94 protein-coding genes, 1 tRNA gene and 5 pseudogenes are annotated in these 114280 nt (G+C 69.8%); 63 read left to right on the top strand and 37 right to left on the bottom strand.

Going from position 1 to position 114280, the window contains the following annotated elements; translation table 11 throughout:
- Positions 1 to 148: 148 nt before the first annotated feature.
- Positions 149 to 664, bottom strand: coding sequence for a MarR family winged helix-turn-helix transcriptional regulator (locus ACFV2X_RS32535; RefSeq protein ID WP_385623399.1), 516 nt, complete (start codon positions 662 to 664; stop codon positions 149 to 151).
- A gap of 130 nt (positions 665 to 794) precedes the next feature.
- Between ACFV2X_RS32535 and ACFV2X_RS32530 the strand changes: the two genes are divergently transcribed.
- Together ACFV2X_RS32530 and ACFV2X_RS32525 are read left to right on the top strand one after the other, a co-directional pair.
- A complete protein-coding gene (locus tag ACFV2X_RS32530; protein ID WP_358701159.1) occupies positions 795 to 1334 on the top strand; it encodes a YceI family protein in 540 nt (179 codons plus the stop codon).
- Positions 1335 to 1395: 61 nt separating this feature from the next.
- The gene (locus tag ACFV2X_RS32525) at positions 1396 to 2397 is read left to right on the top strand and encodes an ADP-ribosylglycohydrolase family protein (protein ID WP_385623397.1); all 1002 of its coding nucleotides are present in this window, start codon (positions 1396 to 1398) and stop codon (positions 2395 to 2397) included.
- A 61-nt stretch (positions 2398 to 2458) separates the two neighbouring features.
- On the opposite strand, the gene ACFV2X_RS32520 is transcribed toward ACFV2X_RS32525, so the two are convergent.
- A complete protein-coding gene (locus ACFV2X_RS32520) occupies positions 2459 to 3166 on the bottom strand; it encodes a hypothetical protein (protein WP_385623395.1) in 708 nt (235 codons plus the stop codon).
- A 433-nt stretch (positions 3167 to 3599) separates the two neighbouring features.
- Here ACFV2X_RS32520 and ACFV2X_RS32515 point away from each other — a divergent pair, with 433 nt between their 5' ends.
- The 6 genes from ACFV2X_RS32515 (at position 3600) to ACFV2X_RS32490 (ending at position 8075) form a co-directional block, all read left to right on the top strand.
- Positions 3600 to 4124 (top strand): RNA polymerase sigma factor, encoded by a 525-nt coding sequence (locus ACFV2X_RS32515; RefSeq protein ID WP_385623393.1) that lies wholly within the window; start codon positions 3600 to 3602, stop codon positions 4122 to 4124.
- The gene (locus ACFV2X_RS32510) at positions 4121 to 4738 is read left to right on the top strand and encodes a hypothetical protein (protein WP_385623391.1); all 618 of its coding nucleotides are present in this window, start codon (positions 4121 to 4123) and stop codon (positions 4736 to 4738) included. Before ACFV2X_RS32515 ends, ACFV2X_RS32510 begins: the two co-directional genes overlap by 4 nt.
- A gap of 53 nt (positions 4739 to 4791) precedes the next feature.
- Complete coding sequence (locus tag ACFV2X_RS32505; protein WP_385623388.1) at positions 4792 to 5616, top strand: MerR family transcriptional regulator; 825 nt, start codon at positions 4792 to 4794, stop codon at positions 5614 to 5616.
- Complete coding sequence (locus ACFV2X_RS32500; RefSeq protein ID WP_385623385.1) at positions 5613 to 6176, top strand: GyrI-like domain-containing protein; 564 nt, start codon at positions 5613 to 5615, stop codon at positions 6174 to 6176. The genes ACFV2X_RS32505 and ACFV2X_RS32500 overlap by 4 nt, the downstream gene beginning before the upstream one ends.
- Positions 6177 to 6213: 37 nt before the next feature.
- Positions 6214 to 6726 carry a GNAT family N-acetyltransferase gene (locus tag ACFV2X_RS32495; RefSeq protein ID WP_385623382.1) on the top strand — a complete coding sequence of 171 codons (513 nt, stop codon included), beginning with the start codon at positions 6214 to 6216 and terminating at the stop codon, positions 6724 to 6726.
- Between the two features lie 134 nt (positions 6727 to 6860).
- A complete protein-coding gene (locus ACFV2X_RS32490) occupies positions 6861 to 8075 on the top strand; it encodes an MFS transporter (RefSeq protein WP_385623379.1) in 1215 nt (404 codons plus the stop codon).
- A 49-nt stretch (positions 8076 to 8124) separates the two neighbouring features.
- Here ACFV2X_RS32490 and ACFV2X_RS32485 read toward each other — a convergent pair whose 3' ends face one another.
- On the bottom strand, positions 8125 to 8886 hold the full coding sequence (locus ACFV2X_RS32485) for a thioesterase II family protein (RefSeq protein WP_385623376.1): 762 nt from the start codon (positions 8884 to 8886) through the stop codon (positions 8125 to 8127).
- Positions 8887 to 9116: 230 nt separating this feature from the next.
- Between ACFV2X_RS32485 and ACFV2X_RS32480 the strand changes: the two genes are divergently transcribed.
- Positions 9117 to 9398: a hypothetical protein gene (locus tag ACFV2X_RS32480; RefSeq protein WP_385623373.1), complete on the top strand. Its 282-nt coding sequence runs from the start codon at positions 9117 to 9119 to the stop codon at positions 9396 to 9398.
- A 118-nt stretch (positions 9399 to 9516) separates the two neighbouring features.
- Here the strand turns inward: ACFV2X_RS32480 and ACFV2X_RS32475 are convergent, their stop codons facing one another.
- On the bottom strand, positions 9517 to 11841 hold the full coding sequence (locus ACFV2X_RS32475) for an MFS transporter (RefSeq protein ID WP_385623370.1): 2325 nt from the start codon (positions 11839 to 11841) through the stop codon (positions 9517 to 9519).
- 184 nt (positions 11842 to 12025) lie between these two features.
- Between ACFV2X_RS32475 and ACFV2X_RS32470 the strand changes: the two genes are divergently transcribed.
- The 5 genes from ACFV2X_RS32470 to ACFV2X_RS32450 all read left to right on the top strand — a co-directional run bounded on the left by ACFV2X_RS32470 (position 12026) and on the right by ACFV2X_RS32450 (position 15221).
- Positions 12026 to 12553: a MarR family winged helix-turn-helix transcriptional regulator gene (locus ACFV2X_RS32470; protein ID WP_385623369.1), complete on the top strand. Its 528-nt coding sequence runs from the start codon at positions 12026 to 12028 to the stop codon at positions 12551 to 12553.
- A gap of 319 nt (positions 12554 to 12872) precedes the next feature.
- Entirely contained in the window at positions 12873 to 13286 is a 414-nt protein-coding gene (locus tag ACFV2X_RS32465; RefSeq protein WP_385623368.1) for a helix-turn-helix domain-containing protein, read from the top strand.
- A 26-nt stretch (positions 13287 to 13312) separates the two neighbouring features.
- Positions 13313 to 14176 (top strand): RNA-guided endonuclease InsQ/TnpB family protein, encoded by an 864-nt coding sequence (locus tag ACFV2X_RS32460; RefSeq protein WP_385623365.1) that lies wholly within the window; start codon positions 13313 to 13315, stop codon positions 14174 to 14176.
- A gap of 147 nt (positions 14177 to 14323) precedes the next feature.
- Positions 14324 to 14713 (top strand): DUF427 domain-containing protein, encoded by a 390-nt coding sequence (locus ACFV2X_RS32455; protein WP_385623364.1) that lies wholly within the window; start codon positions 14324 to 14326, stop codon positions 14711 to 14713.
- Positions 14714 to 14759: 46 nt separating this feature from the next.
- Positions 14760 to 15221 carry a hypothetical protein gene (locus tag ACFV2X_RS32450; protein WP_385623361.1) on the top strand — a complete coding sequence of 154 codons (462 nt, stop codon included), beginning with the start codon at positions 14760 to 14762 and terminating at the stop codon, positions 15219 to 15221.
- Positions 15222 to 15266: 45 nt separating this feature from the next.
- Here ACFV2X_RS32450 and ACFV2X_RS32445 read toward each other — a convergent pair whose 3' ends face one another.
- From ACFV2X_RS32445 to ACFV2X_RS32415, 7 genes are all read right to left on the bottom strand, one after another.
- Positions 15267 to 15647 (bottom strand): peptidase inhibitor family I36 protein, encoded by a 381-nt coding sequence (locus ACFV2X_RS32445; RefSeq protein WP_385623415.1) that lies wholly within the window; start codon positions 15645 to 15647, stop codon positions 15267 to 15269.
- A 67-nt stretch (positions 15648 to 15714) separates the two neighbouring features.
- Positions 15715 to 15939: a hypothetical protein gene (locus ACFV2X_RS32440; RefSeq protein ID WP_385623360.1), complete on the bottom strand. Its 225-nt coding sequence runs from the start codon at positions 15937 to 15939 to the stop codon at positions 15715 to 15717.
- Positions 15940 to 16137: 198 nt separating this feature from the next.
- Complete coding sequence (locus ACFV2X_RS32435) at positions 16138 to 16776, bottom strand: hypothetical protein (RefSeq protein ID WP_385623358.1); 639 nt, start codon at positions 16774 to 16776, stop codon at positions 16138 to 16140.
- Position 16777: 1 nt separating this feature from the next.
- On the bottom strand, positions 16778 to 17317 hold the full coding sequence (locus ACFV2X_RS32430; protein WP_385623355.1) for an RNA polymerase sigma factor: 540 nt from the start codon (positions 17315 to 17317) through the stop codon (positions 16778 to 16780).
- A gap of 174 nt (positions 17318 to 17491) precedes the next feature.
- On the bottom strand, positions 17492 to 18163 hold the full coding sequence (locus tag ACFV2X_RS32425) for a lytic polysaccharide monooxygenase (protein ID WP_385623353.1): 672 nt from the start codon (positions 18161 to 18163) through the stop codon (positions 17492 to 17494).
- An 885-nt stretch (positions 18164 to 19048) separates the two neighbouring features.
- Positions 19049 to 19630, bottom strand: coding sequence for a hypothetical protein (locus ACFV2X_RS32420; RefSeq protein WP_385623351.1), 582 nt, complete (start codon positions 19628 to 19630; stop codon positions 19049 to 19051).
- A 33-nt stretch (positions 19631 to 19663) separates the two neighbouring features.
- The gene (locus tag ACFV2X_RS32415) at positions 19664 to 20953 is read right to left on the bottom strand and encodes a hypothetical protein (RefSeq protein ID WP_385623348.1); all 1290 of its coding nucleotides are present in this window, start codon (positions 20951 to 20953) and stop codon (positions 19664 to 19666) included.
- A 17-nt stretch (positions 20954 to 20970) separates the two neighbouring features.
- On the opposite strand from ACFV2X_RS32415, the pseudogene ACFV2X_RS32410 reads away from it, so the two are divergent.
- A pseudogene (locus ACFV2X_RS32410) lies at positions 20971 to 21282 on the top strand (SWIM zinc finger domain-containing protein); the annotation flags it as partial.
- Between the two features lie 25 nt (positions 21283 to 21307).
- Here the strand turns inward: ACFV2X_RS32410 and ACFV2X_RS32405 are convergent.
- The 3 genes from ACFV2X_RS32405 to crtI are packed head-to-tail and all read right to left on the bottom strand — an operon-like array spanning position 21308 to position 24953.
- Positions 21308 to 22336: a DUF5914 domain-containing protein gene (locus ACFV2X_RS32405; protein ID WP_385623345.1), complete on the bottom strand. Its 1029-nt coding sequence runs from the start codon at positions 22334 to 22336 to the stop codon at positions 21308 to 21310.
- Positions 22333 to 23379: a phytoene/squalene synthase family protein gene (locus tag ACFV2X_RS32400; protein WP_385623342.1), complete on the bottom strand. Its 1047-nt coding sequence runs from the start codon at positions 23377 to 23379 to the stop codon at positions 22333 to 22335. Before ACFV2X_RS32400 ends, ACFV2X_RS32405 begins: the two co-directional genes overlap by 4 nt.
- A complete protein-coding gene (gene crtI, locus ACFV2X_RS32395; RefSeq protein WP_385623339.1) occupies positions 23376 to 24953 on the bottom strand; it encodes a phytoene desaturase family protein in 1578 nt (525 codons plus the stop codon). Before crtI ends, ACFV2X_RS32400 begins: the two co-directional genes overlap by 4 nt.
- Before the next feature lie 323 nt (positions 24954 to 25276).
- Here crtI and ACFV2X_RS32390 point away from each other — a divergent pair, with 323 nt between their 5' ends.
- The 3 genes from ACFV2X_RS32390 (at position 25277) to ACFV2X_RS32380 (ending at position 29050) form a co-directional block, all read left to right on the top strand.
- The gene (locus ACFV2X_RS32390; protein ID WP_385623337.1) at positions 25277 to 26476 is read left to right on the top strand and encodes a lycopene cyclase family protein; all 1200 of its coding nucleotides are present in this window, start codon (positions 25277 to 25279) and stop codon (positions 26474 to 26476) included.
- 17 nt (positions 26477 to 26493) lie between these two features.
- Positions 26494 to 27273 carry a methyltransferase domain-containing protein gene (locus ACFV2X_RS32385; RefSeq protein ID WP_385623335.1) on the top strand — a complete coding sequence of 260 codons (780 nt, stop codon included), beginning with the start codon at positions 26494 to 26496 and terminating at the stop codon, positions 27271 to 27273.
- Positions 27274 to 27442: 169 nt separating this feature from the next.
- A complete protein-coding gene (locus ACFV2X_RS32380; RefSeq protein ID WP_385623332.1) occupies positions 27443 to 29050 on the top strand; it encodes an FAD-dependent oxidoreductase in 1608 nt (535 codons plus the stop codon).
- A gap of 146 nt (positions 29051 to 29196) precedes the next feature.
- Here the strand turns inward: ACFV2X_RS32380 and ACFV2X_RS32375 are convergent, their stop codons facing one another.
- A complete protein-coding gene (locus ACFV2X_RS32375; RefSeq protein ID WP_385623330.1) occupies positions 29197 to 30762 on the bottom strand; it encodes an SDR family oxidoreductase in 1566 nt (521 codons plus the stop codon).
- A gap of 511 nt (positions 30763 to 31273) precedes the next feature.
- On the opposite strand from ACFV2X_RS32375, the gene ACFV2X_RS32370 reads away from it, so the two are divergent.
- Together ACFV2X_RS32370 and ACFV2X_RS32365 are read left to right on the top strand one after the other, a co-directional pair.
- Positions 31274 to 32488, top strand: coding sequence for a lactonase family protein (locus tag ACFV2X_RS32370; RefSeq protein WP_385623328.1), 1215 nt, complete (start codon positions 31274 to 31276; stop codon positions 32486 to 32488).
- Positions 32489 to 32632: 144 nt separating this feature from the next.
- On the top strand, positions 32633 to 32782 hold the full coding sequence (locus ACFV2X_RS32365; protein WP_385623325.1) for a hypothetical protein: 150 nt from the start codon (positions 32633 to 32635) through the stop codon (positions 32780 to 32782).
- A 139-nt stretch (positions 32783 to 32921) separates the two neighbouring features.
- Here the strand turns inward: ACFV2X_RS32365 and ACFV2X_RS32360 are convergent, their stop codons facing one another.
- The 3 genes from ACFV2X_RS32360 to ACFV2X_RS32350 form a co-directional block, all read right to left on the bottom strand.
- Entirely contained in the window at positions 32922 to 33656 is a 735-nt protein-coding gene (locus ACFV2X_RS32360; protein WP_385623323.1) for a response regulator, read from the bottom strand.
- Entirely contained in the window at positions 33653 to 34876 is a 1224-nt protein-coding gene (locus ACFV2X_RS32355) for a sensor histidine kinase (RefSeq protein WP_385623320.1), read from the bottom strand. Before ACFV2X_RS32355 ends, ACFV2X_RS32360 begins: the two co-directional genes overlap by 4 nt.
- 138 nt (positions 34877 to 35014) lie before the next feature.
- The gene (locus ACFV2X_RS32350; RefSeq protein ID WP_385623318.1) at positions 35015 to 35551 is read right to left on the bottom strand and encodes a hypothetical protein; all 537 of its coding nucleotides are present in this window, start codon (positions 35549 to 35551) and stop codon (positions 35015 to 35017) included.
- 173 nt (positions 35552 to 35724) lie between these two features.
- Here ACFV2X_RS32350 and ACFV2X_RS32345 point away from each other — a divergent pair, with 173 nt between their 5' ends.
- The 3 genes from ACFV2X_RS32345 (at position 35725) to ACFV2X_RS32335 (ending at position 41112) form a co-directional block, all read left to right on the top strand.
- A complete protein-coding gene (locus ACFV2X_RS32345) occupies positions 35725 to 37401 on the top strand; it encodes an SWIM zinc finger domain-containing protein (RefSeq protein ID WP_385623315.1) in 1677 nt (558 codons plus the stop codon).
- 810 nt (positions 37402 to 38211) lie between these two features.
- Positions 38212 to 39150 carry a protein NO VEIN domain-containing protein gene (locus ACFV2X_RS32340; protein ID WP_385623313.1) on the top strand — a complete coding sequence of 313 codons (939 nt, stop codon included), beginning with the start codon at positions 38212 to 38214 and terminating at the stop codon, positions 39148 to 39150.
- Between the two features lie 102 nt (positions 39151 to 39252).
- On the top strand, positions 39253 to 41112 hold the full coding sequence (locus ACFV2X_RS32335) for a DNA/RNA helicase domain-containing protein (RefSeq protein ID WP_385623311.1): 1860 nt from the start codon (positions 39253 to 39255) through the stop codon (positions 41110 to 41112).
- A gap of 144 nt (positions 41113 to 41256) precedes the next feature.
- On the opposite strand, the pseudogene ACFV2X_RS32330 reads toward ACFV2X_RS32335, so the two are convergent.
- From ACFV2X_RS32330 to ACFV2X_RS32285, 10 genes and pseudogenes are all read right to left on the bottom strand, one after another.
- Positions 41257 to 41511, bottom strand: a pseudogene (locus ACFV2X_RS32330) (DNA-binding protein); the annotation flags it as partial.
- Positions 41512 to 41524: 13 nt separating this feature from the next.
- Entirely contained in the window at positions 41525 to 42850 is a 1326-nt protein-coding gene (locus ACFV2X_RS32325) for a 7-cyano-7-deazaguanine synthase (RefSeq protein ID WP_385623308.1), read from the bottom strand.
- Positions 42847 to 43530 (bottom strand): hypothetical protein, encoded by a 684-nt coding sequence (locus ACFV2X_RS32320; protein WP_385623305.1) that lies wholly within the window; start codon positions 43528 to 43530, stop codon positions 42847 to 42849. Before ACFV2X_RS32320 ends, ACFV2X_RS32325 begins: the two co-directional genes overlap by 4 nt.
- A gap of 415 nt (positions 43531 to 43945) precedes the next feature.
- Positions 43946 to 46126, bottom strand: coding sequence for a DEAD/DEAH box helicase (locus ACFV2X_RS32315; protein WP_385623302.1), 2181 nt, complete (start codon positions 46124 to 46126; stop codon positions 43946 to 43948).
- Complete coding sequence (gene brxD, locus ACFV2X_RS32310) at positions 46126 to 47427, bottom strand: BREX system ATP-binding protein BrxD (protein WP_385623300.1); 1302 nt, start codon at positions 47425 to 47427, stop codon at positions 46126 to 46128. Before brxD ends, ACFV2X_RS32315 begins: the two co-directional genes overlap by 1 nt.
- A 57-nt stretch (positions 47428 to 47484) precedes the next feature.
- Positions 47485 to 49236, bottom strand: a complete 1752-nt coding sequence (locus ACFV2X_RS32305) for an AIPR family protein (protein WP_385623297.1) — start codon at positions 49234 to 49236, stop codon at positions 47485 to 47487.
- Between the two features lie 35 nt (positions 49237 to 49271).
- Entirely contained in the window at positions 49272 to 52166 is a 2895-nt protein-coding gene (pglZ, locus tag ACFV2X_RS32300) for a BREX-2 system phosphatase PglZ (RefSeq protein WP_385623295.1), read from the bottom strand.
- Entirely contained in the window at positions 52163 to 56053 is a 3891-nt protein-coding gene (locus ACFV2X_RS32295; protein WP_385623293.1) for a phage resistance protein, read from the bottom strand. Before ACFV2X_RS32295 ends, pglZ begins: the two co-directional genes overlap by 4 nt.
- 267 nt (positions 56054 to 56320) lie before the next feature.
- Positions 56321 to 56551: a hypothetical protein gene (locus ACFV2X_RS32290; RefSeq protein ID WP_385623290.1), complete on the bottom strand. Its 231-nt coding sequence runs from the start codon at positions 56549 to 56551 to the stop codon at positions 56321 to 56323.
- On the bottom strand, positions 56548 to 56871 hold the full coding sequence (locus ACFV2X_RS32285) for a hypothetical protein (protein ID WP_385623288.1): 324 nt from the start codon (positions 56869 to 56871) through the stop codon (positions 56548 to 56550). Before ACFV2X_RS32285 ends, ACFV2X_RS32290 begins: the two co-directional genes overlap by 4 nt.
- A 204-nt stretch (positions 56872 to 57075) precedes the next feature.
- Here ACFV2X_RS32285 and ACFV2X_RS32280 point away from each other — a divergent pair, with 204 nt between their 5' ends.
- Together ACFV2X_RS32280 and ACFV2X_RS32275 are read left to right on the top strand one after the other, a co-directional pair.
- Positions 57076 to 57918 (top strand): helix-turn-helix domain-containing protein, encoded by an 843-nt coding sequence (locus tag ACFV2X_RS32280; RefSeq protein WP_385623286.1) that lies wholly within the window; start codon positions 57076 to 57078, stop codon positions 57916 to 57918.
- Complete coding sequence (locus ACFV2X_RS32275) at positions 57900 to 58109, top strand: DUF397 domain-containing protein (RefSeq protein ID WP_385623283.1); 210 nt, start codon at positions 57900 to 57902, stop codon at positions 58107 to 58109. The genes ACFV2X_RS32280 and ACFV2X_RS32275 overlap by 19 nt, the downstream gene beginning before the upstream one ends.
- 67 nt (positions 58110 to 58176) lie before the next feature.
- Here the strand turns inward: ACFV2X_RS32275 and pglX are convergent, their stop codons facing one another.
- Positions 58177 to 61833: a BREX-2 system adenine-specific DNA-methyltransferase PglX gene (gene pglX, locus ACFV2X_RS32270; protein ID WP_385623281.1), complete on the bottom strand. Its 3657-nt coding sequence runs from the start codon at positions 61831 to 61833 to the stop codon at positions 58177 to 58179.
- Entirely contained in the window at positions 61834 to 66480 is a 4647-nt protein-coding gene (gene pglW, locus ACFV2X_RS32265; protein WP_385623280.1) for a BREX system serine/threonine kinase PglW, read from the bottom strand.
- Positions 66481 to 66797: 317 nt separating this feature from the next.
- On the opposite strand from pglW, the gene ACFV2X_RS32260 reads away from it, so the two are divergent.
- The 4 genes and pseudogenes from ACFV2X_RS32260 to ACFV2X_RS32245 all read left to right on the top strand — a co-directional run.
- A complete protein-coding gene (locus tag ACFV2X_RS32260; RefSeq protein WP_385623278.1) occupies positions 66798 to 67067 on the top strand; it encodes a hypothetical protein in 270 nt (89 codons plus the stop codon).
- On the top strand, positions 67060 to 67695 hold the full coding sequence (locus ACFV2X_RS32255) for a DUF6879 family protein (RefSeq protein WP_385623276.1): 636 nt from the start codon (positions 67060 to 67062) through the stop codon (positions 67693 to 67695). Before ACFV2X_RS32260 ends, ACFV2X_RS32255 begins: the two co-directional genes overlap by 8 nt.
- Positions 67696 to 68197: 502 nt before the next feature.
- Positions 68198 to 70117: a tetratricopeptide repeat protein gene (locus tag ACFV2X_RS32250; protein WP_385623412.1), complete on the top strand. Its 1920-nt coding sequence runs from the start codon at positions 68198 to 68200 to the stop codon at positions 70115 to 70117.
- Positions 70118 to 70516: 399 nt separating this feature from the next.
- Positions 70517 to 71084, top strand: a pseudogene (locus ACFV2X_RS32245) (tyrosine-type recombinase/integrase); the annotation flags it as partial.
- A 71-nt stretch (positions 71085 to 71155) separates the two neighbouring features.
- Here the strand turns inward: ACFV2X_RS32245 and ACFV2X_RS32240 are convergent.
- Positions 71156 to 71836 carry a ubiquitin-like protein Pup gene (locus ACFV2X_RS32240; protein ID WP_385623274.1) on the bottom strand — a complete coding sequence of 227 codons (681 nt, stop codon included), beginning with the start codon at positions 71834 to 71836 and terminating at the stop codon, positions 71156 to 71158.
- A gap of 484 nt (positions 71837 to 72320) precedes the next feature.
- On the opposite strand from ACFV2X_RS32240, the pseudogene ACFV2X_RS32235 reads away from it, so the two are divergent.
- From ACFV2X_RS32235 to ACFV2X_RS32220, 4 genes and pseudogenes are all read left to right on the top strand, one after another.
- Positions 72321 to 73412 (top strand): annotated as a pseudogene (locus tag ACFV2X_RS32235) (carph-isopro domain-containing protein); the annotation flags it as partial.
- A 351-nt stretch (positions 73413 to 73763) separates the two neighbouring features.
- Positions 73764 to 74252 (top strand): ATP-binding protein, encoded by a 489-nt coding sequence (locus ACFV2X_RS32230; protein ID WP_385623271.1) that lies wholly within the window; start codon positions 73764 to 73766, stop codon positions 74250 to 74252.
- An 830-nt stretch (positions 74253 to 75082) separates the two neighbouring features.
- Positions 75083 to 75388 (top strand): hypothetical protein, encoded by a 306-nt coding sequence (locus ACFV2X_RS32225; RefSeq protein WP_385623269.1) that lies wholly within the window; start codon positions 75083 to 75085, stop codon positions 75386 to 75388.
- 37 nt (positions 75389 to 75425) lie between these two features.
- Positions 75426 to 76472, top strand: a pseudogene (locus ACFV2X_RS32220) (recombinase family protein); the annotation flags it as partial.
- Positions 76473 to 77347: 875 nt separating this feature from the next.
- On the opposite strand, the gene ACFV2X_RS32215 reads toward ACFV2X_RS32220, so the two are convergent.
- Positions 77348 to 77419, bottom strand: a tRNA-Arg gene (locus ACFV2X_RS32215).
- A gap of 259 nt (positions 77420 to 77678) precedes the next feature.
- Here ACFV2X_RS32215 and ACFV2X_RS32210 point away from each other — a divergent pair.
- From ACFV2X_RS32210 to ACFV2X_RS32090, 25 genes are all read left to right on the top strand, one after another.
- Entirely contained in the window at positions 77679 to 78107 is a 429-nt protein-coding gene (locus ACFV2X_RS32210) for a response regulator (protein WP_078610448.1), read from the top strand.
- A 256-nt stretch (positions 78108 to 78363) separates the two neighbouring features.
- A complete protein-coding gene (gene nrtL / locus ACFV2X_RS32205) occupies positions 78364 to 79389 on the top strand; it encodes an ArgS-related anticodon-binding protein NrtL (protein WP_385623266.1) in 1026 nt (341 codons plus the stop codon).
- A gap of 19 nt (positions 79390 to 79408) precedes the next feature.
- Entirely contained in the window at positions 79409 to 80800 is a 1392-nt protein-coding gene (gene lysA / locus ACFV2X_RS32200) for a diaminopimelate decarboxylase (protein ID WP_385623264.1), read from the top strand.
- Between the two features lie 123 nt (positions 80801 to 80923).
- Positions 80924 to 82216 (top strand): homoserine dehydrogenase, encoded by a 1293-nt coding sequence (locus tag ACFV2X_RS32195; protein ID WP_385623410.1) that lies wholly within the window; start codon positions 80924 to 80926, stop codon positions 82214 to 82216.
- A 46-nt stretch (positions 82217 to 82262) separates the two neighbouring features.
- Positions 82263 to 83378 (top strand): threonine synthase, encoded by a 1116-nt coding sequence (thrC, locus tag ACFV2X_RS32190; RefSeq protein ID WP_385623262.1) that lies wholly within the window; start codon positions 82263 to 82265, stop codon positions 83376 to 83378.
- 364 nt (positions 83379 to 83742) lie between these two features.
- Positions 83743 to 84657 carry a homoserine kinase gene (gene thrB / locus ACFV2X_RS32185; RefSeq protein ID WP_385623260.1) on the top strand — a complete coding sequence of 305 codons (915 nt, stop codon included), beginning with the start codon at positions 83743 to 83745 and terminating at the stop codon, positions 84655 to 84657.
- 435 nt (positions 84658 to 85092) lie between these two features.
- Entirely contained in the window at positions 85093 to 87252 is a 2160-nt protein-coding gene (rho, locus tag ACFV2X_RS32180; protein ID WP_385623258.1) for a transcription termination factor Rho, read from the top strand.
- A gap of 314 nt (positions 87253 to 87566) precedes the next feature.
- Positions 87567 to 88661 (top strand): LCP family protein, encoded by a 1095-nt coding sequence (locus tag ACFV2X_RS32175; RefSeq protein WP_385623255.1) that lies wholly within the window; start codon positions 87567 to 87569, stop codon positions 88659 to 88661.
- A 201-nt stretch (positions 88662 to 88862) separates the two neighbouring features.
- Positions 88863 to 89087 carry a 50S ribosomal protein L31 gene (rpmE, locus tag ACFV2X_RS32170; RefSeq protein WP_014176386.1) on the top strand — a complete coding sequence of 75 codons (225 nt, stop codon included), beginning with the start codon at positions 88863 to 88865 and terminating at the stop codon, positions 89085 to 89087.
- A 186-nt stretch (positions 89088 to 89273) separates the two neighbouring features.
- On the top strand, positions 89274 to 90344 hold the full coding sequence (gene prfA / locus ACFV2X_RS32165; RefSeq protein ID WP_385623254.1) for a peptide chain release factor 1: 1071 nt from the start codon (positions 89274 to 89276) through the stop codon (positions 90342 to 90344).
- 63 nt (positions 90345 to 90407) lie between these two features.
- Positions 90408 to 91253 (top strand): peptide chain release factor N(5)-glutamine methyltransferase, encoded by an 846-nt coding sequence (gene prmC, locus ACFV2X_RS32160; RefSeq protein ID WP_089514210.1) that lies wholly within the window; start codon positions 90408 to 90410, stop codon positions 91251 to 91253.
- A 117-nt stretch (positions 91254 to 91370) separates the two neighbouring features.
- A complete protein-coding gene (locus ACFV2X_RS32155) occupies positions 91371 to 92018 on the top strand; it encodes an L-threonylcarbamoyladenylate synthase (RefSeq protein WP_385623408.1) in 648 nt (215 codons plus the stop codon).
- Positions 92015 to 92674, top strand: coding sequence for a protein-tyrosine-phosphatase (locus ACFV2X_RS32150; RefSeq protein ID WP_385623251.1), 660 nt, complete (start codon positions 92015 to 92017; stop codon positions 92672 to 92674). Before ACFV2X_RS32155 ends, ACFV2X_RS32150 begins: the two co-directional genes overlap by 4 nt.
- Before the next feature lie 95 nt (positions 92675 to 92769).
- A complete protein-coding gene (gene glyA / locus ACFV2X_RS32145) occupies positions 92770 to 94122 on the top strand; it encodes a serine hydroxymethyltransferase (protein ID WP_385623248.1) in 1353 nt (450 codons plus the stop codon).
- A gap of 142 nt (positions 94123 to 94264) precedes the next feature.
- Entirely contained in the window at positions 94265 to 95635 is a 1371-nt protein-coding gene (locus ACFV2X_RS32140) for an MraY family glycosyltransferase (protein ID WP_385623245.1), read from the top strand.
- Between the two features lie 243 nt (positions 95636 to 95878).
- Positions 95879 to 96334, top strand: a complete 456-nt coding sequence (locus tag ACFV2X_RS32135) for a hypothetical protein (protein WP_385623405.1) — start codon at positions 95879 to 95881, stop codon at positions 96332 to 96334.
- A gap of 264 nt (positions 96335 to 96598) precedes the next feature.
- A complete protein-coding gene (gene atpB, locus ACFV2X_RS32130; protein ID WP_385623242.1) occupies positions 96599 to 97408 on the top strand; it encodes a F0F1 ATP synthase subunit A in 810 nt (269 codons plus the stop codon).
- A 77-nt stretch (positions 97409 to 97485) separates the two neighbouring features.
- On the top strand, positions 97486 to 97734 hold the full coding sequence (locus tag ACFV2X_RS32125) for an ATP synthase subunit C (protein ID WP_014176377.1): 249 nt from the start codon (positions 97486 to 97488) through the stop codon (positions 97732 to 97734).
- A 40-nt stretch (positions 97735 to 97774) separates the two neighbouring features.
- The gene (locus ACFV2X_RS32120; RefSeq protein WP_385623238.1) at positions 97775 to 98344 is read left to right on the top strand and encodes a F0F1 ATP synthase subunit B; all 570 of its coding nucleotides are present in this window, start codon (positions 97775 to 97777) and stop codon (positions 98342 to 98344) included.
- Positions 98341 to 99156 (top strand): F0F1 ATP synthase subunit delta, encoded by an 816-nt coding sequence (locus ACFV2X_RS32115; RefSeq protein WP_385623235.1) that lies wholly within the window; start codon positions 98341 to 98343, stop codon positions 99154 to 99156. The genes ACFV2X_RS32120 and ACFV2X_RS32115 overlap by 4 nt, the downstream gene beginning before the upstream one ends.
- A 104-nt stretch (positions 99157 to 99260) precedes the next feature.
- Entirely contained in the window at positions 99261 to 100832 is a 1572-nt protein-coding gene (atpA, locus tag ACFV2X_RS32110) for a F0F1 ATP synthase subunit alpha (protein ID WP_385623232.1), read from the top strand.
- Between the two features lie 2 nt (positions 100833 to 100834).
- Positions 100835 to 101749 carry a F0F1 ATP synthase subunit gamma gene (locus ACFV2X_RS32105; protein ID WP_089513069.1) on the top strand — a complete coding sequence of 305 codons (915 nt, stop codon included), beginning with the start codon at positions 100835 to 100837 and terminating at the stop codon, positions 101747 to 101749.
- Positions 101750 to 101754: 5 nt separating this feature from the next.
- Positions 101755 to 103209, top strand: coding sequence for a F0F1 ATP synthase subunit beta (atpD, locus tag ACFV2X_RS32100; RefSeq protein WP_385623229.1), 1455 nt, complete (start codon positions 101755 to 101757; stop codon positions 103207 to 103209).
- A 155-nt stretch (positions 103210 to 103364) separates the two neighbouring features.
- Positions 103365 to 103742 carry a F0F1 ATP synthase subunit epsilon gene (locus ACFV2X_RS32095; protein ID WP_086860034.1) on the top strand — a complete coding sequence of 126 codons (378 nt, stop codon included), beginning with the start codon at positions 103365 to 103367 and terminating at the stop codon, positions 103740 to 103742.
- 120 nt (positions 103743 to 103862) lie between these two features.
- Positions 103863 to 104318 carry a DUF2550 domain-containing protein gene (locus ACFV2X_RS32090; RefSeq protein WP_089513080.1) on the top strand — a complete coding sequence of 152 codons (456 nt, stop codon included), beginning with the start codon at positions 103863 to 103865 and terminating at the stop codon, positions 104316 to 104318.
- 62 nt (positions 104319 to 104380) lie between these two features.
- Here ACFV2X_RS32090 and ACFV2X_RS32085 read toward each other — a convergent pair whose 3' ends face one another.
- Positions 104381 to 105073: a response regulator gene (locus ACFV2X_RS32085; protein ID WP_385623225.1), complete on the bottom strand. Its 693-nt coding sequence runs from the start codon at positions 105071 to 105073 to the stop codon at positions 104381 to 104383.
- Positions 105070 to 106323: a sensor histidine kinase gene (locus tag ACFV2X_RS32080; RefSeq protein ID WP_385623222.1), complete on the bottom strand. Its 1254-nt coding sequence runs from the start codon at positions 106321 to 106323 to the stop codon at positions 105070 to 105072. The genes ACFV2X_RS32085 and ACFV2X_RS32080 overlap by 4 nt, the downstream gene beginning before the upstream one ends.
- Positions 106324 to 106401: 78 nt before the next feature.
- On the opposite strand from ACFV2X_RS32080, the gene ACFV2X_RS32075 reads away from it, so the two are divergent.
- A complete protein-coding gene (locus ACFV2X_RS32075; protein ID WP_385623219.1) occupies positions 106402 to 107082 on the top strand; it encodes a hypothetical protein in 681 nt (226 codons plus the stop codon).
- Here the strand turns inward: ACFV2X_RS32075 and ACFV2X_RS32070 are convergent, their stop codons facing one another.
- From ACFV2X_RS32070 to ACFV2X_RS32060, 3 genes are read right to left on the bottom strand one after another with little or no spacing between them, the layout of a single operon-like run.
- On the bottom strand, positions 107083 to 107655 hold the full coding sequence (locus ACFV2X_RS32070) for a cob(I)yrinic acid a,c-diamide adenosyltransferase (protein WP_385623217.1): 573 nt from the start codon (positions 107653 to 107655) through the stop codon (positions 107083 to 107085).
- A 38-nt stretch (positions 107656 to 107693) separates the two neighbouring features.
- On the bottom strand, positions 107694 to 108449 hold the full coding sequence (locus tag ACFV2X_RS32065; protein WP_385623214.1) for an ABC transporter permease: 756 nt from the start codon (positions 108447 to 108449) through the stop codon (positions 107694 to 107696).
- 21 nt (positions 108450 to 108470) lie between these two features.
- A complete protein-coding gene (locus tag ACFV2X_RS32060) occupies positions 108471 to 109259 on the bottom strand; it encodes an ABC transporter ATP-binding protein (RefSeq protein WP_385623211.1) in 789 nt (262 codons plus the stop codon).
- 80 nt (positions 109260 to 109339) lie between these two features.
- Between ACFV2X_RS32060 and ACFV2X_RS32055 the strand changes: the two genes are divergently transcribed.
- The 4 genes from ACFV2X_RS32055 (at position 109340) to ACFV2X_RS32040 (ending at position 114257) form a co-directional block, all read left to right on the top strand.
- Positions 109340 to 109981 carry a TetR/AcrR family transcriptional regulator gene (locus tag ACFV2X_RS32055; protein ID WP_385623208.1) on the top strand — a complete coding sequence of 214 codons (642 nt, stop codon included), beginning with the start codon at positions 109340 to 109342 and terminating at the stop codon, positions 109979 to 109981.
- Positions 109982 to 110071: 90 nt separating this feature from the next.
- Positions 110072 to 110920, top strand: a complete 849-nt coding sequence (locus tag ACFV2X_RS32050; protein ID WP_385623205.1) for a 3-hydroxyacyl-CoA dehydrogenase family protein — start codon at positions 110072 to 110074, stop codon at positions 110918 to 110920.
- Positions 110921 to 111165: 245 nt separating this feature from the next.
- Positions 111166 to 111489 (top strand): STAS domain-containing protein, encoded by a 324-nt coding sequence (locus ACFV2X_RS32045; protein ID WP_089513060.1) that lies wholly within the window; start codon positions 111166 to 111168, stop codon positions 111487 to 111489.
- A gap of 185 nt (positions 111490 to 111674) precedes the next feature.
- Complete coding sequence (locus ACFV2X_RS32040) at positions 111675 to 114257, top strand: ATP-binding protein (RefSeq protein ID WP_385623203.1); 2583 nt, start codon at positions 111675 to 111677, stop codon at positions 114255 to 114257.
- Positions 114258 to 114280 lie beyond the last annotated feature (23 nt).

The following is a 114280-nucleotide window of genomic DNA, read 5'->3' as shown; positions in this document are numbered from 1 at the left end:
TGGGGGGCTCTTGCTCCCCCCCCCCCCCCGGGTGGCGGGGGGGGGGCGCCCCCCCCAACCCCACCGCGAGGTCACTGGTTAAAGCGCAGAAGGCCGAGCGTCTGAGGGCGGCGGACTGAGGGTCGACGGCTTGGTGTGCTGGCCCCGTTCAGCCGCAGTCGCGCCGGGGCCCAGGGGCGGGGTCGACCGCGCCGACCCCGTCCACGAGCGAGCCGAAGCTCTGCGCGCCCAGCGGCCCGACGACGCGCTTGCGCAGGGCGTCGGCCAGGGTGAGGGCGGCGGTGACGGCGGTGGTCAGGCCCGGCTCGGTCAGCCGGGCGAGGATGACCCGGCGGTCGCACGGCGAGGGGTGGCGCTCGAGCAGCCCGGCCTCGGCCAGCCGGTCGGCGACCTTGGTGGTGCCGGCCGTGGTGAAGCCGAGGGTGGCGGCGAGCTGGTTCATCGGCGCGGCGTTCTCAGGGGCGGTGAGCAGGAACCACAGCACCTGGAACGACGACGGCGCCAGGCCGGTCTTCGTCTCGACGTCGTCCAGGAGCTGATCGGTGAGCCGGCGCATCCCCGACTGCAGGACGTCCCACTGCTGGAGCAGCGCGTGATCCTCCGAGGTGGGGCACCGGGAGCCGTCCCCTTCGCCCACGTGGGCCGTCTCCGGGCATTCCGCCACGTCTCGCACCCCTCTCGCGCTGTCGACCGGTCTTGTCCAGGGTATCAACGCCAGCTATTGTCTAACTGGCTATTTAATATCTGGCTACTTAAATATCCTGCCCTGACCTGCCCATACGAAAGGCCCTGTCATGCCCGAACCCGCTGCCACCACGCCCCTCCCCGCCGTCCAGCCAGGCGCCTGGGTCCTCGACCCGGCACGCACGCGGGTCCGCCTCCAGCACAAGACCATGTGGGGGATGGTCACGGTGAAGGGCGGCTTCACCAGCGTCGACGGCGAGGGCGAGGTCCTGCCCGACGGCTCCGCGAGCGGCACCCTGACCATCGACGCGGCCTCCGTGGACACGGGCCACGCCAAGCGCGACGCCCATCTGCGCAGCGCGGACTTCTTCGACACCGACCGCCACGCCACCCTCGTCTTCACCGCCCACCGCGCCACCCCCGACCCCCGGGGCGCGGTGGAGATCGCCGGCGAGCTGACGGTCCGCGGCACCACCCGCCCGCTGGCCTTCACCGCCACCGCACCGGGCGCCACCGCGGACGGGGTCACCCTGACCGCCGAACTGTCCGTCGACCCGGCCGACTTCGGGCTCACCTGGAACAAGCTCGGCATGATGAAGGGCCAGACCGCGATCACGGTCGAGGCCCACTTCATCCGCGGACGCGCGTAAGGGACGAACAGCGCGGCGTGCCGAAAAACCGCGGTGCGGCGAACATCCCCCCACTGGCACGATGCGCACCATGACCGCGACCCCAACTCCGAACCCGTCGGCCGCCCGCCGCAGCATCGAGGCCCTGGCCCTCGGCGACGCCTTCGGCGAACGCTGGTTCCCGCTCTTCCGCGACCGGCGGCGGGCGTACGAGGAGATCCGGGCGAGGGCGGTCCCGGAGGAGTCGCCGTGGCCGTGGACGGACGATACGGCGATGGCGCTCGGCGTACTGAGCGTGCTGCACGACCACGGGAAGATCGACCAACCGCGGCTGGCGCAAACCCTGGCCGACACCTTCCTGTCCGACCCCGGGCGCGGCTACGGCAGCGGCATGCATGAACTCCTGCCGTCACTCGCCGCCGCCCCCACCTCCTGGCCGTCCGCCACCCGCGCCCTGTTCGGCGGCGAGGGCAGCCTCGGCAACGGCGCGGCGATGCGGGTCGCGCCGCTGGGCGCGTGGTTCGGCGCGGACCCGGACCGCGCCGCCGAACAGGCCCGCCGCTCGGCCGAGGTCACCCACGCCCACCCGCAGGGCATCGCCGGCGCGGTCGCGGTCGCGGTAGCGGCGTCCCTCACCGCCGGCCAAGTCCAGACCCCTGAACGGGCTCCGGACCCGACTCCGGACGGCAGCGCCTCGACCCCGGAACCGGCCCTCGAACCGACTCCGGATCTCCTCGCCCGGGTCGCGGACCGCACCCCGCCGGGCCCGGTCCGCGACGGCCTGATCCACGCCATCGCCCTGCCGCCCACCACCACCCCGCGCCACGCCGCCGACCTCCTCGGCAGCGGCCGCCGCATCCGGGCCGACGACACGGTCCCCTTCGCCCTCTGGTGCGCCGCCCGCCACCAGGACGACCTGATCGCCGCCCTGTGGGCCACGGCGGAGGGCCTGGGCGACGTCGACACCACCTGCGCGATCGTGGGCGGCGTCGTAGGAGCGGGCACGGGCGTATCCGCCGCGGTCCCGGCCGCCTGGCTGGGACGGCGGGAGCCGCTGCCCGCGTGGGTGGCGGCGCTGTCCTGACACCCGGACCGGCGCCCGCGCGCACATCAGGGGTGGCCGATGACGGCTCCCGCCATGGGGCTTACGGGATGGACAGGGGCTTCCCGCCCAGGCCGCCCAAGCCGTCCAGCAGCCCGCCCCCACTGCCCAGCTTGCCCAGGCCGGGCAGCTTGTTCAGGGTGTCCAGCTTGTCCAGCTTCAGCGGGGCGAGCGGGGACTCCCCTTGGGGCTGCGCGAGCGGATCGTCGTCCTTGAGGTCGAACTGGGCCCAGGCCCTGTCGGTCATTCTCGCGTCGTTGGGGCTGGCGTCCGCCTGGTTGAGAAGCTCGACCGTCTGCTGCAGCGGGCGGCCGGGCGCGACGGAGAGGTCCCTGTCGACCTCGCCCTTCTTGCCCATCGTCTGCTCGGAGTCGCCCTGGTACAGAACACCGCGCACATGGATGTTGACCTGGTTTCCGCTGGGGGAGGCCAAGTTGGAATTCTGGGCCGGGCCCGTGTACCGGTAGGTGACGAACCACTCGATGCGCATCGTGTTGTTGCAGCGGTCGACGTACTGCCTCTCCAGGGGCGGAGTGTCCAGGACGAGCGTGATGTCGACGGGGTGGTCCATACGGGGACAGTCGACGTAACTGCCCGCGCCCTTGTAGTCGGCCGACCACAGGCTGACCGTCCCGGTCACCCGCTCGGGGCCGGCGGCCGGGGACGGTGCCGCTGAGGCAGAGCCGAGTGTCGTGGGGGAGAGGCCGATCAGGGCGGCGGCGCAGGCGGTAAGCAGACGCGGTCGACGCACGGTGAACTCCGATCACTCCGACGTCAGGAGAACCACTTTGAGCGATTCACGGTGGAGCGGATCGCTGTACGCGGCGGGAGTGCGCCGGATTCACCCGATTGCGGGGGCGGCCTCCGCGTCGCCCCCCCCAGCGCCCCCAGCGCCCGCAACTCCGTATCGCCGGTGGCGTCGGCTTGACGGGGCAGCCGTTCGAGGGTGTCACCGTTTTCGCGGACCAGGGGCCGGGCGAGGCCCTGGCCCGGATAGCGAGGGGACCTGTATGCGCAGTGGTTCGACGGCCTGCTGGGGCTGCCGGTGAGCTGGTCGGTCGCGTTCGGGATCGCCATGCTGGGCGGGGCCGCCGTGCTCGCGCTGATCGCCGGGTACGAGCGGATCCCCGCGAGGATGTCGGCGGCCCGGTAAGGATGCCGGGCGCGCGAGACATATAGGGGGCGTGAAGACGATTCAAACGGGGGACGGGCGTGGGCGCTCGGCGCGGTTCACCAAGGTGTACGCGCGCGAGCACCCGCGCATCGTCGCCTTTGTGCACCGGAGGGTGGGCGACCGCGGCGCGGCCGAGGAGCTTGCGGCGGAGGTGTTCCGTATCGCTTGGGAGCACACCCTCGAGGACAGGGGCGAGATCGCGGCCGGCTGGCTGTTCGTCACCGCCCGCAATCTCGTACGCAACCACTACCGCGCCGAGGCCCGCCTGAGCGAGCTGCACCGGCGCATCGCCGAGGAGCAGGGCCGTACGGCGGCCACCGGCCAGGACTCGGCGGTGCTCGACACGCTCGACCGACTGCCCGCCCACCACCGCGAGGTGCTGGTGCTGAGCTACTGGGACGGGCTGAGCGCGGCCGAGGCCGGGGCCGTTCTGGGGTGTGGCGCACCGGCCGTGTGGGTGCGGCTGCACCGTGCGCGCAAGGCGTTTCGCGACATTTACCGGGCCCCGGCCCCCTCGCCCTTGGAGTCGGCATGATCCGTGTGAAGTCCCTGATGCAGCAGGCGAATCCGGTCCCGGAGACGGCGCCTCAAGAGCCCGTGAGGCCGCCCGTAAGGCGTATTCGTCGGCGGGGGCTGGTCCTGAGCGGGGCCGTGGCCGCCCTCGCGGTCGCCGTCGCCGTCGTGGTCACCCTCGTCACCGTGTACGGCTCGCAGGGCGGTGGCTCCGGTGGCCGCCCGGTCGAACCCCCCGCCGCCGACGAGCCGTACTACATGACCACCGGGGACCTGGAGCGGCACGCCGATGTGATCGTCCGCGCGCGCGTCGCCGCCACCCGTGAGACCGACGAGGACGGGGTCCCGGAGACCACCGCCACGGTGAGCGTGGTGGCGACGGGGAAGGGCAAGGTGCCCGGCCGCACGATCCAGGTGTCGTACACCAGCCCCGCGGGCAACGTGCTGCCCTCCGGGCCCGAACTCACCGTCCGGCACGAGTACGTCCTGCTGCTGGACCACACGGACGGGAGGTACTTCCCGGTGAACACCACCCAGGGCTACTACGGAATCGAGGCCGGCCACGCCAAGGCCGGGCCGGACAACCACGTGGCCCTCAGCGACGGCGTGCTCAAGGCGCTGCGCCTGACCCGCTGACGGAGGGCGGGCGGCTGGACTCTCCCCCCGTGGGAGAGGCCATGCTGGGGCGCGTGAACGACGACGACCCCCTGTCCATCGGCCAGTTCGCCCGTGTCGTACGGCTCAGCGTCAAACAGCTGCGCCACTACGCCGAACTCGGCCTGCTGCCACCCGCCTGGGTGGATCCCGACACCGGATACCGCTACTACCGTGCGGATCAGGCGCGGGACGCCATGTCCATCGGCCTGTTGCGCTCGCTGGACGTGCCGCTGGCCGCCATCAAGGACGTGCTCTCCGGGCAGGACCCCGCCCGCGCCCTGGGCGACGTACGCGACCGGCTGGACGACGAGCTCGCCCGGCGCCGCCGGTCCCTCGCCGCCCTGGAGCGCATCCTGGCCAGCGGTCTGCCCACCGCCGAGGTGACCCTGCGGCGGGAGGAGCCGCAGCGGGTGGCCGTCGTCCGCGATGTGGCCGACTCGCCCGAGGACATCGGGCGGGTCACGGGGGCGTGTGTGGGCAGGCTGCTGGCGCTGCTGGCGGCTGGGGAGCACGGGAAACCAGAGGAGGGGGCAGACGGGCTTCGGCTGGTCGGGCTCTTCCCCGTCGACCTGGGCGAGTACATCCCCATCACCATCACGGCCGCGCTCCCGGAGGGCCGCCCGGCCCCGCCGGGCACCACGGCGGACCTGCTCCCCGGCGGCACGTTCGCCTGTGCGACCCACACGGGCCCGTACGACCAGATCTCTCTCACCGGCCACGCGCTGGTGGCCTGGTGCGTCGAACGCGGCCATACGCCCACCGGGCCCATCCGGGAGCTCTACCTCAACGACCCCGCCGTCACGGCCCCCGACCAGCTGGTCACCCAGCTGCTGATCCCCCTGGAGGAGACACCGTGAACGACCTGGACGCCTGGTACACCGCCGCCGACAAGCCCGAGCTCGTGACGTTCGGGCCGGTCCACGGCCTGGGGGTGACCGGGCAGGGCGAACCGGGCGGGGAGGAGTACGGCATCTGCGTCTCGGCCCTGTACGCCGTCGCCGGCGCGCTGCCCTCGCCCCACGCGGCGCCGTTGGAGGGCCGCTGGTGGGTGGAGGACCCGCGCCCGTATCTGGAGGTGCCGCGCGACCAGTGGCGCTGGCACCTGTTCCTGCGGCTGCCGGACGACCTGGACCCGGCCGCGGCCGACCGGGCGCGCGAGGACGCCCGGCCGTCGGGCCTCGCGGTGGACCGGGTGCAGTTGGCCACCTTCACCGAGGGGCGGTGCGTGCAGCTGACCCACCATGGCCACTACGCCGACGAGCCCGTCTCTTTGGCCCTGCTGGACGAGTACATGACCGAGCAGGGCCTGGAGCGGGCAGGGTTGCACCACGAGATCTACCTCTCCGACGTCCGCGAGAGCGATCCGGCGAAGATGCATACGATTCTGCGGCAGCCGGTGCGCCCGGTGCGTAGCTGATGGGCGCGTAGCTGATGGGCGCGTGGATGATGGGCGCGTGCGGATAAGACTGAGCACCATCGAAGAGCTTCCCGTCCTCCAGGACATCGAGCGGGCCGCGGGCCTGTGCTTCCGGGACATCGGCATGGACGAGATCGCCGACGACGAGCCGCTGAGCCTGGACGAGCTGGGGACGTACCAGCGCGCCGGGCGGGCCTGGGTCGCGGCTAACGGCGAGAACCGGGCCGTGGCGTATCTGATCACCGACCCGGTGGACGGGAACATGCATATTGAGCAGGTCTCCGTGCACCCCGACAGCGCGCGGCGCGGCGTGGGCCGGGCGCTGATCGAGCATGCGGCGGGGCGGGCGGCGGCCGAGGGGGCGTCGGCGCTGACGCTGACCACGTTCGTCGATGTGGCGTGGAACGCCCCGTACTACGCGGCGCGGTGCGGGTTCCGGACCCTGAGGGAGGACGAACTGACCCCCGGACTCCGGGAGATCCGGCAGAGCGAGGCGGCGCACGGTCTTGACCGGTGGCCGCGGGTCTGCATGCGGCGCGAGGTGGGCTGACGGTTCCCGGCTGAGGCTGAGGCTGAGGGCTGAGGCTGAGGGCTGAGTGGGGGGTTGAGAGGGCTGAGGGCTGCTCATCGAAGCCTGAGGGGAACGCCGTTGTTCCCGGCCGATCCGGGCTGTTCGCTTGAGACATGTCCAATACCACGGAACTCACCACCCCGGCAGGCAAATCCGGGTCCGGGGCCGGATCCGTGCGCTCGCCGCTCGGAAACTGGCTCGCCGTCGCCGCCGTGGCGGTCGGCACCTTCGCGGTCGTCACCACCGAGATGCTGCCGGTCGGCCTGCTCACCTCGGTCGGCTCCGCGCTCGGGGTCTCGGCCGGTACGGCCGGCCTGGCCATGACCGTGCCCGGCCTTGTCGCCGCCGTCGCGGCGCCCCTGCTGGCCGCCACCGCCGGCGGGCTCGACCGGCGGCTGCTGCTCATCGGCCTGATGGGGCTGCTGGCCGCCGCCAACCTGCTGTCGGCGCTCGCGCCCGGCTTCGCCGTTCTGCTGTTCGCCCGGATTCTGGTGGGGGTGAGCATCGGCGGCGTGTGGTCCATCGCGGCCGGGCTGGCGGCCAGACTGGTGCCGGAGAAGTCCGTCGGCCACGCCACGTCGGTCGTCTTCAGCGGCATCGCGGTGGCGTCGGTCGTGGGCGTGCCGGTCGGGACGCTCATCGGCGATGTGGTGCACTGGCGCGCCGCGTTCGCGGTGGTGGGGGCGCTCTCGCTGGCCGTAGCGGCCGCGCTGGCCGTTACGCTGCCGCCGCTGCCCGCCGACCGCGCGATCCGGCTGAGCGAGGTGCCCGGCCTGTTCCGCAACGCCCGGCTGCGCACCGGCCTGATCACGACCCTGCTGCTGGTGACCGGGCACTTCGGCGCGTACACCTACGTACGCCCGGTGCTGGAGGAGAGCTCGGCGGTCGGGGCGGGGCTGATCAGCACGCTGCTGCTCGCGTACGGCGTGGCGGGCATCGCCGGGAACTTCCTGGCCGGCGCCACCGCCCACCGCGATCCGCGCCGCACCCTCATGGTCATCTTCGCCCTGCTCGCGGCCGCGGTGCTGCTGATGCCGGTGGCCGGCGGGACGACGCCGGGGGCCACGGTGCTGCTGATGCTGTGGGGACTGGCGTACGGAGGGGTGTCGGTCACCTCGCAGACGTGGGTGCTCCAGGCGGTGCCGGAGCCGGAGGCGCGGGAGGCGGCCTCGGCCCTGTTCGTCGGGGTGTTCAACGTGGCGATATCCCTGGGCGCGCTGCTCGGCGGGCGGGCGGCGGACGGGATCGCGGTGTCGAGTGTGATGTGGTTCGGGGGCGCGCTCGCGGTACTGGCCCTGGTGAATGTCGCGGTCGCAAATCGGCGCTGAAAGGGAGGCCCGGGGCACGACGGTGCCCCGGGCCCGGGAATCGTCATGCTCAGGAGCGGGTGACCGGCAGCAGCCGCTCCGAGATGATTTTGAGGACCTGAGGCACATGGTCATTGAGGAAGAAGTGCCCGCCGCTGAGCACGGTGAGATCCATCTCCGCGGTGGTGTGCTTCTCCCAGTCGCGCACTTCGTCGACCGACGCCCTCGGGTCGGCATCCCCCGTCAGCGCGGTGATCGGGCAGCTGATCCGCCGCCCCGGCTCGCAGCGGTACGACTCGATGGCCCGGTAGTCGCCGCGGATCGCCGGGAGCGCCATCCGCAGCAACTCCTCGTTCTCCAGCACCTCGCCGTTCGTGCCGTTCAGCATGCGCAGCTCTTCCAGCACCCCCGCGTCGTCCCGCTGATGCACGGACTCCTCCCGGACCCGGGACGGCGCCCGCCGCCCGGAGACGAACAGCCGGACGGGCATCACCTTCCGCTTCTCCAGCCGCAGCGCCACCTCGTACGACAGCGTGGCGCCCATGCTGTGGCCGAACAGCGCGAGCGGCTTGTCGTCCAGCCCCTCCAGCGCCCCGACGACGGCGTCGGCGAGCTTGCCGATGTCGTCGATGCAGGGCTCACGGTGCCGGTCCTGGCGCCCGGGGTACTGGATGGCGAGCACCTCGATCGAGGGCGCCAGCGCCTTCGCCACCGGGAAGAAGTAGCTGGCCGACCCGCCGGCGTACGGCAGGCACACCAGCCGTAACGCGCTGTCCGGGGACTTCTCGTACCGCCTGATCCACGCCTCGGCATCCGCAGCGATGCTCGTCATCGTCGTGCTTCCTTCCTCTACCCCTGCCGGTTCCTGGGGAAGGTGCGGTCCCGGCCCGTCGTCAACATCCTTTCGTCAATACCCTTGCACAGACCCCTGTTTCCGAGCTTGCGTCGGCCAAGGGTCTAGGTGCTGCCCCAATGGTCCTGGTGGTGTGCCGGAAGATCGGTGAAGACCAGGTCGGCAGGTGAGACCCTGATACCAGGGGGCTCGTCCTTCCGGAGTGTCCGATGGCAGTGAGCATGCACGTGGTCTGGAGCACGGCCGAGCCGGGGCGCGTCATCTACGAGACGCACGCGATCGAAACGATCACCGACGGCGAAGGCGTCCACGCGACGGTCAACAGCCACACCTATGAGGTCCCCCTCCACAGCCGCGCCGAGGCGGAGACGATCGCGGAGGAGGACGGGTACGAGCTGTTCAGGAGGGGGGAGGCATGGGAGAGCCTCCCGGAGGAGGAGAGCCTTCCGGAGGAGGAGAGCCTTCCGGAGGAGGGCGCCATGGAGGAATAGGAGCATTCCAGGGGCGCGCGCTCGCCGCCGGCGCCCCCGCCCTGCTCCAGTACCGGGTTTGGTACCGGAGCAGGACCAGAGAGCAGGACTGGCTCTCTCAGCTGTGGCTCAGCAGGACTCAGCCGTGGCTCAGCAGGAAGTCGACGTTCCGCGCCTCGGAGCCCTCGGAGCCCTTGGCGCCGCCGAGCGTGACCGGCATGGTCGCCGGTGCGTAACCGCTGGCGACCACCGTGTAGTGCTCGTCGGTCAGCCCCTCGAAGTGGAACGCCCCGTCCGTGCCGGTTACACACTGCCCGACGACATCGCCCGCCGAGTCCAGCAGCGCCACCCGCGCGTCCTCCACCGGCCGCCCGCCCTGGGCGCGCACGGTGCCGCGGACCTTGGCGGCGGGGCGCAGCTCGGCGTCGATCCGCGGGGGCTGCCCGGTGCCGGTGATCTCCAACTGCGCGGCGTGCGGACGGTGGCCCTCGGCGCTGATGGTCAGCGTGTACGAGCCGGGGGTGAGCTCGGGCAGCGCGAAGTCGCCCTTCTCGTCGGCGGTGGCCGTGGCGGCGACCGCACCGTCGGGGCTGATCGCGATGGCCGTCGCCCCGGCCAGCGGCTCGCCGCCGAAGGTCCGTACGGTCCCGGTGGGCCCGCCGCCTCCGGCCAGCCGCACATCGCAGGTGACGGGGGCGTCGGAGAGCAGAAGCGTGGCCGCCTGCGGCTGGTGGCCAGGGGCCGAGCCGATCAGGACGAAGCTGCCGGCGTCGGGGGTGGCCAGGGAGTACCGGCCGTCGGGCCCGCTGACCGTACGGCCGAGCTGGCGGCCGGTGTTGTCGATGAGGGTGACGGCGGCACCCGCCAGCGGGACGTCGCCGGACCCGAGCACCCGGCCCTGGACACCGCCGCCGCCGGAAAGGGGCTCAGCGGCCGGGGCGGGCTCAGCGGCCTCGACCGTCGCCATGGGCTGGGCAGCTGCTGCGGGCTGGGCCGCCGGGGCCGCTTCCTGGTCGGCCGGTGCCTGGGCCGTCTGCGGCTGGCCCGTCACGGGCGTACGGCGCCGGTTGGGCAGGAACAGGGTGATCAGCAGACCCAGGGCGGCGGCCCCGCATGCGACGGCGAACGAGATCTTGAACCCGTCCGTGTTGGGCAGCGCGAGCCGCCCGAAGTTCGTGGTCTGGTGCGCGAGGATCACGCCGACCACCGCGCTGGAGGTGGACATGCCGATGGACCGCATGAGGGTGTTCAGCCCGTTCGCCGCGCCCGTCTCGGCGGCCGGTACGGCGCTGATGATCAGGGTCGGCATCGCCGAGTACGCGATCCCGACGCCGACGCCGAGCCCGGTCGAGAGCACGACGACCTGCCAGACGTGGTCCATCATCACGATGCCGCTGCCGTACGTGGCCCCGATCACGACCAGACCCAGGAGCAGCGAGACCTTCGGCCCGCTCGTGGCGTTGATCCGCGCGGACAGCGGCGAGACCAGCATCATCGCCACGCCCATCGGCGCGACGTACAGACCCGCCATGACCATGGACTGGCCGAGGCCGTAGCCGGTGGCCTTCGGCAGCTCCAGCAGCTGGGGGAGGATCAGCGACATCGCGTAGAAGGAGAACCCGACCATGATCGAGGCGAGGTTCGTCAGCAGCACCTGACGGCGCGCGGTGGTCCGCAGGTCCACCAGCGGCTCGGCGGTCCGCAGCTCCACGAACCCCCAGACCAGCAGGATCAGCGCGGACGCGCCGAACAGCCCGAGGGTGGTGCCGCTGGACCAGCCCCAGTCGCCGCCCTTGGTGATGGGCAGCAGCAGACAGACCAGACCGGCCGAGAGCCCGATCGCGCCGATGGCGTCGAAGCGGCTGGGGGTCCGTACGGTCGACTCGGGGACGACGATGAGCACGAGTGCGAGCGCGAGCACACCAAGCCCGGCGGCGCCGTAGAACAGCACATGCCAGTTGGTGTGCTGGGCGACGAACGCGGCGGCCGGGAGGCCGAAGGCGCCGCCGATGCCCAGCGACGAACTCATCAGGGCCATCGCGGAGCCCAGCTTCTTGGGCGGCAGCTCGTCACGCATGATGCTGATGCCGAGCGGTATCGCGCCCATCGCGCCGCCCTGGATGGTCCGGCCGATCACCATGACCACCAGGTCGGAGGTGACGGCACACACCAGCGAGCCGACGACCAGCAGCCCGAGGGCCACCACCAGCATCCTGCGCTTGCCGAACATATCGCCGAGCCGCCCCATGACAGGGGTGGACACGGCGCCCGCGAGGAGGGTGGCGGTGATCACCCAGGAGGCGTTGGAGCTGGAGGTGTGCAGCAGCTGCGGCAGCTCGGTCACCAGCGGGACGACCAGCGTCTGCATCACCGAGACGGCGATACCGCAGAACGCGAGCACGGCCACGAAGCCGCCGCCCACCTCACGCGGGAGCTGCTTCTGGCCGGGCGGCGCCGAGCTCAAGGGCTCGACGCGGGCTGCTGGAGCTGACGGGGACATACGGCTGCCGCCTCCGGGTGGGTGTGCTGGTGAATGACCGGATGACCTTCGATATGAAAGGCATAAGGAATGATGAGATGTGCATCCTACACACGATGTGTATCGTGCACATTTCCCGGGACGAGCGGCCGGGCGACGAGGAGGAAGCGTGCTGGAGAAGCTGGAACGCGAGCTGATGCTGGTCGCCAGGTGCAATCTGCTGACGCCGAGGGACCGTAAGGGCCAGGGCGGCCACCCGGGCAACCAATCCGGCCGGCCCAGTGAGCCCAGCCGGCCCGATCAGTGCTCGGGCACCCGCCTCGACCGCTCGGCGTACTTCCTCCTCTCCTTCCTGGACACCGAGGGCGCGTTGTCCATCGGCCAACTCGCCGACGCCTTGGGCCTCGATGTCTCGACCGTCAACCGGCAGACAGGCGCGCTGCTCCGCGCGGGCCTGCTCGAACGCATCCCCGACCCGAAGGGCGGCCTCGCCCGCAAACTGCGCGCCACCACCCTCGGCGCCGAGCGCCTGGCCGCCGACCGGGAGCGCCGCCGCGCGGGCCTGGCGCGGGTGCTGGCGAGCTGGACGCCCGAGGAGGTGAGGCGGTTCGAGGACGCGCTGACGCGGTTCAACCGCGAGGTGGAGGCGGACGAGGGACGTACGTGGCCACGCCCGGAGAACGCGCAGGAGGCGTAACCCGATGCGGGGACGGATGGTTCCAGGGGCGCTCTGGGGTCTCGGGGGTTGTTCACCCGCCGTACGCCCGTCGCTTGGGCACCCGTGGCCGCCCCTTGTACGGTCCTGTACCGGCCTGAAGGAGGGGACGTCCCGATGCCGAGCCTGGCCAAACCGCTTGCTTGTCCGCGTTCACGCTGTGAGGCGTGCGTCTCCATGAACGTCGACGGACATCTTGTGAGCTAGTTCGTCATGAAAACCAGATGAGCGCGGAAGAGAAGAGCGCAGTGTCTGCCGGTTCTGGTCGATCCATGCTCGGTCAGAAACCAACCGTCGTACGGTGATCGGCGTGAAGCTCCGGTACAACGTCCGTGTGTACCCGAGCGCATCTCAGTGCCGCGATCTGGCGAGGGCGTTCGAGTGTGCCCGTGTCGTGTGGAATGACGCCCTTCGTCTGTGCCTCGACGCCTATGGCAAGGGCCTGCCTCGTCCGAAGGCGGCCGAGTTGTCCAAGCGGGTTATCACCGAGGCGAAGAAGACGTCCGAGCGGGTCTGGCTCGGCGAGGTGTCAGCCGTAGTGCTTCAGCAGTCCCTGCGCGACCTGGAGAGTGCCTACAGCAACTTCTTCGCCTCGAAGAACGGCACCCGGCTCGGCCCTGCGATGGGGCCGCCGAAGACGAAGAAGAAGATCGCTCGGCAAGCGGTCCGGTTCACCGCGAACGCCCGCTGGTCCATCACCGAAGGCGGGAGCTGAGGCTGCCGAAGATCGGCGACTTCCAGGTGCGCTGGTCCCGTCGGCTGCCCTCCGAGCCGTCGTCGGTGACCATCATCAAGGATCCGTCCGGCAGGTACTTCGCCTCCTTCGTGGTGGAGGTGGAGGACAAGCCCTGGCCGGAGCTGGATGTGGAGGAGACGGATACGGGGATCGACCTGGGCCTGTCCTCCTATGCCGTGCTGCGTGGTCGGAAGATCGCCTCCCCGAAGTTCTTCCGTCGCCAGGAACGCAAGCTCAGGCGCGCGCAGCGTGCCCTGTCTCGTAAGCAGAAGGGGTCGAACAATCGGCGCAAGGCCCGGCAGGCCGTCGCCAGGGTCCATGCCCGCATCGCCGACCGGCGGCGCGACTTCATCGAGCAGGAGACCACCCGCATCGTCCGTGAGAGCCAAGCGGTCTATGTGGAGGACCTGAACGTGAAGGGCATGGCCACCCGGCGCGGCAGGCTAGGCAAGAGCGTCCACGACCAGTCCCTCGGCACCTTCGTCCGCACCCTCGAAGCCAAGTGTGAACGGTACGGGCGGGCGTTCGTCACGGTCGATCGGTGGTTTCCCTCCACCCAGCTGTGCTGCAACCCGAGGTGCGGACGCCTCACCGGCCCCAAGGGCCGCGAACAGCTCCACATCCGCACCTGGACCTGCAGGAAATGCGGCAGCCGCCACGACCGGGACGAGAACGCCGAGGCGAACATACGCGCCGCTGGACGGAAACGCGCCGCTGTGATGCGGCGCGAGGCGGAGCGTCGAAACGCCTGTGGAGAGCTCGTCAGACCCCGCACGCCGGGGCAGCGCTCGTCGAAGCAGGAACCCACCCGAAGCCCCACCTCTGCACGTGGCGGGGCAGGCGGGAATCACCCACGTTCACGTGGGTGAGGACGTCAAACGAACCCGATCTTCAACGAGGTGACAGGCTTAGGGGGAGAAGGCGGAATCGCCGGCCCGGGGTCTGCGTTGACGTACATGAGGAACCGTCCGGTACATGAGGAACCGCCCGGAACGCCAACCGCAGGAGGATCTCCCATGACGACCCAGCACCCCGGCACCGGCACCGGCAAAGGCACAGGCCACCGCGTGGAGGTGACCCGAGGCACCCAGCACGTCACGGTCACGATCGACGGCCGGGTCGTCGCGGAGTCGCGCCGCCCGCTGCTCCTCTCCGAGACCGGCCTGCCCGTCCGCTACTACCTGCCCCCGCAGGACGTGAACCTGTCCCTCTTCGAGCCGACCGATACGCACACCACCTGCCCGTTCAAGGGCGAGGCGGCGTACTGGACGTATCTGGGCACGGAGGGCGGCGGCGGCCCGCGGCCCGATGTGGTGTGGGCCTACCCGGACCCGCTCGACTCCGTGGCCGAGATCAAGGACCACCTGTCGTTCTACGACACCGTTGCCGACATCTCGGTGAAGTAGGCCGACTGAGAGAAACGGATGGCGCGACGGCGGGAACAGCTGTCGCGTGCACATCCACGCGTATTCCTGGCTGGGCGAGAAGGAGCTGTTCGACCGGGACGTACTCCGCCGCCTACCGGACCGCCCCAGGCCCCCGGTCACCGCGGAGGACCAGGAGCACCACCGCCAGCAGGTCGACGCCTTCAGACGCTCGGAGCTGCCCCCGACACAGACCGCACACTGGCTGCTCAAGGCCCCCCGCCTCATCCGGGAGACCTTCGAGGAGCCCAAGGACGCCGCCGCCTGGCTGGGCAGACAGCTCACCGAACACGCCCCGGGCTTCCACTCCCAGCAGGAGGCGGACACGGCCCGGCTGTCCCGCCTGGTCGCCACGGCGGCGGACACGCTGACGCACGGCGGCGACGTGTCCGTCGGCTTCTACGTGGGCCGCACGTCATTCCTGTCCCTGGCGCTGGTGACCTGCTCCCCGAACCGCGCCGCCCGGGGCGCCCCGTGCCCGCAAGGGTGACGCACGGGGCGCCGACTCAACCGCTAGCGGGCCTCTGGCAGGCCGCTAGCAGGCCGCGGACGACCCGACGAACTTGAACGAACGGATCGAGGTGTTCGCGCCGTAGCGGACATGGGGCAGCAGCTTCTGGTGCCTGCCCCGGTAGCGCGGCTCGGTGTAGATGCACACGTACTTACCCGTGTCATTCCACATCGACTTGATCTTCTTGTCCCAGTCGGCCGGGAGCGTGGCGTGGTTCGCCTTCGTGAGCCACACCTCGTTCCCCCCGCCGTCGTCCTTCTTGTACGAGCAGAAGTAGCCCTTCTGGCAGTACCACGCACTGGCCGACGCCGCCTCGGCCGTGGTGGCCGTGACCGTCCCCAACAGCACCGCGCCCGCCGCGACCGTCACCACCGACGCCAGCGCCGACCGCATTCCCCGTCGCATCACGAAGTTCCTCCTTCAGTTGTTACGAGAACTCGTGATCATGCGCACGACACCGTAGCAACGGCCGCTACCGCACCATGGGTTGGGTGGTGTCAGCAACGAGCGAGGCCCGTACGGGGTCGACGGTGACCGTCTGCGTCCCACGACTGTGATCCGCGTTCCCCTCCGTACGCAGCCCCGTACCGTCCACACTCCCGCAGACGACCACGGTCAGCGCGGCCACCGTGGTCAGGGCGACGGCGGTGATCTGCACGGCGTGGGCACGGCATTCGGCGAGGGTGAGGGGTCGCATGGCGGATCTCCTGAGGGGCGGGCGCCGGAGAAGTCTGATCGGTACGACAACCACATTGATCCCGCCCGCTGCCGCGCCGCTGCCGCCCGACTAACGCTCCACTAACGTCGCGCTAACGTCCTCGTCCGCACGCTCGTGGCGGGAGCCCGTCACGCGGTGGGCAGCTACCGCCTCCCCCGGCCTCAAAAACACAGCCGGTCAGGCGTCCGGCGGCACGGCGCCGTCGTCGTCCTGGTCCCGCCAGAAGGCCGGGCACTTCGTCTTCGCCGCCTTGGGAAGGTCGCGCTTGAACAGGTCTCGCTGCCATTTGGCGTGGCGGCCCTGGTAGTACAGGACCTCGCCGTTGGGACGGCCCGAGTCCAGGATCAGCAGTCGTTGGCCCGTCTTGAAGGGCTTTTCCTCCAGCCACTCGGGGTCGACGGTGTTGATTTCGATCTCCTTAGCTCCCTGCGCGGGTTTGATCCAGTCCCGCACGGCGAAGGTCACGACGACCTGGTGGGGCTGCGAGGCATCGCGTACCGCGACCACTTCACCGTCGGCGATGAGCCGAGCACAGGCAATTCCTTCGAGATCCGTCAGCCCTCGCCCGTCGGCGTCGCCGGAGGACTGGACCGAGCGCCCGTCCGCCAGCCAGAACAACAGCGCCCCGACGCTCAGCGCCGCCGCGGTCACAAGGACACCCCCGACCGTGCCGCGACGCCGCCACCGCGCGGGGCGAGTAGCGGGTCGTGGAGGCGCGTCGGGGCGACCTGCCTCCTCGCCGATCATCCGCAGCGCCAACCGCAGATCGTTCTCTTCCGATTCCGTCGGCTCTGTCCCTTCAGCGGTGTCGGCCATCTCAGATCACCTCCATTTCGTGGAGTTGTTTCCGCAGCGCCGCAACGGCGCTGTGAAGTCGGCTTTTGACCGTGCCCTCCGGCACGTCCAGCAGCACCGCGATGTCGCGCACGGGCAGATCCGCGTAATAACGCAGTGTCAGCACCTGCCGCTGCGCGGCTGACAGTCCTTCCAGGCCACGGGACACCGTCAGCGCGAGGACGCGATGCTCTTCGGGATGCTCCGCCGGAGGACGCCGAGACCAGCGTGCGGCCAGCCGCTCGCGCAGGCCCGCGTCCCTGGTCCTGGCCCGGTGCCAGTCGACCGCGACCCGGGATGCGACCGCCGTGAGCCACGCCATCGGTTCGCGGATCTCCGGCTGCCCCGGCTTGGCCTGCTCCTCCAGCAGTTTCAGCCTGACTTGCTGAACCCCGTCGTCGAGCTGGTCCCAGGGCACACCACCCAGGACGAGCATCGCGCGCACCCGGTTGACGTACTCCGGCTCGGTCAGCGGTGACGACTCGTCCGGGCTGACCGATCTTGCTCTGCGCCATCCGGCCATCCGCGGTCCCTCCTCGTTTCCCTGATGACGGAGCAAGGCCGGGAAACGTTCATCCGGGAAGCAGGGCCGTGCAGTCGAGTTCGGCCCGGGGCGGATGCTCCTCGGCCGCCGCAAGCCAAAGCGGCCAGCCGGACTCTCGGCGGGCCGCCCTTCGTGCTGCCGCTGGTGGGTGGCTCAGCTGAAGTTCACGTCACTGCACAGGAAGTACGTCTGGTCCATGTGCGAGGCCTGCCAGATCGTGTAGACGACGTGGCGCCCGGTGTAGCCCGAGGTGCTGACGTCGATCGAGTAGTTCTGGCTGGGGCCGTACTTGCCGGTCTTGGCCACCTGCTGCAGGTCGCTCCACTTCGGCGGCTGCGTGGTGGGGTCGTAGCCCTGGCGGCTGACATAGACCAGGAAGTAGTCCGCGCCGTGGCTGGCCTGGTCGTACAGCTTCACCGTGAACTTGTTGCCGATGTTCGTCGTCTGCCATGCGCCCACGGTGTCCAGCGAGTTGTAGCGGTTGCCTTCGGTGTGCCCGCCGCTGCACAGCTGGCCGTCGGGGACGACCGCCGGGAAGTTGCCGGCGGAGCCGTTGTGGTACAGGCCGTTCCAGTTCCACATGGCGTTCGGGTTGTCCTGCCATGCCTGCCAGCGCATGGGGTCTTTCTGTGCCATCTCAGGGTTCTGAAAGTCGTCCGCCCAGCGCAGCCAGCAGCCGTAGTTGCGGGACGCGGGGTCGACGACCGACCCGTGGGCGGAGGCGGTGCCGGTCCACGGGATCAGGGTGAGCAGCGTGGCGGACAGCAAGCCGAGGGCGCGGAGCGCCCAGCACAAGGAATTGCTGTGGCCATGACAAATTCCCATGACAATTCATGGCGATCTCCATCGTCCGTGGGGGGATTGCGCCGATGGGCAATGGGGATGGATGGGAGCGCTCCCATTGCGATGAGGGTGCCCGGCGACACGGGAGTGAAACATATGGCCTCGCCAGCGAGGCCGGTCGGCCTGGTGCACCCAGGCGGCATCGTGATCGTCCGGGGCGGGCGCCCTTGATCATCAGGGCAAGACGTGATCAGTGGCCGGAATCGCGTTCTTTCAGCACCGACCGTCTCCCTTCACCCTTCAACCAGGGGCGGTGCAGCGGGACCGAAGGGGGAACCGCGATGGTCGAGCCGATCTATGTGCCGGTCGTTCCGGCATGACGGGACGCCTGGGACGCATACGCGCGACTGGAGTTCGGCATACGCCGGAGAATCGCGCCGCTGTGGGCAGTCGCTCCACGGATGGGGTGACAGGGGGCGACCAGGAGTCGGCTGCGGCTGGTCACCGGCCCGGAGCGGGACCCTGCGCATCGCCGCCATGTCGCCGACCTCGCCTCCCTCGGCGGATGCGGCCTCGGCCTCGGTATACGCGTCTTGCTCGACGATCCGCCGGACCGGCTCCTCTTGACGGATCTCCTGAACCTGAGCGACCGGCTGTGCCTGCCGTCCTCGTGGCTCGACCTCATGCTGGACGCCGGTCCCAGCCCAGCCCACTCGCGTCATCCAGCGCGACCGCGCTGCCCGGGTCCGCGCCATGGCCTGCTGGATCGTGGAGTCCGGCGCATTCCGCGGCACCGACGGCCTCGGGCAATGCCGAGATATGGATCCGGGTCGGTCACACGCAGCACATGAACTTCGTCGTGCACCAGTTGTCCGGGGCCGAATGGGGCCGAATATCGTAAGGGAAATGAATCCATGAACCAGCCCCTCATGCACCGGGACCGGTCGGGGCCGGCGGTGTCACACCAGGTTCGATCGTCGACCGGACGTAGACGCGCGTGCTGCCCGGTGTGAACTCATGGGCGAAGAGGTCGACGCAGTAGCGAAGACGCTTCCCCTCGGGGGAGGTGAGCCCGTCCGGGCAGAAACCGATCCGCCGCATGCCTTTGACCAGGGTCTCCGGCTCCGGGAGCCCCAGATGCGCGAAGGGCGCCATCGGTTCGTACCCCTTCTGCTCCGGATGGAGGTTGGCGACCATCTCCTCGTCCTCCGGGACCAGCCGGGAGAGGTACGCGTCCGCCTCCCGGCTGGGCAGCGTGAAGGCCAGGATCCCGATGTCGTAGCGCGAGCCCGTCTTGTACCCGGCCCGTCCGTCCGCGGCCGCCGCCGGGATCCGGAGGCCCATCGTCTCGCTCATCCAGCGGGGCGTGGCGCCACGCTTCCAGCAGCACTTCCTGTCCTGCTCCACCTGGTCGGACAGTGTGTCCTCAGTGACGAAGGCGAACGCGACGACGGCCGAGACGACGACCGCGAGAACCACTACTCCAGCAACGAGAAGTCGGCGGCGCACTGCTGGCTCCCGATGGGTTCCGATGGGTGGTGCTCAACGACCATTGGCGTCCTGCTGCTCCCGTCCGGGGTCCGTACGTCCGCCCTCGCGCCCCGGCTCATCGGGGCCCGGGAGCGGCTCATTGTTCGGGACCGATCCGCCCAGATCGTAGTGCTTGACCGAGCTGCTGCCCGACATGTCGAACTCCTGGGCGAGACCTGTCTTGTGCAGGCGGGCCGGCTGTCCGTCGGGGACGTCGATCGGTCCGATGCTCACCCCCTTGCCCTCGTCCCAGTTGTAGCGGTCCCAGGCGTTGACCTGGTAGTCGAGGCCGACCTTGGGCTGGCCGTCGGCGTCCGGCACGACCGTGACCACCCCGGTGACATTCGATCTGGTCGAGCCCACCGCGTAAAACCAGTTCGGGTCCGTGCCCTGATCAAAGCTGTAGTCGCGGTTCTTGCTCTCCACGGGGATGGCGACCGGCTGGCCGCCGTTTCTTTTGAACTCCTCCAGCGCCTGCTTGCGCCATTCGCTCTGGTTCTGCCTGATGCTCTGATCGATGTGGCTTCTGAATCCCTCGTCGTCCCACATCATCTTGTCCACCGGAAGCTTCATGGGATCGCCGCTGTTGCCCAGGTAGTGCGCCATATGGCGCGAGGCGTCATTCATCCCCCGCCAGTCGGCGCCCTCGGCCAGCAGGTTCATCTTCTCCCTGGTCCGCCGCTCCGCCGCGCCGGGGGACTCGGCACCGTGCGGCCCCGACCCCGGGTCCGGCGCCGCCCGCTTGACCGTAGGACTCAGCAGTCCCGCCGCCAGCAGATCGTCCTTGTGCCCCTGCCACAGCTCGGCCCGCGCTTCAGGGCTCAGCGACTGCCACAGCCTCCGCAACTCGGCCCGTTGTTTGTCGTTCGCGTCCTTGCCGAGCGAAGCCAGCTGCGTGGCACGGGGCACCTGCTCCTCGTCGAGTGATGTGTATGTGGCGTGGCCCGCGTTGTAGGGGTCGCCACCGTGGCTCTTCCGCAGCGCCCGCGTGACGGCCGCGTCGATCTCCGAGGCGTGCGACACGAGACCGGTGAGCGTGTCGGCGTACCACTTCATCAAGTCCAGGGTGCGCTGCGGGGTGTCCTTCGTTGTGCACATGTTCGCCATCTGCACCTTCACCGTGCCATTGCCCCCGTCCGACGCGACCAGACCGGGATCTGGAGGCTCCCTCGACGGGTCCCCCCGGCGGGCCTCCTCGGTCAGCGTCTTGGCCCGCTTCTGGACGCCCGTCAGCTCGGTGTGCGCGTCCTGGAGGACGTTGTAGATGCTCTGTGCCTCGGCGTGCAGATCGACAGACGGCACGAGAGCAAAGGAAGACCATGGAAGGGTTCAGCGAGTCGACTCCACGGGCGTTGGCTGGCCCCCGTTCCTACGAGCGCGGGCTCGGATACCTGGGCGCGGTGTCCGGGGCCGAGGTCGGTGACGGCTGGGTCACCGCGAGTGTGCACGGCACGGAGCGGTACGAGGTGGAGTTGGCGCTGGACGGGCCCGGCGGGCTGTCCGGCGAGTGTGACTGCCCGTACGGCATGGAGGGCAACTTCTGCAAGCATCTGGTCGCCCTCGGCCTGACCGTGCTCGCCCAGCGGGAGAGCCTGCCGCGGCAGCGGAAGGCGGCCCGGGACCGTGCGCAGCGCGGTCGGGCGGCCAGGGTGTCCGTCAGCCGGGGAAACCACCCGAGGAGCGCAGGGCCCAGCGGCGCTCCGCGTAGGCGAGGTCGTCGCGCCACAGCCGGCCGGCGGCAGCGCGTATCAGGGGGCGCAGCAGCGGGGCGGCGCGACGGGCCACGGCGAAGCCCGGCCGTTCGGACGTGGCGACGACGGCCTCCACCACTGCCGTGCGAGGCCGTCCCAGGGCGTCCGGCCCGAGCGGGGTGGCGTGCGTCTCCACGACGGAGCCCTGCCCCTCGCCCTCGATGATCCGCATCACGACGGTGCGGGGTCCGGGCGCCGTGAAGACCGCGCGCACCGGGACGACCAGCCGCCCGGCGGCCCTGAAGGACACGTCCACGGTGAAGGAGTCGCTCTCGTCAGCCCGCCCGGGGGTCCGGGCCACGGTGAGGTCGACGAAGGAGTAGGGGTGGAACCAGGCCCCGTGCCAGGGGTCGAGGCGGTTGGCGACGACATCGTCCGGCTCGCAGACGCCCACGGCGGTGTACACGGCGGTCAGCGCCCCGGCCGCCGCCGGTCGCCCCGGCACCGCCGGGCGGGCGGTGGGCTCCTCCGCCCCGACCTCGTCCAGCCGTACCCAGACCAGCACCCCGTCGTCGTGCGCCGGCCACGGCTCCCAGCCGGCGAACGGCATTCCGTTCAGGGCCAGTCCGTGCCAGTGGCACACCAGGGTGCCGCAGCGCACGGGGCTGTCGCGCAGCGGGGCGCCGAGGTGCGGGCAGCTTCCCGGCCCGGCCACGAGGCGCCCTTCGGCGTCCCGCCACAGCACCGCCTCGTGGCCGGCGACGGTGCGGGCCAGCGGCCGGTCGGGACGCAGCTCACGGGAGGCTCCGACGACGTACCAGTTGCCGGTGGGGCGGGCCTGGGCCCTTCTGAGGGCGTCGGCGATCAGGGCGGGCCGGGCTTCGCGCCAGGTGGGCCGCTGACGCTCCCAGGCGACCGGGTCGCGGCGCAGGGTCAGCGGCAGACGCTTGGTCAGCGGCAGACGCTTGGGCCGGGACGGCCGGGCGGGCTTCACGCGACCTCCTTGTGACGGGGGTGCGGCCGGGCAGGGGGGTGGGCGCGGGGACCGGAAGCCGCCGGTTCGAGGGGTACGCCCGCCCCGCCGGGGGTGCGCCGGGCGGCCGCGTGGGCGGCCATGCGGGCGGCCGCCACCCGCAGCAGGCCGTCCGCGGCGACCAGGGCCCGCCGCCGCCGGGGCACCACGGCGCGGCGGTGCAGCACGGCGTACCCGGTGGCGGCGACGGCGTCCAGGATGCCGCCGTACAGGACGAACGCCGTGCGGATACAGGGCCGGGAGACCGGGGCGAGCATGCCGACGCCGGGCGCGGCGCGCCGGTAGGCGGCACGGGTGAGGTCCTCGAACTCCCTCAACGCCGCCGTGACCCGGCGGTCGACGCGGCCGGTGTCCCGGCAGCGGCGCAGCAGCTCGCGGTGGACTCCGTGGCTGTTCAGGAGGTCCTGCGGGAGGTAGACGCGGCCGCGGTCCAGGTCCTCTCCCACGTCTCGCAGGAAGTTGGTGAGCTGGAAGGCGACGCCGAGTTCGGCGGCGTGGGGCGCGGCCTCCTCCCGGGGGGTCACGGTGCCGAGCACGGGCAGCATCTCCAGGCCGATCACCGCCGCGGAGCCGTGCATGTAGCCGCGCAGATCGGCGTAGGTGGCGTACGAGGTGACCGTCAGGTCGCTGCGCATGGCGGCGAGGAAGTCGGCGAAGTGGCGGTGGTCGATGGCGTGACGGCGTGCGGTGTCGGCGAGCGCCCGCACCACCGGCTCGGCTCCGGCGCCGCCGGCCAGGCCATGGGCGAGGTCGTCGTCCAGCCTGTCCAGGGCGCGGGCGCGGTCCGCGGGGTCCGCGGCGCTGTCGAGGGAGTCGACGATGTCGTCGGCCCAGCGGGCGAAGCCGTACAGGGCGTGCACGGCGGGACGCCGGTCGGGGGTGAGCAGGCGGGTGGCGAGGAAGTAGGTACGACCGTGCCGGGCGTTCAGCTCCCGGCAGCGGGTGTAGGCGGCGCGCAGGTCCGGCTCGGTGATGCCCGCGGCGTCCAGTTCCCGGCCGGTCATGGACGAGCTCCTTCCGGGTGGGGCCGGGTCCGGGCCGCCGGGTGGGTTACCGGGTGGGTTACCTGGTGGGTCACCGGGGCGGCGGTCGTGCGGCGAACGCCGGTGATACGGGCGGCGGCAAGCTTTCCCGACAGCAGGACGGGCGGCACGCCGACGCCCGGCGTGGTGCCGCAGCCGGCGAGGACGGCGTTGGCGGTGCCGCGCACCAGGTTGCGTGGGCGGAAGGGGCCGGTCTGGGCGAAGGTGTGCGCGGTGGAGAACGGCGTGCCGACGGCGTGCCCCTGCTCCGTCCAGTCGGCCGGTGTCACCAGGCACTCCTCTTCGGTCGCCGCGGCGATGCCGTCGAGTCCCCGGCGTTCCAGCTCGTGCAGCAGCGCGTCGCGGTAGCGGGGACCGAGGTCGCGCCAGTCGGCGGGTCCGGGGCCGATGCCGGTGTGGGGACACGGCGCCAGGACGTAGTGCAGATGGCGGCCCGGCGGGGCCAGGGCGGGGTCGGTGGCGGTGGGACGGGTGATCAACAGGGAGGGATCGCGCATCAGCTCGCCGGTGCGGGTGAGTTCGTCGAAGGTGCGCCGCCAGGCGTGGCCGAAGGACAGGGTGTGGTGGGCCAGTTGCGGCCAGGTGCGGTCGCAGCCCGCGTGCAGGACGACCGCCGACGGGGCGTGCCGCAGCCGCAGCGGACGGCGCGGGGCGCGGCCGAGGAGGCGGTAGACCACCGGCAGGTCGGGGGTGAGGACGACGGCATCGCAGGGGATCCGTCCCTGGCCGGTGATCACGGCGGTGATGCGCTCACCGGAGCGTTCCAGCCGGGTGACCGGCCGTTCGTAATGGACGACGGCCCCGGCCGCTTCGGCGGCCTCGGCCATGGCCCGCGGCAGGGCGTGCATACCGCCGCGCGGGAAGTACACCCCGGCGACGGTGTCCATGTAGGCGATCACCGCGTAGGCGGCCAGGGCGCGCGCCGGGGGCACGCCCGCGTACAGCGCCTGGAAGGTGAAGACGCGGCGCAGCCGCTCGTCGCGCAGGTGGCGGGCGACACCGCTCTCCCAGCGGCCGAAGCCGCCGAGCGCGGCCAGCCGGACCAGGTCGGGGCCGAGCAGCTGCCAGGGGGAGTCGAAGTCGGCGTCGAGAAACCGGTGCCGTTCGGCGCGGTACAGCTCGGTCAGCCAGTGACGCAGCCGGCGGTAGCCGGCCGCCTCGGCGGGCCCGGCGAAGCGTGCCACCTCCGTCTCCATCGCGTCGGCGTCGGTGTGCACGTCGAGGGTGCTGCCGTCGGCGAAGGACGCCCGGTAGGCCGGGTGCAGAGGGATCAGTTCGACACGGTCGCGCAGCGAGGCCCCGACCGCGTGGAACGCCTCGTCGGCGATCTCGGGCATGGTCAGCACGGTGGGGCCGGTGTCGATGTGGTAGCCGCCGCGGACCAGCCGGCCGGCGCGACCGCCGGGCCCGGCGGCGCGTTCGACGACGGTGACCCGGCGTCCCGCGCCGAGCAGGTGCAGCGCGGCGGAGAGGCCGGCCAGTCCGGCGCCGACGACCACCACGTGATCGGTCGGGCCTTTCAGGGCCCTGGTCACCGGCCTCCCTCCGGCCCCGCCGGGTATCGGCAGGGCGCCTGGGTGAAGCACATCGCGGATCGTCCTCTCGCCCGTCGTCACATTGCTCGTGTCAGGACACATTCCGCGTAGGGCACCGAACCGGATGCGCCAAGCGGGGGAAGCTCCCGCGTGGGGGACGCGTCCTGCGACGACACGCCACGCACCGCATCCGCTGACCGCGGGTGGCCGGAAACACTGGATGGCACCGGGCGGACGCCGTCTCGTCCCGGCGGGTGACGTACCGGCGGGTGTCGTACCGGCCTGATCGCCATGAGAACGGCCCGAGGAAGGGAGCAGCGGTCGTGGACCTGAAGGCCGACGTCGCCGTGGTGGGAGCCGGGGCCGCGGGGCTGTCGCTCGCGCTGCGGCTGGCCCGGCCGTCCTCGGGCGCCGGACCGCTGGACACGGTACTGCTGGCCGCCCCGCCCGGTCCGGCCCGCGCCGCACCGCGCACCTGGTGCTTCTGGGAGCCGGACGACGGCCCCTACGACGAGGCGCTGGCCGCTTCCTGGCAGCGGCTGCGCGTGCGCGGCGCCGACGGTACGTCCGTGACCACGGCCATCGCGCCACTGCGCTACAAGATGCTGCGTTCCGACGCCTTCGAGGCGCTGGTCAACCGTCGCGTCGCGGCGAGCGGGCGGGTCTCGCGTGTCGAGGCGGCCGTCGACCAGGTCGCACCGGTGCCGGGCGGCGGCGCCCTGGTGCACGCCCGCCGCGCGGACGGCGGCAGCGTCGCCGTCCGCGCCCGCTGGGTGTTCGACTCACGCCCGCTCAGCCGCCTCCCGCCCGCGCGTACGACACTGCTGCAGCACTTCCGCGGCTGGTTCGTCCGTACGGGGCGGCCGGTCTTCGACTCGTCCGTCGTGGAACTGATGGACTTCCGCACGCCGCAGCCCGCGCACGGTCTCTCCTTCGGCTACGTGCTGCCGGTCGGCCCGCACGAGGCGCTGGTCGAATACACGGAGTTCTCCCGCCGGGTGCTCGGCCGTGCCGGGTACGACTGCGTGCTGCGGGACTACGCGGAGCGCGTGCTCGGTCTGGCCGGCTACGAGGTCACCGCGTGCGAGCAGGGCGTGATCCCGATGACGGACGCCGACTTCGTCCGGCAGACGGCGCCGGGCGTGTTCCGGATCGGGGCCTGCTCCGGCGCCACCCGTCCGTCGACCGGCTACACCTTCAGTGCCGTGCAGCGGCAGACGAGCGCCGTGGCCGCCGCCCTGCACGCCGGACGGTATCCGCTGCCCCCGCGGCCGCACTCCACCCGCGCCCGCCTCATGGACGCGGTGCTGCTGCACGCCCTCGACACCGGCCGGGTGGACGGCCCGGCCTTCTTCACCCGCCTGTTCGGGCGCGTGCCCGCACCGCGGCTGCTGCGGTTCCTGGACGGCCGTACCAGCCTGGCGCAGGACCTCGCCATCGGCGCGCACCTGCCCGTCGCCGCGATGCTCGCCTCCGCCCTCGCCCTGCCCCTCGCCCCGCGCCGGAGCCTTCCCGCCGCCTGACCTCGGAGCCGGACCGCATGCCCCTTCTGCGCGACGCCGATCTGGCCGACGCCTTCGACCATGCCGCCCGCAGCTACGACGCGCTGGTGGCCGCCAACCCCGGGTACCACGCCCACTTGCGCCGCTCGGCACGGCGGCTCGGTCTCCCCCGGGACGGCACCGGGCTGCGGGTGCTGGACCTGGGATGCGGTACGGGAGCGTCCACGGCCGCTCTGGCCACCGTGCTGCCCGGTGCGGACATCACGGCGGTCGACGCCTCGGCGGGGATGCTCCGCCGGGCGGCCGCCCGGCGGTGGGCGCGGCCGGTGCGGTTCGTGCACGCGCCGGTGGAACGGCTGGCCGAGGCGGGCGTGAACGGCCCGTTCGACGCGGTCTTCGCCGCATACCTGCTGCGCAACGCCACCGACCCGGACGCCGTGCTCGCCACGGCCCACCGGCTGCTCGCGCCGTACGGCCGTCTGGCGGTACACGAGTACGCGCTGAGCGGGAGGGCCGCGCACCGCGCGGTGTGGAGCGCGGTGTGCGGCGGGATCGTTCTGCCCGTCGCCACGCTGCTGGGGGACGGGGCGCTCTACCGGCATCTGTGGCGCAGCGTCCTCGGCTTCGACACGGCCGACGCTCTGGGCCGACGGGTGGCGCAGGCCGGCTTCGAGCGGGTGCGGGTACTGCCGCTGCCTGGCTGGCAGACCGGCATCACGCACACCGTGGTGGCCCGTCGGCCGACGGGCGGCCGGGAGCCGGGCAGCGGGACGGAGGAGGGTGAGGGCGCGGTGTGGCAGCCGGGCGCGGCGTGGTGAACGGCGCTCGGCCGCGCGGCGCGGGACGAGAGCGGACAGCCGGGACGTCGAAGGCCGGAAGACCGGGAACCGAGCGGCCCGGAGCGAGAAGGCCCGGACCCGGACCCGGAACCGGAACCGGAACCGAGAACCGGCAAGCCGCCAAGCCGGCGAGCGAGGAGGACCCGCGATGACCACCGGCACCCGACGGCCCGCGCACCGCCCCGGCCTGCACCGCCCCGGCCTGGACCGTCCCGGCCTGGACCGTCCCGGCCTGGACCGGCTCGCCCGGCTGCTGCCCGCCCCGCCCGGGGCCGATCGCGCAGACCCCGCGGCCGCACCGCACGCCACGGTCGTAGGCGGCGGCATCGCCGGGCTGACGGCCGCCACGGCGCTGGCCGAGCGCGGGGTGCGGGTCACCCTGTACGAGCGCGAGGAGGTGCTCGGCGGCCGACTGGCCGGCTGGCGCACCCGGCTCGCCGACGGCAGCACGGTGACGATGAGCCGTGGCTTCCACGCCTTCTTCCGCCAGTACTACAACCTGCGCGCCCTGCTGCGCCGCACCGATCCGGCCCTGTCCCGGCTGACCGGCCTGCCCGACTACCCCCTGCGCCACGCGGACGGCGGCCACGACAGCTTCCGGCACGTCCCACGTACGCCACCGCTGAGCGCGCTCGGCTTCGTCGCGCTGAGCCGCTCCTTCCGGATGCGCGACCTGGCCCGGATGGACGCCCGGGCCGCGCTGCCGCTGCTCGACGTGCGGGTGCCCGGAGTGCACGAGCGGCTCGACCACATCAGCGCCCACGACTTCCTGGAGGCGATCCGCTTCCCGGCGGCGGCGCGCCACCTGGCCTTCGAGGTCTTCTCGCGCAGCTTCTTCGCCGACCCCCGCCGGCTGTCGGCGGCGGAGATGGCGCTGATGTTCCACGTCTACTTCCTCGGCTCGGCCGAGGGCCTGCTGTTCGACGTACCGGACGAGCCGTTCCCGCAGGCCCTGTGGGACCCGCTCGCCGGGTATCTGACCGGTCTCGGGGCCGAACTGCGTACCGCGGCGGCTATCGAAGCGGTCGCCGCCCTGCCCGGCGGCGGTTTCACCGTGGCCGGGCAGGACGGCGCCGAGGAGCGGTGCGACGCCGTGGTGCTGGCCCTGGACCCGGGAGCGCTGCGTGGCGTGGTGGCCCGGTCCGAGGGGCTCGGGGACGAGACGTGGCGCGAGCGGGTGGCGCGGCTGCGCACCGCTCCGCCGTTCCTGGTCTCCCGCCTGTGGCTGGACCGGCCTGTCCGCGGCGACCGGCCCGGCTTCCTGGGCACCAGCGGATACGGCCTCCTGGACAACGTCAGCGTCCTGAACCGGTGGGAGGGCGAAGCCGCCCGCTGGGCCGCCCGCACGGGCGGGTCGGTCGTGGAACTGCACGCCTACGCGCTGCCGGGCGACACCGACCGGGAGGTCCGGCAGAAGGAACTGCTCGGGCAACTGCACCGGATCTACCCGGAGACGCGCCGCGCCCGGGTGGTGGACGCCCGCCACGAATGGCGCGCCGACTGCCCGCTGTTCCCGGTCGGCGGGTACGGCGACCGGCCGGCCGTGCGTACACCCGTGCCGGGCCTGGTCGTGGCGGGCGACGCCGTGCGCACCGGTCTGCCGGTGGCGCTGATGGAGCGGGCGGCCACCAGCGGGTTCCTCGCCGCCAACGCGCTCCTGACCCGTTGGGGTCTGCGGGGGCATCCGCTGTGGACCGTGCCCGAACGGGGCCGCGTAGCCGTCCTGCGGTGGGCGGCGCGGGCGGCGCTGACTTAACTGTCTTCCGGCGGCACAGCGGGCCCGGAAGCGGTGCCGGGCCTTGGCGCGGCGCCCGGTCCCGGAGCAGTGCCGAGCCCTGGTCCCGTGCCGGGCCCGGAAGCCGTGCCCGGCCCCGGCGCGGTGCCCGGCCCTCGCCCCGCGGGTCAGTCCGCCGTGGCCGCCCTGGAGCGTGCCGCACGTCGCTCCTGGTCACGGGCCGCGGCGCGGACGATGTTGCGGGCCATGCCTCCGAAGACCACCGCGTGGAAGGGCGAGACGCCCCACCAGTACAGGTGACCGAGCAGTCCGCGCGGGTGGAACAGGGCCCGCTGCCGGTAGCGCGCACCCCCGGCCCCGTCGCCGTCCACGCGCATCTCCAGCCAGGCCAGACCGGGCAGCCGCATCTCGGCACGCAGCCGCAGCAGCCGCCCCCGCTCGATCTCCTCCACCCGCCAGAAGTCCAGCGAGTCGCCCGCCCGCAGTCGGCGCGCGTCACGTCGGCCCCGGCGCAGGCCCACGCCGCCGACGAGACGGTCGAGCCAGCCGCGCACCGCCCAGGCCAGCGGGAAGGAGTACCAGCCGTTCTCCCCGCCGATGCCCTCGATGACCTGCCACAGCGTGTCCGGCGCCACGTCCGCGTCGACTTCCCGAACGTCGGTGTACAAGCTGCCCCCCGCCCAGCCCGGGTCGGTGGGCAGCGGGTCGCTGGGGGCGCCCGGCACGGCGGCGGACGACCAGCGGGTGGCGACCTGAGCCTCCCGTACGCGTTGCAGCGCCAGGGCGACGGCGCGGTCGAAGCCGATGGGGTGACCGGGCGGGCTGGGCACGTACCGCTCGATGTCCCGGTCCCGGCAGACCACTTCGTGGCGCAGGGACTCCGTCAGAGGGCGGGCGATCGAGGCCGGTACCGGGGTCACCAGGCCGACCCAGTGGCTGGACAACCAGGGCGTGAGCACGGGAACGGGCAGGATGAGCCGCCGGGGCAGGTGAGCGACAGCGGCGTAGCGGCGCATCATGTCCTGGTACGTGAGCACTTCCGGGCCGCCGATGTCGAAGGCCCGGCTGACGTCGGGGGGCAGACCGGCGCAGCCCACCAGGATGCGCAGCACGTCCCCCACGGCGATGGGCTGGATGCGGGTGCGTACCCAGCGCGGGGTGACCATGACCGGCAGACGCTCGGTGAGATAGCGCAGCATCTCGAAGCTGACGGAGCCGGAGCCGATGATGACGGCGGCGCGCAGGACGGCGGTCGGCACGCCCGAGTCGAGCAGGATGCGGCCGACCTCCGCGCGGGAACGCAGGTGCGGGGAGAGATCTGACTCCGGAACGCCCGCGGGGGTGAGTCCGCCGAGATAGACAAGGCGGCGGACGCCCGCTCGGCGGGCCTGCTCGCCGAAGATGCGGGCCGCTTCACGGTCGGTCCGCTCGAAGTCGCGGCCGCTGCCGAGCGCGTGCACGAGGTAGTAGGCCACGTCCACCCCGTCCAATGCCCGCGCCACCGACTCGGCGTCCAAGACATCGCCCTGGACGATCTCCGCCTGGCCCGCCCACGGGTGGTCGCGCACCTTGCGCGGGGTGCGGACCAGGCAGCGCACCCGGTATCCGGCATCCAGCAACTCCGGCACCAGCCGCCCGCCGATGTAACCGCTCGCGCCGGTCACCAGACAGGTCAGGGCGTCGCCTGCCGCCTGCCCGTGCCCACTCGCCCTGGTGGCCTGTTCGTCACCCATGGTCCCGCCTCAGCCGTCTGCCGTCCGCCGCCTCGTCATAGGCGAATTCCCTGTCTCTACGGTGCGGGCGGACGGGGCCGGACGCACCCGGTGCGTGTGGCGGCCGGGTGACGGGGCGGTCCAGGAGCTCTGCGACCGGTCCGGCGTTCCGTACGTTCACCCTGCGCTCGTGCGACGTGCCTCCGCTTCCGACACCGGCGCGGACCGCGGGCTGGTGCCCCGCCGGCAGCTCGGCGCCGACACCGGTTTCGTCGCCCACAGCCTGCGGGCGACGGTGCGCGGCGGCGGCTCACCGGTGCCCGCCAGGTGCCGAAGGTCGTCTCCGCCTCGCCGTGGTGGCCGGCTACCAGCGCTGCCTCCTGTTCCTGACCGAAGCGAGTCTCAGCGCCCCGAAAGTTCTTACGGGAAGCTGACGCGGGGGCCGAACCCTCCCACCGCATCCGCCTCTTGGGCAACTCTGCCTCTGCGCGCCACCGTTCGGTGGTGGCGGCGAAGGTCCGAGGAGCGAGATATGAGCATGCACACCAGGCGCAGGTCATCCTTGCGGGTCCGGCTGACCGTCGCAGGAGCCGGATTCCTCGCCACGGCCGCGGCGGTGGCCACGGTGGCCGTCGCCTCGGCGGGGGAGACCGGCCGCCGGTACGCGGGCGCGGGGGACGCGGGAGCCGACCACGCCGTCTTCGTGCAGGGCAATGAACTTGCCGGTAACCTCATCCACGTCTTCAAACGCGGCGACGACGGTGCACTGACCGCCGCGGGGACCTACGCGACCGGCGGCAACGGCGGCGACCAGGTCGACGCACCGACCGACTCCCTCGCCTCGCAGGGCTCGCTCGTCTACGACGACCGCTCGGGACGGCTGCTCGCGGTCAACGCGGGCAGTGGCACAGTGACCTCGTTCCGCGTCGAGGGCCAGAAGCTGACGGACCGGCAGGTGGTGGACTCTGGTGGTGACTTCCCGGCGTCGATCACTGTCTCCGGCAACGTCGCGTACGTCATGAACGCGGGCGGCGAGGGCAGCGTCCAGGGCTTCAGGGTCACCGGCGACGGCCTGAAGCCGCTGCGCGGTTCGCAGCGCTCCCTGGGGCTGGACAACGAGAAGGTGCCGCTGTTCAGCAGCTCACCCGGCCAGGTCGCCTTCACTCCGGACGGTCGTGCGCTCGTCGTCACCACCAAGTCCGCGAACACCGTCGAAATCTTCCCCGTACGGCGCGACGGACGCCCCGCACACCGGGCGATCGTCAACGAGTCGGCCGGTGGGGTGCCGTTCGCGATCACCTTCGACCAGGGCGGCCGGATGCTGGTGGCCGAGGCGGAGAAGTCGACGGTCAGTACGTACGAGGTCCGTGCGGACGGCACCCTCAAGGTCGTGCGGAAGCCGCTGGCCAACGGACAGGAGACGCTGTGTTGGCTGGAGCGCGCCGGTGACTTCTTCTACGGCGGCAACACCGGCAACTCCACCGTCACCGGCTACCGCACGGACCGGCACGGCCGGCTCGCGCTCACCAACGACGTCGGCGTCGCGACACCGCCCTCGGCCCAGTCGCAGGGGGTCATCGACCTGGCGGTGACGGAGGACGAGAAGTTCCTGTATGTGCAGAACGCGGTCTCCGGCACGGTCGACGGCTTCCGCATCGGCAGGAACGGTTCCCTCACGAAGGTCACCACGGCCACCGGACTGCCCGCCTTCGCCGAGTCGGGGATGGAGGGCATCGCCGCGGTGTGAATGCGGTCACCGCGGAGAGGGGCGTCGCTTACCTGAATCTCTCTGTGCTGAGCGGGTTGTACGGGAAGTGCCGCGCCACCTCATCACGCCGCATCGGTCCTCTGGCGCTTCGGGTGAAGTGCCCCGGTGAAGGATCCGGCAAATATGGGGAACTGCTCGCTCCGCGTGACCGCACGGGAGGGGACGGCGGCCGATGTCGAGCAGGCCCTGCGCGCCCTGGACGCCGACCGCCTGATCACCGGCTACCGCCCGGCTTCGGGTACACCGACGTATACGAGGCGGTGGGCCACCTGATCGAGCCGGCCATCGAACAGCATGAGGCCGATGTCCGCCGCCGGCCGGTGCTGGGCATGCCCGACGCGGCCGAGGCCGTGGCCCGCCACCGCGCCGGCGCGAAGCAGGCCGGGGAACACCTACGGCCCGGGGCTGACCTTCAGGAGGGAGATATCAGGTTGTTGCGGTAGGCGTAGCCCACGGCTTGAGCACGGTCGTTCACGCCGATCTTGGTGAAGATGCGGTTGATGTGCGTCTTCACGGTCGCTTGGCTGACGACGAGGCGGGCGCAGATCGCCGCGTTGGACAGGCCTTGGGCGATGAGGACGAGCACCTCGGCCTCGCGCGGGGTCAGCCCGTCGGGCAGCGGACCCGGCCCGCCCCTCTTCGCGTCCGGTGCCCGTGGGGTGGCTGCCGGCTGGGTGCCGCCGGTCTGGACAGCGGCGACGAGACGGGCCTGGACGACGGGATCAAGCCAGGTACGACCGTGGTGGACGTTGCGGATGGCTGTTTCGACTTCGTCGTCCTCAGCGTCTTTGGTCAGATAGCCGCGAGCCCCGGCCTGCAATGCGGGGAAGACGGAGTCGTCGTCCGTATAGGTGGTCAGCACGAGCACCGCGCTGTCCGGGACCCGTTCCCGCAGGGCCGCGGTCGCCGCCACTCCGTCAAGGAGGGGCATGTTGAGATCCATCAGCACCACGTCGGGGAGCAGCCGCTCGGCGAGCGTCACCGCCTCGGCGCCGTCGCGGGCCGCGCAGACCACCTCGATGCCGTCCAGCAGGCCGATCAGCAGAACGAGTCCGTTGCGGACGACGTGCTGATCGTCCGCGATCAGGACCCCTATCTTCCTGCCGTCGGGACTCGTGCGGTCAGGCGTACGGTCGGGCTTCGTCACGTGGGGATCTCCATCCGTACCTGCCAACCGTCCGGGGTCGGCCCCGCGGTGGCGCTGCCGCCGACATCCGTCAGCCGCTCCCGCATGCCGGTCAGGCCGAGGCCGGAGCCGCCAGCCTGCGTCACCAGCGATGAGGCGGGCCCGGTGCGACGGTCCGTGACCGTCACAACCGTGGCCTGCGGTTCGTAGCAGAGCGTCACCGTCGTGCGTGCGTCGCGTGCGTACCGGACAGCGTTGGTCAGCCCCTCCTGCACGCCACGGTAGAGGGCGAGGTCCGCGTCGGTGGGCAGGTCGCGACGTGGCCCGATGACGGACATCGTCACGTCGAGCTCCAGATCCACGCGGTAGCGCTCGACCAGCTCGGGCAGGCGGTCCAGCGACGGCATACGGTCCCCGCGCAGCGCGCCCACGGCCCGGCGTGCATCGCCCAGCCCATCCTTGACCAGCTTTCCGGCCCGGTCCAACAACTCCCGCAGATCCTCGCCGGCCTGGTCGCGCCGTGCCATGCGTCGCGCAGCCTGCATCTGGACGGCGAGTCCGGACAGGGTCTGAGCGAGCACGTCATACAGGTCCTGGGCGATGCGGGTGCGCTCGGCCAGCGCCGCCGCTTCGGCCTCGGCTTCCCTGGCGTCCTCCAGGCGAGCGAGCAGCAGCTCCACGCGCTCCTCGTTCCTGCCCGCCTGCCGCATGCTGATCGCCATGATCGCCAGGACCACGGAGAACAGCAGCTGGTGCATCAGGTTGTCCGCGCTGCCGTCCATCCCGGCGAAAGCGGCGCCCACCAGAGCGCCCATCATGACGCCGCTGACCGCGGCGGCCATCAAGGGCCGCAGCACCAGGAACGCGGTCAGCACCGCCACCGACGGCGGCAGGGTGGACATCGTGCCGGGCTGGAGGATGCCCAGCGCGAACCCGAACCCGTCGACCAGCAGGCAGAACACCAGGCACCGCACCGGGGTCGCCATCTGCCACAGGCCTGACGCGACCGCGGCCAAAGGCAACAGGCAGCCGACGAGCACAAGGGCGACCGCGAGGTGCTCCCCGCTCCCGCCGGGCCCGGGTTCGGCGTGCAGCGACTGGACGGCGATGGCGGCCAGGACGCCCCACGCCACAGGGCGCAGACGCCGACCCCTGCGCTCGCGCCGGTCCTGGGCGCCAGCCAGGGCCACGGCCAGCCGCGGGCTGACCGCGGCTGACGGATCATCCGGTAGGTCCGCCATGCCCTGAAGGATAGGGGCGATTGGGGCGTACCGCTGTCCTGACGGCTGCCGCCAGGGCTCGGGCTCGGGCCCGGGGACGCGGACACGGCTCGGCGAGCAGGTCCCGTGCGCGGCGCCGGGCAGCCGCAGCCTCACGGCTCACACCCCGGCCGGCGCAGGGACGGCCGCAGGGATCTGACGCGCCCGCAGGCGCACCACGACGAGTCGGCACAGGACCTGGGCCACGGCCATCAACAGCAGTGCGGCGGTCCAGGCGGCAGCACCGGTGATCAGGTGGTCGCGGCTGAACCGTGCGACCGTGGCCGAGCCGCTGTGCGTGGCCCAAAACACGAACGCCGAGCGCGAGGCCATGCCGACGACCCACAACAGTGCGGCGAGCACCCCGGCTTTGGCGAACGCGACGCCGTCCGAGGTGCGGCTTATGCGGGTGGCCAGGCCGCTGGCGACGCCCAGGGCGGCGCCGACGGCGACGCCGACGACATCCAGCCGGAGATCGTGCCCCTGGGGCGGGAAGGACTTCAGGTAGTGCGCTGCCGCGGCGGCGACGGCCACCACGGGCAGCAGTGCGGTGCGCATCGTCAGCCGGCTGCCAATGATCTGCGGGATCACGAGAAGGACCAGAGCGGCGGAGATGAGGTAATCGGTCGTCGTCATGGCCAAGAGCTTGCCGTTCACGGCGCCGACCAGCCTCGGCTCCAGGGTTGACCCACGGGTTGACTCCTCGCGTCAACCCACGGATTGACGCGCTGGGTTGGAGGCCAAGCCCGCCGAAGTCGTCGGCTCGCGCCCCTGGCCTCCCCTAGGCTGGCGGAGCATCAAGTGCACCACCACAGCAGAGCGGAAGATTCATGCGCGGCCTGACTGAGGCGAACCTCAAGGTACTGGCCGGCCCCCGTTCCTACGAGCGCGGGCTCGGCTACCTGGACGCGGTGTCCGGGGTCGAGGTCGGTGACGGATGGGTCACCGCGAGTGTCCACGGCACGGAGCGGTACGAGGTGGAGCTGACGCTGGACGGGGCCGGCGGGCTGTCCGGCGAGTGTGACTGCCCGTACGGCATGGAAGGCAACTTCTGCAAGCATCTGGTCGCCCTCGGCCTGACGGTGCTCGCCCAGCGGGAGAGTCTGCCACGGCAGCGGAAGGCGGCCCGAGACCGCGCGCATGACCTTGACGGGTGGTTGTCCGGCTTGTCCAAGGACGAGTTGCTCGCCCTCGTACGCGAACAGATCACCGAGGACCGTCAGTTGCGCCGCCGCCTGGAGCTTCGGGCCGCGAGCGCTCGCGGGGACCTCGCCTCGGTCCGGGCCCGTATCCGCGATCTGCTGGACATCGCACCCTTCGCGCAGTACGGGTACGTCGAGTACGCCGATGCCCGCGCCTACGCCGACCAGGCCGGGCAGGCGGTGGCCGCGATCGGCGCGCTCACCGGTTCGGGCCGGGCCGACGACGCGATCACCTTGGCGCGGGAGGCGATGAAGCTGCTGGCCGACGCGGTGGAGAGCGTCGACGACTCGGACGGATGGCTCGGGCAGGTCGGTGCGGACCTCGCCGACGCCCACCTCGAAGCGTGCCGTGCCGCATGCCCCGACCCCGAGGAGCTCGCGCGCTGGCTGGTCGGCCACGCGCTCGGCGAGGTGGATGATGGCCTCACGGACATCGATCCGCTCGACTACGAGGACGTCCTCGGCGAAGAGGGGATGGCCGTCCTGCGGAAGCTGGCGGTCGAGGCGTGGCGGGGCAACCGCCGCGGCTGGGCGGAGAAGTACCTGATGGAGCGTCTCGCCAAGGCGGGAGGTGACGTCGACGCGGTGATCGCCGTGCATGCGGCCGACCTCTCACCCAACGGCCACACGCACCTGGTCATCGCCCACGAGCTGGACACCGTCCGGCGCCCTGACGAGGCCCTGCGCTGGGCGGAACGCGGCATCCACGACGCCCGCGACCTCGCCGCCGTCGACACTGCCCTCATCGACTACCTCTGCGACCGCTACGCGCAGGCGGACCGGCTCCCCGATGCCGTGGCCCTGCGCCGCGACCACTTCGGCGCCCGCCGCACCCTGCTCGCGTACCAGCAACTGCGAGCCGCCGCCCGGGCCGCGGACTGCTGGCCGGCCGAGCGCGAGGGAGCGCTGTCCCTGCTGCGTGCCGATGCGGAGCGGCAACAGCACTCTCGGTACGGCGGCCCGGCCCTGATCGACGCCCTGCTCGACGACAAGGACATCGACGCGGCCTGGCAAGCCGCCACCGACACCGGCGCCGACGACCGGCAGTGGCTCACCCTCGCCGCCCAGGCCCGCACCACCCGCCCCGCCGACGCGCTCGGCGTCTACCGGCGCCTGGCCGAACCCCTCACGAAGCAGACGGGCAACGCGATCTACGAGCAGCTGACCAGCCTGCTGCTCAGCATCCGCGACTGCCACCGCCGCCTGGGCACCCCGGACGAGTTCACCACGTACCTCACCGCCCTGCGCGCCGACCAGAAGCGCAAACGCAACCTGATGCGGCTCCTCGACCAGCACGGCCTGTGAACCCACAACCGGTCCCCGAAAGCCGAGCCCGCACGACCGGAGCCTGGGGTATCCGACGGCCGGTTGGGAACCGTCGTATGGCATGGGCCGACTGCTGTAGTGAAGCGCTTCTCGCAGGCTCGAGTGCCCGGCGGGGGACCCGATAAATGGGGACAAACTGAGCCATTGGTGGGTGGTGAGCTGGTGATCCAGACGGCCGTCCCGGTGAATCGAGCGGGCACGTAGCCGATCGGGCCTTCGGCCGCTGCGGACGGGGCCGCCCTTCGCGGCCCCTGTCGTAGCTCGGCGGTCTGCTGTGGCAGGGCCGCTGGGTGGTGAAGGAACCAGACTGCCTCGCCACCGACTTGGTTCACCGAGGCCTCCGAGCGTGGTCCGCCGCGCCCGCCGTTCCCATGGACTACGCGCATACTCTCAGTGCGCGGACACCAGAGACGGACTGGACGACCCGCATCGTGTCGGCTCTCGCCGTGCGCGTGTGGTGCGTCCGGCAGGGCGAGAGGGGCACGCCGTCCGATTTTGATGACGGTGACGTGTCCGCCGCACAGCGCCGTGAGGTGCTGGGGATCGAGGCAACGCCACCGTGTTCGCCGCCCCCGGGCCGTATCTGGTCTGTATCGGCAAGTCGCCAACTGCTGCCCTCACTTATATGAAAATCTGATTGCCATGCGGAATGGTCATGGAGCCCAGCCGATCGGTGGGACCGGCGCAGCGGCAGGCGGGCACGGAGATAGACACTTGTCGAGGCATCAGGACAGCAGTAACGACGTTTCTGCCCCCCTCCACCGTCCGTCGCAGACAACCTCCTTCGTGATGGTCCACGTCGGCCAGAAGCCCGAAGCTAGGCGCAACCTGCTGCACGGGATCGAAACCCGGTCCTGGGGGTTTCCTCGGTGGAAGCCCGAGTACCGGTCCGCACGGCCACGCTTCGCTGTGCTGGCCACGGGAGTGGGGCCGCGGGTACAGCTCGACGAGTGGAGCACCAAGAAGATCACTCTGTACCTCTTCGAGGTGCGTGAGAACTTCTACGAGGCGGAAGCTCCTCACTGGCCGGACGAGGAAGACGAGAACGCCATCAAGTACCCGGTGCGCTTCGGTATCGAGCCGTTGGTTGTACTCCACGAAGTCCCACTCGACGAGGACGGGCCGCTTGGACTGGCCGCCAGCGACGCCATACGTGTTTCAGGGACTCAGCAAGGCGTAGGCATGCTCGTCGACATGGATCCGCAGCCATTGCTCGATCTGGCCGGGATCCCGACGAACTGGTCCGAACACCAGACGGTGGCCCTGAACCGCACCCCCGGCTTCACTGCGGAGCAGGTGAAGCCGCCTAAGCCGGCGAAGCGGCGCTCCAGCGGAGCGGGCTTCGTCTCCGACCCCAAGAAGCGCAAGGCCATCGAGCTGCACGCAGAGGACATGGCAGTCGCTCACTACGAGGGGGAGGGCTGGACAGTGGAACGCCTTGGCAAGCCGTACGACCTCCACTGCACTCGTCACGGGGCGGAGCGCCGTGTTGAGGTGAAGGGGACAACAGGAGCGGCCACGAGCGTCGACCTGACGATCAACGAGGTCGAGCACGCCCGGAACCCGCAGAACACCGTGGACCTGTTTGTGGTCAGCGACATCAAGGTGGACATGCGGACCGGCGACTACACGACGAGTGGCGGCAGGGTGTTGCACCTCTATGACTGGGCGCCGGCTGACGAGGACCTGAGGCCACGCAGCTTCGAGTACCGGCTGCCGCTCGCCTGATTGCCGGGATGCACCTTCAGGGGGTTCCAGGAGCCCCCACCGCTAGTCCCCCTCGCCGTCGTGTCCACTGCCTTACGGAGATCGTCCGTGCCTCTTCTTCGCATGTCCGCACGTGCACTGTTCGAGCGGTGCAATGACGGAGCCCTCTTCGAGCGGCTCGCCCAGAAGTACAGCTCCGTGCTCTTCCGGAATCCGTCAGACAGCGAACGCTGCTCGTGGGAGAACAGCATCCCGGCCCTGGCAGAAGTTCTGTGCGACGCGGGGCTTGATGACGTCGAGGTGCTGATCGAGCACCAATTGCCCGTTACCAGCTTGCGCGCAGACATTGTTCTTGCCGGCTCGCACCCCACGACGGGCAGACCGTCTTATGTCATCGTCGAGCTCAAGCAGTGGAGTGAAGCGCGCCTCGTTCCTGGCACTGACAACCTCTGCTTGGTCAAGGGAATGGGCAACCGACCCGCCCTGCATCCCGTGACCCAGGTACGCCGGTACTGCGACTACCTTCAGGACTTCACCAATCTGCTGAGTGACCAGGAGGACGCCGTCGCGGGCGTGGCCTATCTGCACAACGCAGTCGATCGGGGTGTCAGTGAACTATTCAGATCGCCCGACGCGAGGGCACAACTTTTCACAGACACATCCCGCGGCGAACTTATTCAGTATCTGCAGACCTGTCTTTCAGGCTTGGACGGTTCACCAGAGGGTGATTCTCTCCTGGCCAGCCCTCAGGCTCCCGGTCGTCAGTTGATGCGTGCCGCTGCTGCCGAGATAGTCGACGGCGGCCAGTTCCTCTTGATGGATGAGCAAGAGGTAGCGGCTCGTTTGGTCAAACGGGCAGCGAACCTGTCGCGACAGTCAAACCAGAAGGAAGTGATAGTGATAACCGGGGGTCCTGGTTCGGGTAAGAGCATCATTGCGCTGCACCTCATGGGACACCTATTCAGGAACGGGCGCAGCGCTTTCCACGCCACCGGATCCAAGTCTTTCACCACCACTCTCCGGCACGTCCTCGGCACTAAGAACGACCGCATCCCGAAGCTCTTCCGGTACTTCTTTGACTTCACAGATGCTGAGCAAAATGGGCTGGACGTCTTGATCTGCGACGAAGCCCATCGCATTCGACAGCGGTCGGCACGACAGGACACGTACGCCGGGCATCGGAGCGATCGAGGGCAAGTTGAGGAACTCATCGACGCAGCCAGGGCCCCGGTATTCTTGCTCGACGAGCATCAGGTGCTCAGGCCGGGCGAGATGGGAAGTAGAAAGACCATCGACGAGGCCGCTCACGCGCGCGGATGCATTGTGCGCCATGTCGATCTCAACAGCCAGTTCCGGTGCGGCGGGAGCCGTGCCTACGAAAACTGGGTCCTCCGCCTCCTCGGCCTTGAGTCCGGTGGTCCGATTCAATGGCAGCCTGAGGAAAACTTCGAGTTGCTCGTCGCCGAATCGCCTCAAGAGATGGAGAGCTACCTCCGCGCCCGACAAGAATCCGGCTACACTTCTCGTATGACTGCGGGATTCTGCTGGCCGTGGAGCGATCCGCGGAATGACGGTAGCCTGGTCGACGACGTGGTCATTGGGACATGGCGCAGGCCCTGGAATCTCAGAGGTGAGCAACCTGTGGGTGGGGCACCCGTATCCTCGCTGTGGGCCACTGATCCGTTAGGATTCGGGCAGATCGGCTGCATTTATACGGCCCAAGGATTCGAGTACGCCTGGAACGGAGTGATCTTCGGCCCCGACCTGGTGTGGCGTGGCAATGGGTGGCGTGCTGTCCGTGAAGAGAGTAAGGACCACACCGTGAAAAAGGCGGCGCCAGATGATTTTGGCCGCCTTATAAAAAATACATACAAAGTACTACTCACGCGGGGACTGGCCGGTACCGTACTCTATTCAACCGATCCCGAGACTCGGGCGATGCTGGCTAGCCTGGTTCCGACTGGGGTAAAGCAGGGTCTGTAAGTAAGTAGCCCTACGCCACCTCCTTGGTTCGCCGGGACATCTGCGCGCGGTCCGAGGTGTCCGCGCCTTCCCGTGGACTACGCGGAGTGTCATCGAGCCGGCTCTCGCCTGGTGCACGTTCGACAGGGCGTGAGGGGCACGCTGTCAGATCTTGATGATGGTGACGTGTCCGCTGCAGAGCGCCGCCAGGTCCTCGGGATCGAAGGTGAGCACTGTGGCGGGGCCGGGGGCGACGAGAGCGGCGGCGCTGAGCATCGCGCCGATGGCGTACTTGTGCCCGTGCAGACCTGCGTCGGCCAGGAGAGCGGCGGCGTGGCGGGCGACGGCGCCGGTGACTGGCTCGATGATGAGGCGGGAGAGGGCGACTGGAGCCGGACAAGGCCGTTCGGGTCGAACGTGGCGTGGGGGCGGGTCACGATGCTTTCCGTGAGGCTCTCTTGTCCGCCCAGGCGATCAGCGCCCGCAGTTCCTTCCTGCCCCGTTCGACCACCTCCAGTAGTGGGGGATGTTGCGTATTCGTCGGCAGTGGAGCGTCGGCCACCAGGTCCAGCAGGCCCCAGTCGGTGTCCAGGCATCGCTTCAGGGCCCGCCAAGTGCCGGTATGGGAGGCGGACAAGGCAGGGTCCCAGGGATCGGCCGCGTACGGCGTGCGGTCGTCGCCGAACGTGTGCAGCAGGCCTGAGCGGCGGACCAGGCACGGGTAGCAGAGGCCGCAGTGGGCGAGTGCGGGCCCAGCAGGTCGGCGGTCGGGGGGAGCGCCGCAGCTCAAGGTGGCCTCCAGCGCCTGCTGCGGCAGCCCAGCGTTATGCGCCACCTCGCAGACTTCACCTTTGGTGAGCGTCGCGAAGGGATTCTCGACGCGTATCTCGGCCCCCGGATCCGCGACCTCGGAGATCACGCGGTTGAGGTGGTGAAGGGTCCACGGGTGCACCGAGCGGGTCGAGCAGGCTCCGGCCCGGGCGGCCGACAACGGTGGGTTGAGGGCGAGTTGGCCGTTCTCCGGCAGGTGGACGACGGGGACGTGCTCCGCTGCGGCCGCGTGCACAGCGGTTGCCGCGTACAGCAGGCCGCGTGAGCGGGTGGACCGCTCCAGTTTGATGCCGCTGCCACGTGGCGTGCGCACGGTCTGGCTCTGGTGAAGACGCCGTAACCGGCCTCGCCGCCTCCGCAGGCCATACACAGCTTGGTACACATGCTCCTGCAGCGCCTCGAAGTTCCGTTCCTCAAAGGTGATGAGGAGCAGGGTGCGAGGCGTGGGCAGGGTGGCACGCTGGGCTGCCCAGCCGAGGGAGTCGAGGCCGCCGGAGAAGAGAGCGACATCGTGCGCGTACTCCTCGGACGCGAAGGTGAGGGGTTCTTCCCGGACCGACTTCCCAGGCATGGGCCGGAAAACGACTTCCCACAGGTCGCCCGTCACCGTCCCCAGAACGGCCGTCAGGGCGGGGAGGGCACGGTTCCATCGCTCGGAATCGGCGACCGGTACGGAGAGGGTTATGTGCCGGGTCCAGTGGTCGAAGCCATCGGCACGGTCGGCGTACCGGTCCGCTGCGAAGACGGCGCGCGCCACCCGCTGGAGATCATCCGCCCAGTCCGGGGCGGGGGCGAACAACTGCCGTCGGTCCGGTCCGCGTGACGAGCGTTCCCAGTACACGGCGTCGTGCAGGGGCTGCCAGCGCTGGGGCGGTGCTTCGGCGCCCGGACGGGAAAGCCAGAAGAACCGGGGATGCGCTTTGGTCATGCGGCAGGCTCCCTCTCATGCGACGTGCGGTCCGTGTCCCCGCTCGGTCCGTCGGGGAGCAGGCCCAGCGCTTGGCCGACCGCTTGAGGAACGAGTCGGTGCGCGACGAGCCGCAGGGGAGTGATCGGATTCTCGACTTCTAACGCGGCCCGATCCCCTTCCTCCTCTACCTCCGCCAGCTGTGCGGCTTCTTCACATGGGTTCGGCAGCAGGCGCATAACGTGCTCGGCTATCCAGTCGGCGATGTGGTCCTCGGGATCGAGCGTGGGCAGCAGCGGAACGACGAGTTTGACCTTTTCGGCGACCGCGGTACGAAGGAACTCAGCCACGATGTCCGCGAAGAACCCTTGGTAAAGCAGGCAGAACACGTCGCCGGACAAGCGGCTGCCGCCCGGTGCACCGGCTCCGGGATTCCGTTCCAGGAGGCGACCGGCGGATGCTGCGGCGGCGCGGCGAACGGCCGCGTCCGTCACGGTGCCGCCCTCGCCTCCCACGGCTGCGGTGAAGCGGGCGGCGAATTCATCGCCGTCCCGGCTCAGCGCCCAGATGTCCACGGCGGCGGTCAGCCGTTCCCCGGCCGCGCGAGCCGCCTCGTAGAGGCCGAAGGCCGTCGGATCCTCCCGGAGGGTCCGGTGAAGTACCGCCAGGTGTTCTGCGGCGATGTCGTCCAGCTTCGCCAAGGCGTCCGGCGCGTCCGACTGCCAGGCCGAGGCCTGTCCACCCGCGCGACTCCACTCGCCCGCCCTGCCCGTACGACCGCCGGGACCCGGCCAACGCGATGATGTCCCCACGCCTCACTTCCCCTCCGGCCAGCGGCACAGTCGCTCTTCCAGGGGAGCAAGAAACCGATGTCGAGGACAGGGCGCCTGTCAGCCAGGCCGTGACAGACGTTTACGTCCCTGCCGAAGGCAGCCCACGCATGGCGGACCTCGGCTACGGCTGGTCCCTGTGAACGGTCGCCGACGAGGCAGGCCATCTCCGATGGCGCAAGGTCGTCGATGAGGCCGGCGGGCAGGAAGCGACTGCTTACACGTACTCCGGAATCGCCGGGGTGCCAGATGGAGGTCAGCACACAACCTGGGCTGGGCTAGGGACTCATTTGCTTCGAGAGATGTGCAAACGCGTCGGCTCCGCGAGGACAGCGCGGGCTCCATCGAAGTCTGCGAGGCGGGCGGCCAGGGTCGCCGTGGCCAGGCGTTCGGGAAGGGCGGCGGAGAACTTCAAGCCACTCACTGCCCGGCGGTCGACATCCGGGAGAACGAGACGTCCTCCCGCGTCGGTAACCTCGCGGGCAGTGCTCCACATCTTCGGATCGAGGTCTTCTCGAAGGCGTACGTAGCAGTCCGTGGGCCGCTGGACTGGGTCGCTGATCGAGGGCAGGGTCGCGCTCAAGGTCGCGTTCGCGCGGTAGCCGGCCCAGGTCCACCAGCGCACCTCCTCTCCCAACCGGGTGATCAGAGTGCCGGCGGGGTGCACAAGGTTGGGTGCGTCGGCCTGGCGCCACTCGGCCAGGCACGCCTCGGCACGTCGGGTGCGGGACACGGGAGGTTCGGCGCCGAGCAGTACCTCGCGCATGGCGCGCGTCAGGGCGTACGACAGGCCGGCCACAGCTCCGCTGGTCCACTTGGCAACCCCTCCGCTCTCAACGGGTTCGACGAAGGCCCGTTTGCGCGCCCAGTCGATGAAGGTCACCTGCCAGCTGCGTCCGCCCAGAAGCAGGCGGCGTGGTCCGGGCCGTTCCTCGGTCAGCACGGATGGGTCTGTCTGACCGATCTCTCTACGCCCCGACAGCACTGTGAATTGCGGGGGCGCAGTGAAGGAGGCGGTCAACTCGATGAAGTGGCGGCGGCCGAAGCGGCGTTCCGCCTCTGGCCCGATGAACAGCAACCCGCTGTCCGTGTCGAGGAATTCCTCGCTCACCAGGTGGCACAGGACGGGAGCGGCCGACTGGTCGAAGGGAGCGAGGCCGTTCCATTGTTCGACCCAGAGCTGGTCACCGAGCTTGTGCTGTTGCAGGCACACGGCGAGAAGTTGCTGCGCCACGAGATGCCGGGGTTCGGGTGGGGGCGTGACGGGTTCGACCCAGCCGCGCCCCCAGAGCAGGAGCAGCGCCGCTGCTTGCAGCAGAGCGTCTTTGCCGGTCGCCAGGAACAGGCAGTTTCGGCTGGCACCCGGGCGCCGTCCTGTGCGGCCGATGCGCTGCAGGAACGACGCGACAGTGCGCGGCGAGTCGATTTGGATGACGCGGTCCAGGTCGCCGACATCGATGCCCAGTTCAAGAGTGGACGTGGCAACGATGACGCAGTTACGCCCCTCGGCGAAGGCTTCCTCCGACCTCGCCCGTTCGTCTGCCGATAAGGAGGCGTGAGACAGGAACACCTTGACGTCGCGTGCGCGTAGGGCCGCCCCGAGCTGTTCGACCTGCCGCCGCGACTCGCAGAACACCAAGCGCTTCTCGCCTTTGTGGAGAGCGGCGATGAGCTTCGCGGCGTTGTCGAGAGAACCCACGTAATCCAGTTCGATGTCGCCGGCGGGGTGTGTGTTGGGGGTGTCGGCGGATGGCCCGAGCGGTTCGGACGCGCTTGTGCCGACAGGGACGCCGGGCGAGACTACCCGGCCTGGCCGGTTGTCCGCATGGGTGCCCTGCAGCCAGGTGAGCAACCGCTGGGGATTGCCGACGGTCGCCGACAGGCCGATGCGCTGGATGGGGCGCCCGGCGACGCGTTCGAGGCGTTCCAGTACGGCCAGGAGGTGCCAGCCGCGGTCGTCGCCGGCGAAGGCGTGCACCTCGTCCACCACGACTGCCCGGACGCTGCCCAGCAGGTGGGCGTGGTCTGTCTTCACCCCGATGAGCATGGCTTCGAGCGATTCGGGGGTGGTGAGCAGGATGTCCGGAGGGTCGGTGCGGATGCGACGCCGCTGTGACTCCTTGGTGTCCCCATGCCACGGCGCGGCGCGGCGCCCGAGCCACTGGGCGTATGTGTGGACGCGGGGCGCCAGGTTGTTGAGCAGTGCCTTGAGCGGGCACAGGTACAGCACCGAGGTGCCGGTCCACTGCTGCTCGGCCATGGTGGAGAGAATCGGAAGGCAGGCAGCCTCCGTCTTCCCGCCTGCGGTGGGAGCGAGCAGGACCGCGTCCTCGCCGTCCATCACCGGGCGGATCGCAGCGCGCTGGAGAGGACGTAGATCGGACCAGCCCAGGGTGTTCACGACGTGATGGAGGACGACCGGGTCGAGCTGGTCGACCGGGTCGCTCACATCCGATGCATCGGCCATCACACCTCCAGATCGATGTCGTCGGCCGATGTGGCGGACGCCAGGTTGCGTTCCACCTCCGTCAGTTCACCGGCCCGCACCGTCAGCTTGTAGTGGCTGCGGGGATCGAAGTCTTCGAACTGGTCGATGCGATCCAGAACATCGCCGACCAGCTTCTTGAGGAACAGCCGCGGAGCGACGCTGGCCTTCCCGCCGAGCGTGCCACCGACAGCCCGCGCAAGGTCGGCGATGTATGCGTCGTCGGCAAGGGCCTTGATGCGGTCGGGCGCCTCGGCTCCTTGGGAATACAGATCGCGGATGGCCATGCCCAGACGAACCAGTGAGTCCTGGGTGAAGCCGGGCAGGCGCAACTGCACGGCCCGTGGATTGTCGAAGCGGGGATCGGTGGTGAAGTCGGTGGCGAGTCGCTGCGCGAGCGGGGCGAGACGCTGTACCCCCTGCGGGCCTTCGAAGAACGCGGGGGTGCCGGTGATCACCAGGTAAAGGCCGGGGAATCGACCCGAGTGAACTTCGTCGATGAGCTGTCGCAGTGCGTTCAGAGCCTTGTCTCGGGCGTCTGAGCGGACCCGCTGAAGCGTCTCCACCTCATCGAGCACGACGAACAAGCCGCGGTGGCCGGAGTCGCGCAGCACGGTCAGGAGACCTTGCAGGAACCCGAACGCGCCGAAGTGGTCGAGGTCACCGCGCACCCCGGCGGCCCGTCGCGCCGCCGCGGCCACGTGCGGCTGGCCCCCGAGCCAAGCCAGCACGGCCGCCGCGGTCGACTCGTCGCCACGGGCGAGCGACGACCGGTAGCCGCGCAACGCCGCCGCGAAGGAGGGGGCGTGTCTGGAGACCTCCGCCAGGCGGGCGGCCAGCAGTTGGCCGACCTGCTCGGCCAGATCGTCCTCGCCTGCCCCGGCCGCCAAGGCGTCCTCCTCAAGGGCGTAGAACCAGGCGTCTATGACGGACCGGAGAGCGCTCGGCGGAAAGCTGGAGGTGGCCAGCCGTTCGGTGAGACGACGGTAGACGGTCTCCAGCCGGTGCAGCGGCGTCTCGGTCTCGGAGATCTGGATTTCCGAGACGGCGAAGTTACGCTGCCGCGCCCGCTCGCCGAGCCAGCGGGTGAAGAACGTCTTGCCCGAGCCGTATTCGCCTCGCACAGCCTTGAACACCGCGGCGCCTGCCGCCACCGCGTCCAACTCGGCGTCCAGCGCCGACTCGAACCTCTCCAGGCCGGTGGCCAGCAGGTCCAGTCCGCTGTCGGGCACAGCGCCACGCCGCAGCGCGTCGATGGCGGTACGGCGACGGACGGCAGACACGGAAGGACGGGAATCGCTCACATCTCCAGTCTCCCATTTGCGTGGGCCAACCGCCGCTCACCTGCCCCTGGCGAGGCTGCCGTAGCCGAGATTCATCGTCAGATAGTGAACGAATTCCCTGCTCTTGGCCGTCTTGTCCGGACCGTAGAGCTGTTCCTGCTGGAAATTCAAGAACTGCTCCTGTAGAGACGTCAAGAGCGATTCCAGACGGGTCTCTGTTGGGAATACTTTCTCCCGAGCTGCGTTCTTTAGCTTGTTTGGATCGTTGAAGACGCCGCCGATCAGATCGACGGCCCCGAGCATAGCCAGGTGGAAGTGGAGGTTCGTGTGATGGGATCGTGAAATCGGGACCGGACGCGTCTGCAGAAATTCGTCCACGCGGCGCTGAGCTTGGGCGAGCCACAAGTAGACCGCGAGCTCCGTCTTATCGGAGAAGACGCGGCGGTAATCTTGGTTGGACTTCAAGAGACTCGACGGGCGGGCTCGGGCATGGTCTGGTTGGCCGAGTCCCATGGCCATGACAGACTGCGCCAGCAAGGGGATGCTGACGATCCGGTTGGTCGGCTTCCCCTGGTTGCGGTAGAAGTTCTTGCGGCGGTCATAGAACCATTCGTGCTCAAGGAAGTACGACTCGATCTGCCGCTGGATGTCGTCGGTGGCGCGCAGCGAGGCCACAGGCACCGCGGTCTGCCGGTTTGTGGCGCGGATGACCGCGTCACGGGCAGCCTGGTCGTGGGTGACGAGGATCCGTACCTGTACCAGCCGTGTGAAGACTGGGTCGGACGGTTCGGTGTCGTACAGCTCCCGGAGGGTCTCGTGGATCGTGTACGAGGTCTGCAGGCCGTTGACGATCTGGACGTCCGAGAGGCTGAGCCGCTTTCCGACGGAGGTCGCCTGGGAACAGACAATGGTGATTCCGTTGTTGAGCCACCAGAATTCCGGGGCAGCAGAGTTCTGAAGGGCTGCTGCGATCTCCTGGTTGACTTCCACGTTGCCCTGGTAGTCGCGCACATTCCAGTCGAAGATGTGCGACTTGATCGCCCCGGTGTCGTCACTCAGGAAGTCGACATAATCGCCAAGGGCAACCAGCGCGATGTGGCTGGTCTGGTGCGTGATGCTTTCCTGGTAGGGGAGCTCCAGTGTGTAGGAAGGAAGCGTGCTTGCCCGCTTCCAGAGTTCGGCAGGTCCCAGAAACTCTACTCTCCCCTGGGAAATGGCGAACGCCTTGTCGAACTGTGCCTCCAAGAGCTTCGCTTTGGCCTGGACCTTGGCATGCACCTCGTTGGCGTCGCCACGCGTGACGTAGGAGAACTTGAGCAGGACTGTCGGATGGCGCTTGAGTAGCCGGCGGAGTGCGTCCTTGAACAGGCCGAAGCGAGCAATGAGATCCTCCGAGTACATCACTTTGAGGTGTGACTCGTCGGCTGACATATCCAGTAGATGGGAGCAGGTGGAGGCCACCTTGTCCAACGCCAGCTCGGAGAACGACGTGGACTTCTTGGCCTGTACCAGCCACAGGGTCAGCTGCACACCATGATCGACGTTCGCTGCCGCGGACGGGTTGTGCAGAACTTCGCTGTCCTCGTGCAGCAGGCGTCCGCCGAGGAAGACGTAGGCTCCGTCCACGCCACCGTCGTTGCCACCGCCGATGACACCGGCCTCGACCTCCTCGTCGGACAGCCCGAAGCCGTGCAGGGCGTGCTCGCAGGCGAATCTCTCGAACGCCTCATCGAAGGAGAGCGGGACTGCCAGACTGTTCCGCTGCTCCTCGATGATCTGGTCAATCAGCACCCGGTCGTTGGCACTCATGGCACTCCGTTGTCCGTGAATGTGTGACAGAAATGTCAGGTCAAGCCGAACTGACTTCTCAGCAGCTGTGGCTGAAGGCGCAGCGTCCGCCCGTCAGGCAGCGTTTCGAGAACCTGAACACCGTCGTAGTTGAGGAGCTGGCGCAGTACGGCGGCGAAGCCGTCGGCGCGGGCGGGTGGGTAGCCGATGCGCTGGGCGAGGGCGGTGGCGGGCAGGGTGCCTCCGCTATCGAGCAGAGCGCGGATCGCCTGCTCGATCTTGTCCAGGTTTTGCGGTTTGCGGGCCAGGAGTTCCAGCTGATCGTGGAAGACCTCCGACGCGAGGAGCAGGCTCACCATGTCATCGCCCGGGATGACGGAGGCCGGTGTGAGCAGCGCGTCACTGTCTTCTGCGGCCGGGACCAGTGCGACGTCGAAGAGGACGCCACGGGACTGGGCTGCCTGGCCCGTGACCGGCTTCTGCCGTGTCGGCTTTTTCACCACGGGCACGGCGGCTTCCGGCTCCTTGGCGGCAGGCTGCGGCTCCGGCCGCTCGGAGAACCACCAGTCCGGCCGTTGATCGCCCAGTTCCCGCCAGCCGTTGGGAGGCTCGGCCCCGAAGGGCAGGAAGGCCAGCACTGGGATGGCGAATTCAGCGAGCGAGGCACCGCCGTGGTAGCCCGCCTTGCGGGAGGTGTACCGGGAATCGGCATCCCACAGGGCCACGATCGAGGCGCCGGGCTCGGGCCAGACCACGCGTGGCCCAAAGAGGGCGACTTCCGCCTCGTGCAGCGCCCCGCCGGGGGCTCGGTGACGGGCCGACTCCGGGGCGGCGGAGTCGATCTTCGTGCCGTGCCGGTCCACGACATGCCCGTGGTCGCTGGTGACGAGCACGGCCATGCCTTCCGAGGCGGCGATGCGCAGCAGGCCGAGAAGCGCCGGGATGTGCTCGGCTCTCCAGGCGCCGTCGCCGAGTTTCTGCTCCTTGGCGAGCCGGTCGTCGATCGTGTTCAGGACGACCGCGACATGGCTCTCGCCGTCGGTGAGCGCCGTGAGGAGCGCCGGACCGAAGGGGTCTCCGGTTTCCTTGGTCTCCAGGTCGTCTTTGTGGAAGACGGCCGCCTTCTGCCTGCCCCATAGCGCGAGCCCGGGAAACAGCCGCTTCTCATCCGCCTGCGCACCCTTGGAGAGCTTCCCGGTGAGCAAAGACGTACGGGAGACGGCGGTCACGGTGGGCAGGGCGGCGGCCATAGCCCGTCGCTGGGGCGCACCCTCATTCAGCGGGTCGTACTCGGCCCAGGTGGCGCGCAGCTCTTCGCCCAGCTCCGAGGCGATGGCCGCACTCATGCCGTCCAGGATGAGCAGCAGGACGCGGCGCCCGGTTCCGCCCCGGAGGACGGGCTTCACCACCCGGTCGAGGAATGTCTCCACGGTCAGCATGGACCTCGGTGGAGTGCCCGTTTCGGTCCAGATGGCAAGCTTGCGGGCGAAGTCGCGGTCGATCTCGTGCCGCCGCTCCTGCACCCGCGCGGCGAGGACCCCGTACGCGGCCTTCAGCACAGGATCCGAGTCGCCGCCGGCCTCGATGTACTCAAGGGCGCGGTCCACCCACCCCGTCTCGGTGATGTGGCGTTCTATGGCGTCGCTCACCGAATCGGAGTCGGCGGCCGGGTCGGAGGCCAGCCACTGGGCGAGGCGCTGACCCATACGGGCGCGTTCGATACGGGCCCGGGTCTCCGGACCGTAGGCGCGCGCGTGCGCCGTGAGGGCGCGGACGGCGTCCGACAACGGGGAGTTCGCGCCCTCTGCCAGGGCCTTGCCCACGGCGGTGAACCTGGCGTCCAGGCCCGCGGGCAGCACGGGGCTCGTCGCGGCGGCCGACTCCGCGCCGAACTGCCGGACCAGGCTGGAGGCCCGGTCCAGGACCGTGTCGCTGATTCGGCGTGCCTCTCGGATCTCCTCCGTGCGGTCGCCGTCCGCGTCGCGTGCCGTGACCGCCAACTGAGCCGTGAGATATTCCTCCGCGGCCTTTCCGAACGTGGAGGCCAGGGCGTCGACCTGCTCACCGGCCGCGGCCGTCTGCTCTCCGAACCAGCGCTCGGCGCGCCCCCGTGCCCGGTACACATCGGCGTCCGGATCGGCGTGTCGCCATAGCGCCGAGCACACCAGACCGAAGGCGACCGCGTCATGGCCATGATCGGCCCCGACGAGCGTGAGCAGTGCCCGTCCCGCGAGGCCCGCCTGGTCCTCCTCTGCGATGAAGGCCGTCAGCCCGGCGCGCTCGGGACCGCGCAGTGCGAGGAACCGCTCGGGGCCGCCGGGGGCCAGGGACCAGCCGAGGAGTGTATGCGCGTCGATGCCTTGGCCCGCCGGTTCGACCTGCAGGCCGGTCGACGCCTCGCCGTACGCCCCGAGCCGCAGGCGCCGCAGCACCAGCCGGGTCAGTGCCGTGCGGCGCGATAGCAGGCCACCCCCCAACGGGCGCCAGCCACCCGGCGGGGTGGCGTCCAGGAGGGCTTCGGCGGCCCAGTTGTCGTCCTTGAGCCGAGGGTCGACCTGGCCTGCGCCGAACGCCTCGCGGATCACATCCCAGCGGTCGACGGCCGACACACGCTTCTTGTGGGCGCGTGCCAGGATCGCCGGGTCGAGTTCGCTCTCCTCGCGGTCGGTGAGTATCACGAGGACCAAAGGCCCCGCGGCGCCGTCCGCGAGGTGGTCGATGATCAGCTCGTGGACGGCGAGCGCCGACGGGGCAGCCGCGATGCGGGCGGCCCTGCCCTCTCCCCACACCGGCTGGTCAGGGCCGTCCCACTGGGATGTGGAACGCAGCAGGACCACATGGCGCCTGCCCCCGCCGGTGAGCGAGGCGGCAAGCGACTCCTGGGACGACAGGTACTGCGTGACGGTCGCCAGGTTCAGCCGTGTGGCGACCGCGGTGGCCGTCACGCTCATCCTTCGATGACCTTCCAGCTGATCTCGATGGTGGCGCCGGGCTCGCTGGCCGCCAGCTCGGACAGGTCGGCCTGCAACTCGGTCACTGCGCGGGCCACCGTGGTGCGTCCGCCCCCGGAGCGCCTGAGCCGACCCTTGGCGCCCGCGCCGGAATCAGCGGACGGCTGGGCGGGCGCGGAGTTGGAGACGGGTGGGTGGCTGGTCGAGGTGTCCAGCGGTACGTCGTCGGCCTGCCGCGGGCCAGGATCGGGCTGCGACTGAGGTGTCGGCTGGGCAGCCGCACGGTTGCGCTTGACCAGGGCGAGCACCTGTTGCTGGATGCGGTCCACAGCCTCGCACAGGTCGTGGGTGCGCTGGTCCCGCTGGGCCATGGTGCGCAGCGACTCCAGCAGGGCCAGCCCCTCGGGGCCCTCGGTGAGCGCCAGTTCGAGCGTGGACCAGGACGCCCTGTCCAGAGCCTCGGCCACCTTGCGGGCCTGGCGGATGGACGTGCCGTAGCGGTCCGGGCCCACCTGCCCCAGGTCGAACGAGGCGAGTGCCTCCACCGTCTTCTTCGCGCCGGTCGCCCCACCCAGCTTCTTGAGCAGGTCCACGGCCTTGCGCGCGAGGGCCAGGCGACCGCTCTCGTCGGTCTCGTCCAACTCGAGGAAACCGGACCGCGCCTCCAGCTGCCCGACGAGCTCCGCGGCAGCCTCCTCGTGTATCCGGGCCTGCTCCGCGATCTGGCGGGCGAGCTGGTTCACCATGCGGCCGCGGCGCAGCGTTGGGGCTTTGGCACCGAAGACGGTCTCGAAACGCAGCCGCGCCGCCTCCCAGTCCGCCTCCGAGGGCAGCGGCTGGCTGCGCAGCACGTCATGGTCCGCGATCTGCGACAGCTCGGGCGCCGGGTCGAGAACCGTGCCGCCGCGCACCCACACCCGGTCGTCCAGCTCGGCGAAGGACGCCACGACGAGCTTGGCGAGGAAGTCGGGCAGGCCGCGCGGATCGGGCTTGTCCGTCCAGTCGATCAGCTTGATCACGGAGGGGTCCCCGGTGAAGCCGTCGTCGCGTGCGAGCTTGCGGAAGTGGTCGGCCCAGTACGGGGACGGCTCGAAGTACACCTCCTTCTGCTGGCCGAGGCCGAGCGGAACCGCGATCCGCTCCATCAGCGTCCGGTCGCCGCTCGGCACTTCGGCGCGGCCGTCACGAGCCTCGGCCGCTGCGCGGACGTGGGTGAACACCCGGCGCGCCTCCGCCGGTTTGACGAAGCCTTTACCGAGGTCGAAATCGGGGTGAGCGGGGTACTGGGCGGCCAGCAGCTTGCCCGCGATATGCCGCAGAGCGTCGCGCAGCGACTGGCCGAAGGACAGCCTGAGGCCCTCGACGTCGCGCAGCGACTCCAGATGGTCGTCGAAGCCCAGCTCCACGTCGTCGGGCTTCTTCTGGGCCAGCCCGTACGCCTGCTTGAAAGCGGCCTTGACGTTCCGCAGCAGCGACTCCCGCTGGGTTTCCAGCATTCCCTTGGCGCGAGCGCGGTTGTCGGCGTTGAGGTGGACCGCGTACTGCGTGTTGAAGCGCTGCTCGTCAGCGAGCGCCTTGTCGATGATCACCAGGCGCCGGAAGTCCTGGTAGCGCTGCTTGGACAGATGGGCGGGCAGCCAGGCCACGGTGCGTTCCCGTTCGCCCTGCTGCTGCTCACGCAGGCCCTGGAGACGGCTGACACCGTCCCGCGGACCGAACTCCCCCTCCGGCAGAGGCAGGCCCAAGACTATGCGCCAGCGGTCGTCCTCCAGCGGGTTGAGGTCGTGGTCGGGCAGATCGTCGGCGTCGGCGATGTTCCCAAATACCACCTCGGCGGTGCGCTGGGTGCCGCGCCATACGAAGTTCAGCTCGTCCGAGAGACGGCTCTGGGACACCCCGAGCTCCTCGACGAGGAGCCGCTTGGCGAGCGCGTCCCGGTTGGCGGGGTTGTCGTTGACCGCGGCGTTGGCGATCACCGAGTCGACATCGATGCCGGACAGTTCCAGCCGGACACCGGGGTTGGCCTCCGTGCCGGTCTGCTTGATCTCGGGGAAGCGGGCCGCCCACTCGCCGATCTTGCTCTGCAGGATGCCGTACTCGCGGCCGGGTATCGGGGCCACGATCGAACCGTAGTTGAGCGCGGACAGCCGCCGGATCGTCAGATTGGACAGGGCGGGGACGCTCGGCACCAGCGCCGACAGCAGCAGGGTGCCGACGATGCGGTTGTCCCCGGTGAACGACTTGAGCCGGCTCAGCAGGTCGGCGTCGGTGATGTCGGCGCGGCGGTGGACGTACCGCTCGATGTCCTCTTGGTCCACCCGGTAGTGGTCCACCAGGTACGGGCGGAGCTTGGTCTTGTAGAGCTTGTCGGCGGCCTCGAAGACGACCTTCAGACTGTCGGTGAACGGCTTGTCGCCGCCCGCAGCGATCAGCGGGTACAGGTCGCCGACCGGGACCAGGTCGCCCAGCCGCAGGTCGTCTCGGTGGTCGGCGAGCAGCTGTCCCATCAGCTTCATACCCGTCCGGTTGCGCTGGAGCGCGGACGAGACATGGACCAGCGTGTCCATGAAGGCGGGCGAGAACGGATAGGTGAGACGGAAGCTGTCCTCGTCCGCGCCGATGCCGTCGGCGCCCCGGTCGGAGCCGAGGAGGGTGTCCCACACCTCCTGGCGGACCTTCCGGGTCTTCTCGAACTGCCCCTCGATCAGCGCGGCGGCCTCCGCGTTCTTCGGCTGCAGGAGGCGGGCGTGTGCGACCTGGGGGAGATTGCGGTCCTCCAGGGTGATCTTGTCGAACCGGCCGGAGGCCAGGTTGAGCGTGTCCTGGATGGCGGACTCGGCAGCGCCCGAGACCTCCTCGCCGACTAGTTCGCGCAGATCACGCTGGCGGGCGATGAACGACACCACGGGTATGGCGCGCCGCGCGTCGCCGCCCTCCACCAGGTTCGTGATCTTGCCCGCCTCGCGGGCCACGAACTTCTCCTCGTGGATCAGGGTGGCCAGCCACAGAATCAGCTCGTCCAGGAAGAGGATCAGTCCGTCATAGCCCAGCGACTTGGCATGCTCGGCGATCACCGACAAACCCGCGTCGAGCGAGATGAACCCGTGCTCGCTCTCGGCCGCGTTCTTCAAGAACCCCGGCAGCAGATTGGTGCTCGCGTCCCGGACGAGCCGTGCCCGCAGCTCGGCCGGGGTGGACGGCGACACCAGGTTGAGCGCCTGCCCCGACTCGTGGACCTCCTCGGCCGCGAGCGCGGTGTTCAACAGCTCGGGCGCCCAGGTGAAGGACTCGCCCCACTCGTCGTCCTCCCCGTCGTCCCCGTCCACCGAGGCCAGACCGGCGATGACGGCCGGATCGCCCATCCGGGCGCGCATCGTCCGGAGGTCTTCGAAAAGCGAGTCCGTGCGGTAGACCCGGGGCGTCGGGGCCTCGGGGTGCAGCTTCTTCACATGGCTGGCGTAGCCCCCGAGGACCCGCTGCTCCATCGCCTTGGCGCCGAGCATGTGGTACGGCACCAGCAGGAACTTCTTGCCGTCCGTGGTCAGCCACTCGTGCTTGGTCAGCACCGGGTCGAAGTCGGCGCGCCCCCGGGCGGCCGGGCTGCCGCTGAGCAGCGCGTGCAGCACGGCCATGAAGTGCGACTTACCGGAACCGAACGAGCCGTGCAGATACGACGCCTTCGAGGTGTGCCCGTCCAGGGCGGCCTTGATGAGGCTCAGCGCCTCGTCGAAGTTCTCCAGCAGCCGCTCGGTGACCACATAGTCCTTCAGCGCGCGCTCGGCTCCTTCGGGAGTCGTCGCTTCCGACAATTGGAGGACGAAGTCGGAGGTGGACACCTCCTTCCTGATGTCGATCACATCGCGGAGCAGAGGCGGCTGCTGAGCCATACGCTACGTGGTCTCCTTTCGGCGGCGCGTGGGCGTCGCCGTCGCTGTCTGTGCGGCTGTTCGGAGATCCCTCGGCACACCGGCCGGCACGGCGTGGAGTCCACGCCTGGGTTCGCGTACGAGTGCACGTACGCATCAGTGCCGGGCGATGGTCTGAAAATCCCCCCGGTAGACAGCATGGCACGCGCGGTCGTCAACAGCCGTGCGGCAGGGCCGAATTCGCCGGACGCACGTGCGCCCCTGCCACCTCGGCTTCCGCTCCGGCGCCTACCCCGGCGAGCCTTGACGGCTGCGGGCGTTCGCCTCGGCCACGCGGGCGCGCAGCAACTCCTCGGAGCCGACGGGCTCCACCCGTGCCGGGTCCACGTCCCACTCCCGGCCGCCGCTGAGCGGGCGGAGCTGGAGGTACGGACCCTGATGTCCCACGACCAGCCCGATCCGGTCGCGGACGGTGTCGCGGACGGCAGTCCCGACGGGGGTGGCAGGCTCGCTGATCATCGCACCGCCCCCTTCGCGATCACTTCGGCCAGGGCGTGCGCTACGGCAGCGGAGCACACGCCGAGGTGCACGAGGGCGTACCGGGCTGCCGACCTGGGTTCTGCTTCGGCGCTGGTTGCGGCTTGGAATCCGGGCTCGGGTTCGTTTCCGGGTTCGTTTCCGGTTCCGTCGACGGACTCGTCCAGGTCCCCGTTCCACGGGGTGCGGACATCCATGGCGGGGAGCTGGATGCCCGCCTGGGTGAGCGCGGCGGCGAGTGCGTCGCGGGCCTGGACTGCCTCCTGGATCTTGTGCCTCGCGGATGGATGAGAAGTGGCCATGCTCTACTTCTTCTGCTTTTAGCGGTTTTTCAGGAGATTTCATGATGAGAGCGCGCTCGGTGAATTACCGTGCGTGGTGGTTGGGTTACGAGGATGGACTCAGGTGGAGGGGCACGCGCGGCGACGACGGCGTGTCCTTCCCCGTGGGACGGCCGTCCTTCCACACCTGCCACATGCCACCGGAGCTCACGGAGGGGACGCGCCATGCCGCAAAGAAGAGCGATCACAGGACGGAGTCAGGAGCCTCGCAGGCGCTTCGCCGAGGAGTTGCGCGCCCTGCGCGCGGAGAAGGGGGTGAGCCTGCGTCAGCTGGGCGAGCGACTTGGCTGGGACTGGTCCCTGCTCGGAAAGATGGAGAAGGGCGAATCACTCGGCGGGCCCGAGGTCGTCCAGGCGCTCGACACGTACTACGGAACGCCTGGCCTACTGCTCGCCCTGTGGGAGCTGGCGGCCGGCGACCACACGCAGTTCCGCGAGCGGTACCGGCGCTACATGGCACTGGAGGCGGAGGCGGTGAGCCTGTGGCACTTCGCGGTCAGCGTGCTGCCGGGGCTGCTCCAGACGCCCGGGTACGCGCGGGAGGTGCTGGCGGCGGGCGGCCTCAAGGGCGATGAGCTGGAGCAGCAGGTGGAGGCCCGGATGGGCCGCCGGGAACTGCTAGCGGGCAGTGACGCGCCGTCGTTCCGCACGATCCTCTCGGAGGCGGTGCTGCGGACGCCGCTAAGGGACGCGGGGGAGTGGCGGGGGCAGCTTGAGTACCTGGCGGAGGTGGCGGAGCGGCGGGATGTGGCGGTGCAGGTGCTGCCGTTCGCGGCGGGGCCGCATGGGTTGGTGAGTACTGACGTCTGGTTCCTGCGGATGGCGGACGGATACACGGTGGTGTACCGCGAGCACGCGCAAGGCGGTGAACTCGTCGAGGAATATCCGGCGATCGAGAGGGCGCAACGTGCCTACGATGCTTTGCGCGACCTGGCGCTGTCCCCGGCCGAGTCGCGGAAGATCATCCTGCGCACCTTGGAGGAAGCACCGTGCGATCCATCAATCTGAGCGCGGCCACCTGGCGCAAGAGCAGTTACAGCAACCCGGATGGTGGCGCGTGCGTCGAAACTTGCGACGACTTCGTCGGAGTTCTCGCTGTGCGTGACAGCAAGAACCCGCAAGGTCCAGCCCTTGTGTTCCCGTCGGAGAGTTGGACGGCCTTCGTGTCCGTCGTCAAGGCCGACCAGCTCGCGCTCTGAGCTCTTAGAACCGTGGTGGCTCCCGCGATCTGCTGATCGCGGGAGCCACTTACAGCACAGGGCCGGACTACTTTTTGGCTGCCCGGCGTCCTCGGGTGGCAGCGGCCGGACGCCATGCGCGCAGGTCGTCGTCGGTCAGGCCATGCCTGCCCTGCTCCACTTGGCGCTCACCGCGGAAGTAGGCGGCAGGGGAGCCGCTGAACATCGGGTCAAAGCCGTCGTGCCACTGGTCCAGCCAGGGCTGGAGCTCCAGCAGGCCCGCGAGGAAGGGGGTCAGCTCCTCGGAGCTCATCGACTCGTGCGAGGCGATGTACGCGAGCAGGGCGTACGCCTGCTCCTGGTGGTCCCAGCCAGCCCAGCCGTACAGGGTGGGTGTGGCCGCGTTGGCCTGCCCGTACGAGATGAACCGCTCCTTGGTCACATCCAACTTACCGCGCGCCTTCCAGTAGGAAGGTCGTAGGAAATCAGCCGAGGTGTACTTCGGCGGTATGGGGATTGAGTCGCGAATCTTCCGCTTCATCGGCTCGTCGAGAGCCGCGTCCTCCTGCCGCTGCATGTCCCAGACGTGCTCCCAGTCCAGCCGCTTCTTCATCCCTGACGGCTTGTAGCGCAGGGCGGGGAGGCATGGCACGTGCTCGTCGGTCAGCAACTCGACGATGATGGCGGGCAGTTCCTTGCGGGGCGCATAGATCTTGGCGACCGATACGAAGTCCTCGTCACGCGAGAGCGCGTCCGTGAGCCACGACAACGTGGTGATGCGTGGCATGTCGTTCTCGTCGAACCAGTAGTCGCGGTTCTCGATCCGGTCGAGCAGCCAGCTCCTTAGCGCCTTCTCCTGGAGCGTGTCCCACCCTTCGGTTGCCCACCGCCGCTTGTACTCCGGCCGCTCGATCATCCCTATGGCGCGGCTCGACTCGATAGCGTCGATCCGCTTCTGGACGATATCGCGGTAGGCGGCGGGCCAGTGAGCGGGGATTTCGGTTATCGGCGCGGAGCCGTGCCGTTTGAACCACTCGTCGCTGGCTTCTTCTGCGGCGACCTTGCGCGCGAGCACGATCTCGAAGGCTCGCTCGCCGAGGTTGATTTCGGGGATGTCGGGGCCGTTGGGGTCCTCTGACATTCGCAGGTCTTCGGAATGAAGACCGTAGATCGAGTAGACCTGCCAGTCCAGTTCCTCCTGAAGCGCGATCATCTGGGCGCGGACAGAATGCCAATCTGTGCTTGCCTGGCGGAGGGCAGCGAGGGTGGGGAGGACCTTCCCCGCGACCGTTGTAGGGGTCGTGGAGGCAATTTTTTGGGCCAGGGCGTCCAGCGCGGCGGCAAGTAAAGTGGGATAACTGGCAGGAACGGGAAATTCCTGAAGCTTGGTTCCGGTGAATTCGTAGAAGTCTTCGAATGGGGTAGTCGACTGGCGGGCACCTTTTGTGTCAATAGTGCTGCCCTTGTTGTGGCTGACCTGCTTAAGCCAAAAGCAGGCGGTGGAGCTGTTGAGTAGTCCAAGCAGTCGGTGATGTTCTTCGTCGCTTGCACCCTCCTGGAGCTTTATGACAGTGACCGAATGCTTGGAGGGGATGACGTCCCGCTGGAAGTAGAAGTGGTTATGTGTGGCCACAAGGGGGAAAGCGATCAGCTTCGCGGCAGACAAACGTGAGCGGTAGACTTCCCGCCACTCAATCCAGGGGACGCCGCGCTCCAGCAGAGTTACGCTAAACCTCTTTCGCAATTCCAGCACGCGTCTAATCGACCACTGAAACTTCAAGAGCAGCTCGTTTGCCCCTCCCTCGCCGAGAGAGAAGCTGTCTGTGTACGGGTTTGCGAGCCACGTGGGCGCTTGCAGCGTCCAGTCGCGAATTCGTTGCCCATCTGCCGCCATAGAGAGGGGGACTCCCCTTCGGTCGATAGATATTGTTTTCGCGAATTCGAAGGCAGAGTCTTCGCCTGTGACTATAGAAAGGCCGATGACCTCCGTTACCTGCTTGAGGCTTTTCCCGCTTTCTTCCAGTTTTTGCATAGTGTCTACGGCTGCGCCACCGGAGAGACTCCAGGGATGGGTGGACATGGCCTCTCGGGGGGTGTCGCTTACGGAAATCCAGTCGCTTTCCGATTCTCCGATGCGAACCTGCCTGCGTATAGCCTGCCATACCAAGCCCTTGCTAGGGTCTTCCGGTATTTCAGGCTCTCCTTGAATTCCGCGTACAGTGCGCACTGTTGCTGCCCTTGCGGCCTCGCCGCAGCTTTTTCCGATTAGTATTACTGTCGGGGTGCCGTGCCCTGGAATGTAGGCGCCGGAGGTATCGATGATCTCCGTCAGTTCAGTGCGGTCGCGGAAATAGCTCTCGATAAGCCTCTTTCCGAACTCTCGTTTCATGAAAGAATTCGCCGTGATTTGGCCGACCATCCCGTAGCCGCGCCCTTGGGTATCGCCAATCTTGGCCAACTCGAAGAATCGCTGGGCGAAGGGTACGGATAGTGAATATTCGCGAAAGCAGGAACTGTAAAGTTCCCGGTAAATAGAGTTGAGCTTCTTGTCCTTCACTGTAATGTACGGCGGATTCCCTACCACCACGTGATAACGCCCCGGCTCCAGAATCTTCGGATGCTCCTGCATATCCTCCGTGGCGTACGAGAACTCTGCTAGCTCGTCCTTCTCATCCGTGGTGAACTCCAGGGTGTCCTGCCCCTTCGTCCCGCGTATGCCTATCTCGGTCTGCCGTGCCTTGATCAGCGAGTCGCCCACAGCCAGGTGTATCGGCCACTCGTACTTCCCGGCTTCCCTCAGCGTCCGGATGTCCGCCGCTGCCATTGCCGCCATCAGCAACCGGAACCGCGCGATAGCCACCGCGAACGGGTTGACGTCCACCCCGTGCACCGAGTCCAGCGCTGCCCGCACCCGCTCGTGCACATCCCGTCCCGGCTGGCCGTCGGCCCACAGCCGTACGAGCCGCCGGAAAGCCCCGAGCACAAAGTGGCCCGACCCACACGTCGGGTCGATCATCTTCAGGCCGTCATACCCGAATTCCCGAACCGCCGGGTTCATGGTCCGGTCGAGGATGAACTCCTCCACGAACTCCGGTGTCTGAAGCAGCGCATACGTCTTCCGTGCGGCTTCGCTGAGGTCCTGGTACAGATCGCCCAGGAAACGCGTGTCCCAGCCCGTCGTGCCGTCCGCCGTACCGTCCTCATCCACGTCCAACGGGTCGGTGAAGTCGTGAATCAGCGAGCCCGACTCGTCCCGCTCCCGCCAGAACTCGATCAGCCCGCGGGCGCCGTCGTGCGAGAGCGGGATCTGGTACAGCGGGTTGTGCCGCTCGTCGAACAGCAGCCGCCCGGCCTGGCCGTCGCCGAGTTCAGCGAAGGCACGCAGCAGCCAGCCACGATACGTCGGGTTGACATCCCGCTCGACGTACGCCTCGTAGCGCGCGAGCGCCAGGTCGCGGCGGTCCTCCTCGGGGGCCGTGACGTAGGGCTCGGGGATCAGGCGGTTGTCCTCGCAGAAGCGGACGAAGACCGTGCCCAGCACCCACGCGACGGCGACCTGGGTGACGCGCTCGTCCAGCCAGGAGTTCCAGGTGGCCGCTGTGCGGCCCAGCTCGCGCGCCCGGCCGTACTCGGCGCGCAGCCGCAGCTCCACCTCCGTGACCGCCTTGACCTGCTTGTGTAAGTCGGCCTCGACTGTCTTGACCTGCTTCTTCAGATCGTCCAACAGCGCTGATCGGTCGATCACTTAACCGTCTCCCTCGGTTGGTGCGGCTGCGCCTGTGCCCGAGCGGTGGGCGTTCTCCACCCACGAGTCGGGAAGTTCGATCCATTCGCCCAGCCCCGCCTGGTACGCCACCGCGACCTGGCCGAGCTTCGGCTCGCGCGCCGGGTCCCCCTGTGGGACGAGCAGCCACAGGCCGTGCCCGCCGTGCCGGGCGGCCTCGGCGAGGCGGTCGAGGACGCCCATCGCGTCGTAGCGGGCCAACACCGCGGCCTCCGTGAGCAGCACCGGTGCAGTGCCACCCGAGCCGTTCGTCAGCAGTTCGCGTACCTGCGGCTCCACCGTGCCCCAGGCCGTCCGCGCGTACTCGGTGAATTTCAGCGCGCCGCGTGAGCCGGGCTCGGCCGCGTCTGCCTTGAGCAGCGTCTCCCAGGTCGGCTTGGTGCCAGGCGGCACCAGCGCGTGCAAAGCCTTGAGGAAGAGAACGGTGACCGAAACCTCCCGGGCGCCGATGCGCGGGGTCGTCAACTCGCTTACGGCGTCGCGGGTCAGCCCGTGGCGTACGGTCAGGATGCGGTAGCCGTCGCGTCGGGCGGAGGCGGCCAGGAGTTCTTCGGCGCGTGCGGCGGACGCGACCCGCGGATCGTCCGCGTACCGGGTGGCGGTGCCCAGCGAAGTGGCGCGGCGCACGGCGCCGGTGGTCATATAGCTGGACTCGTTGTCCGTGTGCGCGGGCAGGTATCGCAGCGTCTTCATGGGCTCGCGGGTGGCCAGTTTCAAGTCGAAGCCGGCATCCCACAGAGCCTTGGTCAGGCGGGCGCCCGTGGGCAGCTCGTGGGTCGTGCCGCCGCGGCCGTCCTCGACGATCAGTTCGGGGAAGCGCGCCCGCACCCGCTCGTGGACGTCCCCCGCGGGCAGGCCCGGCTGCTGCTCGTCCGGGACGCCGGGGATCCAGGGCACCAGACCGGCCTGGGTGAGCCGCAGGGCGCGTACCAGCGGCAGGTTCCGCGGATAGATCTCCAGGCGGGGGGTGGCCGCGGCGTTCTGTGAGGCGGCGGCGGCGAGCTCCACCAGGCGGCGCTCGTCCCATTCGAGGGTTCCGGGCGGCGGGGTGAGGGCGCCCAGTTCGGTGAGGACGGTGGCGGCGGTGGGCAGCGTCTCCTGGCGGCTGAGGCGGTCGGCCGTGCGGCCCAGCCGCGTCGCGTAGTCGAGCAGGGCGGGCGCGGTCGGGGTGTCGGGGGCGTCGTCCTCGCGCACGTCCAGGGCGAGCAGGCCCGCTTCCAGCGACTCCTCGGTGGCTTTGCGGTTGGCCTGGTGCTGGAACTCGGCCGCCTCAGGGTCGAGTTGTTCGACTTCGACGACCGCGCGCACCGCGGCCAGCGCGAGGGCGCGGCGCCGTTGCTCCCCGCGCAGCTGCGTGCCGCGGCGTACGACCAACGCGTCGGCGATCTCGACGGCGGGGGCGACGCGTCCGAGTTCCGCGAGCAGTTCCGTGATTTCCGTGCGGAGGGCCGACACTGCCGGGTGCTTCTTCCACCGCTTGCGCTCTTCCTTGAGCATTTGCGGAATGCGGCCGGCGGACAGGCCGAGCTTGTCCGCTACCTCCTTCTGCTTGGGCCATACCCCGATGCCCGGGAGGTCACCATGATCGTTCGGCAGCCGGAGCAGAAGCTGGACCATCTCCACCTTGTTGCGGTTGGAGCCGTTGTTGTTGAGCTCCGGCACGAGGAAGGTGGCCAGCGTGTCGAGGCTGATCGAACGCAGCGACGCGTCGGAGAGCCTGCCATCCTCGGCGAGGGCGCCGAGGAGCGCGGACTCGGCCGCGCTGAGCTGCGCCAGTTCCTCCTTGGCTTCGGCCCGGCCTTTCGGGGTCAGCGGTGAGACGGGTGCCTCGCGCAGCAGTTCGCCCCACTGACGCTGGCGGCGCTGCACTTCGCTGCGGGTCTTGGCGCCGAGGCCCGGGGCGTTGACCAGCTTCCGGCGGCTGTAGTCGAGCAACTGGCCGACGGTGGTGATTTGGAGGCCGTACAAAAAGGACTCGGCGGCGGGGGTCAGGCCGGCGGCTGACAGGTGGGTGTCGCGGGTGACCTGCCTGGCCAGCTCCTCGCGCTGCTGCTCGGCGGTGAGAGGTTCGGCCACGCCCAGACCGGGCGGGCCCGCGTCGGGGGTCTTCTCGGGGTGGCGGGAGCGGTGGCTGGACGGCGCGGTCTGCGCCGCGTCGAGGAAGACCTTCTTCCAGGCGTCCCGCATCGGCTTCAGCTCGGGGAAGCGCTGGGAGGCGTCCCGGTGCAGGGCCTTGCGGAAGAAGCGGACCAGGCCGTCGCGGATGGCGGGGTCGAACGCGTCGGCGACTATGGCCGGGTGGGGGAAATCCTTCCGGTCGGTGTCGCGGGGCAGGACCGAGCCGTCGCCCCACTTGGGCAGCTCGCCCGACGCCATCTCATAGAGGGTGACCGCGACCGCGTACCGCTCGGCGTGCGAGTCGTAGGCCGTACGGGTCAGGGTGCCGATGAAGGGGTCGAGGTAGCCGTCCGTGCCCGCCTCGTGGTTCTTCGCCGGGTAGCCGGCCAGCGAGAAGTCGATCAGGACCAGCTCGCGGGTGCGATTCGGGCGGATGCGGATGGCGATGTTGTCCGGCTTGATGTCGCGGTGCCAGACGCTCTCGCCCTCCAGGAAGTCGACGGCGCCGAAGAGATAGTCGCCGTATGCCTCCAACTGGTCGATCTGGAGCCGGCCGCCTTCCCGGAGCTGGCGGGCCACCGTCTCCTCGCGGCGCCGCTTGCGCCCCGCGGTCCCGGCCTCGTCGGGGTTCTCCTCCCGTTCATCACCCACGTATTCCAGGGCGAGAACCGTGCGTTCACCGAGGGTCAGCGGCTGCGGCTCGACGAGGCGGATGATCCGGGAATCGGGGCGCAGGTCGCGCATCACGTCGGCCTCGCGCTTGAGGATCTCGCCCCGGTTGTCGGAGAGGGCGATCTTCAGCACGGCCAGCGGGCGGGTCCTGCGAGCCTCCGCCTCGAGATCCCGTACGAGGAAGGCCCGGCTGGTCGAACCCGTGCCGAGGCGACGGCGGACCTCCCAGCGGCCGGCCAGGACATCCCCGGCGACCGCTTCCAGCGGATCCTTCTCCGGTGCCTCGGGGGTGGCGGCCGGGACGCCGACCGGGGCGGTGAGGCCGTCCTCGACCAGCTCCAGCATCTCCAGGAACTCGTCCACCGTGGAGAGCCGCTGCTCGGGCCGGTAGGCCGTGGCGGCCTGCACCAGTTCGTCGATGTCCTCCGACAGGCCGTCCACCACGGAGCTAGGGCGCAGGCCCTCGCGCGCTTCCCACCGCGCGCGCAGTTCGGCCTGGCTCGCGGCCGGGGGCTTCCCCGTGGCCAGGAGGTAGGTGAGGACGCCGAGGCCGTACACGTCCAGGAACACCGGGTCGGGATTGAGCGCGGTCAGCTCCGGCGCGAGATACGGGTCCGAGCCCTCGGACAGGTGCTTCAGCGAGAGCGTCGTCGGGGCGAGCCGGGTCGATCCCGGAGCCGTGCCGCCCTGGCTGCCGCCGCGCTGGGTGGCGATCTGCCAGTCGGAGATCTGGAGGTGGGGATTGAGCCAGGCCGCCTCCTCGCCGACCGCCTGCCCCCTGGGGCCGCGATTGCGGGGCAGGACGTAGACGGAGCGGGCGGCCAGCGCCCGGTGGTGGATCCGGCTGGAGTGCGCGGACCGCATCGTCTCGGCGAGCTGCCGGACCAGCGCCATCCGGGAGAGGATGTCCAGCTTGTCGCCGTACTGGACCAGATACTCGTCCAGCCGCAGGGTCTGCGGATGGTAGTCGAAGACCAGGGCGGGGCCGGCGGAGTGCCCGGAGGCGTCGTATGTCTTGAGCTCTACCGCGCCGGGGTGCTTGAAGCGCTGGAGTATCGCGGCCTCGCGGCGGGCGGCGCGCTCGACGGACTCCCGCAGGGAGATATCCGAGCCGCGCTCGCGCACGTACACGCGGACCCGGGCCGACTCGGGCAACTCCTCGTGGCGGGCGAGGTAGTCCGCCCAGGTGGGGCCGGTGTCGAAGGCCTTCCGATCCAGGAGATAAGGGCCGACCCGGTATTCGGCGTCGCTGCGGCGGATGCCGATGCGCTCCAGGGAGGTCTTGATCTCGCGGGAGCGGCTGGCATCGATGCGGTGCCGTTCGTCTCGCGGCGGCTGTTTCAGCATCTCGACCAGTTGGGCGACTGTGTGGACACCGTTCTGGTCGTTGGGCGGGAGCTGGATTCGCAGCGAGGCGTCCGTGAAACAGACGGCCTCACCGACCCACACCTGCCGACGGTGCTGGTGAGACGGCAACTGCTGCCTGAGCAGCCCGGCCAGCTCCTTGGCCTTCTTGTTGGCCAGATGCAGCGGGTTTCCGTGCGGGACGCGGCGGCCACCCGGGGTGGTCTGCACCCAGGTGCCGTACTCGCTGCTGACCGAGCCGTGCCACTCCTTCAGCTCAACTACTAAGACGCCGCTCGGTGCGATGACGAGCAGATCTACCTCGCGAACGTGCCCGGCGTGTGAGGTGAAGGTGAAATTGGACCATGCTCGCCATGGTTCGGCGTCGGGAAGCTGCTTGCGGATGGCTTCCAGGCCGCGGCGCTCATGGTCGAACTCGGACTCGGTGACCGTGGTCCACCGGCCTTCACGCATGCGCTGTCCCCGCCTCTTCTCATCCACGAGCCGCGGCCTCCACTCCTGATCCCCTGGCCGGCTGCCCCGGAGCGGATGGCCCGAAGGGAAATCCTAACGGCCAGGTGTAGCACCGGGACCGGCTGTCACCGGGGCACCGGGGCACCGGGAGACTGCAGCGCACGCCAACTATCGCCCCTGCCACCGTCGACAGGGCCGCCGCTGCCGGTGGTGACCATCTGCGTGACGGCCGTGGCGCAACGCTCTCACCTTTGGGTACAGCTCTAGCTACACTGTGTATCCAGTAGCGCGCTCGACCACCTCGACCGGAGGCAGACATGGCCCGTGCCTGGGAGGCTGACCCGTCCGCGTTATTCGAGCGTCGGCTGGGGAGATCAGCCGAAGAGCTGGGGAACTCCGATGGCAATGACGAGTGCCCGGACATCTGGCAGCTCGACAATGGCGATGTTGCTGTGATCGGCAGGGATCTGACAGCCGTTTACCGCACCCGTCTGCCGCAGGGCGTGAACCTCAGTCCGGATGAGCGGCTGGTTGTCATCCCAGGGAACATGCTCAGCGCGGCGAAGAAGGACATCCCGGATGCTTGATCTCCTTGCCCCGGTCCTCGTTCCCGAGCAGGGTGAACGGCTGCCCCGGACCGCCTACAAACAGGATTTCCGGGAACGTGAAGAAGCGATCCGTGACGGGAGTTCCTGGAAGCTGGAGCGTCGGCAGCACTTTGAGGAGCAGGGCAGTCCGAGCCGGGACGCCCTGCGGCGGGGCGACTGGGATGAGGCGCTGCGGCTTCTCGCTGCCCGGCGCGACAGCCTGGCCGCGGCCGCTCAGGCGGAGGCGCGCAGGGGTTATGCCTTTCACCGTGTGCGCGTGATTGAGAAGCCGCTGACACCGTATGTGCAGTGGGAACTCCACTCTCAGCGGCAGCGTGCGCAGTGCGGGCAGAGGATCAGGGCCGTCCCCGCCGAACGGGTGGCCGCCTCGGAGAGCACCTGCCTGCTCCCGGAAGTGGTCGTGCTCGGCAGCCGTACCCTCTTCCAGGTCCTGTACACCGAGACAGGAGTTGCGAACGGTGCGATCCGCTACACCGACCATGATCTTGTGACGCGCTGGGAGAACTACATCAAGGCGCTCTACGCGGCGGGTGAAGATGTGATCTCCTACTTCGACCGTGAGGTGGCGCACCTTGACCCGCCGACGCTGAGCGCAGGAAGGGAGTAGGCCGATCGCCGCGCCAGGCGGAGGGGACAAGCACTCCAGAAGCACCCATTCAGAGCTGTCGGGATCCTCACGTGACGTCGTCCAGGCGAGGAATGTCCACGGAGGCGTCCATTTCCACACGCAGGGCAAGTCGGATCCGGGAAGCTCCACCAGCCCCATCCCACGCCAGTTACCGGCTGACGTACGCGGGTTCGTCAACCGCACCGATGAGCTCGGCGAGCTGAACGCCGTTCTCACCAGCGAGGACGGCGGTCCACTCGTCGTCTCGGTATACGTGATAGCCGGCACCGCCGGCGCAGGAAAGACATCGCTGGCACTGCGCTGGGCACACCAGGTCCGGGAGCGCTTCCCGGATGGCCAGCTGTACGCCAATCTGCGCGGCTACGACCCCGGAGAGCCGGTCGCGGCACGTGAAGCCCTGCACCGCTTTCTGACCTCTCTCGGCGTCCCGGCCGATGCTGTACCGCAGGACCTCGATGCTGCTGCCGCGTTGTACCGTTCGTTGCTGGCCGACCGCCGGGTGCTGGTCGTCTTGGACAACGCGGCCACCGTCGGCCAAGTGCGGCCGTTGCTGCCCGGGAGCGCGCACAGCCTGGTGCTGGTGACCAGCCGCAGCCGCCTGTCCGGCCTCGCCATCCGTGACGGGGCCCGCCGACTCACGCTCGGCGTGCTGCCGGAGCCGGAAGCGGTCGCCTTGCTGCGGGCCGTCACCGCCGGGTACCGGCCGGTGGACGACGAGCGGCAGCTCGCCGAACTCGCCCAGCTGTGCGCACGGCTTCCACTGGCGCTGCGCATAGCCGCGGAACGCGCTGCCAGCCACCCCCACCTGCGGCTGGCCGACCTGATCGCCGACCTGCGCGACGAATCTGCCCTCTGGGACGCCCTCAGCACGGGCGACGACGAGGAAGCCGAAGCAGTCCGCACCGTGTTCGCGTGGTCCTACCGCGCTCTGTCCGAGCAGGCCGCCCGCCTGTTCCGCCTGCTCGGCCTGCACCCCGGACCCGAGTTCGGGCTGCACGCCGCCGAGGCCCTGGCCGGGGCGGCCAGCAGCAGTCGGACCCGGCAGCTGCTGGACTCTCTGGTCGCGGCTCACCTGCTGGAACAGACCGCCCCGGACCGCTACCAGTTCCACGATCTGCTGCGCGCATACGCCATTGACCAGGCCCAGCAAGAGGAGCCGCCTGCCGAGCGGGAGGCAGCCCTGGGCCGGGTGCTGGAGTGGTACCTGCACACCGCCGATGCCGCGCAGAGCTGGATCAACCCCGCCGAGGACCGCCTGACCCTCACCCCTGCCCCGGCCGATGTCAGCCCACTGACATTCCCCGACTACGACGCCGCCGTGGACTGGGCCGAGCGGGAGCACGCCAACCTCCTCCAGGCAGTACGCACGGCGACCGATGCAGGGCATGACCGGCTGTCGTGGCAGTTAGCGGCAGTCCTGTGGAATGCGCAGTTTCCTTCTGTCTCAGGCGCGAGCTGGCCGGCTGTGGGTCGAATCGGACTGGAGGCGGCGGGACGGTTGGGTGAACGCGGCGCGCAAGGCGTACTCTTCACCTGGCTCGGCATGGCCTACACCCGTATCAACCGTCCGGCTGAGAGTCTCGAATGCCACGAGACAGCGCTGACGATCCGGCGCGACCTGGGTGACCGCCTGGGCGAGGCACGCTCGCTCAACCTGATCGGGCTCAATCACCTCCGTAGCAGACGACTCGACGCCGCTGCCCGCTTCTTCGAGCAGGCCATTGCGGGCTTCCAGGAGCAGGACGCCGCCCACTGGGCCGCCACCGCGCTGTCCAACCTCGCGACCACCCACTATCGCGCCGGGCGGCTTTCGGAGGCGGCGACCGTCATCGACCAGGCCCTGGCAGCGCACCGCGCTCTCAGCAACCAGCGCGGCGAGGGCAACATCCTGCGCGTGCTGAGCGACGTCCGGCGTGAGCAGGGCGATGTCGAGGAAGCCTTGGTCTTGGCTCAGGACGCCCTCGACATCGCCCTTGGCCTCCGCAATCTCCGTCTGGAGGGCTTCTGGCTGCTGACTCTCGGCGATGCCCAGCAGGCGAAGGGCCAGTTCCCCGAGGCCCTGACTTCCTATCAGCGGTCCGCCACGCTGCACCGACGCCTCGCGGACCGCAGCCGAGAGGCACTGGCCTGGCAGGGCGTGGGCGAGGTGTACTGCCGACTCGGGCGTCAAGCCGAGGCGGCCGACTTCTACCGTCAAGCCGTGTCGGCGCACCGCGATCTCGGCGATGCGTGGCACCAGGCCCTGGCTCTCGATGGCATGGGCTCGGCCATACTCGACGAAAGCCCGCAGGAAGCGCGTCGGCCCTGGGCACAGGCCCTCAGTTTGCTTGCCGACTTCGGAGATCCCCGCGCAGTGGCGGTACGTGAAGGAATGGAACGTCGGCTGGCAGAAGTCAGCTGAAGCAGCGGTCAGCTTCCGTTCGCTCGGGGCTGCTCAAAGGGGCCCTGCTCGTGCCCGAGCGGCCTGAGGTACGCCCTGGGCGGTCTGGGGTATGACGCGGCGAGGCGGTGAGCGATGCCGTGCTGGCCGTATCGGAGTTGGTGGCGAACGCCGTCGAGCACGCGGTGGGGCCGTATGAGCTGAGGCTGTGCCGCACGGCATCGAACGCCAATTGCGAAGTGGCGGGATAACGATCCGGGATTCCGTCCTTTGCGGTGGTTCCTCCGGTGGAGGAGGGGCAGGGTGGCGATCTGGAAGCGTTGTGCGCGCTGTTGTCGGAGCGCGGACGGGGCTTGCATATCGCGCATGAACTGACCAGAGGCGCCTGGGGAATCTGCCGGTCGCGTTCACAAAGGCACTCTGCGGCCGAGTGAGACGGTTGGGCTCAAGAAGTCTGACTGCTACTTGCCCGAGAAGGGATGGGGCGTGCTGACGTTGCGCGACACACACCCTGTCTCCGGGAAGAAGTGGACGGATAGCGGGGAGCGCCATGACAAGCGCGGACTGAAATCGAGAGAGGCCAAGGAAGATCGGCCAGTGCCTATCCCGCGGCCGCTCGTGGCGATCCTCCGAGCCCATCTCAAGCAATTCGGTACGGCCAAAGACGGGCGGCTCTTCACGAACGAACGGGGCGGTCTGGTGGGGAGCAGCACTTACTGGAGCGTGTGGAGGGAGGCCCGGGAGTACGCACTCCCGCCGGAGGTTCAGGCGTTCATCCTCGGCGGTCGGCCTTACGACCTGCGGCACACCTGCATCACGACGTGGTTGAACGCCGGCAGTACCCGTGGCGGAGGTGGCCCGCCGTGCAGGAAACTCACCAGAGGTGATCCATCGCGTCTACGAGGGCTGTATTTACGGTCAAGAAGAAGAAATGAACAAGAAGATTGAGCCCGAACTCGACTGGCTTGCAAGGAACGACTTCGCGTGAGTTTGGTAGTTCACCCTCGGCTGGGCCTGTCATCTGAGGGTGAACCACTGATTCCTTTTCTCCCCGGTTGCCTATGTGTCGGGGAATCCAATTCCAGCTTCAGGATTTTCCCTCAGCCATTCATCGATGATGCGTGCGATGAGTTGGCTTGGCGTCGGGCTCTCTGGTGTTGCAGCAGTCATCCTAGCGATGATCTGGTAGTGGTCATCGCGCAGTTTGACGGTCTTTAATTCGCTTTCCAGTTCCATGGCAAAGACTGTCCAATGAAAGGCTGTCGCCTCATCCATTGAGTGCTCGATCGATTCTCCTTGGATCAGTTTTCTGGTTCTGTTCCAGGCAATGTGGAGTTGCTGTTCAAGTTGAGGGTCGAGAGTTCCTTCGGTGGTCAAATCCAGGTGTGCCCGAACCATATGCAATGACCGCAGGACTCGTGTCATTGCACTCTTGAACGCTGCCCATGTGGCGCCCGAGATAACCCCATGGGCAGCTGCCAACGCGTAAAACTGCGGATCGAGGAAAGCGGACCATCCTTGGCCGCCTCGTTCCACAAAGCTGCGCACGAAATCTTCAGAATTATCTTGCAAGATATCGTCAATATGGCTGAGGGTGCCATCCTTCGCCGAGTCTGGATTATTACCCCGCTGATCTGCGGGCAATCCGTTGTCCTGTTGGTCCGACATCATTCTCTCCGGCGGTAGATACCCTCTTTGTTCTGTCCAGGTGATCGTCCCTGGAAGTGAGGTGTCCTGCATGTTGTGCGGGCTGTTTAGGGGACGTGTCGAGATCCGTCGGCGACCGCTGTGCTGGGTTGGGCGGCTGGGAGGCCGGCCCAGGCCCGAGCAGCAGTCGTGGCGCTCCGTGACGCCAGCTGGCCGCCCAGGCAGAACAGGCCGTCGAGGGCTGCGTGGAAGAAAGTTCAGTGCAGTTGCGTTGCTGGCCAGCGCCGCAATCCTGGGTAGCGGTACGACTGCCAGCGCGGACCCGGTGCCAAGCGGCTTCGGCGTAGACAGCGCGGCGCCAGTTGTCGCGAACACGGCAACTCAGCTCGTGGGCTCCGCTAGCGCCCCCTTGCCGTCGTCGACATTCCCTGCGCTGCCCCGTGGGGCAACCAGGGTGTCGGCATCGCCCAGAGCTACGCCGCATGCGTTACAGGTCCCATTGCAGGCTGACCTAGCGATCTCGCAGTCGTTGCGCAAGCCTTCGTTCAGAACTCTGGGCAGAGGCTTGTGATGAGCCATGGGGGTGCGCTCGGGGGAACCGAACACCGTGCTCACCGCGTGCCTGGACGAGCTCGGTTGGAGCCCGAAGGCGCTGGCCCGCAAACTGAACCGGGTGTTCGGCGTGGGCACGGTGGCCGAGACGGCCCCGTACCACTGGCGAGACGCGGGTGCCCTGCCCCGTTCGCCACTGCCCGCCATGGCCGCCTATGTGCTATCCCAGGAACTGGGCCGGGCCATATCGGTGGCCGAGCTCTGGCAGGGCCGGGCGGGGGAATCCCCGATGCTTGTTCCGGCCGACACCGATCTCGCGCGTCCCTGGACGGTCCAGGGCCTGGGACAGATCGTGGAGGACTGGGTGCTGGGAGGACTCGTCGACCGGCGACGCTTCCTGGCGATCTCGAGCTCTGGCCTGACCGCTGTCGTAGCCCAGTACCTCGATGGCACGGCCGGGCGTGGGACGTACACACCGCGCATCGCGACAGGGCTGGGAGCGGATCCGCTCGTGGAGCAGGTGGAACAGAACCTGCCCCTACTCCAACTGCTCGACGACGAACACGGTGGTGCCCGTCACCTGCCCTACGTCGGAGCGTAGTTCCGGGCCGTGGGCCTGCTCATCCATGAAGGCGGCCATTCGACCGACGTCGCAACCCGCCTAGTCCGGGCGCTGGCCGAGATCGGCCAGCTCGCCGGATGGATGGCTTTCGATGCCGCTGACCATGGAATGGCTCAGCGGTATTTCGTGACCGCCCTGCGAGCCGCCCACCAGGTCAATGACCTGTCGCTGTGCGCGCATATCCTGGCCGACCTGTCCTTCCAGGCAGCCAGCCGGGGCCATCCCGCTGACGCCATCGTCCTCGGTGAAGCCGCCCGCCGGGCTGGCGACGCGGCCCCCATCGCCGTGCGGGCCTCGGTCCTGTCTCGTTTGGCTTACGCGTACGCGACCGCCGGCCGCACCACCGACTTCGCCCGCACGCGTGGGGCGGCCCGGGAGCTGATCGAGCGGCGCGGCAGTGGGGACGAGCCTCGGTGGATGTATTTCCTCACTGAGAACCACCTCGACTGCCAGGCCGGATACGCGCTGATTCAACTCGGGCGGGCGCAACAGCGTGAGCTCGTCTGCGAATCTGGAATTCCGGGAGTTGACCTGGCCGGGCGAAAAGCTCGCGGACCACTGGGGAATTTTTTAGGGCTGAGAGAGCGTCCCATTGCGTACGAAAGTTCTGGTGGGAGGACGGTTCCGCTCTTGGTGAGGTCGACGGTGTGGTGGTCGCATTCTGGTCGCGATCCCCCTGGAGGCCGTTGTGGCGGTGCCGGTTCTGGTCACATCTGCTCTGCTCGGTTTCTGTCTCATGGCCGGCGGGCCGCTTGCGCTGCCCGGGATGTGGGCTGTCGTAGGACCTGGTAGGGGTCGACATCGCTGTTCCCGGCGTGGGCGTCACGCGGTTCGGAGGGGGCACCGATGAATACGCCGAGCATGTCGGACGGCGCATCAGTCGTGCTGTGGCACTGGCATGGTGGGGAGCCGGGGGCTCTTGCTCGTGCCCGGGCCGCCTTGGAAAATGCCCTGAGTGGTCTGGGGTACGACGGCGAGGCGGTGAGCGATGCCGTGCTGGCCGTATCGGAATTGGTGGCGAACGCCGTCGAGCACGCGGTGGGGCCGTATGAGCTGACGTTGCGCCGAACGGCAACGGACGTCATTTGCGAAGTGGTGGATAACGATCCGGAGATTCCGTCCTTTGCGGTGGATGCTTTGCTTACTCCAGTACGGGAGGGGCGGGGTAGCGGTCTGGAAGCGTTGTGCACGCTGTTGTCGGAGCGCGGGCGGGGCTTGTACATTGTGCATGAACTGACCAGAGGAGCCTGGGGATACCGCCGGTCGGGGGTCACAAAGGCAGCCTGGATCGCCTTGACTTTGCCTGTTGACGGCGAAGGACAGTCCGGGGATTGACGTGCGTCGGCGTGTGGATTGGTCGCAAGTGGCTCGCTGGCATTCCCCCCGTCGTTTCCCTATGCGATTCGGGGGCCGATTCCCCCTCGGCCCTTGGATGCGACGCCCCTTCCATCGGGCCCACCGCAGGCCAGGGGGCACACGAGCCGCGAGCCAGCGAGGGCGACTGTATATCGATAGAGCAAAGCATCTCGATCTACAGGGTCAGGGCGGCCGGGCGTGGGCGGTACGCGTGTTGCCGCGGGCTCGGCTGCCGGGGTGCGGCGGATGTTTTCTCCCTCCGGGATTTGTGTGGGACGAAGGTTCTGAGGGGCTCTGTGGCGGGCTGGTGGGGAGCGGTTCAGGCGCATCCGCACCTGGGGTGCGGGCGCACCTCGGGGGCGGTTCCTGGGGTGCGGGCGGGTGCGCACGCTTCGCGGTTGTGGGTGCTGTGTGCCCAGGGCGGGTGCGGTTGGTCGCGGGGGCCGGGTGCGGGCATCCTAGGCGGCCTGGCGGCTGACGTCGCCGGGTTTGGGTGGCCCGGGTGCACCCCGGGTGCGGTGCACCCCGGTGCCTCGCGGTGGTCGCGGTCGTGCACCCGGTGGCCTGCGCCCGGTGGACATGCACCCGGTGCGGGGAATCGCGCCTGCTCGCGTGTTCGTCCGCGTGGCAAGGTGGACCGTTACTGGCTCGCTGGTGGCTCGGGTAAGGAACTGCCGGGGTCCCGGTGCGGCTGCATGAGGTGCAGCCGGGGAGTGGACCCGGTCTGGTCGGTGGCAAAGCCGTCCCTCTGGAATCTCTATTGATCACGTCAGCTCCAGACGGCCCGATCACAGCACCGGGGGTTCCAGATGACGAACGTCCGCGACACCCGAAACTCTGCTCACTCAACGGAATCCACGGTGATGCGGCGTCGGAGACCCGACACGCAAGATCGCGGCCTTGACGACATCGCCGAGATGGAGCGTCCATGGACGACGACCGTTCGCGACAACGCTGAAACGCGCAGTTCAGAGGGGTTGCGAGTGGTCGTGGAGTACGTCGTTGTCGATGGTGAGGAGGCTCAGGCGCTGGCCCAGCGCCAGGGGGTCGTGATTCGTGAGGTGCTGGAGTGGTTGTACGCCGGTCGCAGCGCCCCGAAGACCGGCCACGCCTGAGTCTCCCCACCCCGGACCCTTGGGAGAGGGACAAGATATGTCAGGCACCCCGCCCAGCACTCGGCCATGGGCACAGCCCGTACCCGGCCGCCCCTGGTCCAGGGATGGCATTCCGGACGCTACGGCGCTTCCGGTGACCGTCCCGGTGGCCTGGCTCGGCCGGACTTCTACAGAAGACGCCCAGGACCCCACCCTGTCGCTGCCCCGGCAGTTGCGTAACGCGAGAGCCGCGCTTCCGCCCGGCTGGGTGATCGTCGCGCATTTCTACGATGTGGAATCCGGCCGCAAGGAGCTGCGCGAGCGGGGCAACTCCCTTGCGCACCAGCAGTTCCAGATTCCCATTCCGCGCGATGGCAGCGTCGCCGATCTGCTTGATGAGGCGCAGCGGCCCGACCGTCGCTTCGCCGCCGTCATCTGCGAGTCCATCGAACGCGTCGCGCGCCGGACCTACTTCGGGACCAAGATCGAGTACGAGCTGGAGCAGGCCGGCGTGGCCCTGTGTGCCGCCGACGAGCCGATCGTCACCGGCCCGCGAGCCAAGCGCGCCACGCCCACGCTCACGCGGCGCGTCAAGCAGGCTGTCTCCGAGTGGTACGTGTTGCAGATGCTGGAGCTGTCGTGGGATGGCTTCATCGAGCATGTCTCCCAGGGCTGGAATGTGGGCAAGCCGCCCTACGGTTACCTCGCGGAGAAGGTCCCGCATCCCGTACCGGCCCGCCGGGCCGAGGGCCGCACCAAGCACCGGCTCGTCCCGGACGCGTCCCGGGCCCCGGCCGTCACCCACATCTTCCAGCTCCGCGGGCTGGACAAGCTCGGATACGACGCCATCGCCGACCGCTTGAACCTGGATTCCGTCGCGTACCCGCCCCCGGAACCGACCCGTCCCGACGCGGCCCTTCACCGCTGGAGCGGATCGGCCGTGCGAGAGATCCTGCGCAACCCCAAGTACACCGGCTACCAGGTCTGGAACCGCCGCTCGACGTCGAAAGGCGGCTGCTACAACGACCCCAAGGACTGGGTGTGGTCCCCGCAGCCCACTCACGAGCCGCTCGTCTCCAAAGAGCTGTTCGACGTGGCTTCCACCGTGGCGCGCAAGCGCCAGGGATCACGGACGACCCACGGGCCCAACTCCCACCCGGCCACCCGGCGTTCCTACGTCCTCCGGTCGTACGTTATCTGCGAGATCTGCGGCCGCCGCATGTTCGGCAAGAACCGCCACAAGATCTCGTACTACGCCTGCCAGATCGACCCGAACGAACACCGGGACAGGCCCTGGTTCCGTGACCATCCCAAGAGTCTGTGGGTCCGGGAAGAGTTCTTGATCACACCCGTCTCCCGCTTCTTCGCCACCCGCGTCTTCGGCCCCGACCGGCGCACCCACCTCAAAGCCGCACTTGAAGCCGCTCGTGTCTCGGATGGACCCGGCGACCGAACCGCAAAGGAACGCGCCGCGCTGGAGCAGGCGATCAAGGCCATCGGCGAGCGCCAGGCCCGGCTCATCCGCACTCTCGCCGACGGCGGGCCCGACCCCGACCAGGAGAGGGAGTTCCGCGACGCGATCCGGCAGGAGCACGCCACCCTCGGCAGGCAGCGCACGCAGCTCGCCGAGCAGCTGGCTTGTCTGGAAGCCCCGAAACAGGCGGCACGCCCCGCCGACAGCGCGGCCCTGCTGGATGCGATTCCGCGCCTCAACATCGACCTTGCCCTGGTCCCGGAGGAGATCCAGCGGCGGCTCTACAACGCATTCGGGCTGGAAGTCCGCTACAGCCGACCCCGCGAAGAAGTGACCCTACGGGTGACGATCCCGGGGCATCTGCTTGACGGACTGGTGGCCGTAACCCGTGAGCTGGACCCATGGAACAAAGAATCGGGCGCCCGCACCGAAGTGCTTGCACCCGATCATGGCACCCAGGACGGACAATCACGGCAAAACCGTCGTATCCATTCCCATTCTCTGGGTGCCCCCGGCAGGATTCGAACCTGCGCACACGGCTCCGGAGGCCGTTGCTCTATCCCCTGAGCTACGGGGGCGGTGTCGCTGTTGTTTGTGGCGACGGGTAGAACCCTACCAGCTTGCTCGGGGTGGTCATGAACGCTTTTCGGGGGTGGCCGGCGGGTGGCCGATTGGGGTGGGTGGTGGGGGTGCTGGCGGGTGTGAGGGGTGGAGAGCGGAGGGGTGTATACCGCATCCGGGGGCGTGGCGGTGGTGTCTTGAGGAAAGGTCCCCCGCACGTGGCGGAAGTGGGCAAAACCCGGACGCAGCGCTGGGTGCGCGCCTACCCTTCGAGATGTGCCTGGCTTGTCCGGCCGGGTCCTTGTCGTCGACGACAACAAGGTCATCCGGCAGCTGATCAGGGTCAACCTCGAGCTTGAGGGCTTCGAGGTCGTGACCGCGGCCGATGGTGCCGAGTGCCTGGAGATTGTTCACCAGGTGCGGCCCGATGTGATCACTCTCGATGTCGTGATGCCCAGACTGGATGGGCTTCATACGGCGTCCCGGTTACGTGCCGATGCGCGTACGTGTCATGTGCCCGTCGCGATCATCAGCGCGTGTACGCAGTACGAAGTGGATAGCGGCAGGGCCGCGGGGGTGGATGCGTTCCTTGCGAAACCTTTTGAGCCTGCCGCGCTGGTGAAGCTGGTGCGTCGGTTGATGACACCAGGCGCCGCCGCTGCGGCGCCTGGGGATGCGGAGCCCGTTGTGGGGCCCACGGGCTGAGTCCGTGGGCCTGGCGGTGGGGGCCGGGGCGGGCTGTCCCCTGTCTCGGTTCCCGCTGTCCAGGTTCCTTCTGTCTTCCTGCCGTCTCGGTTCCCGTGCTCGGTTGTCGGGTCGGGGCCGGGTCGGTTTGGGGTGGGCGGGTGTGTGCTTGTGGTTGTTCCGGTCGTGTTTCCTGGGGCCGTCAGGGCGCATCCTCGCCGTCCGAGGGGCGAAACCCATTCGCGGGGACGCCCCCCTCCTCCCATACGCTTGTGCCGTGACACCCGCCCAGCTCTCCCGCACCGTGCTGCAGACCGTGCGCCGTGCCGTCGAGGCCGACGAGCTGCGGGTGGCTGTGCTGCCGGAGCGGGTGAAGGTGCAGGCTCCGCCGCGGGCGGGGTGTGGGGACTATGCGACTAATGTGGCGCTTCAGCTCGCCCGGTGTGTCGATGGCGGGGGGCCCGCGGTCGCCTTGCGGGTGGCTGAGGTGTTGCGGCGGCGGCTGGTGCGTACGCCTGGGATCGCCCAGGTGGAGATCGCCGGGCCCGGGTTTTTGAACATCACCGTCGAATCCGGCGGGCATGCCGCGCTCGTGCGCGGCGTGCTGGAGCGCGGCGAGGACTACGGGCGCTCGGACGCCCTAGCCGGGACGCGCGTGACGCTTGCGCCTGCGCGGGAGGTGCGTGGGGCGCTGGTCGGGGTCGTCGTGGGGCGGCTTGTGGGCGTTTGCGGGGGTGAGTGCGAGGTGGCCGGCGAGGGTGAGGTGCTTGCCGTGCGGCCCGCTGGGATCAGCGCTGAGGAGTTGCTCAGCCGGCTCGGGTCCGACGCCGCCCATTGGGCGCTGCTCCGGGCCGCCGCGCACGATCTGCCCGATCTCGATCCCGGTCGGCTCCTCGCCCAGCGGGAGAGCAATCCGCTGTTCCGGGTGCGGTACGCCCATGCCCGGGTTCGCGGCCTCCTCAGGAATGGGCTCGATCTTGGGGTTGGTCCCAGTTCCGATGGCGGTGGCGCCGACAGTGCGTACGACCACCCCGCCGCCGTCGCCCTCATCTCCCTCCTCGGCGACTACCCCCGCCTCCTCGAATCCGCCGCCCGCCACCGCGCCCCCGACCGCCTCGCCCGGCATCTGGAAGCCACCGCCGACGCCTTCTTCCGCTTCCACGACGCGTGCCCGCCCCTGCCCCGCGGCGCGGAGAAACCCTTGGCCGCCCACCGTTCCCGGCTGGCCCTTGCCGAGGCTGCCGGGACGGTGCTTGCCGGTGGCCTGCATCTGCTCGGCATCAGCGCACCGGAACATCTGTGAGACACCTGAGAGAGACACCATGAGCCGTTCCGCACACCCCGCCGGGCCCCGCTACGCCGATGTGCTGCCCGAGGGGCACTACACCGCACCGCCCACCGACCTCAACGCACTGGACGCGCGCGTATGGGCCCGTACGGTCGGCCGTGACGCCGACGGCGTGGTCACCGTTGGCGGGGTGGATGTCAAGACGCTGGCCGAGGAGTTCGGGACGCCCGGGTACTTCCTCGACGAGAGCGACTTCCGGGCCCGCTGCCGGGCCTGGCGGGAGGCGTTCGGGGAGGACGCCGATGTGTTCTACGCCGGGAAGGCGTTCCTGTGCCGCGCCGTTGTGCGCTGGCTGAACGAGGAGGGGCTGAACCTCGACGTGTGCTCCGCCGGGGAGTTGGCCACCGCGCTGGGCGCCGGGATGCCGGCCGAGCGCATCGCGTTGCACGGGAACAACAAGAGCGAGGCGGAGATCCGCCGGGCCGTCGAGGCCGGGGTGGGGCGGATCGTGCTCGACTCGTTCCAGGAGATCGTGCGGGTCGCGCATATCGCGGAGCGGCTGGGCAAGCGGCAGCGCGTCCAGATCCGCGTGACCGTGGGCGTCGAGGCGCATACGCACGAGTTCATCGCGACCGCCCACGAGGACCAGAAGTTCGGCATTCCGCTGGCCGGCGGGCTGGCCGCGGAGGCCGTGCGGCGGGCGCTGAAGCTCGACGGGCTCGAGCTGATCGGCGTCCACTCGCACATCGGGTCGCAGATCTTCGACACCTCCGGTTTCGAGGTGGCCGCGCACCGGGTGGTGGGGCTGCTCAAGGAGATCCGGGACGAGCACGGGGTCGAGCTGCCCGAGATCGACCTCGGCGGCGGCCTCGGCATCGCGTACACCTCAGAGGACGACCCCAGCGAGCCGCATCAGATCGCCAAGGCGCTGCGCGACATCGTCCACCGGGAGTGCGAGTCGGCCGGGCTCGCGGTGCCGCGGCTGTCGGTGGAGCCGGGGCGGGCGATCGCCGGGCCGACCACGTTCACGCTGTACGAGGTGGGGACGGTCAAGGAGCTGCCGGCGCTGCGTACGTACGTCAGTGTCGATGGCGGGATGTCCGACAACATCCGTACCGCGCTGTACGACGCCGAGTACTCGGTGGCACTGGTCTCGCGTACCTCCACCGCCGAGCCGATGCTCTCCCGCGTCGTCGGCAAGCACTGCGAGTCCGGCGACATCGTCGTACGGGACGCCTTCCTGCCCGCCGACGTGGCGCCCGGGGATCTGATCGCGGTCCCGGCCACCGGTGCGTACTGCCGCTCCATGGCGAGCAACTACAACCACGCGCTCCGTCCGCCCGTCGTCGCCGTCAAGGACGGGCAGGCGCGCGAGATCGTCCGGCGTGAGACGGAGGAAGATCTTCTGCGGCTCGATGTCGGTTAGTCCAGCAAACGAGTACTAGCTCGGCTGGCGAGAAGCAAATCTCGGATACTGGACCGGGGATAGAAAGTCCCGTCCAGTGAGTGAGACTGGTGCACTACTTAGATGGATGAGAAGCGAGGTCGGATGATGCGTACGCGTCCGCTGAAAGTGGCGCTGCTGGGCTGTGGAGTGGTCGGCTCAGAGGTGGCGCGCATCATGACGACGCACGCGGCGGACCTCACGGCGCGCATCGGCGCCCCGGTCGAACTGGCCGGGATCGCCGTGCGCCGCCCCAACCGGGTGCGCGAGGGGGTCCCGGCCGAGCTGGTGACCACCGACGCGACCGCCCTGGTCAAACGGGGCGACATCGATGTTGTTGTTGAGGTCATTGGTGGCATCGAACCCGCCCGTGTCCTCATCACCACCGCCTTCGAGCACGGCGCCAGTGTGGTGTCGGCGAACAAGGCGCTGGTCGCGCAGGACGGCGCGGCCCTGCACGCGGCCGCGCTCGAGCGCGGCGTCGACCTGTACTACGAGGCCGCGGTAGCGGGCGCGATCCCGCTGGTGCGGCCGCTGCGCGAATCCCTGGCCGGGGACAAGGTCAACCGGGTGCTCGGCATCGTCAACGGCACCACCAACTTCATCCTCGACCGGATGGATACCAGCGGCGCCGGCTACAGCGAGGCGCTGGACGAGGCCACCGCCCTCGGTTACGCGGAGGCCGACCCGACCGCCGACGTGGAGGGCTTCGACGCCGCCGCGAAGGCCGCGATCCTGGCCGGGATCGCCTTCCACACCCGCGTCACCCTCGACGATGTGCACCGCGAGGGCATCACCGAGGTCACCGCCTCCGATATCGCCTCCGCCAAGCGCATGGGCTGTACGGTCAAGCTGCTGGCGATCTGCGAGCGCGCCGAGGACGGGCAGTCGGTCACCGCCCGGGTGCACCCGGCGATGATTCCGCTGAGCCATCCGCTCGCCTCCGTCCGCGAGGCGTACAACGCGGTCTTCGTCGAGGCTGAGGCGGCCGGCCGGCTGATGTTCTACGGGCCCGGGGCCGGCGGTTCGCCGACCGCCTCGGCGGTCCTCGGCGACCTGGTCGCCGCCTGCCGGAACAAGCTCGCCGGGACCACCGGACCGGGCGAGTCCGCGTACACCCGGCTGCCCGTGAGCCCCATGGGCGATGTGATCACGCGCTATCACATCAGTCTGGACGTCGCCGATAAACCGGGAGTTCTTGCTCAGGTCGCCACGGTCTTCTCCGAGCATGGCGTATCCATCGATACGGTCCGCCAGCAGGGGAAGGACGGCGAGGCGTCCCTCGTCGTGGTCACCCACCGGGCGAGCGACGCGGCCCTGACGGCCACCGTCGAGGCGCTGCGCAGGCTGGACACCGTCCGTGATGTCGCCAGCATCATGCGGGTCGAGGGCGAGTAGAGGGTGAGTAGGGAGCAGAGGGTGAGTAGGGGAGTAAAGGAAGATCATGAACACTGTCGCTGACGCCGGGCCCGCGATGTCCGGCACCCGCCGCTGGCAGGGCTGGCGGGGCATCATCGAGGAGTACCGCGACCGGCTGCCGGTCAGCGAGACGACCCCCGTCGTCACCCTGCGCGAGGGCGGCACCCCGCTGGTCCCCGCCCAGGTGCTCTCCGAGCGCACCGGCTGCGAGGTGCACCTCAAGGTCGAGGGCGCCAACCCCACCGGGTCCTTCAAGGACCGCGGCATGACCATGGCCATCAGCATGGCCAAGGAGGCCGGCGCCCAGGCCGTCATCTGCGCCTCCACCGGCAACACCTCGGCCTCCGCGGCCGCCTACGCGGTACGGGCCGGAATGGTCTGCGCCGTCCTCGTCCCGCAGGGCAAGATCGCGCTGGGCAAGATGGGCCAGGCCCTGGTCCACGGCTCCAAGATCCTCCAGGTCGACGGCAACTTCGACGACTGCCTGGAGCTGGCCCGCGGGCTGTCCGAGAAGTACCCGGTGGCGCTGGTCAATTCGGTCAACCCGGCCCGTATCGAAGGGCAGAAGACCGCGTCGTTCGAGATCGTCGACATGCTCGGCGACGCGCCCGACATCCATGTGCTGCCGGTCGGCAACGCGGGCAACATCACGGCCTACTGGAAGGGCTACAAGGAGTACGCGACGGACGGCCCGCTCGGCGCGCCCGCCTCCCGTACGCCCCGGATGTGGGGGTTCCAGGCCTCCGGCGCGGCGCCCATCGTGCGCGGTGAGCCGGTCAGGAACCCGAGCACCATCGCCACCGCGATCCGCATCGGCAACCCCGCCTCCTGGGCCTTCGCCGAGCAGGCGCGCGACGAGTCCGGCGGCCTCATCGACGAGGTGACCGACCGTCAAATCCTCGCCGCCTACCGGCTGCTCGCCTCCCAGGAGGGCGTTTTCGTCGAGCCGGCCTCCGCGGCGAGCGTCGCGGGTCTGCTCAAGGCGGCCGAGCAGGGGCTGGTCGACCCCGGCCAGCGCATCGTGTGCACGGTGACCGGAAACGGGCTCAAGGACCCGGACTGGGCGGTGGCGGGCGCGCCGCAGCCGGTCACGGTGCCGGTGGACGCGGACACGGCCGCCGAGCGGCTCGGGCTGGCCTGATTTCCGGTCCCACCAGCCCTGGTTCACGCGGCGCCGGGCGGCGCCGGGGGTACGCCCCCGGGTCGTTGCCCGGCGCCGCGGTTCAAGATCCACTAGAGTGCGGGCGGAGAAGCCCAGGAGCAAGGAGGGCGCGCGGAACGCTCCAGTAGAGTGGGCGCGGACGACGAGAGGGAGCGCGACACGCACCGTGCGCCTCCCGTGCGCCCTATGTCGCCACAGAACCTTCCTTCGATAGGCTGTACTGAATCCGCCCCGACGCAGAGCAGCTGCCTCTGCACGGCGTTGCCGTACTTCCCGGCACGGCCCCCGCGGTGTTCCGTACCTCTTCGAGCAATCCCAGTCACACAAGGAGAGTCATCGAGCGATGGCCGGTCCAGCGTTCCGCGCCGCCGCCGTCCGAGTGCGCGTGCCCGCCACAAGCGCCAACCTCGGTCCCGGCTTCGACGCCCTTGGCCTGGCCCTGGGGCTGTACGACGACGTGGTGGTCCGGGTCGCCGACTCCGGTCTGCACATCGACATCGCGGGTGAGGGCGCCGAGACGCTGCCGCGCGACGAGGACCATCTGCTCGTACGCTCCCTGCGCACCGCCTTCGACCTGCTGGGCGGACAGCCGCGCGGCCTCGAGGTCGTCTGCGCCAACCGGATTCCGCACGGGCGCGGTCTGGGCTCGTCCTCGGCCGCCATCTGCGCCGGGATAGTGGCGGCCCGCGCGGTGACCATAGGCGGCGCCGAGCGGCTCGACGACGCGGCGCTGCTGGAGCTGGCCACCGAGATCGAGGGTCACCCCGACAATGTCGCCGCCTGTCTGCTCGGCGGTTTCACCCTCGCCTGGACGGACGCGGGAGCGGCCCGGGCGATCAGAATGGACCCTTCCGATTCCATCGTTCCGGTGGTCTTCGTGCCCGGTCGGCCGGTGCTCACGGCCACCGCCCGGGGGCTGCTGCCGCGCAACGTCCCGCATGTGGACGCCGCGGTGAACGCGGGGCGCGCCGCGCTGCTGGTGGAGGCGTTGACCAGGCGCCCCGAGCTGCTGCTGGCGGCGACGGAGGACCGGCTGCACCAGGAGTACCGCGCGCCGGCGATGCCCGAGAGCGTGGCGCTGGTGAACCGACTGCGCGCGGACGGTGTCCCCGCGGTCATCTCGGGCGCGGGCCCCACGGTGCTCGCGCTGGTCGAAGACGGTGCGGCCGACAAGGTCGCACGGCTGGCGGGCGAGGGGTGGGCGGCCAACCGGCTGGCTCTCGACGCCGGGGGGGCGAGCGTCCTGCCGCTCACCTGACACCGCGGACGCCCGATACGGCCCAGGCGGGCCTTGGGAGTCCCGAAAAACTCGATAGCCGGTCTTGGAGAGGGGGAATGTTTGTTGGATCCGGTAGTGTTAACCTCAAGTCTGCACTTGATGCCTCATGCTCGGAGTGATCGCCGGGCGGGGAGGCGCAGTGCTCAGTGTCCCCCTCCGGGACCACCCTTCTTCCGGGAGCCTCCCAAACTGCCTGAGCAGCCTGCCTGAGCAGTTCCGAGCACGCTCCGGAGCTCCGGAATGGCGTGATGGATCCAGGCGAAGCCTCCGTCGCGTCGGAACCAATGAATTGATCTCTCCGCCATACCTGGCGGACCACCGCCCCGGCCGGTCCGCACGAGAAGGACACAGCCGGACAGCACAACCGGTCGCCGAGCCAGACAGGCCGACGCCCGCTCCAGGGAAGGACCCTTCGTGAGCGACACCACCGATCTGATGGGCGTGAACGCCTCCGGCACCTCCGACAGCGGTGTCGGCAATGCCGCGCCCGCCACGGACGCTCCCGCCGCGCCTGCCACCGGTGCTGCCACTGGCACTGCCCCGCGGCGACGCCGCTCGGGCACCGGCCTCGACGCCATGGTCCTGGCCGAGCTGCAGCAGCTCGCCTCGAGCCTCGGCATCAGGGGCACCGCGCGGATGCGCAAGAGCCAGCTGATCGAGGTCATCAAGGAGAAGCAGGCCTCCGGCTCCGGCACCTCCGCCGAGGCCGCCCCCGCCGCCGCGGAGGGGGTGACAAAGCCCAAGCGCCGTACGACCTCCAAGGCCCGTACGGGCGAGGACAGCGAGCCGGCCGCGGCCAAGACGGCGGCCACCAAGACCGCCGGCGCCAAGGACGAAGCCGCCGCGAAGGCGGAGAAGGCCACCGCTCAGCAGCAGATCGAGATCCCGGGCCAGCCGGGCGAGCCCGCCGCCGACGAGCAGCCGGCCGACGGGCGCCGCCGCCGGCGGGCCACCGCGCCGGTCACCACCACCGACACGGCCGCCACCGCCACCGCCGTCGAGACCAAGACGGAGACCAAGGCCGAGGCCGCCAAGAGCGAGTCCCGGGCCGACGCCAAGGCCGAGGCCGCTGTTGACACCGCCGAGGGCAAGGGCGCCAAGGGCCAGGACCGGGCCGAGCGCGCCGAGCGCGGCCAGAAGGGCGACCGCCGGGAGCGCGGCGGCCAGCGCGAGCGGGACGGCCGTGAGGGCCGCGACGGCCGCGACGGTCGTGACAGCCGTGACCGCCGCGGCGGCAAGGGCGAGGACGGCGCCGCGCAGGGCGGCGGCCGTCAGCAGCGCGACAGCCGTGGCCAGGGTCAGCAGCGCCCCGGTGCCGACGACATGGACGACGACTTCGACGGCGGACGCCGCGGGCGTCGCGGCCGCTACCGCGACCGCCGTGGCCGCCGTGGCCGCGACGACTTCGGCAACGAGCCGCAGGTGTCCGACGACGACGTCCTGATCCCCGTCGCGGGCATCCTCGACATCCTCGACAACTACGCGTTCATCCGGACCTCCGGCTATCTGCCGGGCCCGAACGATGTGTACGTCTCGCTCGCCCAGGTCCGTAAGAACGGGCTGCGCAAGGGCGACCACGTCACCGGCGCGGTCCGCCAGCCGCGCGAGGGCGAGCGCCGCGAGAAGTTCAACGCGCTGGTCCGCCTCGACTCGGTCAACGGCATGGCGCCCGAAACCGGGCGCGGGCGGCCGGAGTTCGGCAAGCTGACCCCGCTCTACCCGCAGGACCGGCTGCGTCTGGAGACCGAGGCGGGCGGGCTGACGACCCGCATCATCGACCTGGTCGCGCCGATCGGTAAGGGTCAGCGCGGTCTGATCGTGGCCCCGCCGAAGACCGGTAAGACCATGATCATGCAGGCGATCGCCAACGCGATCACCCGCAACAGCCCCGAGTGCCATCTGATGGTCGTCCTCGTCGACGAGCGGCCGGAAGAGGTCACCGATATGCAGCGGTCGGTCAAGGGCGAGGTCATCTCCTCGACCTTCGACCGCCCGGCCGAGGACCACACCACCGTCGCCGAGCTGGCGATCGAGCGGGCCAAGCGCCTGGTCGAGCTGGGTCATGACGTGGTCGTCCTGCTGGACTCGATCACCCGCCTGGGCCGCGCGTACAACCTCGCGGCGCCCGCCTCCGGCCGCATTCTGTCCGGTGGTGTCGACTCGACCGCGCTCTACCCGCCGAAGAAGTTCTTCGGCGCCGCGCGCAACATCGAGGACGGCGGCTCGCTGACCATCCTGGCCACCGCGCTGGTCGAGACCGGGTCGCGGATGGACGAGGTGATCTTCGAGGAGTTCAAGGGCACCGGCAACATGGAGCTCAGGCTCGACCGGAAGCTCGCCGACAAGCGCATCTTCCCGGCGGTCGACGTCGATGCCTCCAGCACCCGCAAGGAGGAGATCCTTCTCGCGCCGGAGGAGCTGAACATCGTCTGGAAGCTGCGCCGGGTGCTGCACGCGCTCGACTCGCAGCAGGCGATCGAGCTGCTTCTGGACAAGATGAAGCAGACGAAGTCGAACGCCGAGTTCCTGATGCAGATCGCCAAGACCACGCCCACCCCGGGCAACGGCGACTGATCAGCGGCGCTCAGCTGATTCACGAGGGCCTTTCCGCTACGGCGGGAAGGCCCTCGTCATGTTGGATGAGATCTGGGCCACATCGGCCGCCACCCCCGCCGACCTGCGCGATCTCCGTCGTACGCGACGAAACTCCAGGTCAGCGGCGCGAGCCCGGTAGGTCGTAGCGAGGTGTGGGCGCCGTGCTCGGTCCCGGAACGGGAGACCTCCATATGCAACCCTGGCGGACGACCTGTCGTCTGTCAGGTCGAATCACGGCGCGAACACGCCAAGTGATGGTGGGGGTACACCGGACAGCGAGGACTGAAGAGGGCATGGCTAAGCACAGGAACACCACACCGCAGGATTCGGCCCCGACGCCCCGCAGCGGACGCCGCAAGGCCCTGATGGGCACGGTGTGGACGCTGGCGACCGTGCTGGTCCTGGGCGGTGCGGGGGCCGGTTATCTGTACTACAAGCTGAACGGCAATATCACCAGCGTCAACATCAACGGCGCCCTCGGCTCCGACCGCCCCAAGAACGTCGACAACGGCTCCATGGACATATTGGTCCTCGGCTCCGACTCGCGCGCCGGCCAGAACGCCAAGTACGGCACCGACGAGGGCACCTCCCGCTCCGACACCGCGATGGTCGTGCACGTCTACAAGGGCCGTGAGAAGGCCAGCGTCGTCAGCATCCCGCGCGACACCCTGATCCGCCGCCCCGTCTGCACCAAGGACGGCGAGAAGGTCCCCGCGCAGCGTCTGGCGATGTTCAACTCCGCGTACGAGGTCGGCGGCCCGGCCTGCGCCGTCAAGACCGTCGAGTCGATGACCGGCATCCGCATGGACCACTACCTCGAGGTCGACTTCTCCGGCTTCAAGCACCTCATAGACCAGCTCGGCGGCGTGGACATCACCACCACCCAGCCGATCCACGACGCCAAGAGCCACCTCGACCTGGAGCCCGGAAAGCACACTCTCAACGGCGAGCAGTCCCTCGGCCTGGTGCGCACCCGGCACGCCGTCGGCGACGGCAGCGACCTCGGCCGGATCAAGCTCCAGCAGGCGTTCATCAAGGCGCTGCTCGACCAGATCAAGTCCGTGGACCTGTTCAGCAGCCCGAAGAAGCTCTACGACCTCGCCGACACCTCCACCAAGGCGCTGACCACCGACTCCGAGCTGGCCTCCGTCAACAAGCTGCGCGGCTTCGCCGAGGATCTGAAGGGCATCGACTCCAAGGACATGCACATGGTGACGCTGCCCGTGCAGTACGACCCGAACGACCCCAACCGCGTACTGCCGATCGACACCAAGGCCCGGCAGGTCTGGCGGGCGCTGCGCTGGGACAAGCCGATTCCGGCGTCCGCGACCAAAGGCTCGGCGGGGGACGCGACCGGCGACGCCGGCAAGGTCGTCCAGAATCCCTGACGTCCACGTATCCGTGACGCCCACCTATCCCTGACACCCGCATACGGGCTCTTTGCCCCTCATCCCAGCCCTGGGAATATCTGGGCCCTACCCCCGGTTTTGGGGGATGCGGCCAGTCCTGGCAGACTGGTTCGTCGGCCCCGGTTCACGTCAGGCAACCCGCCTGTCGACCCGGTGCCCTCCCGAACCTAGGAGAATCCCTTGAAGCGCGACATTCACCCGGAGTACGTCGAGACGCAGGTCAGCTGCACCTGCGGCGCCTCCTTCACGACCCGTAGCACCGTGGCGGGCGGCACCATCCGTGCCGACATCTGCTCCGAGTGCCACCCGTTCTACACGGGCAAGCAGAAGATCCTCGACACCGGTGGCCGCGTGGCGCGGTTCGAGGCCCGCTTCGGCAAGAACGCCGGGTCCGCCAAGAAGTAGCGACCCGCACGGCGCCGGTCTCAGGTCGCCCCTTCCCTGGGGCGGCCGGACCGGCGTTTTGTCGTCACGGCTTCTCGTCCCGGCTTCTCGTCACGGCCTGTCATTACGGCTGACGTACGGCCGGTCGTGATGGCCTTACGGCACCCCACCCCCACGCAGCCCATTCCACGCAACCAGGAGCCCTTGATGTTCGAGGCGGTCGAGGAACTGATCGGCGAACACGCCGACCTCGAGAAGCGGCTCGCCGACCCCGCGGTCCACGCCGACCAGCGCGAGGCGATGCGGCTCAACAAGCGCTACGCCGAGCTGACCCCGATCGTCGGCACGTACCGCTCCTGGAAGCAGACCGGGGAAGACATCGAGACCGCGCGCGAGCTGGCCCAGCTCGACGCGGACTTCGCCGATGAGGTCAAGGAGCTGGAGGCGCGGCGCGAGGAGCTGACCGACCGGCTGCGGCTGCTGCTGGTCCCGCGCGACCCCAGCGACGACAAGGACGTGATCCTCGAGGTCAAGGCCGGCGAGGGCGGCGAGGAGTCCGCGCTGTTCGCGGGCGATCTGCTGCGGATGTATCTGCGCTACGCCGAGCGCGTCGGCTGGAAGACCGAGATCATCGACGCCAACGAGTCCGACCTCGGCGGCTACAAGGACGTCCAGGTCGCGGTGAAGGCCAAGAGCAACGCGGAGCCCGGCCAGGGGGTGTGGGCCCGACTGAAGTACGAGGGCGGGGTGCACCGCGTACAGCGGGTGCCCGCCACCGAGTCGCAGGGCCGTATCCACACCTCCGCCGCCGGTGTGCTGGTCACCCCGGAGGCCGAGGAGGTCGAGGTCGAGATCAGCCAGAACGACCTGCGGATCGACGTCTACCGCTCCTCGGGCCCCGGCGGCCAGTCGGTCAACACCACCGACTCCGCCGTGCGCATCACCCACCTGCCCACCGGCATCGTGGTCTCCTGCCAGAACGAGAAGAGCCAGCTCCAGAACAAGGAGCAGGCGCTGCGCATCCTGCGCTCGCGGCTGCTGGCCGCGGCCCAGGAGGAGGCCGAGCGGGAGGCGTCGGACGCGCGGCGCAGCCAGGTACGCACGGTGGACCGGTCCGAACGCATCCGCACCTACAACTTTCCGGAAAACCGGATCTCGGACCACCGGGTCGGCTTCAAGGCGTACAACTTGGACCAGGTGCTCGACGGCGAACTCGATCCGGTCATCCAGGCGTGCGTCGACGCCGACGCGGCCGCAAAGCTCGCGGCCGCGCAGTAAGGCCACACCCCCAAGGGAAGGCCCGTAGCCTTAGCCTTTGTCCGGACCGGCTGGAGGAATTCAGTGAATGTGCTGCTCGCCGAGGTGGCGCAGGCCACCCAGCGGCTGGCCGACGCCGGCGTGCCGTCTCCGCGCTTCGACGCGGAGGAGCTGGCCGCCTTTGTGCACGGCGTCAAGCGGGGTGAGCTGCACGGTGTCGCCGACGCCGACTTCGACGCCCGCTACTGGGAGGCCGTAGCCCGCCGGGAGGCCCGCGAGCCCCTGCAGCACATCACCGGGCGCGCCTTCTTCCGCTATCTGGAGCTCCAGGTCGGCCCCGGCGTCTTCGTGCCGCGCCCGGAGACCGAGTCGGTCGTCGGCTGGGCCATAGACGCGGTACGTGCCATGGACGTCGTCGAACCGCTGATCGTCGACCTGTGCTCGGGCTCCGGGGCGATCGCCCTCGCGCTGGCCCAGGAGGTGCCGCGGTCGCGGGTGCACGCCGTGGAGCTGGACGAGGGCGCCCTGCGGTGGGCCCGTAAGAACGTCGAGGGGTCCCGCGTCGTTCTCCACCAGGGGGACGCGCTGACGGCCCTGCCCGAGCTCGACGGACAGGTGGACCTGGTGATCAGCAACCCGCCGTACATCCCGCTGACCGAGTGGGAGTACGTCGCGCCCGAGGCCCGCGACCACGACCCGCAGCTGGCGCTGTTCTCCGGCGAGGACGGCCTCGATGTGATCCGCGGCCTGGAGCGCACCGCCCACCGGCTGCTGCGCCACGGCGGGGTCGTGGTCATCGAGCACGCCGACACCCAGGGCGGCCAGGTGCCGTGGATCTTCACCGAGGAGCGTGGCTGGGCGGACGCCGCCGACCACCCCGACCTGAACAAGCGGCCCCGCTTCGCCACGGCGCGGAAGGCCATGCCGTGACGCGGGCGGATGGCGTGACCTCGGCGCATGGCGCGACCCCGGCGGACGGGCCCTGTGGGCGGAAAGTAGCGATCCGGTGACGCACCGCACTGCCGGATACCCAGCGAAGGAGAAATGATGGCACGGCGATACGACTGCGGCGACCCGACCGACCGCAAGACCGGCCTGCGTGAGGCCGCGTCCGCCGTCCGCCGCGGCGAGCTGGTCGTGCTGCCCACCGACACCGTCTACGGCATCGGTGCGGACGCCTTCAACGCCGAGGCCGTCGGCGATCTGCTGGAGGCCAAGGGCCGCGGCCGCAATATGCCGACCCCCGTCCTCGTCGGCTCCCCGAACACCCTGCACGGCCTGGTCACCGACCTGTCCGAGCAGGCGTGGGAGCTCGTGGACGCCTTCTGGCCGGGCGCGCTCACCCTGGTCGCCCGGCACCAGCCGTCGCTCACCTGGGATCTGGGGGAGACCCGCGGCACGGTCGCGGTCCGGATGCCGCTGCACCCGGTCGCGATCGAGCTGCTGAACGACTTCGGCCCGATGGCGGTCTCCAGCGCCAACCTCACCGGCCACCCCTCGCCGCAGGACTGCGACGCGGCCCAGGACATGCTCGGCGACTCGGTCTCGGTCTATCTCGACGGCGGGCCGACCCCCGCCGCCGTCCCGTCCTCCATCGTCGATGTGACCGCCAAGGTGCCGGTCCTGCTGCGCGCGGGCGCCCTGAGCGCCGAGCAGCTGCGGGAGGTCGTACCCGACCTCGAGGTGGCCAATTGACAGCCCCTGAGGGGCGTGGCATAGCGGAACACCGTCACCACAGCGCCGAACACGTCTTCCGCATCCTCCACGTCAGCACCGGCAACGTCTGCCGCTCGCCGATCACCGAGCGGCTGACCCGGCACGCCCTCGCGCACCGTCTGGGCAGCGAGCGCACCAGCGGGCTGATCGTGGAGAGCGCCGGGACCTGGGGCCACGAGGGCGCGCCCATGGAGGCGCACGCCGCCACCGTCCTGACCGACTTCGGCGCCGACCCGGCCGGCTTCCTCGGCCGTGAACTGCTCGACGAGCACGTCATCCGCGCCGACCTCGTCCTCACCGCCACCCGCGACCACCGCGCCCAGGTCATCTCCATGGGGCATTCGGCGGGGCTGCGCACCTTCACGCTCAAGGAGTTCACCCGGCTGGTACGGGCCATAGACCCGGCGACGCTGCCCGACCCGGAAGAGGCGGGCGGCGTGGTCGACCGGGCCCGCGCCCTGGTCCAGGCGGCCGCCGCGCTGCGCGGCTGGCTGCTGGCGCCGACCGAGGAGGCGGACGAGGTGCACGATCCGTACGGCGCGCCGATCACCTTCTTCCGCTCCATCGGCGACGAGATCCACGAGGCCCTGGAGCCCGTGGTGACGGCCCTGACGGGGGTGCCCGCTCCCGCGTAGCCCCAGGCCGGGCCCGGGCCTACATTGGGAAGACGCAATAACGCTCGCCCTCCCGCACCACCCGGGCCTGTTCTACCTGAGGCTGTGAGCTAGCGATGGCCGCTACCCCCGCGCCGCCGCGCGGCAACCCGGCCGGGCAGACCGGCCACGCCGGCCGCACCGGTCAGGCCGGTGTGATCCGTACGGCCAATGCCTCCTGGGAACCCGACTTCGACGCGCTGCGCCGGCAGGACCCCGATATCGCCGGGATCGTCCTGGGCGAGCTGGACCGCGTCAGGGGCGGACTGCAGCTGATCGCCGCGGAGAACTTCACCTCCCGGGCCGTGCTCACCGCCCTGGCCTCGCCGCTGGCCAACAAGTACGCCGAGGGCTACCCGGGCGCCCGATTCCACGGCGGATGCGAGCTGGTCGACGTCGCCGAGCGGATCGCCATGGACCGGGCGAAGGCCCTGTTCGGCGCGGAGCATGCCAATGTGCAGCCGCACTCGGGCTCCTCCGCGGTGCTCGCCGCGTACGCCGCGCTGCTGCGGCCCGGCGACCCGGTGATGGCGATGGCGCTGGCGCACGGCGGACATCTCACCCATGGCTCCCCGGCCAACTTCTCCGGCCGCTGGTTCGACTTCATCGGCTACGGCGTCGACCCGCACACCGGACTGATCGACTACGAGCAACTGCGCGACCTGGCGCGGGCCCACCGCCCCAAGGCGATCGTCTGCGGCTCGATCTCCTACCCCCGCCACCTGGACTACGCGGCGTTCCGGGAGATCGCCGACGAGGTAGGCGCGTATCTGATCGCGGACGCCGCCCACCCCATCGGCCTGGTGGCCGGGAAGGCCGCGCCCAATCCGGTGCCGTACGCCGATGTGGTGTGCGCGACCACACACAAGGTGCTGCGCGGGCCCCGCGGCGGGATGGTGCTGTGCGGTGCGGACCTCGCCGAGCGGGTCGACCGCGCGGTCTTCCCGTTTTCGCAGGGCGGCGCGCAGATGCACGCCGTCGCCGCCAAGGCCGTCGCGTTCGCCGAGGCCGCGCAGCCCGCCTTCACCGCGTACGCCCACCGGGTCGTCGCCAACGCCCATGCGCTGGTCGACGCCCTGGCCGCCGAGGGCATCCCGGTGATCACCGGCGGCACCGACACCCATCTGATCATCGCCGACCCCGCCCCCCTGGGCCTGGACGGCCCCGCCGCCCGGGCCCGCTGCGCCGCGGCGGGCATCGTGCTGGACAGCTGCGCCGTGGCGTCCGCGACCGAGCCGGGCGGCTGCGTCAAGGGCATCCGGCTGGGCACCGCGGCGGTGACCACACAGGGGATGGGGACGGACGAGATGGCGCGCATCGCCCAGCTGCTCATGGTGGCGCTGCGGGAGAAGGAGACCTCGCAGCGGCTGCGGGAACTGCGGGCCGAGGTCAGGGAGTTGGCGACGGCGTTCGCACCTTACTCCGACTGATTTGCTCCGACTGAGATTGCGGAGCCGGAATGGGCGGAACCGACTCAAGGACGGACAACGTCCTCGTCGATGGCCCGTCTCACTGGTCGGAGGGGGCTAGTGTGTGTTGCTGAGATGGCCAGCGACATCTGTGGGGCAGTCTGTGCGTGAATATCTGCTGACTCTGTGCATCACGGCCGCGGTCACCTATCTGCTGACCGGGCCGGTTCGGAAGTTCGCCATCGTGGCGGGCGCGATGCCGGAGATCCGCGCGCGCGATGTGCACCGCGAGCCCACACCGCGGCTCGGTGGTATCGCGATGTTCGGCGGGCTGTGCGCGGGGTTGCTGGTCGCCGCCCATCTCACCAACCTCAAGGGCGTCTTCGAGCTGTCCAACGAGCCGCGTGCGCTGCTGTCCGGGGCCGGGCTGATCTGGCTGCTGGGCGTGCTGGACGACAAGTGGGGCGTGGACGCGCTGATCAAGCTGGGCGGCCAGATGATCGCCGCGGGCGTGATGGTGCTCCAGGGCCTCACCATCCTCTGGCTGCCGGTGCCCGGCGTGGGCCCGGTCTCGCTGACCCCCTGGCAGGGCACGCTGCTCACGGTCGCGCTGGTGGTGATCACCATCAACGCGGTGAACTTCGTGGACGGTCTGGACGGTCTGGCCTCGGGCATGGTGTGCATCGCGGCCGCGGCGTTCTTCATGTACGCGTACCGCATCTGGTACGGCTACGGCCTGGAGGCGGCCGCCCCCGCGACCCTGTTCGCCGCCATTCTGATGGGGATGTGCCTGGGCTTTCTGCCGCACAACATCCACCCGGCCCGGATCTTCATGGGCGACTCCGGCTCGATGCTCATCGGCCTGGTGCTGGCGGCCGGCGCGATCTCGATCACCGGTCAGGTGGACCCGGACGCGATGAAGCTGTTCGCCGGCTCGGAGACCGCCGCGGTGCACGCCACCGTCCCGGTCTACATTCCGCTGCTGCTGCCGCTGACCGTGATCGCGGTGCCGTTCGCCGATCTGGTGCTGGCCATCGTCCGCCGTACTTGGCGGGGCCAGTCGCCGTTCGCCGCGGACCGCGGCCATCTGCACCACCGGCTGCTGGAGATCGGCCACTCGCACAGCCGCGCGGTGCTGATCATGTACTTCTGGTCGGCGCTGATCGCGTTCGGCGCCGTGGCGTACTCGGTGAACTCGGTCAGCATGTGGTTCGTGCTCTCGATCGTGGGGCTGAGCGCGGTGGGCCTGGTCCTGCTGCTCCTGCCGCGGTTCACCCCGCGGGTGCCGCACTGGGCGGAGGGCTTCGTTCCGCCTCGGTACCGCCGCCGCCGGAACCGGATCGCCGCGGCCGCGCGGGAGGTCGCACCGGAGGGGTCGGCCGGAGCGCCGGGGTGTGATGCGGCGGCCGAGCCGGTGGGCCGGGTCCCGGCCGGGGTCAATGGGGCCACCGCGATCGGCGACCGCTCCCGGTTCACTCAGCAGGGGGCAACTCCCAGCGGTGGCTGGGAGGGGAAGATCCGTAGCTCTCGGTAGCGGGCTTATTCGGCGACCATCGCCGTCAATGTGAGATATGCTCCTTAACCCTCCCGTGTGATGTGCAGCACATCCGGCAGGTAAAGACCTCATCAAATAGTTTGTGATACCGTTCACGAAAACCCGGTGCCAGAGCCGAAGGGCCGTAGTGCGACTGTCCTTCGTCGTGAGGTTCCTTTGATCCCCGGGGATACGCTCGTCAACGACGAACCGTTGCTTCCGACTCTTGCCGGAGAACCCTTCATGCAGTCCAACGACGCCCGAACGCTCCTGCAGTGTGCCGTGCCCACCGCAGTCGTCGGCGCCGCCGCCATCGCTGTCGGCGCCGTACTCGCCGGTGGCAAGGGCGCGTTGGGGGCCGCGGTCGGGGCGATTCTGGTGATCGCGCTGATGACGATCGACCTGATCGTGCTGATGCGGACCGCCAGCAAGCTTCCGCAGATCTTCCAGATGATGGGTCTCGCGCTCTACGCCGTGCAGTTCCTGCTGATGGCGGTGTTCCTCGGCATCTTCAAGGACACCACCCTGTTCAACACCAGGGCCTTCGCCTTCTCGCTGCTCGCCGCGACGCTGATGTGGATCACCGCGCAGACCCGTGCGCACATGAAGGCCAAGATCTTCTACGTGCAGCCGGAGTCCGAAGACGAACGGACCCCGGCGGGGGAGAAGAAGGTTTCTCCCGCCGGGTCCCCATCGTGATCTGTAGGGCCGGTATAAGGGCACGTCCGCTCACCTGCTATCGTCCGGTGCCATCTGAGGCACAGCGGGCGCAGGTGGCTGAACCCCCGGATTCCACGGGACGGAATCGGCGGCCCATGCAGCTGCTGCCCACCGACCACACCGGACTTGTGCCGACAAGCCGCCCCCACATTCGCAAGACCAGTCCAGTGCCGTTCCGCGGCCATGCGCCGCGCCGACACAACGAGGTTGCCGTACCCATGCGCCACGCTGAAGGAGCTCGCGGTGAGTCCTGACCAGACACTCGCCTTCGAGACCGATTGCCACATCTTCGACGGGTGCGGCTTCCCGGCCCCAGGGCTCCACTCATTCACGTTCGAGCCGATCGCCACCATTGGCGGCTTCGAGTTCACCAAGCCGGTTCTGCTGGCTCTGCTGGGCACCGTGGTCGTGATGGTCTTCTTCTGGGCCGCCTTCGGCAAGGCCAAGATCGTCCCCGGCAAGCTGCAGATGATCGGCGAGGCGGGCTACGACTTCGTGCGCCGCGGTGTCGTCTACGAGGCCCTGGGCAAGAAGGAGGGCGACAAGTACGTCCCCCTCATGGTCTCGCTGTTCTTCTTCATCTGGATGATGAACCTCTGGTCGGTCATCCCGCTCGCCCAGTTCCCGGTGACGTCGATCATCGCCTTCCCGGCCGGCCTCGCCGCGATCGTCTACATCCTGTGGGTCAGCCTGACCTTCAGGAAGCACGGTTTCGTCGGCGGCTGGAAGAACATCACCGGCTACGACAAGTCGCTGGGCGCGGTGCTGCCGCTGGTCATGGTCCTGGAGACCTTCTCCAACCTGCTCATCCGGCCGTTCACCCACGCCGTCCGGCTCTTCGCCAACATGTTCGCCGGGCACATCCTGCTGCTGATCTTCACGATCGCCAGCTGGTACCTGCTGAACGGCATCGGCATCGCCTACGCCAGCGTCTCGTTCGTGATGGTCATCCTGCTGACCATGTTCGAGCTGTTCATCCAGGCCCTTCAGGCATACGTCTTCGTCCTGCTGGCCTGCACCTACATCCAGGGCGCTCTCGCCGAGCACCACTGAGACCCCAGCCAGCCCCGTCCTAAAAGGCGTCCGGTGGCCAACCCCCACCGGTCCGTGAAAGAGAAGGAAGAATCGGCATGTCCGCTCTCCAGACGACCCTCGCCGCTGTCGAGCTCAAGGGCAACCTCGGCTCGATCGGCTACGGCCTCGCGGCCATCGGCCCCGGCGTCGGCGTCGGCATCATCTTCGGTAACGGCACCCAGGCGCTGGCCCGTCAGCCCGAGGCGGCCGGTCTGATCCGCGCCAACCAGATCCTCGGCTTCGTTCTCTGTGAGGCGCTCGCCCTGATCGGTCTGGTCATGCCGTTCGTCTACCCGACCAAGTGACCGCGGCGAACAACCGGTCCAACGGACGAAAGGCAATGATGTGAACGCCTTGACATTCCTGGCGGCTGACGAACCGGAGAACCCGCTTCTCCCGCCGATCCCAGAGCTCGTCATCGGCCTCATCGCCTTCGCCATCGTCTTCTTCTTCTTCGCCAAGAAGCTCCTCCCGAACATCAACCGGGTTCTGGACGAGCGCCGTGCGGCGATCGAGGGCGGCATGGAGGAGGCCGAGGCCCGTAAGGCCGAGGCCCAGCAGGTCCTCGAGGACTACCGCGCTCAGCTCGCCGACGCTCGTCACGAGGCCGCGCGGCTGCGCCAGGAGGCGCAGGAGCAGGGCGCCGCGCTCATCGCCGAGATGCGCGCGGAGGGTCAGCGGCAGCGTGAGGAGATCATCGCCGCGGGCCACGCCCAGATCGAGGCCGACCGCAAGCAGGCGGCGCAGACGCTGCGCCAGGACGTGGGCAAGCTCGCCACCGACCTGGCCGGCAAGCTCGTCGGCGAGTCCCTGGAGGACGTCGCCCGGCAGAGCCGCGTGATCGACCGGTTCCTCGATGAGCTCGAGACGAAGGCCGACGCCGCGGCCGAGACGAAGGCCGAGGCCGGCCGATGAACGGAGCGAGCCGCGAGGCACTGGCCGCAGCGCGCGAGCGCTTCGACGCGCTGACGGACAGCACCTCCGTCGACGCCACGAAGCTCGCGGACGAGCTGGCCGCCGTCACCGCGCTGCTCGACCGCGAGGTCTCGCTGCGCCGGGTCCTCACCGACCCGGCGCAGCCCGGCGAGGCCAAGGCCGAGCTGGCCGCGCGCCTGCTGTCCGGCCAGGTCGGTGGCGAGACCATCGACCTGGTCTCCGGCATGGTCCGGTCCCGCTGGTCGCGCTCGCGCGACCTGGTGGACTCCATCGAGGAGCTGGCGTCCGCCGCCGACCTCGTGGCGGCCCAGCGGGCCGGCGCCCTCGACGGTGTGGAGGACGAGCTGTTCCGGTTCGGCCGGATCATCTCCTCGTCCACCGAGCTGCGGTCGGCGCTGACCGACCGGGTCGCCACCACCGCGGCGAAGGTCACACTGGTGCGCGAGCTGCTGGGCGGCCGGGTCAATCCGGCCACCGAGCGGCTGGTCGCGCGTCTTGTGGCCCAGCCGCGGGGACGTAGCCTGGAAGCGGGGCTGGACGGCCTCTCGCGGCTCGCCGCGGCCCGCCGCGACCGCCTGGTCGCGGTGGTGACCTCGGCCGTGCCGCTCAGCGACCAGCACAAGCAGCGTCTCGGTGCGGCTCTGGCGAAGCTGTACGGCCACAAGGTGCACCTCAACCTGGACGTGGACCCCGAGGTCCTCGGCGGGATCGAGGTACGCGTCGGCGACGAGATCATCGACGGCACCATCGCCGACCGCCTGGGCGAGGCGGCCCGGCGGATGGCCGGCTGACCCAGGCCGAACCAACTCAAAAGCCAACTCAACAAGCATGTAAGCGGCCCGAGTTGGGCCGTGGTCAGATACTTCGGGCCCAACAAGGAGAGCAGGGAACCCAGATGGCGGAGCTCACGATCCGGCCGGAGGAGATCCGGGACGCGCTGGAGAACTTTGTCCAGGCGTACAAGCCGGACGCGGCCTCGCGCGAGGAGGTCGGTACGGTCACCGTGGCCGGCGACGGCATCGCGAAGGTCGAAGGTCTTCCCTCGGCCATGGCGAACGAGCTGCTGAAGTTCGAGGACGGCACCCTCGGCCTCGCGCTCAACCTGGAAGAGCGCGAGATCGGCGCGGTCGTCCTCGGTGAGTTCAGCGGCATCGAGGAGGGCCAGCAGGTGCAGCGCACCGGCGAGGTGCTCTCGGTAGCCGTCGGCGAGGGCTACCTCGGCCGCGTCGTCGACCCGCTGGGCAACCCGATCGACGGCCTCGGCGAGATCGAGACCGAGGGCCGCCGAGCCCTCGAGCTGCAGGCCCCCACGGTCATGCAGCGCAAGTCGGTGCACGAGCCGATGGAGACCGGCTACAAGGCCGTCGACGCGATGACCCCGATCGGCCGTGGCCAGCGTCAGCTGATCATCGGCGACCGGCAGACCGGCAAGACCGCGCTGGCCGTCGACACGATCATCAACCAGCGCGACAACTGGCGCTCGGGCGACCCCAAGAAGCAGGTCCGCTGCATCTACGTCGCCATCGGCCAGAAGGGCTCCACCATCGCCGGCGTGCGCGGCGCGCTGGAGGAGGCAGGCGCCCTGGAGTACACGACGATCGTCGCCGCCCCGGCGTCCGACCCGGCGGGCTTCAAGTACCTGGCCCCCTACACCGGCTCGGCCATCGGCCAGCACTGGATGTACCAGGGCAAGCACGTCCTGATCGTCTTCGACGACCTGTCCAAGCAGGCCGACGCCTACCGCGCCGTCTCGCTGCTGCTGCGCCGCCCGCCGGGCCGCGAGGCGTACCCCGGTGACGTCTTCTACCTGCACTCCCGGCTGCTGGAGCGCTGCGCCAAGCTCTCCGACGACATGGGTTCCGGCTCGATGACCGGTCTGCCGATCGTCGAGACCAAGGCCAACGACGTCTCGGCGTTCATCCCGACCAACGTCATCTCCATCACCGACGGCCAGTGCTTCCTGGAGTCCGACCTGTTCAACGCCGGCCAGCGCCCGGCTCTGAACGTTGGTATCTCGGTCTCCCGAGTCGGCGGCTCCGCCCAGCACCGGGCCATCCGGCAGGTCTCCGGCCGGCTCCGGGTGGACCTCGCCCAGTTCCGTGAGCTCGAGGCGTTCGCCGCCTTCGGCTCCGACCTGGACGCGGCCTCCAAGGCTTCGCTGGAGCGCGGTTCGCGCATGGTCGAGCTGCTCAAGCAGTCGCAGTACGCCCCGTACGCCACCGAGGACCAGGTCGTCTCCATCTGGTCCGGCACCACCGGCAAGATGGACGACGTGCCGGTCGAGGACATCCGCCGCTTCGAGCGCGAGCTGCTGGACTATCTGCACCGTGAGCACAAGGGCCTGATGACCAGCATCGTCGAGGGCGGCAAGATGTCCGACGACACCATCGGCGCGCTGGGCGAGGCCGTGGACAGCTTCAAGCGCCAGTTCGAGACCTCGGACGGCAAGCTGCTGGGCGAGGGCTGAGCATGGGTGCCCAACTCCGGGTCTACAAGAGGCGGATCAAGTCCATCTCTGCGACCAAGAAGATCACCAAGGCGATGGAGATGATCGCCGCCTCGCGCGTCGTCAAGGCGCAGCGCCGGGTGGCCGCGTCGACTCCGTACGCCAGTGAGCTCACCCGGGCGGTGGGCGCGGTGGCCACCGGCTCCACCACCCAGCACCCGCTCACCACCGAGGCCGAGCGTCCGACCCGGGCCGCGCTGCTGCTCATCACCAGCGACCGCGGTCTGGCCGGCGGCTACTCCTCGAATGTGATCAAGGCGGCCGAGCAGGCCACCCGTACCCTCACCGAGCAGGGCAAGGAGGTCGACACCTACATCGTCGGCCGCAAGGGTGTCGCCTACTACGGCTTCCGCGAGCTCAAGGTCACCCAGTCGTGGACCGGGTTCACCGACAACCCGACCTACGCGGACGCCAAGAACATCGCGGGCCCGCTGATCGAGGCCGTGCAGCAGAACACCGCCGAGGGTGGCGTGGACGAGCTGCACATCGTCTACACCGAGTTCGTCTCGATGCTGACGCAGACGCCGGTCGACCACCGGCTGCTGCCGCTGAGCATGGAGAAGACGGCCGAGGAGACGGCGGCGAAGGGTGTCATCGCGCCGCTGTACGAGTTCGAGCCGTCGTCGGAGGAGGTGCTCGACGCGCTGCTGCCGCGGTACGTCGAGTCCCGTATCTACAACGCTCTGCTGCAGGCCGCGGCGTCCAAGCACGCGGCCACCCGCCGGGCGATGAAGTCGGCGACCGACAACGCCGAAGAGCTCATCAAGTCGCTCACGCGGCTTGCCAACGCGGCCCGCCAGGCCGAAATCACCCAGGAAATCAGCGAGATCGTCGGTGGCGCGAGCGCCCTGGCCGACGCCTCTGCGGGGAGTGACTGACAACTATGACCACCACTGTTGAGCCGACCGCTCCTGCCGGCGTGGCCACTGGCCGCGTCGCGCGGGTCATCGGCCCGGTCGTCGACGTGGAGTTCCCCGTCGACGCGATGCCGGAGATCTACAACGCCCTGAACGTCGAGGTCGCCGACCCCTCCGAGGAGGGCAAGACCAAGACGCTCACCCTCGAGGTCGCCCAGCACCTCGGCGAGGGCCTGGTACGCGCCATCTCCATGGAGCCCACCGACGGCCTGGTCCGCCAGGCCCCGGTGACCGACACCGGCGACGGCATCACCGTCCCGGTCGGTGACATGACCAAGGGCCGGGTGTTCAACACCCTGGGCAAGATCCTCAATGAGCCCGAGGCCGAGTCCGAGGTCACCGAGCGCTGGCCGATCCACCGCAAGGCCCCGGCCTTCGACCAGCTCGAGTCCAAGACCGAGATGTTCGAGACCGGTCTGAAGGTCGTCGACCTGCTGACCCCGTACGTCAAGGGCGGCAAGATCGGTCTGTTCGGCGGCGCGGGCGTCGGCAAGACCGTCCTCATCCAGGAAATGATCGTCCGTGTGGCCAAGCTGCACGAGGGCGTTTCCGTGTTCGCCGGCGTCGGCGAGCGCACCCGTGAGGGCAACGACCTCATGGTCGAGATGGAGGAGGCCGGCGTTCTCGACAAGACCGCGCTGGTCTTCGGCCAGATGGACGAGCCCCCGGGCACCCGTCTGCGGGTCGCCCTGGCCGGTCTGACCATGGCGGAGTACTTCCGCGATGTGCAGAAGCAGGACGTGCTGTTCTTCATCGACAACATCTTCCGCTTCACCCAGGCCGGTTCCGAGGTCTCGACCCTGCTCGGCCGGATGCCCTCCGCGGTGGGCTACCAGCCGAACCTGGCCGACGAGATGGGCATCCTCCAGGAGCGCATCACCTCGACCCGCGGTCACTCGATCACCTCCATGCAGGCGATCTACGTCCCCGCGGACGACCTGACCGACCCGGCCCCGGCGACCACCTTCGCGCACCTCGACGCGACGACGGTGCTCTCCCGTCCGATCTCGGAGAAGGGCATCTACCCGGCGGTGGACCCGCTGGACTCCACCTCCCGGATCCTGGACCCCCGTTACATCTCGCAGGACCACTACGACTGTGCTTCGCGGGTCATCTCGATCCTGCAGAAGTACAAGGACCTGCAGGACATCATCAACATCCTCGGCATCGACGAGCTCGGCGAGGAAGACAAGCTCACCGTCTTCCGCGCCCGCCGTATCGAGCGCTTCCTGTCGCAGAACACCCACGCGGCGAAGCAGTTCACCGGTGTCGACGGCTCGGACGTGCCGCTGGACGAGTCGATCGCCGCGTTCAACGCGATCGCCGACGGTGAGTTCGACCACTTCCCGGAGCAGGCGTTCTTCATGTGCGGTGGTCTGGAGGACCTGAAGAAGAACGCCAAGGAGCTGGGCGTCTCCTGAGCCCGGTCTTCTGAAGCCTGGTCTTCTTGAGCCCGGTCTTCTTGACCCCGAGGTCACCGGAGAGGGGTGGGCCGCGTCCCACCCCTCTCCGTACGCCCGTTATCCTTTGACGAAAGCCCTGTCGCCCCCGGCAGGTGGAGACCCGAGGAGCCACGTTGGCTGCTGAGCTGCATGTCGAGATGGTCGCGGCGGACCGTAGTGTCTGGTCCGGCAAGGCCACCTTGGTCATCGCGCGCACCACATCCGGTGACATCGGCGTCATGCCCGGCCACCAGCCGCTGCTCGGTGTGCTGGAGTCCGGTCCGGTGACCATCCGCACCAGCGAGGGCGGAACGGTCATCGCCGCGGTCCACGGCGGCTTCATCTCGTTCTCGGACGACAAGCTCTCGCTGCTCGCCGAGATCGCGGAGCTGTCCGACGAGATCGATGTCAAGCGGGCGGAGCGGGCGCTGGAGCGCGCCAAGTCGGAGGCGGACGCCGCCGCCGAGCGGCGCGCCGACGTCCGGCTGCGCGCTGTGGCGGGAGTGCACTGAAGCCTGTCACGAACGGTCGAAACCCTCAGCCGCGGGCCGCGTGGGAAATTTCCTGCGCCGGTCCGCGGCTGAGGCGATGCAGGTGCGGTTTTTCCGGATGACGCGAGGAGGTCGGTGAAGATGGCCCTCGCTCTGCTTGTGTGCGGCGTGGTCGTAGCGCTGGTGGTCGTGGGACTCTTCGTCTTCGGTCTGCGGCGGCGGCTGATCCAGCGGTCCGGCGGAACCTTTGACTGCTCACTGCGGTGGAACGCGCCCGAGGGCGAGACCGAACCGGAGCCCAGCGGCAAGGGCTGGGTGTACGGGGTCGCCCGTTACAACGGTGACCGGATCGAGTGGTTCCGGGTCTTCTCCTATGCGCCCAGACCGCGCCGGGTGCTGGAGCGCGCCTCGATCGAGGTGCTGGAGCGGCGTACGCCCAAGGGCGAGGAGGAGCTGGCGCTGCTCTCCGACGCCGTGGTGCTGGCGTGTCTGCACAGCGGCACCCGGCTGGAGCTGGCGATGAGCGAGGACGCGCTGACCGGCTTTCTCGCCTGGCTGGAGGCCGCCCCGCCGGGGCAGCGGGTCAACGTGGCGTGACATCGCGTACCGCGACGTAAAAGGTCGCCGAAGAGCGCGCCCGGGAGGCTGGGCGCGTTTTGTCATGCCCGGATCTGCTCCTGGGCCAGCACCGCCGCCTGCACCCGGCTGCGCAGCCCCAGCTTGGCCAGCACCCTGCTGACGTGGGTCTTCACGGTGGCCTCCGCCATGGCGAGGTGGTCGGCGATCTCGGCGTTGGACAGACCCTGGCCCAGCGCGCCCAGCACCTCGCGTTCGCGCGGGGTGAGGGAGGCGAGCGCCGCGGGGTCGGCGGTCGGGGCCGCCGGCGCGGACTGCGGGCGGGCGAACTCGGCGATCAGACGGCGGGTGACGGCCGGGGCGATCATGCCCTCGCCGCGGGCCACCGTCCGTACGGCCTCCAGCAGACCGGCCGCATCGCTGTCCTTGAGGAGAAAGCCCGCGGCCCCGGCGCGCAGGGCGCCGAAGACATACTCGTCGAGGTCGAAGGTGGTCAGGATCAACACATCGGCCAGCTGTTCGGCGACGATCTCGCGGGTGGCCGAAACTCCGTCCAGGCGCGGCATCTGAATGTCCATCAGCACCAGGTCGGGGCGCAGCTCGCGGGCCAGACGTACGGCCTGCTCGCCGTCGGCCGCCTCCGCGACCACCTCCATGTCCGGCGCGGACCGCAGGATGAGCACCAGCCCGGCCCGTACGGCCAGCTGATCCTCGGCGACCACCACCCGGATCCTGACTGGCGCCGCCCCGCTCGCCCCGTCGTACTGCTCCTTCACCGTGTCATGGCTCCTTTGCCGTCGAGGGGCAGCACCGCCCGTACCCGCCACACCGCGCCGGACGGCCCGGTGTGCGGGCCCGCTTCGAGGGTGCCGCCGAGCAGCGTGACGCGTTCGCGCATCCCGATGAGGCCCATACCGGAGCCGGGCGCGCGGGGGCCGGGGCGGGTGTCGCCGGGGCGGGTGTCGTACGGGCTGGTGACGCCGACCTCCAGGACGCCGCCCGCTCCGGGCCCGTCGGCGTGCTGGGCGAGCCGTACGGTCACCTCGCCGGGCGCCGCGTGCTTGAGGGTGTTGGTCAGGGACTCCTGGACGATGCGGTACGCGGCCAGCTCGACCGGCGTGGGAAGCGCGGCGCCGCCCGGCGGGCGGTCGTCGCACAGCGTGAACTTGAGCTCGCTGACGGACGTGGCGTCCGAGCGGGCGCGCTCGACCAGCGCGTCGAGTGCGTCGAGAGTGGGCGCCGCGGTGGGCTCCGGCTCCCCGCCGGCGCCGCGCAACAGCTCGATGAGGCGGCGCATTTCGGCCAGGCCCAGCACGCTGTTCTCCCGGATGACGGTGAGCGCCTGATCGGTCGCGGCGGCGTCGCCCAGGGACAGCGCGGCGGTGGAGTGGATGGCGATGGCCGACAGATGCCCGGCGACCCGGTCGTGCAGCTCACGGGCCATCCGGCCGCGTTCGGCCACCACGGCCTCCCGCCGGTCCAGTTCGGCGAGCAGGGCCGTCCGCTCGGCCTCAAGACGGGCGGCCTCGGCGGCCTCCTGGTGATTGCGCACGATCGCCCCGGTGCCGGCCGGGGCGAAGGTGAGCAGGGCGGTGACCAGGCCGATGAAGAGCGACTCGGGGGTGCGCAGCAGCGCCAGCGGTACGACCGTGGCGACCACGGTGGTCGCCACACACGCGGGCGGCAGCCGCCGGGCCAGGGAGGGTGGTCCGTAGAGGACCGCCGCGTACACCAGGTCCGTGTACATCAGGACGGTCGCGATGAGCGAGCCGCCGCACAGGTCCACGGCGAGGGCGGCGGTGCCGAGCGCCAGGGCGGTGCCCGGGGCCGCGCGGCGCAGCAGTTCGGCGAGCGCCATGGCGACCAGCGCGGCGACCGTCGTCCACTGGGGCAGTGTGACGGGTGACAGTTCGCCCAGATACACCCCGCCGCGCAGCCCGAGCCCCATCAGCAGCAGTCCGCCGAGCAGCCCGCCCACGCCGATGGCGACGTCGACGCGGTGCGGCGGCGGGAGTCCGGTCGGCATGGGTCCATCACAACACGCGGCCACCGTGCCTGCCTCCGCTTCCGGACGAGTCCGGGGGCGCGCGGCGTACATCGAAGGATGCAGTCCGGTCTCGTCGTCGCCGACGACGCGGCGGCCCGGATCGCGCGGGATGGTAGGGGAGATGGGCGGGAGAAGGGAGAACGGGCCGTGATCGTGGGACTGATCGTCGCCAGCGAGGTCGGCTTCTGGGTGGTGCTGCTCGGCGGCCTGTGTGTGCGGTACGTCCTGCGGAAGCCGCGGGCCGGGGCGGCGCTGCTGGCCTGTGTGCCGCTGCTGGACGTGGTGCTGCTGGCGGCGACCGTGATCGACCTGCGGCGGGGCGCCGAGCCGTCGACGGCGCATGGGCTGGCCGCGGTCTACCTCGGCTTCTCCATCGCGTACGGGCACTACATGATCAATTGGGCGGACGGGCGCTTCGCCCACCGGTTCGCGGGCGGGCCGCCCCCGGTCAAGCCGCCCAAGTACGGCGCGGCGCGGGTGCGGCACGAGTGGCGGCTGTGGCGGATGACGCTGATCGCCGCGGTGATCGCGGTGGCCGTGCTGCAGCTGTGCGTCTGGCTGATCGGCGACGGGGACCGCAGCGAACCGATGGTGGCGTGGCAGCTGCAGATGGCGCGGGTCGCGGGCATCCATCTGCTGGTCGCCGTCGGCTACACCGTCTGGCCCCCGAAAGAGAAGAAGCAGGCTGATGAGGGGGATGGGGACCGGGGCCGGCCCCGGTCCCTCACCGAGCGGTGATCAGCGGTTCTCGCCGGGCACCCACAGCACGTCCCCGACCTCCTTGTTGGCCGTCCGGGCCAGGATGAACAGCAGGTCGGAGAGGCGGTTGAGATAGGTGGCGGTGAGCGGATTCATGGACTCCGCGTACTCGTCGAGCGCAGCCCACGTGGAGCGCTCGGCCCGGCGTACGACGGTACACGCCTGGTGCAGCAGGGCCGCACCGGGCGTGCCGCCGGGGAGGATGAAGCTGCGCAGCTTCTCAAGGCCTTCGAGGAACAGGTCGCAGTCCGCCTCCAGCTGGTCGACATAGCTCTGCTCGACGCGCAGCGGCGGGTGTGCGGGGTTCTCGACCACCGGGGTGGACAGGTCCGCGCCCACGTCGAACAGGTCGTTCTGGACGCGGACCAGTACGTTGACGATCTCCGGGGGCAGCGCCCCCAGCGCGATGGCCACCCCGATCGCGGCGTTCGCCTCGTTCGCGTCGGCGTACGCGGCGATCCGCGGGTCGGTCTTGGCGGTGCGGCTCATATCGCCGAGGGCCGTGGTGCCGTTGTCCCCGGTGCGCGTATAGATGCGGGTGAGTCTGACCATGGGCCCGAGCCTACGCGCGAGGGGACGGAGAACGGGCGCTACGCCCCCGCCTTGCGGAACACCCGGGTGCCGACCGTCATGGACACCGCGCACAGGGCGAGTCCGACCAGCGCGCCGAGGCCGACGGTGTCCCAGGCGTAGTCGCCGACATACGCGGCGCGCACCGCGTCCACCAGGTAGCGGAACGGGACGCAGCGCGAGACGACGTCCAGCCAGCCCGGCGCCAGGGCCATCGGCAGCAGGACGCCGGAGAGCAGCATCGCGGGCATGTTGACGGTGCTGATGACCGGGGCGAAGCCCTGCGGGCCGTCGACCCGCATGGCCAGGGCGTACGACAGCGAGGCCAGCGAGATGGTGAGCAGGCCGACGAAGACGAAGCCCACGACCACCCCGAGCACCGGAGCGCGCAGCCCCAGAGCGACGCCGGCGATCACCAGGACGAGCGACTGGACCAGCAGCAGGACCACGTCCTTGAGCGCCCGGCCCAGCAGCAGCGCGAGCCGGCTGACCGGGGTGACCCGCATCCGCTCGATCACCCCGAACTGCTTCTCGAGGAGGATGCCGAAGCCCGCGAAAGCGGCGCTGAACAGGCCGAGTTGGATGAGCAGCCCGGGGACCAGCGTCTGCCAGGAGTCGCCCTCGCCGCCGAGGGGGACGTCGTGCAGCAGCGGACCGAAGAAGACGAGGTAGAACATGGGCTGCAGCAGCCCGAAGACCACGCCGACCTTGGAGTTCAGGGCCTGGCGCAGATAGCGGCCGAAGATCAGGCCGGTGTCGGAGAGCAGGTTGGACACGGCGTAAGGCTCCTGGGGTCGCTAGACGGCGAGCGGGACGGCGCCGGTGTCGGGCTGTGCGGCGCCGCGTCCGGTGATGGCGATGAAGGCGTCCTGGAGGGTGGCGCCTGGCGACCCGCCGTACTCGGCCTTGAGGGCGGTGGCGGTGCCCTCGGCGACCACCGTTCCGTTGTCGACGATGACGAGCCGGTCGGCGAGCGCTTCGGCCTCGTCGAGGTAGTGGGTGGTCAGAAAGATCGTCATGGCGTGGTCTCCGCGCAGCCGGCGGATGAGGTCCCACAGGTCGGCGCGGCTGCCCGGGTCGAGCCCGGTGGACGGCTCGTCGAGGAAGAGGACCGCCGGGCGGTGGGTGAGGCCCATGGCGATGTCGAGGCGGCGCCGCTGACCGCCGGACAGGGCGCCGCATTTGCGGTCCAGCAACTCGGTGAGGCCGAGTTCGGCGGCCAGTTCCTCGGCGCGGGCCGCGGCTTCCGCCTTGCCGAGCCGGTACAGCCGTCCCTGGGTGACGAGCTCTTCGCGGACGGAGACGGACGGGTCGACGCCGCCTGACTGGGCGACGTACCCGATCTTCCGGCGCACCCCCGCCGGGTCGCGGGCGAGGTCGCAGCCGGCGACGGTCGCGGCCCCGCCGGTGGGCGGGAGCAGCGTGGTGAGCATGCGCAGGGTCGTGGTCTTGCCCGCGCCGTTGGGGCCGAGGAAGCCCAGGATCTCGCCCGGCCTGACGGTGAGGTCGATGCCGCGGACGGCCTCGACGGGGCCGTGCTTGGTCTGGAAGGTCCGGGCGAGCCCGGCCGTGCTGATGACAGGCATGTGGATAGAAAAGCAGGGACACTTAAATTTTGCAACGACCCCAAAAATTCATAGACCCCATCGAAGCTAGGATGGGGGGCATGGCGGAAGGGCTCAGGGAGCGGAAGAAGCGGCAGACCAGGCAGCACATCTCGGACATGGCCACCGCGCTCTTCCTGGAGCACGGCTTCGACGCGGTCACCATCGCCGCGGTCGCCGAGGTCGCGGACGTCTCGGTCAACACCGTCTACAACTACTTCCCCGCCAAGGAAGACCTCCTCTTCGACCGCGAGGAAGAGGTCGTCGAGCGCCCTTCGCTGCTCGTGCGGGAGCGCGGGGAGGGCACCTCGGCGGTGCGGGCGGTGCTGGCCCGGCTGCGCCAGGACGTCGCGGAGCGGAACCCCTACGCCGGGATGGACCCGGGCTACGCGCGCTTCATGCGGGTCGTCCAGGAGTCGCCGACGCTGATGGCCCGGGTGCTGCGGATGCAGGGCCGGACCGTCGACCGGCTCGCCGCCACCCTGCGCGAGGAGACGGGGGCCGCCCCGGACGACCCGACGCCCGAGTTCATCGCCCACCAGGTCATCGGTATGCAGAACGCAGTGCACCGCAGCATCGCGCGCTGCCACGCCGCGGGCGGCGCACCGGAGCAGACCTCCGTGGAGGTGCTGCGCCAGATCGACGTCATGGAGTCGCTGCTCAGTGATCGCGTGCTCAACTATGCGGCGAAGAACACACCGTGACGCGCCTTACTAGGGGCTGCCAGGAGACGTGAACGGGCGTTAAGGTCCGGCCATTGGCGTCAGTTACGCAACGTACGAAAGGACGTGAACGTGGCCAGGAAGCTCGCGGTCATCGGGGCCGGACTCATGGGATCCGGCATCGCGCAGGTCTCCGCCCAGGCGGGCTGGGACGTCGTGCTCCGTGATGTGACCGATGAGGCGCTGCGCCGCGGCACGGACGCGATCCGCGCCTCGTACGACAAGTTCGTCGCCAAGGGCAAGCTGGACGCCGAGGCCGCCGAACAGGCCCTGGCGCGCATCACCACCACGACCGAGCTGGACGCCGCCGCCGACGCGGATGTCGTCGTGGAGGCCGTCTTCGAGAAGATCGAGGTCAAGCGGGAGATCTTCCGTACCCTCGACGGCCTGGTCAAGGACGAGACGATTCTCGCCTCCAACACCTCGGCCATCCCCATCACCAAGATCGCGGCGGCCACCGAGCGCCCCGAGCGGGTCGTGGGCACCCACTTCTTCTCGCCGGTGCCGATGATGCAGCTGTGCGAGCTGGTGCGCGGATACAAGACCAGCGACGAAACCCTCGCCACCGCACGGGAGTTCGCCGAGAGCGTCGGCAAGACCTGTATCGTCGTCAACCGCGACGTCGCGGGGTTCGTCACCACCCGTCTGATCTCCGCGCTCGTCGTCGAGGCGGCCAAGCTGTACGAGTCCGGGGTGGCCACCGCCGAGGACATCGACACCGCGTGCAAGCTGGGCTTCGGCCATGCGATGGGACCCCTCGCGACGGCCGACCTGACCGGCGTGGACATCCTGCTGCACGCCACGGAGAACATCTACACCGAGTCCCAGGACGAGAAGTTCGCGCCGCCGGAGGTCATGCGCCGCATGGTCGACGCCGGTGACATCGGGCGGAAGAGCGGCGGCGGGTTCTACCGCTACTGACCCGGGCTGACCCGGACCGACTGTCCGCCGGGCCGGTCCCGCCCGTACGGCCATCCTGCCCCTGTTGCGCATCTCAAACGCAATCAGGGGCAGGTGCACCCTTGCGGGTGAATTCGGTATCGGTTCGCTTACAAGCGGCAACTTCACCGCATGAGACACAGTCAATTCGATAGACCAGATTGACTCATGGGAGACAGGGGGCCATCCCGGCGACAGCCGGGGGAGCACCGCATAGGGGAGCGCATATGCACATCAGGGGCGACCACGCCGAGCTCGCCGTCGGGGGCCGACTCGACGTCCGGAGCGCGGCGGACGCCCGTACGGCCTTGCACACCGCTTTGGAATCCGGCGGCGGGGACCTCGTACTCGACCTGACCGAGCTCGACTCCTGGGACGCCACCGGGCTCGGCGTGATCATGGGGGCGCACCGGAAGGCCGGCCGAGCGGGCCGGCGGCTGGTGCTGCGCGGGGTGCCGCCCCAGATGCAGCGGCTGCTGGTGGCCACCCGGCTGCACCGGATCCTGGCCATCGAGGGCGGACTCGAAGCGGAGTCGCTGCCGCGGGTGTGAGCGCCGGCGCGGGTGTCCGGGGCGGCGGGTGTCCGGGGGCGGCGCGGGTGTTCGGGCGGCGGGTGTTCGGGGCGGCGCGAGCGGGCTCCACGTCGGTGGATACTGTGTGGAGATCTAGGGTTCGGTAAGCGTGCGGACAGGCCGGAAGCTTGGACAGTACGCCACGCATCTGGGGGGCTTTCACCATGGATCCGACGAACCGCGGACCCGAAGAGCACGGCCGTGACACCCCGACCCCGCACCCGGCGGAGAGCGGAAGCCCCGCGCCCGCGCCCGTGCGCACGGTCCAGGTGGTCGCCGGCGACCACCTGCTGACGGTCAACCCGGTCGACGGCAGCGAGATAGAGCCCTGCCCGCCCGGCCGGCGGCCCGCCCACCCCGAGCGCCGCGGCCCCGACGACCGCGCCGAGCTGCGCCGGGCCGCCGCCCCGCCGATGCCCGCGGGGGCGGTGGCCTTCGAGGTGCCGATGCTGGAGCGCGAGGACGAGCGCGAGCGCCTGGCGCGGCTGCTCGCCCGCGGCCGGTCGGTGCGGGTCACCGGGCCGTCCGGCGCGGGCCGCAGCACGCTGCTGGACGCCGTCGCCGCGGACTGCGAGGACCTGGCGCCCGACGGGGTCGTACGCCTCTCCGGCTACCGCCGTACCGCCACCGACCTGCTGTACGAGCTGTACGCCGCTGTCTACCGCGCGCCCCTGTACCGCCCCGGCCGCCCGGAGCTGCTGGCGGCGGTCGCGGAGATCGGCGCGGTCGTCGTGCTGGACGACATCGAGTTCGGCGGCGCCGCGCTGGACGAGTTCCTGGACGCGACGCCCGAGTGCGCCTTCCTGATCTCCACCACCCCGGCCGTCGCGGCCCCCTCCACCGAGTCGCACCTGGAAGAGGTCTTCCTCTCCGGACTGAGCCGCACCGGGTCCCTGGAACTGCTCGAGCGGGCCGTACGGCGCCCGTTGGCGGAGGACGAGCGGGACTGGGCCGCGGACCTGTGGTTCGAATCCGAGGGGCTGCCGCTGCGGTTCATCCAGGCGGGCGCACTGCTGCGGCAGCGCGACGCGCTGCGGGGCGAGGCTTCCGGTTCTGCCGGGGCCTCGGGCTCGGCCGGGGACCCGGTCTCGGCGGACGACGCCTCCGCCGAGACCGGCGTACGGGACGCCACCCCGCTGCCGACGCTCGCCGAGGGCGCGGCCCCCGTCGCGCTGATCGCTTCCCGGCTGAGCGAGGCGGCCCAGGACACCCTGCGGTTCGCGGTCGCGCTCGGCGGCGAGTGCCCGCATCAGACGCATCTGCCCGCGCTGGCCGGGGACACCCACGCCGACGCGGCGCTCGTCGAGCTGATCGCCGGCGGCCTGGTCACACCCGCGGGACCGCACTACCGGCTGGCGGTCGGCGTGGCCGACCAGCTCGCCGCCGTCGGCTACGCGGACCGGACGGCCGAGCGGGCGGGCGCCGTCGCCCGGCACTACGCCTGGTGGGCCGGCCACCCCTCGGTCGCCCCGGAGCGGGTCGCCGTCGAGGCCGACGCGGTCCTCACCGCCATGGCCGCCCTGGTCGCCGCCCGCGAGGCGGGCCGCGCCGAGACCGCCGTACTGCTGGCCCGCAGCGCCACCCCCGCCTTCGCCGCCGCGCTCCACTGGGGCGCCTGGGAGCGCGCCCTGCGCCACGGCCAGGAGGCCGCGCGGCTGGCCGGACAGGTCGCGGAGGAGGCGTACTTCCACCACGAGCTGGGCGTCCTCGCGCTGTGCACGGGCAATCTGGACCGGGCGCGGGCCGAGTTGGAGGCGTCCATCGGGCTGCGCGGCGTACTGGCCGACAAGCGCGGCACGGTCGCGGGCCGGCGCGCCCTGGCCCTGGTCACCGACCGCTCCGGCGGCCCGGCCGCGGCCGGTGTCTTCGCCGCGCCGGGCGGCCGTACGACGCCGGGCGAGGAGGTCACGGAGGCACGCCACGACGAGTCGGCCTCCCCGCCCGGCGGGGTGCCCGCGGCGCGGCAGGACCCGGCCGACACCGAGATCACCGTCGTCACGCCGCGGGTCGAGACGACCGAACGCCTCAGCCGTACCGACGTACTCGCCGCGGTCGGCACCGGCGGCACGGGGGACGGCGGTACGGGCGGCGCGGGTGGTATCGGCGGCCCCGGCAGCCGGGCCGGCGGCCCCGGCGGCGGCAGGGCCCCGCACGGCCGCCGCTTCGCGGCGCTCACCGGCGCCCGGCGCAACCTGGTCGCGGCGGGCGCGGGCGCCCTGCTCGTGGCCGTCCTCGGCACGGTGGTGACGATCGGCATCACCTCGGGCGACGGGGACAAGGGCTCCGCCGACACCGTCAAGCCGAGCGAGTCGACCTCCCGTAAGGCCGACGACGACAAGGTGACCGCCGAGGAGCCCACGAGCGGCGCGGGCGAGAGCGGGCAGCCGGGCCCCAGCGGCGTCCCCGGGGCGCCCACGTCCCCGTCCACGCTCGTCAGCGGCTCGCCCAGCGCCTCGCAGAGCCCGACCGCCCCGTCGTCCAGCGGCACGGCGTCGCCGACGGGCCAGCCGACGACGACCCCGCCCACGTCCGGGTCCACCACGCACACCCCGACCCACCGCCCGACGACGCCGACCACCCCGCCGACCACCCCCACCACCAAGCCACCCACCACGCCGCCGACCACCCCGCCCACCAGCTCCACCACGAGCCCCGGAGGCGACACCACGAACACGGCCAGCGGCCCGGCGACCACGGCGAGCAGTTCCACGTCCGCCGCCCCGACGTCGTCGGCCTCTTCGATGTGACAGCACCCGATACGCCGCGCGGC

The organism is Streptomyces sp. NPDC059679 (genome assembly GCF_042734105.1).
Taxonomy (GTDB): Bacteria; Actinomycetota; Actinomycetes; order Streptomycetales; family Streptomycetaceae; genus Streptomyces.
Note: the sequence above shows the minus strand (reverse complement) of the source record. Positions and strands in the feature narration are given on the sequence as shown.

Excerpts from the sequence above, each read along its gene's own strand:
- ACFV2X_RS32530 (WP_358701159.1), top strand. The coding sequence starts at position 795 with ATGCCCGAACCCGCTGCCACCACGCCCCTCCCCGCCGTCCAGCCAGGC.
- ACFV2X_RS32525 (WP_385623397.1), top strand. The coding sequence starts at position 1,396 with ATGCGCACCATGACCGCGACCCCAACTCCGAACCCGTCGGCCGCCCGC.
- ACFV2X_RS32510 (WP_385623391.1), top strand. The coding sequence starts at position 4,121 with ATGATCCGTGTGAAGTCCCTGATGCAGCAGGCGAATCCGGTCCCGGAG.
- ACFV2X_RS32490 (WP_385623379.1), top strand. The coding sequence starts at position 6,861 with ATGTCCAATACCACGGAACTCACCACCCCGGCAGGCAAATCCGGGTCC.
- ACFV2X_RS32485 (WP_385623376.1), bottom strand. The coding sequence starts at position 8,886 with ATGACGAGCATCGCTGCGGATGCCGAGGCGTGGATCAGGCGGTACGAG.
- ACFV2X_RS32480 (WP_385623373.1), top strand. The coding sequence starts at position 9,117 with ATGGCAGTGAGCATGCACGTGGTCTGGAGCACGGCCGAGCCGGGGCGC.
- ACFV2X_RS32455 (WP_385623364.1), top strand. The coding sequence starts at position 14,324 with ATGACGACCCAGCACCCCGGCACCGGCACCGGCAAAGGCACAGGCCAC.
- ACFV2X_RS32445 (WP_385623415.1), bottom strand. The coding sequence starts at position 15,647 with ATGCGACGGGGAATGCGGTCGGCGCTGGCGTCGGTGGTGACGGTCGCG.
- ACFV2X_RS32440 (WP_385623360.1), bottom strand. The coding sequence starts at position 15,939 with ATGCGACCCCTCACCCTCGCCGAATGCCGTGCCCACGCCGTGCAGATC.
- ACFV2X_RS32435 (WP_385623358.1), bottom strand. The coding sequence starts at position 16,776 with ATGGCCGACACCGCTGAAGGGACAGAGCCGACGGAATCGGAAGAGAAC.
- ACFV2X_RS32430 (WP_385623355.1), bottom strand. The coding sequence starts at position 17,317 with ATGGCCGGATGGCGCAGAGCAAGATCGGTCAGCCCGGACGAGTCGTCA.
- ACFV2X_RS32425 (WP_385623353.1), bottom strand. The coding sequence starts at position 18,163 with ATGGGAATTTGTCATGGCCACAGCAATTCCTTGTGCTGGGCGCTCCGC.
- ACFV2X_RS32400 (WP_385623342.1), bottom strand. The coding sequence starts at position 23,379 with ATGACCGGCCGGGAACTGGACGCCGCGGGCATCACCGAGCCGGACCTG.
- ACFV2X_RS32385 (WP_385623335.1), top strand. The coding sequence starts at position 26,494 with ATGCCCCTTCTGCGCGACGCCGATCTGGCCGACGCCTTCGACCATGCC.
- ACFV2X_RS32380 (WP_385623332.1), top strand. The coding sequence starts at position 27,443 with ATGACCACCGGCACCCGACGGCCCGCGCACCGCCCCGGCCTGCACCGC.
- ACFV2X_RS32375 (WP_385623330.1), bottom strand. The coding sequence starts at position 30,762 with ATGGGTGACGAACAGGCCACCAGGGCGAGTGGGCACGGGCAGGCGGCA.
- ACFV2X_RS32370 (WP_385623328.1), top strand. The coding sequence starts at position 31,274 with ATGAGCATGCACACCAGGCGCAGGTCATCCTTGCGGGTCCGGCTGACC.
- ACFV2X_RS32365 (WP_385623325.1), top strand. The coding sequence starts at position 32,633 with ATGGGGAACTGCTCGCTCCGCGTGACCGCACGGGAGGGGACGGCGGCC.
- ACFV2X_RS32355 (WP_385623320.1), bottom strand. The coding sequence starts at position 34,876 with ATGGCGGACCTACCGGATGATCCGTCAGCCGCGGTCAGCCCGCGGCTG.
- ACFV2X_RS32345 (WP_385623315.1), top strand. The coding sequence starts at position 35,725 with ATGCGCGGCCTGACTGAGGCGAACCTCAAGGTACTGGCCGGCCCCCGT.
- ACFV2X_RS32340 (WP_385623313.1), top strand. The coding sequence starts at position 38,212 with ATGGTCCACGTCGGCCAGAAGCCCGAAGCTAGGCGCAACCTGCTGCAC.
- ACFV2X_RS32335 (WP_385623311.1), top strand. The coding sequence starts at position 39,253 with ATGTCCGCACGTGCACTGTTCGAGCGGTGCAATGACGGAGCCCTCTTC.
- ACFV2X_RS32325 (WP_385623308.1), bottom strand. The coding sequence starts at position 42,850 with ATGACCAAAGCGCATCCCCGGTTCTTCTGGCTTTCCCGTCCGGGCGCC.
- ACFV2X_RS32315 (WP_385623302.1), bottom strand. The coding sequence starts at position 46,126 with ATGGCCGATGCATCGGATGTGAGCGACCCGGTCGACCAGCTCGACCCG.
- ACFV2X_RS32305 (WP_385623297.1), bottom strand. The coding sequence starts at position 49,236 with ATGAGTGCCAACGACCGGGTGCTGATTGACCAGATCATCGAGGAGCAG.
- pglZ (WP_385623295.1), bottom strand. The coding sequence starts at position 52,166 with ATGAGCGTGACGGCCACCGCGGTCGCCACACGGCTGAACCTGGCGACC.
- ACFV2X_RS32295 (WP_385623293.1), bottom strand. The coding sequence starts at position 56,053 with ATGGCTCAGCAGCCGCCTCTGCTCCGCGATGTGATCGACATCAGGAAG.
- ACFV2X_RS32290 (WP_385623290.1), bottom strand. The coding sequence starts at position 56,551 with ATGATCAGCGAGCCTGCCACCCCCGTCGGGACTGCCGTCCGCGACACC.
- ACFV2X_RS32285 (WP_385623288.1), bottom strand. The coding sequence starts at position 56,871 with ATGGCCACTTCTCATCCATCCGCGAGGCACAAGATCCAGGAGGCAGTC.
- ACFV2X_RS32280 (WP_385623286.1), top strand. The coding sequence starts at position 57,076 with ATGCCGCAAAGAAGAGCGATCACAGGACGGAGTCAGGAGCCTCGCAGG.
- pglW (WP_385623280.1), bottom strand. The coding sequence starts at position 66,480 with ATGCGTGAAGGCCGGTGGACCACGGTCACCGAGTCCGAGTTCGACCAT.
- ACFV2X_RS32260 (WP_385623278.1), top strand. The coding sequence starts at position 66,798 with ATGGCCCGTGCCTGGGAGGCTGACCCGTCCGCGTTATTCGAGCGTCGG.
- ACFV2X_RS32255 (WP_385623276.1), top strand. The coding sequence starts at position 67,060 with ATGCTTGATCTCCTTGCCCCGGTCCTCGTTCCCGAGCAGGGTGAACGG.
- ACFV2X_RS32240 (WP_385623274.1), bottom strand. The coding sequence starts at position 71,836 with ATGCAGGACACCTCACTTCCAGGGACGATCACCTGGACAGAACAAAGA.
- ACFV2X_RS32230 (WP_385623271.1), top strand. The coding sequence starts at position 73,764 with ATGAATACGCCGAGCATGTCGGACGGCGCATCAGTCGTGCTGTGGCAC.
- ACFV2X_RS32225 (WP_385623269.1), top strand. The coding sequence starts at position 75,083 with ATGACGAACGTCCGCGACACCCGAAACTCTGCTCACTCAACGGAATCC.
- lysA (WP_385623264.1), top strand. The coding sequence starts at position 79,409 with ATGAGCCGTTCCGCACACCCCGCCGGGCCCCGCTACGCCGATGTGCTG.
- ACFV2X_RS32195 (WP_385623410.1), top strand. The coding sequence starts at position 80,924 with ATGATGCGTACGCGTCCGCTGAAAGTGGCGCTGCTGGGCTGTGGAGTG.
- thrC (WP_385623262.1), top strand. The coding sequence starts at position 82,263 with ATGAACACTGTCGCTGACGCCGGGCCCGCGATGTCCGGCACCCGCCGC.
- thrB (WP_385623260.1), top strand. The coding sequence starts at position 83,743 with ATGGCCGGTCCAGCGTTCCGCGCCGCCGCCGTCCGAGTGCGCGTGCCC.
- ACFV2X_RS32175 (WP_385623255.1), top strand. The coding sequence starts at position 87,567 with ATGGCTAAGCACAGGAACACCACACCGCAGGATTCGGCCCCGACGCCC.
- prfA (WP_385623254.1), top strand. The coding sequence starts at position 89,274 with ATGTTCGAGGCGGTCGAGGAACTGATCGGCGAACACGCCGACCTCGAG.
- ACFV2X_RS32155 (WP_385623408.1), top strand. The coding sequence starts at position 91,371 with ATGGCACGGCGATACGACTGCGGCGACCCGACCGACCGCAAGACCGGC.
- glyA (WP_385623248.1), top strand. The coding sequence starts at position 92,770 with ATGGCCGCTACCCCCGCGCCGCCGCGCGGCAACCCGGCCGGGCAGACC.
- ACFV2X_RS32135 (WP_385623405.1), top strand. The coding sequence starts at position 95,879 with ATGCAGTCCAACGACGCCCGAACGCTCCTGCAGTGTGCCGTGCCCACC.
- ACFV2X_RS32125 (WP_014176377.1), top strand. The coding sequence starts at position 97,486 with ATGTCCGCTCTCCAGACGACCCTCGCCGCTGTCGAGCTCAAGGGCAAC.
- ACFV2X_RS32115 (WP_385623235.1), top strand. The coding sequence starts at position 98,341 with ATGAACGGAGCGAGCCGCGAGGCACTGGCCGCAGCGCGCGAGCGCTTC.
- atpA (WP_385623232.1), top strand. The coding sequence starts at position 99,261 with ATGGCGGAGCTCACGATCCGGCCGGAGGAGATCCGGGACGCGCTGGAG.
- ACFV2X_RS32105 (WP_089513069.1), top strand. The coding sequence starts at position 100,835 with ATGGGTGCCCAACTCCGGGTCTACAAGAGGCGGATCAAGTCCATCTCT.
- atpD (WP_385623229.1), top strand. The coding sequence starts at position 101,755 with ATGACCACCACTGTTGAGCCGACCGCTCCTGCCGGCGTGGCCACTGGC.
- ACFV2X_RS32090 (WP_089513080.1), top strand. The coding sequence starts at position 103,863 with ATGGCCCTCGCTCTGCTTGTGTGCGGCGTGGTCGTAGCGCTGGTGGTC.
- ACFV2X_RS32080 (WP_385623222.1), bottom strand. The coding sequence starts at position 106,323 with ATGCCGACCGGACTCCCGCCGCCGCACCGCGTCGACGTCGCCATCGGC.
- ACFV2X_RS32075 (WP_385623219.1), top strand. The coding sequence starts at position 106,402 with ATGCAGTCCGGTCTCGTCGTCGCCGACGACGCGGCGGCCCGGATCGCG.
- ACFV2X_RS32070 (WP_385623217.1), bottom strand. The coding sequence starts at position 107,655 with ATGGTCAGACTCACCCGCATCTATACGCGCACCGGGGACAACGGCACC.
- ACFV2X_RS32060 (WP_385623211.1), bottom strand. The coding sequence starts at position 109,259 with ATGCCTGTCATCAGCACGGCCGGGCTCGCCCGGACCTTCCAGACCAAG.
- ACFV2X_RS32055 (WP_385623208.1), top strand. The coding sequence starts at position 109,340 with ATGGCGGAAGGGCTCAGGGAGCGGAAGAAGCGGCAGACCAGGCAGCAC.
- ACFV2X_RS32045 (WP_089513060.1), top strand. The coding sequence starts at position 111,166 with ATGCACATCAGGGGCGACCACGCCGAGCTCGCCGTCGGGGGCCGACTC.
- ACFV2X_RS32040 (WP_385623203.1), top strand. The coding sequence starts at position 111,675 with ATGGATCCGACGAACCGCGGACCCGAAGAGCACGGCCGTGACACCCCG.